This window comes from Marmoricola sp. Leaf446 (assembly GCF_001424755.1).
Taxonomy (GTDB): Bacteria; Actinomycetota; Actinomycetes; order Propionibacteriales; family Nocardioidaceae; genus Marmoricola.
In genome coordinates this window covers 95,606-208,393 of record NZ_LMRF01000006.1, presented here as the reverse complement: position 1 = coordinate 208,393, position 112,788 = coordinate 95,606, and the positions used below count along the sequence as shown (strand labels likewise).

General features: G+C 73.0%; 107 protein-coding genes (1 of these 107 running past the window's edge). 60 read left to right on the top strand and 47 right to left on the bottom strand.

The features are described 5' to 3' along the window. On the top strand, positions 1-89 hold the 3' end of the coding sequence (egtC, locus tag ASG49_RS15630) for an ergothioneine biosynthesis protein EgtC (RefSeq protein WP_056543624.1). Its footprint begins 604 nt before the window's first position; the window shows 89 of its 693 coding nt (coding positions 605-693); the start codon falls outside the window, past its left edge; the stop codon is at positions 87-89. Next, entirely contained in the window at positions 89-1,060 is a 972-nt protein-coding gene (gene egtD, locus ASG49_RS15625) for an L-histidine N(alpha)-methyltransferase (protein ID WP_056543621.1), read from the top strand. The genes egtC and egtD overlap by 1 nt, the downstream gene beginning before the upstream one ends. Positions 1,061-1,072: 12 nt before the next feature. Here the strand turns inward: egtD and ASG49_RS15620 are convergent, their stop codons facing one another. From ASG49_RS15620 to ASG49_RS15590, 7 genes are all read right to left on the bottom strand, one after another. Next, positions 1,073-1,540 carry an ATP-binding protein gene (locus ASG49_RS15620; protein WP_056543618.1) on the bottom strand — a complete coding sequence of 156 codons (468 nt, stop codon included), beginning with the start codon at positions 1,538-1,540 and terminating at the stop codon, positions 1,073-1,075. Further along, positions 1,530-1,865 carry an STAS domain-containing protein gene (locus ASG49_RS15615; RefSeq protein WP_056543616.1) on the bottom strand — a complete coding sequence of 112 codons (336 nt, stop codon included), beginning with the start codon at positions 1,863-1,865 and terminating at the stop codon, positions 1,530-1,532. Before ASG49_RS15615 ends, ASG49_RS15620 begins: the two co-directional genes overlap by 11 nt. Continuing rightward, a complete protein-coding gene (locus ASG49_RS15610) occupies positions 1,862-3,829 on the bottom strand; it encodes a glycosyltransferase family 2 protein (RefSeq protein ID WP_056543614.1) in 1,968 nt (655 codons plus the stop codon). The genes ASG49_RS15615 and ASG49_RS15610 overlap by 4 nt, the downstream gene beginning before the upstream one ends. Beyond that, a complete protein-coding gene (locus tag ASG49_RS15605) occupies positions 3,829-4,992 on the bottom strand; it encodes a PP2C family protein-serine/threonine phosphatase (RefSeq protein ID WP_056543613.1) in 1,164 nt (387 codons plus the stop codon). Before ASG49_RS15605 ends, ASG49_RS15610 begins: the two co-directional genes overlap by 1 nt. A gap of 101 nt (positions 4,993-5,093) precedes the next feature. Then, positions 5,094-5,936 carry an EamA family transporter gene (locus ASG49_RS15600; RefSeq protein WP_082534192.1) on the bottom strand — a complete coding sequence of 281 codons (843 nt, stop codon included), beginning with the start codon at positions 5,934-5,936 and terminating at the stop codon, positions 5,094-5,096. Further along, complete coding sequence (locus ASG49_RS15595) at positions 5,933-6,418, bottom strand: DUF456 domain-containing protein (protein WP_056543610.1); 486 nt, start codon at positions 6,416-6,418, stop codon at positions 5,933-5,935. Before ASG49_RS15595 ends, ASG49_RS15600 begins: the two co-directional genes overlap by 4 nt. Positions 6,419-6,506: 88 nt before the next feature. Then, entirely contained in the window at positions 6,507-6,731 is a 225-nt protein-coding gene (locus ASG49_RS15590) for a hypothetical protein (protein WP_056543607.1), read from the bottom strand. Between the two features lie 348 nt (positions 6,732-7,079). Here ASG49_RS15590 and ASG49_RS15585 point away from each other — a divergent pair, with 348 nt between their 5' ends. Beyond that, positions 7,080-9,143, top strand: a complete 2,064-nt coding sequence (locus tag ASG49_RS15585; protein WP_056544904.1) for a type IIA DNA topoisomerase subunit B — start codon at positions 7,080-7,082, stop codon at positions 9,141-9,143. A gap of 328 nt (positions 9,144-9,471) precedes the next feature. Further along, positions 9,472-9,657: a hypothetical protein gene (locus ASG49_RS15580; protein WP_056543604.1), complete on the top strand. Its 186-nt coding sequence runs from the start codon at positions 9,472-9,474 to the stop codon at positions 9,655-9,657. 13 nt (positions 9,658-9,670) lie between these two features. Here the strand turns inward: ASG49_RS15580 and ASG49_RS15575 are convergent, their stop codons facing one another. Further along, positions 9,671-10,171, bottom strand: a complete 501-nt coding sequence (locus tag ASG49_RS15575; protein ID WP_056544901.1) for a carbonic anhydrase — start codon at positions 10,169-10,171, stop codon at positions 9,671-9,673. Positions 10,172-10,253: 82 nt separating this feature from the next. Between ASG49_RS15575 and ASG49_RS15570 the strand changes: the two genes are divergently transcribed. Next, a complete protein-coding gene (locus ASG49_RS15570) occupies positions 10,254-11,087 on the top strand; it encodes a hypothetical protein (protein ID WP_156384381.1) in 834 nt (277 codons plus the stop codon). Here ASG49_RS15570 and ASG49_RS15565 read toward each other — a convergent pair. The 3 genes from ASG49_RS15565 to ASG49_RS15555 are packed head-to-tail and all read right to left on the bottom strand — an operon-like array spanning position 11,053 to position 16,049. Continuing rightward, positions 11,053-12,849, bottom strand: a complete 1,797-nt coding sequence (locus tag ASG49_RS15565; RefSeq protein ID WP_056543598.1) for an MFS transporter — start codon at positions 12,847-12,849, stop codon at positions 11,053-11,055. The genes ASG49_RS15570 and ASG49_RS15565 overlap by 35 nt on opposite strands. Positions 12,850-12,856: 7 nt before the next feature. Continuing rightward, a complete protein-coding gene (locus tag ASG49_RS15560) occupies positions 12,857-13,567 on the bottom strand; it encodes an LppX_LprAFG lipoprotein (RefSeq protein ID WP_056543593.1) in 711 nt (236 codons plus the stop codon). A 4-nt stretch (positions 13,568-13,571) separates the two neighbouring features. Next, positions 13,572-16,049 (bottom strand): DNA topoisomerase (ATP-hydrolyzing) subunit A, encoded by a 2,478-nt coding sequence (locus ASG49_RS15555; RefSeq protein WP_056543590.1) that lies wholly within the window; start codon positions 16,047-16,049, stop codon positions 13,572-13,574. A gap of 77 nt (positions 16,050-16,126) precedes the next feature. On the opposite strand from ASG49_RS15555, the gene ASG49_RS15550 reads away from it, so the two are divergent. The 3 genes from ASG49_RS15550 to ASG49_RS15540 all read left to right on the top strand — a co-directional run bounded on the left by ASG49_RS15550 (position 16,127) and on the right by ASG49_RS15540 (position 20,671). Further along, positions 16,127-18,844, top strand: a complete 2,718-nt coding sequence (locus ASG49_RS15550; RefSeq protein ID WP_056543587.1) for a bifunctional GNAT family N-acetyltransferase/acetate--CoA ligase family protein — start codon at positions 16,127-16,129, stop codon at positions 18,842-18,844. A 79-nt stretch (positions 18,845-18,923) separates the two neighbouring features. Next, the gene (locus ASG49_RS15545; protein WP_056544899.1) at positions 18,924-19,514 is read left to right on the top strand and encodes a DUF5998 family protein; all 591 of its coding nucleotides are present in this window, start codon (positions 18,924-18,926) and stop codon (positions 19,512-19,514) included. 5 nt (positions 19,515-19,519) lie between these two features. Then, positions 19,520-20,671, top strand: a complete 1,152-nt coding sequence (locus ASG49_RS15540; protein ID WP_082534191.1) for an alkaline phosphatase family protein — start codon at positions 19,520-19,522, stop codon at positions 20,669-20,671. A gap of 110 nt (positions 20,672-20,781) precedes the next feature. On the opposite strand, the gene ASG49_RS15535 is transcribed toward ASG49_RS15540, so the two are convergent. Next, complete coding sequence (locus tag ASG49_RS15535; RefSeq protein WP_056543584.1) at positions 20,782-21,441, bottom strand: thymidine kinase; 660 nt, start codon at positions 21,439-21,441, stop codon at positions 20,782-20,784. 16 nt (positions 21,442-21,457) lie between these two features. Between ASG49_RS15535 and ASG49_RS15530 the strand changes: the two genes are divergently transcribed. Next, positions 21,458-22,294: a sulfurtransferase gene (locus ASG49_RS15530; RefSeq protein ID WP_056543581.1), complete on the top strand. Its 837-nt coding sequence runs from the start codon at positions 21,458-21,460 to the stop codon at positions 22,292-22,294. A gap of 1 nt (position 22,295) precedes the next feature. Here the strand turns inward: ASG49_RS15530 and ASG49_RS15525 are convergent, their stop codons facing one another. Further along, a complete protein-coding gene (locus ASG49_RS15525; protein WP_056543578.1) occupies positions 22,296-23,198 on the bottom strand; it encodes a LysR family transcriptional regulator in 903 nt (300 codons plus the stop codon). Between the two features lie 71 nt (positions 23,199-23,269). Here ASG49_RS15525 and ASG49_RS15520 point away from each other — a divergent pair, with 71 nt between their 5' ends. After that, positions 23,270-24,193 (top strand): EamA family transporter, encoded by a 924-nt coding sequence (locus tag ASG49_RS15520; RefSeq protein ID WP_056543575.1) that lies wholly within the window; start codon positions 23,270-23,272, stop codon positions 24,191-24,193. Next, positions 24,190-24,954: a class I SAM-dependent methyltransferase gene (locus ASG49_RS15515; RefSeq protein ID WP_056543572.1), complete on the top strand. Its 765-nt coding sequence runs from the start codon at positions 24,190-24,192 to the stop codon at positions 24,952-24,954. The genes ASG49_RS15520 and ASG49_RS15515 overlap by 4 nt, the downstream gene beginning before the upstream one ends. Here ASG49_RS15515 and ASG49_RS18385 read toward each other — a convergent pair. The 3 genes from ASG49_RS18385 to sepH all read right to left on the bottom strand — a co-directional run bounded on the left by ASG49_RS18385 (position 24,951) and on the right by sepH (position 28,568). Next, positions 24,951-25,466, bottom strand: a complete 516-nt coding sequence (locus ASG49_RS18385; RefSeq protein ID WP_082534190.1) for a DUF952 domain-containing protein — start codon at positions 25,464-25,466, stop codon at positions 24,951-24,953. The genes ASG49_RS15515 and ASG49_RS18385 overlap by 4 nt on opposite strands. A gap of 2 nt (positions 25,467-25,468) precedes the next feature. Continuing rightward, entirely contained in the window at positions 25,469-27,478 is a 2,010-nt protein-coding gene (locus ASG49_RS15505; protein ID WP_056543567.1) for an SDR family oxidoreductase, read from the bottom strand. 142 nt (positions 27,479-27,620) lie between these two features. Then, complete coding sequence (sepH, locus tag ASG49_RS15500; protein WP_056543563.1) at positions 27,621-28,568, bottom strand: septation protein SepH; 948 nt, start codon at positions 28,566-28,568, stop codon at positions 27,621-27,623. Between the two features lie 102 nt (positions 28,569-28,670). Here sepH and ASG49_RS15495 point away from each other — a divergent pair, with 102 nt between their 5' ends. After that, the gene (locus tag ASG49_RS15495; protein ID WP_200936353.1) at positions 28,671-29,312 is read left to right on the top strand and encodes a trimeric intracellular cation channel family protein; all 642 of its coding nucleotides are present in this window, start codon (positions 28,671-28,673) and stop codon (positions 29,310-29,312) included. An 11-nt stretch (positions 29,313-29,323) separates the two neighbouring features. On the opposite strand, the gene ASG49_RS15490 is transcribed toward ASG49_RS15495, so the two are convergent. Together ASG49_RS15490 and ASG49_RS15485 are read right to left on the bottom strand one after the other, a co-directional pair. Next, positions 29,324-30,619: a D-arabinono-1,4-lactone oxidase gene (locus ASG49_RS15490; protein ID WP_200936352.1), complete on the bottom strand. Its 1,296-nt coding sequence runs from the start codon at positions 30,617-30,619 to the stop codon at positions 29,324-29,326. Continuing rightward, positions 30,579-31,847, bottom strand: coding sequence for an MFS transporter (locus ASG49_RS15485; protein WP_162244535.1), 1,269 nt, complete (start codon positions 31,845-31,847; stop codon positions 30,579-30,581). Before ASG49_RS15485 ends, ASG49_RS15490 begins: the two co-directional genes overlap by 41 nt. Between ASG49_RS15485 and ASG49_RS15480 the strand changes: the two genes are divergently transcribed. The 3 genes from ASG49_RS15480 to ASG49_RS15470 all read left to right on the top strand — a co-directional run bounded on the left by ASG49_RS15480 (position 31,846) and on the right by ASG49_RS15470 (position 34,284). Continuing rightward, complete coding sequence (locus tag ASG49_RS15480) at positions 31,846-32,937, top strand: ferrochelatase (RefSeq protein ID WP_056543556.1); 1,092 nt, start codon at positions 31,846-31,848, stop codon at positions 32,935-32,937. The genes ASG49_RS15485 and ASG49_RS15480 overlap by 2 nt on opposite strands. A 1-nt stretch (position 32,938) precedes the next feature. Beyond that, positions 32,939-33,733, top strand: a complete 795-nt coding sequence (locus ASG49_RS15475) for an inositol monophosphatase family protein (protein ID WP_056543553.1) — start codon at positions 32,939-32,941, stop codon at positions 33,731-33,733. 260 nt (positions 33,734-33,993) lie between these two features. After that, positions 33,994-34,284: a DUF4193 domain-containing protein gene (locus ASG49_RS15470; protein WP_056543550.1), complete on the top strand. Its 291-nt coding sequence runs from the start codon at positions 33,994-33,996 to the stop codon at positions 34,282-34,284. Positions 34,285-34,372: 88 nt separating this feature from the next. On the opposite strand, the gene ASG49_RS15465 is transcribed toward ASG49_RS15470, so the two are convergent. Next, positions 34,373-34,708 (bottom strand): DUF4235 domain-containing protein, encoded by a 336-nt coding sequence (locus tag ASG49_RS15465; RefSeq protein ID WP_056543547.1) that lies wholly within the window; start codon positions 34,706-34,708, stop codon positions 34,373-34,375. Between the two features lie 65 nt (positions 34,709-34,773). After that, positions 34,774-35,271, bottom strand: coding sequence for a DUF3093 domain-containing protein (locus tag ASG49_RS15460; protein WP_056543544.1), 498 nt, complete (start codon positions 35,269-35,271; stop codon positions 34,774-34,776). 52 nt (positions 35,272-35,323) lie between these two features. On the opposite strand from ASG49_RS15460, the gene dut reads away from it, so the two are divergent. Genes dut through ASG49_RS15440 form a run of 4 tightly spaced genes read left to right on the top strand, consistent with a single transcriptional unit; the run spans position 35,324 to position 37,708 of the window. Further along, positions 35,324-35,809, top strand: coding sequence for a dUTP diphosphatase (gene dut / locus ASG49_RS15455; RefSeq protein ID WP_056543541.1), 486 nt, complete (start codon positions 35,324-35,326; stop codon positions 35,807-35,809). Then, positions 35,806-36,474 carry a DUF3710 domain-containing protein gene (locus tag ASG49_RS15450; RefSeq protein WP_162244534.1) on the top strand — a complete coding sequence of 223 codons (669 nt, stop codon included), beginning with the start codon at positions 35,806-35,808 and terminating at the stop codon, positions 36,472-36,474. The genes dut and ASG49_RS15450 overlap by 4 nt, the downstream gene beginning before the upstream one ends. 11 nt (positions 36,475-36,485) lie before the next feature. After that, positions 36,486-36,965: an OB-fold nucleic acid binding domain-containing protein gene (locus ASG49_RS15445; RefSeq protein WP_235562123.1), complete on the top strand. Its 480-nt coding sequence runs from the start codon at positions 36,486-36,488 to the stop codon at positions 36,963-36,965. Further along, entirely contained in the window at positions 36,962-37,708 is a 747-nt protein-coding gene (locus ASG49_RS15440) for a DUF3159 domain-containing protein (protein WP_056543534.1), read from the top strand. The genes ASG49_RS15445 and ASG49_RS15440 overlap by 4 nt, the downstream gene beginning before the upstream one ends. Positions 37,709-37,715: 7 nt before the next feature. Here the strand turns inward: ASG49_RS15440 and ASG49_RS15435 are convergent, their stop codons facing one another. Next, entirely contained in the window at positions 37,716-38,390 is a 675-nt protein-coding gene (locus tag ASG49_RS15435; RefSeq protein WP_056543532.1) for a TrkA family potassium uptake protein, read from the bottom strand. Next, positions 38,390-39,052 (bottom strand): TrkA family potassium uptake protein, encoded by a 663-nt coding sequence (locus tag ASG49_RS15430; RefSeq protein WP_056543528.1) that lies wholly within the window; start codon positions 39,050-39,052, stop codon positions 38,390-38,392. Before ASG49_RS15430 ends, ASG49_RS15435 begins: the two co-directional genes overlap by 1 nt. Before the next feature lie 60 nt (positions 39,053-39,112). Here ASG49_RS15430 and ASG49_RS15425 point away from each other — a divergent pair, with 60 nt between their 5' ends. Genes ASG49_RS15425 through ASG49_RS15415 form a run of 3 tightly spaced genes read left to right on the top strand, consistent with a single transcriptional unit; the run spans position 39,113 to position 42,674 of the window. Continuing rightward, positions 39,113-41,140, top strand: a complete 2,028-nt coding sequence (locus ASG49_RS15425) for an APC family permease (RefSeq protein WP_056543524.1) — start codon at positions 39,113-39,115, stop codon at positions 41,138-41,140. Beyond that, the gene (locus tag ASG49_RS15420; RefSeq protein ID WP_056543521.1) at positions 41,137-42,312 is read left to right on the top strand and encodes a class I SAM-dependent RNA methyltransferase; all 1,176 of its coding nucleotides are present in this window, start codon (positions 41,137-41,139) and stop codon (positions 42,310-42,312) included. The genes ASG49_RS15425 and ASG49_RS15420 overlap by 4 nt, the downstream gene beginning before the upstream one ends. Before the next feature lie 14 nt (positions 42,313-42,326). Next, entirely contained in the window at positions 42,327-42,674 is a 348-nt protein-coding gene (locus ASG49_RS15415; protein WP_156384379.1) for an MmcQ/YjbR family DNA-binding protein, read from the top strand. Positions 42,675-42,780: 106 nt separating this feature from the next. Here the strand turns inward: ASG49_RS15415 and ASG49_RS15410 are convergent, their stop codons facing one another. Together ASG49_RS15410 and ASG49_RS15405 are read right to left on the bottom strand one after the other, a co-directional pair. Then, entirely contained in the window at positions 42,781-43,734 is a 954-nt protein-coding gene (locus tag ASG49_RS15410; protein ID WP_056543518.1) for a DUF559 domain-containing protein, read from the bottom strand. Between the two features lie 188 nt (positions 43,735-43,922). Further along, the gene (locus ASG49_RS15405; protein ID WP_056543515.1) at positions 43,923-44,951 is read right to left on the bottom strand and encodes an aldo/keto reductase; all 1,029 of its coding nucleotides are present in this window, start codon (positions 44,949-44,951) and stop codon (positions 43,923-43,925) included. A 166-nt stretch (positions 44,952-45,117) separates the two neighbouring features. Here ASG49_RS15405 and ASG49_RS15400 point away from each other — a divergent pair, with 166 nt between their 5' ends. From ASG49_RS15400 to ASG49_RS15390, 3 genes are all read left to right on the top strand, one after another. Next, complete coding sequence (locus ASG49_RS15400) at positions 45,118-47,952, top strand: aconitate hydratase (protein ID WP_056543512.1); 2,835 nt, start codon at positions 45,118-45,120, stop codon at positions 47,950-47,952. Between the two features lie 191 nt (positions 47,953-48,143). Continuing rightward, a complete protein-coding gene (locus ASG49_RS15395; protein WP_056543510.1) occupies positions 48,144-49,097 on the top strand; it encodes a cyclase family protein in 954 nt (317 codons plus the stop codon). Between the two features lie 53 nt (positions 49,098-49,150). Further along, positions 49,151-50,770 (top strand): AMP-binding protein, encoded by a 1,620-nt coding sequence (locus ASG49_RS15390; RefSeq protein WP_235562122.1) that lies wholly within the window; start codon positions 49,151-49,153, stop codon positions 50,768-50,770. 21 nt (positions 50,771-50,791) lie between these two features. Here ASG49_RS15390 and ASG49_RS15385 read toward each other — a convergent pair whose 3' ends face one another. Continuing rightward, positions 50,792-52,846 (bottom strand): ATP-binding protein, encoded by a 2,055-nt coding sequence (locus ASG49_RS15385; protein ID WP_156384378.1) that lies wholly within the window; start codon positions 52,844-52,846, stop codon positions 50,792-50,794. Between the two features lie 126 nt (positions 52,847-52,972). Between ASG49_RS15385 and ASG49_RS15380 the strand changes: the two genes are divergently transcribed. The 12 genes from ASG49_RS15380 (at position 52,973) to ASG49_RS15325 (ending at position 64,227) form a co-directional block, all read left to right on the top strand. Beyond that, a complete protein-coding gene (locus tag ASG49_RS15380; protein WP_056543502.1) occupies positions 52,973-53,287 on the top strand; it encodes a thiamine-binding protein in 315 nt (104 codons plus the stop codon). Next, positions 53,284-53,688 carry a YjbQ family protein gene (locus ASG49_RS15375; protein WP_056543498.1) on the top strand — a complete coding sequence of 135 codons (405 nt, stop codon included), beginning with the start codon at positions 53,284-53,286 and terminating at the stop codon, positions 53,686-53,688. Before ASG49_RS15380 ends, ASG49_RS15375 begins: the two co-directional genes overlap by 4 nt. A gap of 18 nt (positions 53,689-53,706) precedes the next feature. After that, positions 53,707-54,207, top strand: a complete 501-nt coding sequence (locus ASG49_RS15370) for an XdhC family protein (RefSeq protein WP_056543494.1) — start codon at positions 53,707-53,709, stop codon at positions 54,205-54,207. Between the two features lie 73 nt (positions 54,208-54,280). Next, the gene (locus ASG49_RS15365; protein WP_056543492.1) at positions 54,281-54,652 is read left to right on the top strand and encodes a hypothetical protein; all 372 of its coding nucleotides are present in this window, start codon (positions 54,281-54,283) and stop codon (positions 54,650-54,652) included. Between the two features lie 21 nt (positions 54,653-54,673). Beyond that, a complete protein-coding gene (locus tag ASG49_RS15360) occupies positions 54,674-55,144 on the top strand; it encodes an NUDIX domain-containing protein (RefSeq protein WP_056543489.1) in 471 nt (156 codons plus the stop codon). Continuing rightward, entirely contained in the window at positions 55,141-56,106 is a 966-nt protein-coding gene (locus ASG49_RS15355; protein ID WP_235562121.1) for an SMP-30/gluconolactonase/LRE family protein, read from the top strand. Before ASG49_RS15360 ends, ASG49_RS15355 begins: the two co-directional genes overlap by 4 nt. Positions 56,107-56,162: 56 nt before the next feature. Beyond that, positions 56,163-58,106, top strand: coding sequence for a 1-deoxy-D-xylulose-5-phosphate synthase (gene dxs, locus ASG49_RS15350; RefSeq protein ID WP_056543486.1), 1,944 nt, complete (start codon positions 56,163-56,165; stop codon positions 58,104-58,106). Between the two features lie 31 nt (positions 58,107-58,137). Continuing rightward, complete coding sequence (locus tag ASG49_RS15345; protein ID WP_156384377.1) at positions 58,138-59,430, top strand: hypothetical protein; 1,293 nt, start codon at positions 58,138-58,140, stop codon at positions 59,428-59,430. A 43-nt stretch (positions 59,431-59,473) separates the two neighbouring features. Next, positions 59,474-60,988 (top strand): amino acid permease, encoded by a 1,515-nt coding sequence (locus tag ASG49_RS15340; RefSeq protein WP_056543480.1) that lies wholly within the window; start codon positions 59,474-59,476, stop codon positions 60,986-60,988. 54 nt (positions 60,989-61,042) lie between these two features. Continuing rightward, positions 61,043-61,951, top strand: coding sequence for a proteasome assembly chaperone family protein (locus ASG49_RS15335; protein WP_056543476.1), 909 nt, complete (start codon positions 61,043-61,045; stop codon positions 61,949-61,951). A gap of 2 nt (positions 61,952-61,953) precedes the next feature. Next, entirely contained in the window at positions 61,954-62,814 is an 861-nt protein-coding gene (locus tag ASG49_RS15330) for an acyl-CoA thioesterase II (protein WP_056543475.1), read from the top strand. A 105-nt stretch (positions 62,815-62,919) separates the two neighbouring features. Further along, positions 62,920-64,227, top strand: a complete 1,308-nt coding sequence (locus tag ASG49_RS15325; RefSeq protein ID WP_162244533.1) for a VCBS repeat domain-containing M23 family metallopeptidase — start codon at positions 62,920-62,922, stop codon at positions 64,225-64,227. Here the strand turns inward: ASG49_RS15325 and ASG49_RS15320 are convergent, their stop codons facing one another. Both ASG49_RS15320 and ASG49_RS15315 read right to left on the bottom strand, forming a co-directional pair. Further along, a complete protein-coding gene (locus ASG49_RS15320; protein WP_082534188.1) occupies positions 64,228-65,103 on the bottom strand; it encodes a MaoC/PaaZ C-terminal domain-containing protein in 876 nt (291 codons plus the stop codon). After that, a complete protein-coding gene (locus ASG49_RS15315; protein ID WP_056543469.1) occupies positions 65,103-66,440 on the bottom strand; it encodes a 3-oxoacyl-ACP reductase in 1,338 nt (445 codons plus the stop codon). Before ASG49_RS15315 ends, ASG49_RS15320 begins: the two co-directional genes overlap by 1 nt. Positions 66,441-66,605: 165 nt before the next feature. On the opposite strand from ASG49_RS15315, the gene ASG49_RS15310 reads away from it, so the two are divergent. Continuing rightward, positions 66,606-67,886 carry an acetyl-CoA C-acetyltransferase gene (locus tag ASG49_RS15310; protein WP_056543465.1) on the top strand — a complete coding sequence of 427 codons (1,281 nt, stop codon included), beginning with the start codon at positions 66,606-66,608 and terminating at the stop codon, positions 67,884-67,886. Between the two features lie 37 nt (positions 67,887-67,923). Here the strand turns inward: ASG49_RS15310 and ASG49_RS15305 are convergent, their stop codons facing one another. Beyond that, positions 67,924-68,601 (bottom strand): TetR/AcrR family transcriptional regulator, encoded by a 678-nt coding sequence (locus tag ASG49_RS15305; RefSeq protein WP_056543462.1) that lies wholly within the window; start codon positions 68,599-68,601, stop codon positions 67,924-67,926. Positions 68,602-68,638: 37 nt separating this feature from the next. Next, a complete protein-coding gene (locus ASG49_RS15300; protein ID WP_056543459.1) occupies positions 68,639-69,085 on the bottom strand; it encodes a GtrA family protein in 447 nt (148 codons plus the stop codon). Between the two features lie 100 nt (positions 69,086-69,185). On the opposite strand from ASG49_RS15300, the gene ASG49_RS15295 reads away from it, so the two are divergent. Continuing rightward, complete coding sequence (locus ASG49_RS15295; RefSeq protein ID WP_235562120.1) at positions 69,186-69,950, top strand: phosphatidylcholine/phosphatidylserine synthase; 765 nt, start codon at positions 69,186-69,188, stop codon at positions 69,948-69,950. A gap of 179 nt (positions 69,951-70,129) precedes the next feature. Here ASG49_RS15295 and ASG49_RS15290 read toward each other — a convergent pair whose 3' ends face one another. Continuing rightward, positions 70,130-71,671: an ATP-dependent DNA ligase gene (locus ASG49_RS15290; RefSeq protein ID WP_056543454.1), complete on the bottom strand. Its 1,542-nt coding sequence runs from the start codon at positions 71,669-71,671 to the stop codon at positions 70,130-70,132. 64 nt (positions 71,672-71,735) lie between these two features. Here ASG49_RS15290 and ASG49_RS15285 point away from each other — a divergent pair, with 64 nt between their 5' ends. Next, positions 71,736-72,695 (top strand): DNA-3-methyladenine glycosylase, encoded by a 960-nt coding sequence (locus ASG49_RS15285; protein ID WP_056543451.1) that lies wholly within the window; start codon positions 71,736-71,738, stop codon positions 72,693-72,695. A gap of 17 nt (positions 72,696-72,712) precedes the next feature. Here the strand turns inward: ASG49_RS15285 and ASG49_RS15280 are convergent, their stop codons facing one another. Next, the gene (locus ASG49_RS15280) at positions 72,713-73,729 is read right to left on the bottom strand and encodes a LacI family DNA-binding transcriptional regulator (protein ID WP_056543448.1); all 1,017 of its coding nucleotides are present in this window, start codon (positions 73,727-73,729) and stop codon (positions 72,713-72,715) included. Positions 73,730-73,989: 260 nt separating this feature from the next. Here ASG49_RS15280 and ASG49_RS15275 point away from each other — a divergent pair, with 260 nt between their 5' ends. From ASG49_RS15275 to ASG49_RS15265, 3 genes are read left to right on the top strand one after another with little or no spacing between them, the layout of a single operon-like run. Next, positions 73,990-75,069, top strand: a complete 1,080-nt coding sequence (locus tag ASG49_RS15275) for a substrate-binding domain-containing protein (protein WP_056543445.1) — start codon at positions 73,990-73,992, stop codon at positions 75,067-75,069. Positions 75,070-75,113: 44 nt separating this feature from the next. After that, entirely contained in the window at positions 75,114-76,175 is a 1,062-nt protein-coding gene (locus tag ASG49_RS15270) for an ABC transporter permease (protein ID WP_056543442.1), read from the top strand. A 49-nt stretch (positions 76,176-76,224) separates the two neighbouring features. After that, on the top strand, positions 76,225-77,052 hold the full coding sequence (locus tag ASG49_RS15265) for an ATP-binding cassette domain-containing protein (protein WP_056543439.1): 828 nt from the start codon (positions 76,225-76,227) through the stop codon (positions 77,050-77,052). A 36-nt stretch (positions 77,053-77,088) separates the two neighbouring features. Here the strand turns inward: ASG49_RS15265 and ASG49_RS15260 are convergent, their stop codons facing one another. Further along, entirely contained in the window at positions 77,089-78,897 is a 1,809-nt protein-coding gene (locus ASG49_RS15260) for a gamma-glutamyltransferase family protein (RefSeq protein WP_369814236.1), read from the bottom strand. Between the two features lie 122 nt (positions 78,898-79,019). Here ASG49_RS15260 and ASG49_RS15255 point away from each other — a divergent pair, with 122 nt between their 5' ends. Next, entirely contained in the window at positions 79,020-80,672 is a 1,653-nt protein-coding gene (locus tag ASG49_RS15255; RefSeq protein ID WP_056543437.1) for a long-chain fatty acid--CoA ligase, read from the top strand. A 9-nt stretch (positions 80,673-80,681) separates the two neighbouring features. Here ASG49_RS15255 and ASG49_RS15250 read toward each other — a convergent pair whose 3' ends face one another. From ASG49_RS15250 to ASG49_RS15240, 3 genes are all read right to left on the bottom strand, one after another. Continuing rightward, complete coding sequence (locus ASG49_RS15250; protein WP_235562119.1) at positions 80,682-81,191, bottom strand: Lrp/AsnC family transcriptional regulator; 510 nt, start codon at positions 81,189-81,191, stop codon at positions 80,682-80,684. Positions 81,192-81,253: 62 nt separating this feature from the next. Next, a complete protein-coding gene (locus tag ASG49_RS15245; protein WP_056543434.1) occupies positions 81,254-82,660 on the bottom strand; it encodes an FAD-binding oxidoreductase in 1,407 nt (468 codons plus the stop codon). A 1-nt stretch (position 82,661) separates the two neighbouring features. Next, positions 82,662-83,138, bottom strand: a complete 477-nt coding sequence (locus ASG49_RS15240; protein WP_056543430.1) for an Lrp/AsnC family transcriptional regulator — start codon at positions 83,136-83,138, stop codon at positions 82,662-82,664. A 173-nt stretch (positions 83,139-83,311) separates the two neighbouring features. On the opposite strand from ASG49_RS15240, the gene ASG49_RS15235 reads away from it, so the two are divergent. The 5 genes from ASG49_RS15235 to ASG49_RS15215 are packed head-to-tail and all read left to right on the top strand — an operon-like array spanning position 83,312 to position 88,847. Next, positions 83,312-84,511, top strand: coding sequence for a PotD/PotF family extracellular solute-binding protein (locus ASG49_RS15235; protein WP_056543428.1), 1,200 nt, complete (start codon positions 83,312-83,314; stop codon positions 84,509-84,511). Then, positions 84,495-85,691 carry an ABC transporter ATP-binding protein gene (locus ASG49_RS15230; RefSeq protein WP_082534187.1) on the top strand — a complete coding sequence of 399 codons (1,197 nt, stop codon included), beginning with the start codon at positions 84,495-84,497 and terminating at the stop codon, positions 85,689-85,691. Before ASG49_RS15235 ends, ASG49_RS15230 begins: the two co-directional genes overlap by 17 nt. Then, positions 85,688-86,605, top strand: coding sequence for an ABC transporter permease (locus ASG49_RS15225; protein ID WP_056543426.1), 918 nt, complete (start codon positions 85,688-85,690; stop codon positions 86,603-86,605). The genes ASG49_RS15230 and ASG49_RS15225 overlap by 4 nt, the downstream gene beginning before the upstream one ends. Further along, complete coding sequence (locus ASG49_RS15220; protein WP_056543424.1) at positions 86,602-87,426, top strand: ABC transporter permease; 825 nt, start codon at positions 86,602-86,604, stop codon at positions 87,424-87,426. The genes ASG49_RS15225 and ASG49_RS15220 overlap by 4 nt, the downstream gene beginning before the upstream one ends. Then, positions 87,423-88,847, top strand: coding sequence for an FAD-binding oxidoreductase (locus ASG49_RS15215; RefSeq protein WP_056543420.1), 1,425 nt, complete (start codon positions 87,423-87,425; stop codon positions 88,845-88,847). Before ASG49_RS15220 ends, ASG49_RS15215 begins: the two co-directional genes overlap by 4 nt. A 388-nt stretch (positions 88,848-89,235) precedes the next feature. On the opposite strand, the gene ASG49_RS18720 is transcribed toward ASG49_RS15215, so the two are convergent. The 7 genes from ASG49_RS18720 to ASG49_RS15185 form a co-directional block, all read right to left on the bottom strand. Next, positions 89,236-89,490, bottom strand: coding sequence for a hypothetical protein (locus ASG49_RS18720; RefSeq protein ID WP_156384376.1), 255 nt, complete (start codon positions 89,488-89,490; stop codon positions 89,236-89,238). Positions 89,491-89,712: 222 nt separating this feature from the next. Beyond that, entirely contained in the window at positions 89,713-90,993 is a 1,281-nt protein-coding gene (locus ASG49_RS15210) for an HNH endonuclease signature motif containing protein (protein ID WP_056543417.1), read from the bottom strand. Between the two features lie 138 nt (positions 90,994-91,131). Next, positions 91,132-91,350, bottom strand: coding sequence for a hypothetical protein (locus tag ASG49_RS15205; protein ID WP_056543415.1), 219 nt, complete (start codon positions 91,348-91,350; stop codon positions 91,132-91,134). 49 nt (positions 91,351-91,399) lie between these two features. Continuing rightward, positions 91,400-91,711 (bottom strand): Dabb family protein, encoded by a 312-nt coding sequence (locus tag ASG49_RS15200; protein WP_056543413.1) that lies wholly within the window; start codon positions 91,709-91,711, stop codon positions 91,400-91,402. Between the two features lie 19 nt (positions 91,712-91,730). Continuing rightward, a complete protein-coding gene (locus tag ASG49_RS15195; RefSeq protein ID WP_056543410.1) occupies positions 91,731-91,943 on the bottom strand; it encodes a YbdD/YjiX family protein in 213 nt (70 codons plus the stop codon). Next, entirely contained in the window at positions 91,940-94,144 is a 2,205-nt protein-coding gene (locus ASG49_RS15190) for a carbon starvation CstA family protein (RefSeq protein WP_056543408.1), read from the bottom strand. Before ASG49_RS15190 ends, ASG49_RS15195 begins: the two co-directional genes overlap by 4 nt. A gap of 110 nt (positions 94,145-94,254) precedes the next feature. After that, positions 94,255-95,646, bottom strand: a complete 1,392-nt coding sequence (locus ASG49_RS15185; protein WP_056543405.1) for an aspartate aminotransferase family protein — start codon at positions 95,644-95,646, stop codon at positions 94,255-94,257. A gap of 132 nt (positions 95,647-95,778) precedes the next feature. Here ASG49_RS15185 and ASG49_RS15180 point away from each other — a divergent pair, with 132 nt between their 5' ends. The 4 genes from ASG49_RS15180 to ASG49_RS15160 are packed head-to-tail and all read left to right on the top strand — an operon-like array spanning position 95,779 to position 100,798. Further along, the gene (locus ASG49_RS15180) at positions 95,779-97,236 is read left to right on the top strand and encodes an aminobutyraldehyde dehydrogenase (RefSeq protein WP_056543401.1); all 1,458 of its coding nucleotides are present in this window, start codon (positions 95,779-95,781) and stop codon (positions 97,234-97,236) included. Next, positions 97,229-98,497 carry a saccharopine dehydrogenase family protein gene (locus tag ASG49_RS15175; protein WP_235562118.1) on the top strand — a complete coding sequence of 423 codons (1,269 nt, stop codon included), beginning with the start codon at positions 97,229-97,231 and terminating at the stop codon, positions 98,495-98,497. The genes ASG49_RS15180 and ASG49_RS15175 overlap by 8 nt, the downstream gene beginning before the upstream one ends. Before the next feature lie 46 nt (positions 98,498-98,543). Then, on the top strand, positions 98,544-100,031 hold the full coding sequence (locus tag ASG49_RS18380) for an ABC transporter substrate-binding protein/permease (protein WP_235562117.1): 1,488 nt from the start codon (positions 98,544-98,546) through the stop codon (positions 100,029-100,031). Then, entirely contained in the window at positions 100,028-100,798 is a 771-nt protein-coding gene (locus ASG49_RS15160; protein WP_056543395.1) for an amino acid ABC transporter ATP-binding protein, read from the top strand. Before ASG49_RS18380 ends, ASG49_RS15160 begins: the two co-directional genes overlap by 4 nt. A gap of 125 nt (positions 100,799-100,923) precedes the next feature. On the opposite strand, the gene ASG49_RS18715 is transcribed toward ASG49_RS15160, so the two are convergent. Further along, positions 100,924-101,094: a hypothetical protein gene (locus ASG49_RS18715; protein WP_156384375.1), complete on the bottom strand. Its 171-nt coding sequence runs from the start codon at positions 101,092-101,094 to the stop codon at positions 100,924-100,926. A gap of 112 nt (positions 101,095-101,206) precedes the next feature. On the opposite strand from ASG49_RS18715, the gene ASG49_RS15155 reads away from it, so the two are divergent. Then, positions 101,207-102,139 carry a LysR family transcriptional regulator gene (locus ASG49_RS15155; RefSeq protein ID WP_235562116.1) on the top strand — a complete coding sequence of 311 codons (933 nt, stop codon included), beginning with the start codon at positions 101,207-101,209 and terminating at the stop codon, positions 102,137-102,139. 28 nt (positions 102,140-102,167) lie between these two features. Here the strand turns inward: ASG49_RS15155 and gabT are convergent, their stop codons facing one another. From gabT to ASG49_RS15140, 3 genes are all read right to left on the bottom strand, one after another. Further along, positions 102,168-103,538 carry a 4-aminobutyrate--2-oxoglutarate transaminase gene (gene gabT, locus ASG49_RS15150; RefSeq protein ID WP_056543391.1) on the bottom strand — a complete coding sequence of 457 codons (1,371 nt, stop codon included), beginning with the start codon at positions 103,536-103,538 and terminating at the stop codon, positions 102,168-102,170. A gap of 104 nt (positions 103,539-103,642) precedes the next feature. After that, positions 103,643-104,515, bottom strand: a complete 873-nt coding sequence (locus ASG49_RS15145) for a hypothetical protein (protein WP_056543388.1) — start codon at positions 104,513-104,515, stop codon at positions 103,643-103,645. Continuing rightward, complete coding sequence (locus ASG49_RS15140) at positions 104,512-105,753, bottom strand: phosphatidylserine/phosphatidylglycerophosphate/cardiolipin synthase family protein (RefSeq protein WP_200936351.1); 1,242 nt, start codon at positions 105,751-105,753, stop codon at positions 104,512-104,514. The genes ASG49_RS15145 and ASG49_RS15140 overlap by 4 nt, the downstream gene beginning before the upstream one ends. 88 nt (positions 105,754-105,841) lie before the next feature. On the opposite strand from ASG49_RS15140, the gene uvrB reads away from it, so the two are divergent. The 3 genes from uvrB to ASG49_RS15125 all read left to right on the top strand — a co-directional run bounded on the left by uvrB (position 105,842) and on the right by ASG49_RS15125 (position 109,792). After that, positions 105,842-107,968 carry an excinuclease ABC subunit UvrB gene (uvrB, locus tag ASG49_RS15135; protein WP_056543385.1) on the top strand — a complete coding sequence of 709 codons (2,127 nt, stop codon included), beginning with the start codon at positions 105,842-105,844 and terminating at the stop codon, positions 107,966-107,968. Positions 107,969-108,047: 79 nt separating this feature from the next. Next, positions 108,048-109,325 (top strand): nitrate/nitrite transporter, encoded by a 1,278-nt coding sequence (locus tag ASG49_RS15130; protein ID WP_056543383.1) that lies wholly within the window; start codon positions 108,048-108,050, stop codon positions 109,323-109,325. A gap of 23 nt (positions 109,326-109,348) precedes the next feature. Next, the gene (locus tag ASG49_RS15125) at positions 109,349-109,792 is read left to right on the top strand and encodes a VOC family protein (RefSeq protein WP_056543378.1); all 444 of its coding nucleotides are present in this window, start codon (positions 109,349-109,351) and stop codon (positions 109,790-109,792) included. 19 nt (positions 109,793-109,811) lie between these two features. On the opposite strand, the gene ASG49_RS15120 is transcribed toward ASG49_RS15125, so the two are convergent. Continuing rightward, the gene (locus ASG49_RS15120; protein ID WP_056543375.1) at positions 109,812-110,486 is read right to left on the bottom strand and encodes a potassium channel family protein; all 675 of its coding nucleotides are present in this window, start codon (positions 110,484-110,486) and stop codon (positions 109,812-109,814) included. A 158-nt stretch (positions 110,487-110,644) separates the two neighbouring features. Here ASG49_RS15120 and ASG49_RS15115 point away from each other — a divergent pair, with 158 nt between their 5' ends. Genes ASG49_RS15115 through ASG49_RS15105 form a run of 3 tightly spaced genes read left to right on the top strand, consistent with a single transcriptional unit; the run spans position 110,645 to position 112,746 of the window. After that, positions 110,645-111,166 (top strand): hypothetical protein, encoded by a 522-nt coding sequence (locus tag ASG49_RS15115; protein WP_156384374.1) that lies wholly within the window; start codon positions 110,645-110,647, stop codon positions 111,164-111,166. After that, a complete protein-coding gene (locus ASG49_RS15110; protein ID WP_156384373.1) occupies positions 111,163-111,714 on the top strand; it encodes a hypothetical protein in 552 nt (183 codons plus the stop codon). Before ASG49_RS15115 ends, ASG49_RS15110 begins: the two co-directional genes overlap by 4 nt. Positions 111,715-111,750: 36 nt before the next feature. Then, the gene (locus tag ASG49_RS15105; protein ID WP_056543365.1) at positions 111,751-112,746 is read left to right on the top strand and encodes an NAD(P)/FAD-dependent oxidoreductase; all 996 of its coding nucleotides are present in this window, start codon (positions 111,751-111,753) and stop codon (positions 112,744-112,746) included. The last annotated feature ends 42 nt before the right edge of the window (positions 112,747-112,788 follow it).

Genomic DNA, 112,788 nt, shown 5'->3' with positions numbered 1-112,788 from the left:
ACGACGACCCCGGCTGGGTCGACGTGCCCGACCACCACCACCTCGAGGCGACCCGCGACGGGGTCGTCGTGACCGCCCTGGAGCCCTGATGCCGATCCTGCCCACCGAGGTCCACCTCGCGCCGGGGGCGCTCGCCGACCAGATGGCCGACGACGTCCGCGCCGGGCTGACCGCGATGCCGCGCACGATCCCGCCGAAGTACTTCTACGACGCTCGCGGCAGCCTGCTCTTCGACGAGATCACGCGGCTGCCGGAGTACTACCCGACCCGCACCGAGCGCGCGATCCTCGAGGAGCACGCGAAGGACGTCGCGCTCGCCACCGAGGCCCGCTCGCTGGTCGAGCTGGGCAGCGGCACCTCGGAGAAGACCCGGCTGCTGCTCGACGCGCTGCGCGACACCGGGACCCTGGAGACGTTCGTGCCGCTGGACGTCGACCCCGCGATCCTCGCCGAGGCGGCGGCCGCGGTGGCGCAGGAGTACCCCGGTGTCACCGTGGCCCCCGTCGTGGCCGACTTCGAGCGGCACCTCACGCTGCTGCCGCGGCACCCGCGTCGGCTGCTGGCCTTCCTCGGCTCCACCATCGGCAACCTCGACCCCGACCAGCGGGCCGACTTCCTGGGCCGGGTGCGGGCCACGCTCGTCGAGGGCGACGCCTTCCTGCTCGGCACCGACCTGGTCAAGGCCGAGGACCGCCTCGTGGCGGCCTACGACGACGCCGCGGGCGTGACGGCGCAGTTCGACCTCAACGTGCTGCGGGTGCTGCAGCGCGAGCTCGGCGCCGAGCTCGACCCCGACGCCTTCGAGCACCGCGCGGTGTGGGTGGCCGAGGAGGAGCGGATCGAGATGCGGCTGGAGTCGGTGCGCGACCAGACGATCCGCATCGGTGCCCTCGACCTCGACGTCGAGCTGACCGCGGGGGAGCAGGTCCGCACCGAGATCTCCACCAAGTTCCGCCGGGAGGGCGTCGAGCGTGAGCTGGCCGCCGCCGGGCTGCGGCTGACCCACTGGTGGACCGACGCAGCCGGGGACTTCGCGCTGTCGCTGTCGGTGCCCGGCTGAGACCGGCGCTCCTCAGCGCCCCCCGAGGGCCTTGCGCATGGTCCACACGTTGCGGCCGGGCTCGCGCCGGTAGGCCAGGTCGTCGAGCAGGGCCGCTGCCAGGGGAAGCCCGCGACCGGTCTCCTCGAGATCGTCTGCCGGACCGCCCACGACCAGCGTCCCCGAGGCGGTCGAGCCCGAAGCGGCCGCCCGGCCCGCGGGTGGCAGCCAGGGGGTGTCCCCCGCCTCGCCGGAGTCCGAGAGCTCCGCGACGACCCGGTCCTCCTCGACCCTGACCTCGAAGCGCCAGCGCACCTGGCCCAGCGGACGTGCGTGCTCGACGACGTTGTTGGCGACCTCGAGGGCGGCGGTCTCCAGGGCCATCAGGGCTCCGGGGTCGACCTGGGGGTGCTCGGCCGCGGCGGTGGCCAGCAGCCCGTGCAGGCGGCGCAGCTGGTCCGGGACCGCGAGACCGTCGAGCCGGTAGGTCTCACCAGCCACGTGCGGCGTCCTCGACCCCGGGGTGGGGCTTCAGGATGCGGTCGAGGTTGGTCAGCCGCAGCACCATCGTGACCTGCTCGCCCGCCGCAGCGATCCGCAGGTCGCCACCGGCCTGGCGAGCCGTCTTCAGCCCACCGATCAGGGCGCCCAGGCCGGAGCTGTCGACGAACGAGGTGCCTCCGAGGTCCACCACCACCCGGCCGTCGCCCTCCTGCACCGTGCGGTCGACCAGCTGCTTGAGCTTGGGGGCGGCCACCATGTCGAGCCTGTCGGGCGCGCGCACCACCGTGACGCCGCCGTGGACCTGGGTCTCGTACTCGTTCACGCGCTCTCCTCCTGGACGGTCCGTTCCTCCTCGGGCGCCCGGAAACGGGCGGCCTCGATGATGACACTCAGCACCAGCAGGTCGTAGGCCACCCAGAGCGTGTTGACCCCGGTGCCGATGAACGAGTCACTCAGGTCGAGGACCAGGCGGAGCACGCCGATCACGACCGCCACCACCAACGCGGCCATGGCGAGCAGCTGGGGCCACACCAGGCGCCACGGGAACGGTCGGTGCCCGGTGGGCCGCGTCTTGGGCGTCACCACGAAGCCGAGCGGCTTGCCGAACCAGACGTTGGCGGCGGCGGTCCAGCAGGCACGGATCCACAGCGGGAACAGCGCCAGGCTGTACTGGTGGCCCCGCCAGGTCTTCACGCCGTAGCCCACCACGAAGAACAACAGCTGGTTGAGCACGACGTAGGGCAGGAAGTAGGACAGGAACTCCAGCCCGTAGGCCTTGACCGGGAGCACCCCGAAGCACAGGTAGACGATCGGGGCGGCGAGGTAGGCCACCGCCGCGAAGCCGGACAGGTAGCTCCACATGGTCGCGAAGTACATGAGGCGTTGTCCGAGCGAGAGACCTCGCTGGACCAGCGGGTTCTCCCGCAGCATCACCTGGAGGGTGCCCTGGGACCACCGCAGCCGCTGCTGGAGCATCGTCTGCAGGTCCTCCGGGGCCAGGCCGTGGGCCAGCACCTCGTGGTGGTAGACCGAGCGCCAGCCGAGCCCGTGCAGTCGCATGCAGGTGGCCATGTCCTCGGTCACCGACACCGTCGCCAGCGGCATCATCGGCTGGGCCTCGTCGTGACGGTGGACGTCCACCGAGTCCACCAGCGCACGCACGGACGCCACGGCTCCGAGGGGGGACCACTCGCGCTGGGCCAGCCGCGCCATGGCCTCCTCGTCGATGACGGGCAAGCCCAGCTCCTCGTCCTCCTCGACCGGGTGCTCGGCCGCGAGGGCAGCGAGGTCGGCCCGGATGGCCTCGACGTCGCGGTCGACGGTGGACCGGCTGACCACGTCGAGCTCGCGCTGGAAGGCGTAGGTCACCTCGGAGACCGGGGCGCCCCCGTCGAGGTCGCTGCGGGCCTGGCGGACCGCGGCGCGCACCGCACGGATGGCGGTAGCGGTGGCGAGGTCGGAGCGTGAGCTGCGCCTCGCAGCGCGGTCGAGGATGCGACCGGAGGTGCGCAGGGCCTCGCGGACGGCGTCGTCGACCTGGCGGACGTAGCCGACGATCCCGAGCTGCATCAGGGCCTCGCGCCGGAGCACGGCGTTGGAACCGCAGAAGAACGCGGCGTTCCACCCGTCCTTGCCCTGCTGGATCGGCCCGTAGAAGAGCGGTGCCTGACTGCCCAGGGGGTCGGACCCGGTGACGTTGGTGAAGTACTGCGGTGTCTGCACCAGGGCCACCTCGGGATCGGTGAACCAGCCCAGCGTGCGGTCCAGGATCGTGGGGTCGGGCACCTGGTCGGCGTCGAGGATCAGCAGGAACTCGCCCTCGGTGCGGAACAGCGCGTTGTTGAGGTTGCCGGCCTTGGCGTGCCGCGGACGGTCCGCCCAGTCCTGGCTGCGGGTCACGTAGCCCACGCCCAGCTCCTCGCAGGCGGCCCGCATCTCCGGGCGGTCACCGTCGTCGAGCACCCAGGTGCTGTGCGGGTGGGCGATCGCGCGGGCCGCCGCGGCCGTGGCCGCCACCATCTCGACCGGCTCGTTGTAGGTCGTGATGAAGACGTCGACGGTGGCCCCGGCGGGCGGAGGCGGGGCCTCGCCACGCTCCTTGAGCCGCCACATCGTGGTGCCGAAGAGGTAGGCGTCGATCAGCGAGTAGGTCTCGGCGAGCACCAGCGGCAGGGCGATCCACCAGTTGGGCCAGTTGACCGAGAACAGCCACCGCCACCCCACGTAGACGGTCCCGGAGGTGAGGACGAGCAGGACCATGACCCGGATGGCGAGCCGACGCAGCATCAGTCCTGCTCCCGTCGTACGACGACCACGGTGACGTCGTCGGGGGAGAGCCGGTGCGAGGTGCGCTCCAGGACCGCCTCGACGAGCTGGTCGGCCCGGAGACCGCGACGTGCCAGCCGCTCGGCCTCGGCCACCGCCTCCTCGGCCGTCTCGAACGCGTCGAGCACGCCGTCGCTGACGACCAGGAGGGCCTCACCGGGCGCGAGCCGCTCGGTCCGCGCCGGCCAGGACTCGCCGGGGTCGGCGCCGACCGGCATCCCGACCGAGACGAGCCGTCGGGCTCCGCCGGTCGGGGAGAGCACCACGGCCAGGCCATGGCCGGCGTCGACGTACTCCAGGTCACCAGAACCCGGGTCGAGGCGTCCGGCGAAGAGGGTCACGAAGCTCGCTGCACCGTCGAGGTCGTCGGCCATGCTGGTGGCGGTGCGCTCCAGGGAGGTCGCGAGGTCGTGGAAGAGGGAGCCGGCACGGAGCACCGCCCGGACACCGGCGGCCAGGATGGCGGCGGTCATGCCCTTGCCCATCACGTCGGCCACGACGACCTGGAGGCCACCCTCGACCCGCTGCCAGTCGAAGAAGTCGCCGCCCACGTCGCGGGCCGGGACGCAGCGGCCGGCGAGGTCGAGCCCAGGCACGTCCGGCGCCCGGGACGGCAGCAGGCGGCGCTGCACCTCGCGCGCCTGCACGGTCTCCTGGCTCAGCGTCAGCTCGTTCTCGACCCACTGGGCCAGGTCGCGGAGCATGCGGCTCTGCTCGGCGGTCAGGTCGCGGGGGCGGCTGTCGAGCAGGCAGAGCGTCCCCACGTTCTGCCCTGCGGCCCGCAGCGGCTGTCCGGCGTAGAAACGGATGTGGGGGTCCTGCTGGACCAGCGGGTTGCTCGCGAACCGTTGGTCCACCTGGGCGTCGGCGACGAGGAGCTGACCCTCGCCCTGCACCGTGGTGGAGCAGAACGCCACCGACCTCGGGATGTCGCCGGACCCCAGGCCGACCTGGGCGTGCGGGACGACGCGGTCCTCGTCGACGAGGTTGACCGCCACCATCGGGACGTCGAAGACGTGCTGCGCCAGCCGGACCACGCGGTCGAACCGGTCCTCCGGCGGGGCGTCGAGGACGGCGAGGTCACGGAGGGCCCGGAGCCGCTCGGCCTCAGCACTGGTATCCATGCAAACCTCACATTTCCGCGGATGTCGGTGGACTCTAGCGAGCCCGACGGCCGTCCGTACCCACGGTGTCCAGGTCGTGGCACCTCCCGTCGTCGGCGACCTCAGCCCACCGCGACGCACACCACCGAGACCGCGCACAGCGCCAGACCGGCGCCCTGCACGCGGTGGACCCGCTCGTGCAGCAGCACCGCCGCCAGCAGCACGGTCACGGCCGGGTAGAGCGAGGCCAGCACGGCCGAGACGGTGAGCAGGCCCTGCTGGGTCGCGAGTAGGAACCCCACGACGGCCGCCGCCGACAGCGCGCCGGCGCCCGCTCCGCCGACCGCGGCCGCCCGGTCACGGGGCACCCAGGTGGCGCCGAGGGTCGTCGCGAGCAGCGCCACGGCCAGGACGGCGACCGCCTGGCTGAGCGCGACGGGCCAGTAGCCCGCCCCGTCGGGCACCTGCCCGAGCGCCGCGAACAGCAGGCCGAAGCCGGCCCCCGCGAGCAGCCCGTCGACGAGCGCGGCTGCACCGGTGGAGGTCGCGGCCCCGGTGGAGGGCTCGCGGGCGACGAGCCAGATGCCGGGCAGGGCGACCAGGATGCCGAGCCAGACCAGCGCGGCCGGCCGCTCGCCGCCCACGACGCCGACCGCCACGGGCAGCACCGCCGCCCCGACGGCCGAGACCGGGCCCACGACGCCCATCCGGCCGCGGGAGAGCCCGCGGTAGAGGAAGGCACCGCCGAGGCCGTTGCCGACGCCGGCCAGGGCGCCCCAGGCGAGGTCGCCCGCGCTCGGTCGACCCGGCAGCAGCAGCGCCAGGGCCAGGGCGAGCAGGCCGCCGACGGCCGACCCGACCACGGCCACCGCCCAGGCCGACGTACGCCGCGACGCGACACCGGCGACGAAGTCCGAGGTGCCGTACGCCGCCGCCGAGGCCAGCGCGAGCAGCACCGCGGTCACCGCAGCACCACTCCCACCACCCAGGCGCTGCCGGCGAGCAGGCAGGCGGTGAGCTCGATCAGGATCGACAGCCCGGCCGCCTTGAGGGCGTGCACCGTGGCCGGCCACGCCTCGCGGGAGCCGACGCGGGCCAGCTCGGAGAGGTAGACGCCGCCGACGAAGCCGACGAACAGCCCGACCACGGGGATGACGAAGAAGCCGACCACGCCGAGCGCGGCCCCGGCGACCAGGGTGCGTCCCGGCACGCCGGCGGCCTGGAGGCGTCGCCCCGGCACGAGGTACATCGCGACCTGGCCGACCATCAGCAGTGTCACCACGACGGCGAAGGTGACCCAGGCGGCTGACGTGCCGACGTACAGCGCCCAGACCAGCACGGCGCCGCCGACCAGCAGCGAGCCGGGCAGCAGGGGGACGACGACGCCGACCAGGCCCACCAGGATCGCCAGCGCCACCAGGGTCTCGACCACGGCCAGGGTGCTCATGGCCCGACGGTCTCACGGCCCCCGGGACGCGACGAGACCCCGGTCGCTGACCGGGGTCTCGTCGGAGGTGCGGGGTGGGTCGGCCGGGTCAGCCGGCCTCGGGGCTCGGGGTCGGGGTGCCGAGCTTGTCGGTCTCGTCCTGCACGTGCTCGGCGACCTCACGGAGCTTCTCGCCGTGCTCGCGGGCGTGGTGGGCGCAGAAGAGCAGCTCGCCACCGCCCTTGAGCTGGACGCGGAGGTAGGCCTGCGCGCCGCAGCGGTCGCAGCGGTCGATGGCGGTGAGCGGCGCGCTCGGGGCTGTCGCAGTGGTCACGTCGGGCCTCACTCTCGTTCGGGGGGACTGGGAGGGGGGAAAAGCCAGGTCGTTCATCTCGACAGTCACAACAGTCAACCACGGTCGATGCTTCCCGTTGGCGAGGTGTCCACCGTCGCGGTGGGGGTGGTGCGCCTCACAGGTCGTGGATCCGAGTCTGCCCGCTCCCCGGTGGAGGGGGAGCGAAACCGACAAAGACCCGCGTTCGGGTCGTGCTCTGTCCGTCCCTGCCCAGTGCAGCACACACCGCCAACACCTCCCCGGACCCACGCGTGGCGGCGCGTCCCCGCGAGACGGCCCTGGGTAGATTCGACGTACGCCGCACCCGCCCCTCCCGGACCCGAGGTCATCGTCATCGACAACACCTACAACGCCCAGCACCTCCTCGTCCTCGAGGGGTTGGAGGCCGTCCGCAAGCGGCCGGGCATGTACATCGGCTCCACCGACACCCGCGGGCTGATGCACTGCCTGTGGGAGATCATCGACAACGCGGTCGACGAGGCGCTCGGCGGCTTCTGCTCCCGCGTGCTGGTGACGCTGCACGCCGACGGCTCGGCCGAGGTGCACGACGACGGCCGCGGCATCCCGGTCGACAAGGAGCCCAAGACGGGGCTGTCGGGCCTCGAGGTCGTCTTCACCAAGCTCCACGCGGGCGGCAAGTTCGGCGGCGGGTCCTACGCCGCGACCGGTGGCCTGCACGGCGTCGGCGCCTCGGTCGTCAACGCGCTGTCCGCACGGCTCGACGTCGAGGTCGACCGCTCGCCGGCCACCCAGCGGATGTCCTTCCGACGCGGCGTCCCGGGCGTGTTCGCCGACGCGGGGCCGGTCGGCGACTTCGAGGCCGCCTCCGGGCTGCACAAGGGTGCCCGGGTCAAGAAGGGGGTCACCGGCACCCGGGTGCGGTTCTGGCCCGACCGGCAGATCTTCACCAAGGACGCCACCTTCACCTGGGACGAGCTGGTCACCCGCGCCCGCCAGACCTCCTTCATCGTGCCCGGCCTCGAGCTGACGCTGACCGACGCCCGCGGCGCGGAACCGGTGACCGAGTCGTTCCGCCACGACGGCGGCATCACCGAGTTCTGCACCTTCCTGGCCCACGACGAGGCGGTCACCGACGTGCTGCGGCTGCAGGGCGGGGACACCTTCACCGAGACCGTCCCGCTGCTCGACGACCAGGGCCACATGACCCCGCAGGACGTCGAGCGCGAGCTCCTCGTCGACGTGGCGCTGCGCTGGGGGACCGGCTACGAGACCGAGCTGCGCTCCTTCGTCAACGTCATCGCCACCCCCAAGGGCGGCACCCACGTGGCCGGTTTCGAGGCCGCGCTGACCAAGACCTTCAACGAGGCGATGCGGGCGGGCCGGGTGCTCAAGACCGGTGACACCGACGTGGTCAAGGACGACGTGCTCGAGGGCCTCACCTCGGTGGTGACGGTGCGCCTGGCCGAGCCGCAGTTCGAGGGCCAGACCAAGGAGGTGCTCGGCACCCCCGCCGCCCGCTCGGTGGTGCGCAAGGTCGTCGCCCGCGAGCTCAAGGAGTTCCTGACCACGACCAAGCGGGCCGAGAAGGCCCAGGCCAAGCTGGTGATGGAGAAGGTCGCGGGCGCCGCCAAGACGCGGCTGGCCGCCCGTCAGCACCGCGAGACCCAGCGCCGCAAGAACGCCCTGGAGTCCTCTGCTCTCCCCGCCAAGCTGGTCGACTGCCGCTCCAACGACGTCGAGATGTCGGAGCTGTTCATCGTCGAGGGCGACTCGGCGCTCGGCACGGCCAAGGTGGCGCGCAGCTCGGAGTTCCAGGCGCTGCTGCCGATCCGCGGCAAGATCCTCAACGTCCAGAAGGCCACCGTCGCCGACGTGCTCAAAAACGCCGAGTGTGCCTCGATCATCCAGGTCGTGGGCGCGGGCTCGGGCCGCACCTTCGACCTCGACGCCGCGCGCTACGGCCGCATCATCCTGATGGCCGACGCCGACTCCGACGGCGCGCACATCCGCTGCCTGCTGGCCACGCTGTTCTTCAAGTACATGCCCGAGCTGGTGACCTCGGGGCGGCTGTTCACCGCCGTGCCGCCGCTGCACCGCATCGAGCTGACCAATCCCAAGAAGGGGATGGAGAAGTACGTCTACACCTACTCCGACCCCGAGCTGCAGCGCAAGCTCGCCGAGCTGGCCAAGAAGGGCGTCCGCTGGAAGGACCCCGTGCAGCGCTACAAGGGCCTCGGCGAGATGGACGCCGACCAGCTGGCCGAGACCACGATGGACCCCCGCAAGCGCACCCTGCGCCGCATCACCGCCGACGACGCCGCCCGGGCGAGCGAGGTCTTCGAGCTGCTGATGGGCAGCGAGGTCGCCCCCCGCAAGGACTTCATCGTCGCCGGCGCCTACGAGGTCGACGCCGACCAGATCGACGCCTGACGTCCGGGCCCGGGGCGGGGCCGGGCGCCGGGCGCCATGTAACGCGGAGTTATTGCTTCTGAACAAGGGGTGTACGCCGCACTCGGGCACCACAGCACCGCACCAGATGGGTCGGGGCCCGGTCGACGAGCCGCAGGCCCGGCATACCGGACGAATCGGAGTCTCGGCAGCCTTTCCTGTCGCTTGGCAGGCATCGCGACGCCTGCCGAGCACCAGGTTCCCCGGACGTCCGGGGAACCAGCGGGCCCCACAGGCCCCCACAGGCCCCAGAGCAACCCCACAGCCACGACGTACGCCGACCACAGCGACCGGGTCGAGGCTCCGGGGCATGGAGACGATCAGCGCACGGATCAGGCGGACCACGGCGGCCCTGGCGGCCGCGACGATGATCGGCGTGGTGGGCGTCGGCGCGCTCGCGCCGGAGACGGCCAGCGCCGCGGGGGTGAGGAGCGTACCGGCGTACGCCACCACGGTGGCCACGGGCACCTCGCTGCTGCCCGGCCGCGAGGACTGAGCCGCGGGCCGCGCTAGACGAGCTGCTCGAGCAGACCCGAGTCGACGTCGTACAGGAACCCGCCGACGGCGGTGCCCTCGGGGATGAGGGGGTGGGCGACGACCTTGTGGACGTCGTCGGCCAGGGCGGCTCGCTGGTCCTCCACGACGCCGAAGGTCTGCCACGAGGCGTCCTGGCCGGCGGAGGTGGAGACGCGCTCGCGCAGCTCCTCCTGGGTGGCCGAGGCCATGGCGCAGCGGGTGTGGGGCACCACCAGGATGCGCTCGACGCGCAGCAGGTGGACGCCCAGCACGAGCGCCTCGAGCGCCTGGGGCGTCACGCGGCCGCCGGGGTTGCGGAAGATCTTGGCGTCGCCGGGCTTGAGCCCGAGCATCCCCAGCGGGTCGATGCGCGAGTCCATGCAGGTGACGATGGCGATGCCGGCGTGGGCGACGCCGTCGAACCCGCCGAGGTCGAAGCTCTCGGCGAAGCGGCGGTTGGCGGTGAGCAGGTCGTCGAAGTCAGCGGTGGCCACGTGCCGACGGTAGTGCGTCCCCACGGTGCCCCGCGAGGCGAGACGGACGCGACGTGGGTCACGCCGCCGTGCCAGGCTGCCCGTGACACGAGGGGTGACGGTGCGGATCTTCGGACGGCGGACAGCGCGACGCGAGCAGGAGCGCGAGCGGCTCCGCCGGGAGCGGCAGCAGGCCGACCAGGAAGCGGCCCGGGAGGCGGCCCGCCCGCTCGCCCGCGCGCTCGACGTCGCCGCGACCGAGCTGCTCCTGGGTCTGGACGGCGCGCTGGGCCGTCGCTTCGTCGGCTGGGTCCACCGGCCGTGGGCGGAGGGCCGGCACCTGCGTGCCCTGGGCCCGCGGCCCGGGGTCCTGGTCGACGCGCTGCGGCGCTCCGGGGTCGAGCCCCCGGTGCCGCTGCTGGAGACCTACGGCGCGGCGGAGGTCGCCCTGGTCGGCACATCGGGCTGGTTCCGCGGACTCGACGACGAGCTCGCGGGAGCGATGCGGTGGGTGCCCGGGACGGTGCCGGCCGAGGAGGTGCCCGACACCCTGGTGCGACACCGCTGCGCGGCGTACGACGTCGCGGAGGACCGGCTCAGACGGCTCTCGGCCGACCTCGCCGCTGCGCGTGGCGGGGGGCTCGGGGTCGACCGGGCCCTCACCTCCGCGCGGTGGTGGCCCGGGCGGTCCACCACGGAGCGCCCCGTGGACGATCCGCTGGGCCTGTACGGCACCTTCCGGAGCCTGGAGTGGCGCAGCGACCTCGGTGACGACTGGTGGGCCCCGTGGGCCGCCGCCTCGGACCTGGCCGGCAAGGGCACCGGCCTCCCCGGGTTCGAGCCGGCGGACTGGCTGCTCGCCGCGTTCCGGCGTACGCCGGTCGACGCGGGCGGCCTCGGGCTCAGCCGCGCTGCGGACGCGCCGCCCGCAGGGTGAGCAGCGCCAGCACCGCCGCCACGACCGCGCACACCGCCGCCCCCGCGAAGATCGCCTGCAGCTGCTCCAGACCGGCCAGCGACAGCGCCTCGGTGTACGCCGGGCAGCGGGTCCGGCCGTCGCCGCACACCTCGAGCGGGGAGGGGATGTCGGTCTGCACGCTGTAGTAGCGCCGCAGCCCGATCGTGGTCAGCGCCGAGATCCCGACCAGCATGCCGACCATCCGGGCCACCACGAGCAGCGCGCTCGCCACTCCGTGGACGGCGTCGGGGGTGGCGGCCAGCAGCGCGGCGTTGACCGGTGCCAGAGCGAGGCCGAACCCGAGTCCGGCCGCTGCGAGCACCGCGACCGAGGAGAGCTGCCCCATCGAGTCGGGTCCCCAGGTCGTCATCACCGCGAAGCCGGCCGCTGCCAGCAGCATCCCGCCCGCCGCGACCAGCGCGACCGGCACCCGACGCACGAGGAACCCGCCGACGAGCGCCCCGACCGGGAGCGCGACCAGGAACTCCACCAGCACCAGGGCCGCCTGCAGCTGGTCGCCGTCGGCGACGGTGAGCCGGGCGAAGATGGGGATGTCGACCAGCGCGGCGATGAGCGCCGAGCCGACGAAGAAGCTCACCAGCACCGCGCCCCACGCCGGCCGCTCGCGGAACGCGCCGTGCGGCACCAGCGGGTGGGTCGCGCGGCGGTTGTGCAGCACGAAGAGCACCGCCGCCACGGCGGCGACGCCGAGGTAGACCGGCCCCGCCTCGGAGAACACCTGCACCTCGGGGTCGGCGGTGGCGAAGGCGAGGATGACGCCGCCGAGCGCGACCGAGAGCAGCGCCGCCCCGACCAGGTCGGCCTCGCGCACCGAGCCCCACCAGCCGCGGGCGTCGAACAGCGGCCGCGGGGCCAGCACGCACCACGCCAGCAGCAGCAGCGCGAGCACGATCGCGGCGGTGCCGAGCGGGGAGAGCCAGACCGACCCGCCCTCGGCGTACGGCACGAAGGGGGCGCCCCAGGCGACCGAGGTGACCAGGGCGTCGGGCTGGCGCATCACCAGCAGCCCGGCGGTCAAGGTCAGCGCGAGCAGCAGGAGTCCGACGACGTCGGGCACCCGCCGCCCGGTAGTCCGAGACGAGACGGTCGACTCTCCGGCGTCCGGTGGTGCTTTTCGTCTCGGACTATCCGCCCCCCGGACCGTGAGCACCCGGATCGCGGCGGCCAGGACCAGGCCGACGGCGAGGTTGAGCCAGAAGATGTCGCGCCAGTCGCCCACGGCGAGCACGACGGCGCCGAGCAGGGGGCCGAGCACGCTGCCGAGCTCCTGCACCGCCCCCACCACGCCCAGGGGTACGCCGCGCCGCTCGGCGGGGTAGAGGTCGGCGACCAGCGCCAGGGTGACCGGCACGAGCCCACCGCCGCCGACGCCCTGCAGGAAGCGACCGGCCACCAGGCTCGGCAGGTCGTACGCCGCGGCGGTGACCAGCGAGCCGAGCGCGAAGACCACCAGCGAGGCGAGCAGCACCGGGGTGCGCCCGCGCAGGTCGGCGATCCGGCCGATGAGGGGCAGCATCGCGACGTAGCCGAGCAGGAAGCCGCTGACGATCGGGGCCGCGCGCTGGAGCTGGTCGACCGAGAGCCCGACCGAGCCCATCATGTCGGGCAGGGCGAGCACGACGACGTAGGTGTCGGCCGCGGCGAACGCCACGGCGACCGCCGCCAGCGCGAGCAGGACCCGCGCGGCCGGGTCGGGACGTGCGGCCGGGGCGTCGGGCACGGGAGGCCTAGGTGGCCGGGGCGTCGACGGTGACCTCGCGGTCGTAGTCGGAGAAGTCGACGTCGTAGGTCACGTCGGCACCGTCGGCGAAGAACGGGCCGGTGATCCGCACGGTGGTCGCGCGGCCGTCGTCGTCCACGCCGACCTTGGTCGGGTAGTCGGCCTGCGCGTCGGCGCTGGGCACGATCCGCTTGACCGCGTCGCCGGGCAGCGTGCCGGCGTACGTCGTGAGGACCTGCTCGCCGTCGCGGGTCTGCCCGTCCTCCTTCAGCCCGTCGAGGTCGGTCAGCAGCGAGGAGAGCCCGCCCTCGGCCCTGCCGAAGCTCGCCGGGTCGGGGGCGCCGTACTCGGTCGGGTCGATCTCGGCGTACGTCGTGGTCAGCGGGAGCTTGGCGTAGACCGTGCCGTCGACGGAGGTGACCGGCACGGTGGCGGTGAGCCCGCTGAGCAGCACCTTGACGTCGCCCTCGAAGGCCGGCGCGGGGGTCACGACGCCCGAGGCGCCCAGGACGCCGTTGCCCTCGGTCGGCGTGGACGTCGTGGCGAGCTGGACGCGCACGCTCGCGGCGTCGTCGAAGGCCTTCTTGGCCGACTGCATCACCTCGGTGGGGGTGGGCTTGTCGGCCGCCTCGTCACCGCCCCCGCCGCAGCCCGCGGCCGTGGCGGCGAGCACGAGGACGGACAGCGCGGAGGCGAGGCGGCGGGTGGGCGCAGGCATGGCGTCAGCCTGCCACGTCGCCCGAGGCGGAGGCCCCCAGCAGGCGGGCGACGGGCCCGGAGCAGGCGACCACGGGCTGCGCCGAGGGCACCCCCGAGCCGTCACGCCGCTGCACCGGCTCGGGCAGGTCGACCGGCGCGCCGCTGTCGGCGGCGGCCTGGGCGGGCCCCGGGCCGGCCCAGGCGAAGACGAGGGCGTCCTCGCCGCGCAGGAACCGGTGGCAGCGCACGCCGCCCGTGGCGCGGCCCTTGGCGGGGTACTCGCTGAACGGCGTGACCTTGACCGACCCGGTCTCGGTGCCGGGCAGCGCGCTGGAGGCGCCGGAGACCGAGACGAGCACGGCGTCGGCGGGGTCGAGCGCGGTGAAGGAGACCACCCGGGCCCCGGCCGCGAGCTTGATCCCGACGATGCCGCCGCCGCCGCGACCCTGCGGCCGCACCGCGGCGGCCCCGAAGTGCAGCAGCTGGGCGTCGCTGGTCACGAAGCAGAGCTGCTCCTGGCCGGTCGTGAGCTCGACCGCCCCCACCACGACGTCGCCGTCCTTGAGCGCGATCACCTCCCAGTCGTCCTTGCCGGCGAGGAACTCCGGGACGACCCGCTTGACCACGCCCTGACGGGTGCCGAGCGCCAGGCCGGGGGAGCCGGGGTCGAAGCCGGTCAGGGCCAGCGCGCGCTCGCCGTCCAGCGTCACGAACTCGCCGACGGGCGCCCCGCCCTGCAGGTGCGGGTGGCTGGCGGTGCTGGGCAGCGTCGGCAGGTCGAGCACGGGCAGCTTGACGACGCGACCCGCGGAGGTGACCACGCCGACCTCGCCGCGGGCGGTGGTGGCCACGGCCGAGACCACGACGTCGTGGCGCACCCGGCCGCCCTCGTCGCCGGGCCGGTCGAGCGAGGTGGTGCGGGCCAGCAGGCCGGAGGAGGACAGGAACACCCAGCACGGGTCGTCGGCCACCTCGAGCGGCGTGGTCGCCTTCGCGGTCTGGCCGGAGGACTCCAGCAGGACGGTGCGGCGCGGCGTGCCGTAGGTCTTGGCGACCTCGGCGAGCTCCTCGGAGACCACCGCGCGCAGCTTCTCGTCGTCGCCGAGGATCTCCTCCAGCGCCGCGATCGTGGCCCGCAGCTCGTCGGCCTCGGCGTCGAGCTCGAGCCTGGAGAACTTCGTCAGCCGGCGCAGCGGCATGTCGAGGATGTACGTCGCCTGCACCTCGGTCAGCTCGAAGACCTCGATCAGCCGTGTCCGCGCGGTCGCGGCGTCGTCGCTGGAGCGGATCAGCTGGATGACCTCGTCGATGTCGAGGATGGCGGTGAGCAGGCCCTCCACGAGGTGCAGGCGGTCGGCGGCCTTGCCGCGGCGGTGGGCCGAGCGGCGGCGTACGACGTCGTAGCGGTGGGCCAGGAAGACCTCGAGCATCTCCTTGAGGCCCAGCGTGCGCGGCTGGCCGTCGACCAGGGCGACGTTGTTGATGCCGAAGGACTCCTCGAGCGGCGTGCTGCGGAACAGCTGCTCGAGGATCGCCTCGGGGTGGAAGCCGTTCTTGACCTCGATCACCAGCCGCAGCCCGTGGGCGCCGTCGGTGAGGTCGACGATGTCGCTGACGCCCTGGAGCTTCTTGCCCTGCACGAGCTTCTTGATGGCGGCCACCACGCGCTCGGTGCCGACGCCGTACGGCATCTCGGTGACCACGATGCCCTTGCGACGGGGCGTGACCGACTCGATCCGGGTGGTGGCCCGCATCCGGAAGCTGCCCCGGCCGCTCTCGTAGGCGTCGCGGATGCCGTCGAGGCCGATGATCTTGCCGCCCGTGGGCAGGTCGGGGCCCGGGACGAACCGCATCAGGGTGTCGAGGTCGGCACCCGGGTGCTTGACCAGGTGGCGCAGCGCCTGGACCACCTCGACCAGGTTGTGGGGCGCGATGTTGGTGGCCATACCGACCGCGATGCCCGCGGCGCCGTTGACCAGCAGGTGCGGGATCGCGGCGGGGAGCACCGCGGGCTCCTGCTCGCGGCCGTCGTAGTTGGGCCGGAAGTCGACGGTGTCCTCGTCGATGGTGGCGGTCATCGCGACGGCCGCCGGGGCCATCCGGGCCTCGGTGTAGCGCATCGCGGCGGGGGAGTCGTCGGGCGAGCCGAAGTTGCCGTGCCCGTCGACGGTCGGCAGCCGCATCGACCAGGGCTGGGCCATCCGGACCAGGGCGTCGTAGATCGCGCCGTCGCCGTGGGGGTGGAAGCGGCCCATCACCTCGCCGACCACGCGGGAGGACTTGACGTGGCCGCGGTCGGGCCGCAGGCCCATGTCGTGCATGGCGTACAGGATCCGGCGCTGCACCGGCTTGAGGCCGTCGCGGGCGTCGGGCAGGGCGCGGGAGTAGATGACGGAGTAGGCGTACTCCAGGAAGCTGCTGCGCATCTCCTCGCCGACGTCGATGTCGACGATGTGCTCCTCGAAGTCCTCGGGGGGCGGTGTCGTCGTACGTCGGGCCATGGCCGGCATTCTCCCCGGCCCGGCCCCCGAGCCTCGACCGGGCACGCCGGAGGGGGGCTGACGGTACATTTCGCACCGTGAGCACCCCGGAGACCACGACCCCGTCTCCCACCCCCCGTGACTACCCCGACCACTGGGAGGCCGACGTCCTGCTGCGCGACGGCAGGACCGCCCACCTGCGGCCGATCCTGCCGACCGACGCCGAGGGGCTGGTCGAGTTCTACGCCCTGGTCGGCCAGCAGTCGAAGTACTACCGCTTCTTCGCGCCGATGCCGACGCTCTCGGACCGCGATGTGGAGCGCTTCACCAACGTCGACCACCGCCAGCGGGTGGCCTTCGTGATCACGCTGGCCCAGAAGATCCTCGCGGTGGGCCGCTACGACGTCATCGACCCCGAGCGGGCCGAGGTCGCCTTCCTCGTCCAGGACCAGCACCAGGGCCGCGGCATCGGGCAGCTGCTGCTCGAGCACCTCGCGCAGGCCGGCCGCGAGCGTGGCGTGAAGCGGTTCGTGGCCGAGGTGCTGCCCGAGAACCGCCGGATGATCCAGGTCTTCCGCGAGCAGGGCTACTCGGTCAAGGGCGGCTGGGAGGAGGGGGTGATGCACCTCGAGTTCGACATCGACCCCACCGAGACCTCCATCGGGGTGATCGCCGCCCGCGAGCACCGATCCGAGGCCGCCTCCATCGCCGCGTTCCTCACCGCCCGGTCCGTGGCGGTCATCGGCGCCTCCCGCCGCCGCGACACCATCGGCGCGCTGCTGGTGCGCAACCTGGTGCTCGGCGACTACTCCGGGCGGGTCTACGTCGTGAACCCCGCCGCCGACTCGGTGGCCGGGATGCCGTCCTACCCCACGGTGAGCGACATCCCCGGCGAGGTCGACGTCGCGATCGTCGCGGTGCCGGCCGAGGCGGTCCAGGACGTCGTGCTCGACTGCGCCGCCAAGGGCGTGCACGGGCTCGTGGTCATCTCCAGCGGCTTCGCCGAGACCGGCGAGGAGGGCCGGCGGCGGCAGCGCAAGCTGGTCGGCCTCGCCCGCTCCTACGGCCTGCGGCTGATCGGGCCCAACTGCCTCGGCGTCATCAACACCGCCTCCGAGGTCTCGCTCAACGCCTCGCTGGCGCCGGTGATGCCGCCGCGCGGGCGCGCGGGCTTCTTCTGCCAGTCCGGTGCGCTCGGCACCGCGATCCTGGAGAAGGTGCGGGGCCGCGGTCTCGGGCTCTCGACCTTCGTCAGCGCCGGCAACCGCGCCGACGTCTCCGGCAACGACCTCCTGCAGTACTGGGAGGAGGACGACGCCACCGAGGTGATCCTGCTCTACCTGGAGTCGATCGGTAACCCGCGCAAGTTCTCCCGGATCGCGCGCCGCGTCTCGCGGGCCAAGCCGATCATCGCCGTGCGCTCCGGTCGCACCACCCAGGGCGTCCCGATGGGCCACGCGGTGCGCCACATCGCGGCGCCGCCCGAGGCCGTGGACGCGATGTTCAAGCAGGCCGGGATCATCCAGGTCGACACCCTCGACGAGATGTTCGACGTCGCCCAGCTGCTCGCCCACCAGCCGCTGCCCTCGGGCTCCCGGGTGGCGATCGTGGGCAACTCCGACGCGCTCGGACTGCTGGCCGTCGATGCGGCCGTCGCGCAGGGCCTCACCGTCACCAGCGCGACGGCGCTGGGCTCCGAGGCCACCGCGGAGGACTTCGAGGACGCGCTCGACGCGGCCATCGACGACGACCACGTCGACGCCGTGGTCGCGGTCTACATCCCGCCGCTGGACGCGGGCGGCGAGGAGGTCGCCAACGTGCTGGCCGCGGTGGGGGAACAGTCCGACAAGCCGCTGGTCTCCACCTTCCTCGGCCGCGAGGGCGTGCCCGAGCTGCTGCGCGTGCCCGACCTGTCCGGCGACACCGCCGGCCGCGGGTCGGTGCCCTCCTACCCCGCCGTCGAGGCGGCCGTGCGGGCGCTGGCCCGCGTCTCGGAGTACGCCGCGTGGCGCACCCGCGACGACGAGTCGGCCGCCGTGCTCGAGGGCATCGAGGTCGACCAGGCCACCCGCCAGGTCAACGAGATGCTGATGCACCACCCCGAGGGCCACCAGCTCGACGACGCGCAGCTGCGCGCCCTGCTCGCCTGCTACGGCATCGACCTGTGGGAGCGCGCGTTCGTCTCGACCGCCGACGAGGCGGTGGCGGCCGGCGAGCGGCTGGGCTGGGACGTCGTGCTGAAGGCGACGGCCGAGCGGTTGCGGCAGCGGCCCGACCAGGCCCACGTGTGGCGCAACATCGACGACGCCGCCGAGATGGCCGACGCCTGGGAGTCGCTCACCCAGCTGGTGAGCAACCCCGCCGACGCGGAGTTCGTCGTGCAGCGCACCGCCCCTCCCGGCGTGCCCATCGCGGTCAACGGGCTCGAGGACCCGCTCTTCGGCCCGGCCGTCTCCTTCGGCATCGCCGGGGCGCTCACCGACCTGGTGGGCGACCGGGCCTTCCGGATCCCCCCGATCAGCCCCCTCGACGCGGCCGAGACGGTGCGCTCGGTCAAGGCCGCGCCGCTGCTGTTCGGCTTCCGCGGCAGCGAGCAGGTCGACGTCGAGGCGGTGGAGGAGCTGATCCGCCGGGTGGCCCAGCTCAAGATCGACCTGCCGCAGGTCAGCACCCTCGACCTCGTCCTGGTGCACGCCAACGCCGAGGGCGTCAGCGTGCTGCACGCCACCGCGCGCGTCGACCAGGTCGCCGACGCCCGCTCCGACCTCTTCGTGCGTCGTCTGACCGCTCCCGCGGCCGACACGCTGCCCGGCTGAGGCGCGGTCGGAGCCCCCGGTGCGACGGCGTGTGCGCGGCCGGGAGCCGCTGCCCCACGGGCGTGACAAGATGACGCCCATGCGTCCCGCAACCGCCCAGGACCGCTTCGGCGACCTGGTGGCCGCCATCGAGAAGACCGGCTACTACCCCCAGGTCGTGGCCGCCGGGGTCGGCGCCGCGGTCGCCGGCGAGCAGGTCGAGGCGTTCCTCGTCCACCACGAGCCGACCATCGACCGCGACGAGGTCCGTCGCCACATCACCGTCGTCGTGCTCACCGCCAGCCGGCTGATCCTGTGCCACACCGACGAGTACGCCCCCGACGACCTGCTGCCCGAGCCCTACACCTCGACCTCGACCGAGGCGGTGCGGCTCTCGGCCGTGCGCTCGGTGGTCGTCAACCGGATGGTGGCCAACCCCGAGAAGTTCGCCGGCGGCGGCCAGCCCGTGCCTAGCGAGGCCGTGCTGACCGTCGGCTGGGGCGGGCTCAACCGGCTCGACCTCGAGCCGGCCGCCTGCTCGGACCCCGACTGCGAGGCCGACCACGGCTACACCGGCGTGCTGGCCTCCGACGACTTCTCGCTGCGCGTCAGCTCCGCGGCCGAGGGCCAGGGCGCGGTCGACGACCTGCTCGTCTTCGCCGAGAGCCTGTCGGCCCGCACCCGGGGCTGAGGCGGGTGCCCGCACCCTTCGGGCCCGTCCCCGCGGACACCGACTTCGTCGAGCCCGACCTCTCCGGCGCGGGCCGCACCCTCACCGACGTGCTGCCCGCCGTCTCGCGCGCCCTCGGGGTCGACGCAGGGCTGCCGACCGGTGGTCTCGAGCTGCCCCCCGCCCCGGCGTACGTCGTGATGCTGGTCGACGGCCTCGGCCACCGCCTGCTCGCCGAGCACCGGTCCCAGGCGCCCTTCCTGCACTCGCTGCTCGGCGAGGCGCCGGTCACCTGCGGGGTGCCCTCGACCACCGCCACCTCGCTCACCTCGCTGGGCACCGCCCTGCCCGCGGGGCAGCACGGCCTGGTCGGCTTCACCTCGCGGGTCCCCGAGAGCGGCGAGCTGCTCAACGCGCTGTTCTGGAACCAGCCCGTCGAGCCGACCGTGTGGCAGCCGCACGCCACCGCCTTCGACCGGCTCGGCGCGGCCGGCGTGCACACCACCGTGGTCAGCAAGCGCGACTTCGCCGGGTCCGGGCTGACCCGGGCCGGCCAGCGGGGCGCGTCCTACGTCGGGGCCGACGACGTCGCCGAGCGGGTCGCCGGCGCCGTCGCCGCGTCCGTCCACCGGCCGTCGGTGACCTACGTCTACGACGGCGACCTCGACTGGCACGGCCACCGCGCGGGCGTGGACTCCCAGCGCTGGCGCCACCAGCTGCGGGACATCGACGAGGACGTCCAGGAGCTGCGCGACGCGCTGCCCGCCGACGTGCGACTGGTGGTGGTGGCCGACCACGGCATGGTCGACACCACCCCGGCGACCAGCCTCGACCTCGACGCCCTGCCCGGCCTGCGCGACGGCGTCACCCTGCTGGGCGGGGAGGCGCGGTTCCGTCACGTCTACTGCCACGCCGGGGCCCGCGACGACGTGGCGGCCGCCTGGCGCGAGCAGCTCGCCGGCCGGGCGACGGTGCTGACCCGCGACGAGGCGGTGGCCCGCGGCTGGTTCGGCCGGGTCGACGCCGGCGTACGGCTGCGGATCGGCGACGTCGTCGTCGCCGCCCACGACGACTGGGCGCTGTTCAGCTCCGTCGACTTCGCCTACGAGATGCGCCTCGTGGGCCTGCACGGCTCGCTCACCGCGCGCGAGATGGAGATCCCGCTGCTGGTCTGCTGAGGCCGTGCCGCGGTCGGCGGGGGGCCGGTCCAGGGGGGCTCGGGAGACCGTGGCACGTGCCACCCTCTCCCGAGCCCTTCACGCAGTGGTCGGGCGCCGCGGCCGGTCGCTCAGGCGAACGGCAGCGGCTCGGCGACCATCGACACCGCGCGGGCGCGGGCGGCGGTCATCCGGCGACGGTGGTGGGCGCGGCACAGCACCTCGTAGACCACCTCGGGCACGGCCGCGTCGGGATCGTCGCCCTCGACGTCGCCGACCACCACCTGCTCGCCCTCGACGACCATCGCGCCGTCGACCGACCGGGCGTTGTGCGTGGCCCGCTTGCCGCACCAGCACAGCGCCTCGACCTGGAGCACGTGCATCCGGTCGGCGAGCTCGACCAGGCGGCGGGAGCCGGCGAACAGCTCGGTGCGGAAGTCCGAGAGGATCCCGAACGCGAAGACGTCGATCTGCAGCTCGTCGACGACCTTGGCCAGGTCCTCGACCTGACGGCCGGAGTAGAACTGGGCCTCGTCGCAGATCAGGTAGTCGATGCGGGCGCCGTGGGTCAGCTCGTCGACGACGTAGCGCCAGAAGTCGAAGTCCTCGTCGACCTCGAGCGCGTCGTGGGTCAGGCCCAGCCGCGAGGACACCAGCGCCTGGCCGGCGCGGTCGTGGCTGGTGAAGATGCGCCCGGCGCGACCGCGGGCGGCGTGGTTGTGGTTGGTCTGCAGCGCCAGGGTGCTCTTGCCGGAGTCCATGGTGCCGGTGAAGAACTGGAGCTCGGCCACGGGGCAGGATCATGCCATGCAGCCCTCCTCGCCCAGCCCCCTGATCAGTGTCGGCCGTCTCGCCGAGCGGCTCGACGAGGTCACCGTGCTCGACGTCCGGTGGCGCCTCGGCGGGCCGCCGGGCGCGCAGGAGCACGCCGCGGGGCACGTCCCCGGGGCGGCGTACGTCGACCTCGACACGGCGCTCGCCGACCCGCCCGGCGACCGTGGCCGCCACCCGCTGCCCGACCCCGCGCGGCTGCAGGACGCGTTGCGGGCCGCCGGCGTGCGGGAGGACCGCCCGGTCGTGGTCTACGACGACTGGCAGGGGCGTGCCGCCGCGCGGTGCTGGTGGCTGCTGCGGTGGGCCGGCCACGCCGACACCGCCGTGCTCGACGGCGGCTGGGGCGCCTGGGTCGCGGCCGGCCTCGAGGTCGCCACCGGCCCGGTGGTCGCCGAGCCCGGTGACGTCGTCGTGCGCCCCGGGGCGATGCCGACGGTGACCGCCGACGAGCTGCCGGGGGTGGTGGCGTCCGGGGTGGTGCTCGACGCCCGCGACCCCGCGCGCTACGCCGGGGAGACCGAGCCGGTCGACCCCGTGGCCGGGCACGTCCCGGGCGCGCGCAACCTCCCGACCGGGGCCAACCTCGGCGACGACGGCCGGTTCCTCGACCCCGCCGCCCTCGCCGAGGTGTACGCCGCGGCGCGCGACCGCCCCACGGCGGTCTACTGCGGCTCCGGCATCACCGCCGCCCACGACGTGCTGGCGCTGGAGGTCGCGGGGATGCCGGGGGCCGCGCTCTACCCCGGCTCGTGGAGCGAGTGGGTCACCGACCCGTCGCGCCCGGTGGCGACCGGCCGCGACGAGGGCTGAGTCAGCCGCCGGCCGCGACCTCGGCGGCCACGGCGACCAGCTCGTCGAGCACGGTGCGCACGGCCAGTCGGGCCGCGCGGTCGGGCCGGGAGATGGCGACCACGTGCCGCTGGGCGCGTACGCCGCGCAGCTCGCGCAGCACCACGCCCTGGCCCGCCGGCGTGGTGAACCGGGGCAGCATCGCCACGTGGTGGGAGGACGCCACCAGCGCCTCCACCAGCCGGTTGTCGCGCAGCCGCTGGCGGACGTCGAGCGTGGCCCCGGTGGCCTGCTCGACCGAGGTCAGCACGCTGTCGAAGGGATAGCCCGGCGGCACCCCGATCCACGGCTGGTCGACGAGGTCGCGGCAGTGCAGCCAGGGCCGGGTGGCCAGCGGGTGGTCCTCGGCCAGGGCGACGTCCAGCGGCTCGGTGGCCAGGGGGGTCACCGTCAGCCCGTCGGTGCCGGCGGGACGTCGCGCGGTCACGCTGTGCCCGACCACCAGGTCGTTGTCGGCCGTCAGCCCGGCGAAGTCGGTCTCGGCCAGGTCGTAGTCGCGGCAGCGCAGCTCCAGGCCGGTGCCGGCCAGGCGGCGCTGCAACCCGGGCAGCAGGAAGGTGGCGGCGCTCGGCAGCGCCGCCACCGAGACGGTGCCGCGGGGACCGCCGCGGTAGTCCTCCCACGCCGCGGCCACCCGGGCCACCGCCGTGGCCACCTCGGCGCCGCCTCGCGCGAGCAGCGTCCCGGCCTCGGTCAGCCGCAGCCCCCGGCCGTGCGGCTCGACCAGGGCGGCACCGAAGGCCCGCTCGGCGGTCCGCAGCTGCTGCGAGAGGGCCGAGGGGGTGCGGTGGGTGGCGTGCGCGACCGCCGTGAGGCTGCCCCGGTCGGCGAGCTCGCGCAGCAGCTCGAGGTGGCGGACGTCCATGAAGTCAACCTAACGAGCAGGTGTCCCAGGTGTCGATTGTCCTTCACGGTGGCGGGGCCCACGATGGTCGCGTGCCTCCCCGTCACCAGCTCCTCGCCGTCCTCGTCGCCTGCACCTGGGGCCTGAACTTCCTCGCCATCGACGCCTCGCTCGGGCACTTCCCGCCGTTCTTCCTCGTCGCGCTCCGGTTCGCCGTCATCGCGGTCCCGACCGTGCTGCTGCTGCCGCGACCGCAGGTGCCGGTGCGGTGGCTGGTCGGCTACGGGCTGGGGTTCGGGACGCTGCAGTTCCTCTTCCTCTACTGGGGGATGGAGGCGGGCATGCCGGCCGGGATGGCCTCGCTGGTGCTGCAGGCCTCCGCGCCGTTCACCCTCGTGCTCGGCGCCGCGCTGCTGGGCGAGCGGGTCGGCTCGCGGGGCGTGCTCGGGGTGGTGCTCGCCGGGGCCGGACTGGGCGTCGTGGGCTGGCACCGTGCCGAGGCGGCCGGGCTGCTGCCGTTCCTGCTGGTCCTCGCCGGCGCGCTCGGCTGGGCGATCGGCAACCTGTGCAGCCGGCTCGCCCGGCCGCCGCAGCCGCTGCACCTGACACTGTGGATGTCGGTGGTGCCGCCGGTGCCGATGCTCGCGCTCGCCCTGGCCGTGGAGGGACCCCAGCGGATCGGCACGTCGCTGACCACCCTGGTCAGCCCGAGCGGGGCGCTGGCGCTGGCCGGGCTGGCCTACACCGTGCTCGTCGGCACCGTGGTCGGCTCGGGCGTGTGGACCTGGCTGATGGCGCGGCACCCGGCCAGCCAGGTGGCGCCGTTCTCGATGCTGGTGCCGGTGGTGGGCATGAGCGGCGCCTGGGTGGCGCTGGGCGAGCGGGCGGCGCCGCTGGAGCTGGCCGGTGCGACCCTCGTGGTGGGCGGGGTGCTGCTGGCCACGCTGCGCCGCGGCGTACGCGCTGCTCCGGTGCCGGTGCCCGAGCCGGTCGGAGCACTAGGGTCGAGGGCGTGAGCGACGACAGCACCTCGAGCCAGGCCTTCGACCGGTGGTACGCCGACCTCGCGGTCTCGCGGGTCAAGGACGACCTGGTCCGCCGTCACCTCGGGCTGCCGCCGGAGATGCTCTCGACCAGCCTGGTGCCGTGGACCGGGCTCGACGCCGTCACCACCGCGCTGCGGCTCGTGCCCGGCGAGGTGCTGCTGGACCTGGCCTGCGGCCGGGGCGGCTACGGCCTGGAGGTGGCCAGCCGCACCCGCGCCCGCCTGCTCGGCATGGACTTCTCCGCCGAGGCCGTGCGCCAGGCCACGGCCAACGCCGCTGCCCAGGACCGCGACGCGGCCTTCGAGGTCGGCTCGCTCACCGACACCGGGCTGCCCGACGCGAGCGTCGACGCGGTGCTGTGCGTGGACGCCGTCCAGTTCGTCGACCTGCCCGAGCGGGCCTTCGCCGAGGCGGCGCGGGTGCTCGACGTGGACGGACGGCTGGTGCTGACGGCCTGGGAGGCGCGCGACCCCGACGACGAGCGGGTCGCCCCGGGCCTGCGCGGCCGCCGCTGGCACGACGGACTGACCGTGGCCGGCTTCGAGGAGGTCGAGGTCGAGGAGTGCCCCGACTGGGCCGCCCTGGAGCGCGCGTTCTGGGAGGAGGCCGCCACCCTCGCCCCCGGTGAGGACCGGGCCCTGCTGGAGCTGCGCGAGGAGGCCCGCACCGTCCTGGAGACCTTCGACCTCACCCGCAGGGTCATGGTCAGCGCCACCCGCGCCGCACGCTAGCGCCGCCGGCGGAGCACCAGCACGAGGACGACGACGCCCACGGCCAGGCCGGCCAGGGCGCCGACGAGCGGGCCCTGCGCCCACCCGGTGAGACCGAGCAGCACGCTGCCGACGCCCGCCAGCACCATCGCGACGACGGCCAGCCCGACCCGCCACAGCATCTCGGAGACGAACATCGAGGTGAAGGAGTCGGTGCTGCCGCCGGCGCCGAAGGGCTGGGCGGTGACGACGGCGCGGGGGTGGAGCGGGCCGTAGAGGTGGGGGTAGGTGTCCTCGCCCACCGGGTCCTCGCGCCACGGCACGTCGAGGCGGTCGGTGTCGATGGTGAGCAGCACCATCGGCTCGGCGAGGTCGGCGTAGTAGCGCTGGTAGACCCCGGGCACCTGCTCGCGGCGGGCGGCGTGGATGAAGCCCTCCTGCTCGAGGGTGCGGCCGCGGGTGGAGGTGGTGTAGGCGCCGGTGCGCTGCGCCTCCTCCCAGTCCGCGGCGGTGGCGACGTGGAAGACCTGCACGCCTACCAGTGCACCCCCTTGAGCAGCCGCGCCAGCATCAGCTGCTCGTTCTCGGAGTGCTGCTTCTCGCCGCTGCTGCCGCCCTTGGCGGCGGTGGAGTCGGGGAAGACCTGGTAGGCGAGGTGCAGCACCCGGAAGGCCGACTTGGGCGCCAGGTAGTGCGCCAGCGCGCCCAGGCTGCCGGTGAGGGTGTTGATCTCGTGCGGCCGTTCGACCATCGCGGTGATCACCTTGCGGGCGGCCTGCCCGGGGCTGATCGTCGGGAACCGGTCGTAGAGCTTGGTCGGCGCGATCATCGGGGTCCGCACCAGCGGCATGTGGATCGTGGTGAACGAGATGCCGTCGCCGACCAGCTCGCTGGACACGACGTTGCTCCAGGCGTCGAGGGCGGCCTTGGAGGCGACGTACGCCGAGAACCGCGGCGGGCTGGTGAGCACCCCGATGCTCGAGATGTTGACGACGTGGCCCGAGCCCTGCTCGCGCATCGCGGGCAGGATGCCCATGACCAGCCGGATCGCGCCGTAGTAGTTGAGCTGCATGGTGCGCTCGAAGTCGTGGAACCGGTCCTCGCTGAGCTTGAGCGACCGCCGGATCGAGCGACCCGCGTTGTTGACCACGAAGTCGAGGTGGTCGAAGTCCTCGCGCAGCTGCTTGGTGAGGGCGTCGATGGCGTCGAGGTCGGAGAGGTCGCACGGATAGGCGTACGCCGTGCCGCCCTGGCTCTCGATCAGCCGGACCGTCTCCTCCAGCTTCTCCTGGCCGCGGGCCACCAGGATCGGCACGCCGCCGGCCTTGGCGACCTGGATGGCGGTGACCAGCCCGATGCCCGAGGAGGCGCCGGTGATGACGACGGTCTTGTTGGCCAGCGCCCGCACGACCGGCGCGTCGGAGCGGATCGACTCGTCGAGCTTCTCCTCCCACCACGACCACAGCACCGAGGCGTAGGAGTCGATGTCGGGCACCGAGATGCCGGATCCGGACAGCGCCCTCTCGGTCTCGCGCGAGGCGTAGACGGTCGGGAACGAGACGTGCTCGAGCACCTCGGGCGGGATGCCGAGGCGACCGAGGGTCTGGTCGAGGGCGGCGTGCACCGGGGCCAGCCGCACGGCGCGGGCGACGAGCGAGGCCGGCTGCAGGCCGCGGGGGAGCAGGCCGGTGGCGCGCGAGGTGACGGTGCGGTCGACCGGGACCGCGAACTGCGGCGCGCTGGCCGCGGCGGCGAAGGTGTTGATCAGCCCGACGGTGCTCTGCGGCTCGGGGTTGACCAGGTGGAACGCGCGCCCGTCGAGGCCGGGCTGGTGGGCCAGGTGGTCCATCGCGCTGGCGACGTAGTCGACGGGCACCACGTTGGTGTCGCCGAGGTCGATGCCCACGAGCGGCACCCAGCCGGGCAGCAGGTCGCGCATCCGCTTGAGCAGCGGGAAGAAGTAGTAGGGCCCGTCGACCTTGTCCATCGCACCGGTCTCGGAGTCGCCGACCACGACGGCGGGGCGGTAGACCCGCCACGGCACCTCGGCCTGCTCGCGCACGATCCGCTCGGACTCGAACTTGGTGCGGTGGTAGGGCGAGGGCAGCCGCTGGCCCTCGTCGAACATCGACTCGTCGAAGACGCCGCGGAAGTCGCCTGAGGCGGCGATCGAGGACACCTGGTGGAAGTGCCCCACCCGCAGCCGGGCGGCGAGGTCGAGGGCGTTGCGGGTGCCGCCGACGTTGAGCTGCTCGTTGAGCTCGTCGGAGGCCGTCATGTCGTAGATCGCCGCGAGGTGGAAGAAGTGCTCGACCTCGCCCGCCTCCGAGGCGATCCACTCCGGGTCCACCCCCAGGTCGGGCTCGGAGAGGTCGCCCACGACGGGGACGACCCGGTCGGTGCCCCACTGCTCGACGAGCGCGTCGAGCCGGTGCCGGGACCCCTCCCGGCAGAGCGCGTAGACCGTGCCCTCCCGGTTGTCCACGAGCTGCTGCACGAGGTAGCGACCGATGAAGCCGGTCGCGCCGGTCACGAAGTAGGCCACGGGCCCCACCACTCTCGGGTTGCGTCGGATGCGCGAGGTCCCCCATCCAACCCCGGATGCGGGTGGAGGTCCGCGTGTCGCCCGAGATTACCGTCCGGTAACGACAGCGTCGAGGGGCGCGGAGCGCGGGAGGGAGCCGGCGTCAGCTGTCGGGGCCGCCGCCGAACATGATCTCGTCCCACGACGGCACGGAGGCGCGTCCCTTGCGCTTCGCCGACTTCTGCGCGGGCGTCTCCTGCGGCTCCACGCCCAGGTCGAGCTCGGGCTCCTCGGGCTCGGCGGACCGCTCCGGCTCGGCGGGCCGCTCGGACCCGGCGGGCCGCTGGGTCCGCTGCTCGCGGACCTCGGCCTCCACCTCCGGGTCGGCCGCGGCGACGGCGATCTCGGTCGTCTCCTCGTCGGCCGACGCTCCGGGCTCCTCGACGGGCTCTTCCGCCGGCTCGCCAGCAGGCTCCTCGACCGGCTCCGCGACGGGCTCCTCCACCGGCTCCTCCACCGGGGCGGCGCCGTCCACGGCCATCCAGTCGGCGTCGCCCGCGGGCACGTCGAAGGGCTCGGCCTCGCGGTCGCGGACCAGCTCGATGGCGTCGTCGCCGAGCGGCAGGTCCTGGTCGTGGCCGCCGGCCAGCGAGGTCAGCCGGCGGGGTGCGGGCCCGGCCGGGCTCGCGCCGAGCTCGCCGGTGAGGGTCCGGGCGTCGTCGTTCTCGGCCACCACGTAGCGACCCGCCACGTCGTGCACGAACTCCGCGGAGCGGCGTACGCCCTGGGCGTCGATGTCGGCGGTGAGCACCCAGCGGCCGTCGGCGCGGCGCCAGGAGTCCCACGCGACGTCGTCGTCGTGGAGGCGGTGCTCGGCGAGGAACAGCTCGACCGCCTCGCCCAGGGTGCGGCCACCGCCGGAGGGCCCGGAGGCGCGGCGCAGCGAGGACTTCTGGGCGTTCCAGGCGACGTGGGCGCGCTCGGCGAGCACGGGCGAGGCGTAGGGCATGATCACCTCGACCGAGGTGCCGGCCGCGGCGGCGACCTCCTCGGCCGACTCGCCGGAGCGGATGCGCGCCTGGATGTCGCGGGGCCGCAGGGCGCTGTCCATCGGTTCTCCTGCTTCTGCGCCGACCGGGGCCCTGCGGGCCCACGGTCGGGCTGGGGTGCCTGACGTCGTGGTGGTGCCCGAGCCTACCTAGGCTGTGCTCCCGTGGGCGATGCGACCGGCGGGCCGAGCCTCCTGCTCCTGGTCCTCGACCTGGGCGGGATCTTCGTGTTCGCCATCTCCGGTGCCCTCGTGGCCGTACGCCGACGGCTCGACGTCTTCGGCGTGCTGGTGCTCGCCGGCACCACCGGGCTGGGCGGCGGCTTCCTGCGCGACGTGCTGATCGACGCCACCCCGCCGGCCGCGCTGTCGGACTGGCGCTACCTGCTGGTGCCGGTGCTCGCGGGGCTGCTCACCTTCGCCTTCCACCCGGCGCTGGGCCGGGCCGAGCGCGTGGTGACGCTCTTCGACGCGGCGGGGCTCGGGCTGTTCTGCGTGACGGGGGCGGTCAAGGCGCTCGAGCACGGCCTGGGCCCGGTGCCGGCCGCGCTGATGGGCATGGTCACCGGCATCGGCGGCGGCATCGCGCGCGACCTGCTCGCCAGCCGAACCCCGGCGGTGTTCTCCAGCGAGCTCTACGCCACGCCGGCGCTGCTGGGTGCGACGTGGGCCGTGCTGGCGACCCTCGCCGGGTTCGTGGAGGTCGCGGTCACGGTGCCCGGTGCCCTGCTGTGCTTCGGGCTGCGGATGCTGGCGCTGTGGCGGGACTGGAAGGCCCCGCTGCCGCGCGGGCCGGCCAGCGTCTAGACCCGCGGGGCTCAGGCCCCGAGCACCCGGTCGAGGTGGTCGTTGGTGAACAGCCGCTCGGGGTCGAGCCGGTCGCGGACGGCCAGGGCGTCCTTCCACCGGGGGTACGCCGGTGCCAGGTCGGCCGCGGTGCGGGTGTGCAGCTTGCCCCAGTGCGGCCGGCCGTCGTGGGCGCGCAGCACGGCCTCCACCCCGGCGAAGTAGTCGGTGTGGTCGGCGGCGGCGTTGACGTGCACCGCGATCCAGGCGACGTCGCGGTCGTGGGCGGGGGAGAGCGGGACGTCGTCGGCCGGGGCGACGCGGTACTCCAGGGGGAAGCCGATCCGCCAGCCCGAGCGCTCCACGAGGTCCCGGATCTCGGCGAGCGCGGTGAGGCCGGCGGCCCGCGGGACGGCGTACTCCATCTCGCGGAAGCGGACGGTGCGCCGCGTGGTGAAGACGCGGTGCGGGACGTCGCGGTAGCGGCGCTCGCCCAGGGCACGCGCCGAGAGCGCGTTGAGCCGGGGGACGAGCGACGGGCGGGCGTTGCCGGCCCGGTTGACGAGGTCGAAGACCCGGTTGGAGAGGAGCTCGTCGTCCCACCACTCCCGCAGCCGGGAGAGCGGTTCGGGGTCCTCGAGGCTGCGGTCGTTGGCCTTGAGCAGCAGCCGGTCGGTGTGGGGGAACCAGTACATCTCGGCGTGGTGGTGGTCCTCGGCCAGGGCGTCGAAGTCCGCGATCGCCTCCTGCCACCGGAGGGGACGCTCGTGGGCCTGGAGCAGGAACAGCGGCTCGACCTCGAGGGTGATCGTGGTCAGCACGCCCGTGGCACCGAGCCCCAGACGCGCGACCTCGAGCACGTCGGTGTGCTGGGTGCGGTCGGCGCGCAGCACCTCGCCGGTGCCGGTCACCAGCTCCAGCCCGACGACCTGGGCGCTGAGGGAGGCCTTGACGCCGCCGGTGCCGTGGGTGCCGGTCGAGATCGCGCCGGCGACCGTCTGCTCCTCGACGTCGCCCATGTTGTGCAGCGAGAGGCCGAGGCGGGCGAGCGTGGCGTTCAGCTCGCGCAGCGTGGTGCCGGCCAGGGCGGTGACCGTCATGGCGGCACGGTCGACTCCGACCACGCCGGTCAGGGCGGTGGGGTGGAGCAGGGTGCCGTCGGTCAGCGCGATGTCGCTGAAGGAGTGGCCGGTGCCGGGCATCTTGACGCGACCGCCGCGGTCCGCGGCGTCGCGGACGGCCTCGACGACGTCCCCGACGTCGACCGGTCGGCGTTCCTGCGCCGGGCTACAGCTGCTCAGCCCCGCCCAGCTGGTCCACGTGCTCACCCGTCCGAGCGTAGCCGCGGGCACCCGTGCCGGTCCCGCTCGGCACGGCGACGCCGGCCAGGGCTGCCAGCAGGGCGGAGACCACGCACACCCAGTACGCCGCGGACCCGCCGGCGGCGTCGGCCACCACGCCCGCACCCCAGGCGCCGGGGGCGATGCCGGCGCTCATGCCCGTCTGGACGAACCCCATCGCCTCGTTGAGCCGCCCGCTGGGCACGGCCGCCTCGATGAGGGAGAACAGCGAGATCAGGGTCGGGGCCAGGGCCAGCCCCGTCAGCAGCAGCGCCACCGAGACGACGAGCAAGCCGGGCAGCAGCGGCAGCGCGCAGGTGCCGACGGCCAGCAGTGTCATGCCCAGGCGCGCCCGGGCCAGCGGCGTACGACGCATCGTCATCGCGCCCGCGACCACGCCCGCCACCAGGCTGCCGAAGGAGAACGCGGCCAGCATCAGCCCCGACAGCACCTTGCGGCCCTCGTCCTCGGCGAGCGCCACCGTGGCCACCTCCAGCGCGCCGAACAGGCACCCGAGCGCCAGCGCGCCGACGGCGAGCGGCACCAGCAGCCGCCAGGGCATCGGCGGGCGCACGGCGTCGGCCGCGCGCACCTGCACCGGCGGCGCCGTACGACGCTGCACCGCGAGCGCGACCGAGCCGAGGGTGCCCGCCACCACCGCGACCACCAGCCCGGACTGCGGGGCGAAGCTGGTGGCCAGCACGGTCACCAGCGCCGGGCCGGTCACGAAGACGACCTCGTCGGCGACCCCCTCGACCGCGAACGCGGTGTGGCGCTCGGCCGGGTCGTGGAGCAGGTGGGCCCACCGGGCGCGGACCATGCTCCCGACCTGGGGCATCGCCGCGCCGGCGACCACGGCCAGCAGGTGGGGCCACGGGAACGGCCAGCCCTCGGTGATCGCGACGACCATCAGGCTCGAGGACAGCCCGAAGGCCACCGTGTCCACGGTGAGCACCCAGGTCTGGCCGAACCGGTCGGTGAGCCGGCCGTGCGGCACCGCGAACCCGGCGTTGCCGACGATGAAGGCGGCGGTCACCTGACCGGCGAGCGCGTAGGACCCCGACAGCGCGCTGACGAGGAGCACGATGCCCAGCGTCGTCATCGAGATCGGCAGCCGGGCGACCACTCCGGTGGCGGAGAACAGGGCGGCGCCGGGATGCGCGAACACCCGGCGGTAGGAGGTGAGCATCGGGTCGAACTCTAGGCTGGTCGCCATGCCCTCCCCGACCCCGTACGACGCCCTGCTGCTGGTCTCCTTCGGAGGGCCCGAGAAGCCCGAGGACGTCGTCCCGTTCCTGCGCAACGTGACCGCCGGGAAGAACATCCCGGACGCCCGTCTCGAGGAGGTCGGCGAGCACTACTACGGCTTCGGCGGCCGCAGCCCGATCAACGACCAGAACCGCGCCTTCGTCGAGGCGCTGCGGGCCGACCTGGCCGCCGACGGCGTCGACGTGCCGGTCTACTGGGGCAACCGCAACTGGGACCCCTACCTCGCCGACACCCTGGCGCAGATGCGCGACGACGGGGTGCAGCGGGCGGCCGCGCTGGTCACCAGCGCCTACTCCTCCTACAGCGGGTGCCGGCAGTACCGCGAGAACCTCGCCGCGGCCGTCGCAGAGGTGCCGGGCGCCCCCCGCATCGACAAGCTGCGGCACTACTACAACCACCCGGGCTTCGTGGAGCCGATGGTGGACGCGACGCTCGCGGCGCTGGCCGAGCTGCCCGAGGCGGCCCGCCGCGCCGGTCACCTGGCCTTCGTGACGCACTCGATCCCGGTCTCGATGGACGACAGCAGCGGCCCGGAGGGCCACGCCTACACCGCGCAGCACCGCCTGGTGATGGAGCAGGTGGTGGCCCGGGTCCGTCAGGAGACCGGTCACCGCTACCCGGCCGAGCTGGTGTTCTGCTCCCGCTCGGGCCCGCCGCACGTGCCGTGGCTCGAGCCCGACGTCAACGACCACCTGCGCGACCTGCACGCCCGCGAGGTGCCCGGGGCGGTGGTGGTGCCGATCGGTTTCGTCTCCGACCACATGGAGGTCATCTACGACCTCGACACCGAGGCCCGTGCCACCGCCGAGGAGATCGGGCTGCCCTTCGCCCGCGCCGCCACCGCCGGGGTCGACCCCCGCTTCGTGGCGATGGCCCGCGACCTGCTGCTCGAGCGGGCCGCGGTGGAGTCCGGCGAGCCCGCCTCGCAGCCGGTCGAGCGGGCCGCGGTGGGCGGCCCCGCGTCGTGGGACCTGTGCCCGGTCGGCTGCTGCCCCAACCCGCGCGGCGAGCGTCCGGCGCTGTGCGGGCAGGACTGACGTGGACGACCGGGAGCTGCTCGACCTCGCGCTGACCGCCGCCCGCGAGGCCGGCGCGCTGGCGCTGCGGATGCGCCACGAGGGCGTGGAGGTCGCCGCCACCAAGTCCAGCGACACCGACGTGGTCACCCGGGCCGACCGCGCCAGCGAGGAGCTGCTGCGCGAGCGGATCCTGGCCGCCCGGCCCGACGACGCCATCGTGGGGGAGGAGGGCGACGACGTGGTCGGCTCCTCCGGCGTGCGCTGGGTCCTCGACCCCGTCGACGGCACCGTCAACTACCTCTACGGCCTGCCGCACTGGGCGGTCTCGGTCGCCGCGGCCCGCACCGTCGACGGCGTCGAGCAGGTCGTGGCCGGCGCGGTCGTCGCCCCGGTCCTCGGCCGCGAGTACGCCGCGCTCCGCGGCGCCGGCTCCTGGCGCGACGGCGCGCCGCTGCGGGTGCGCGAGCCCGCGGCGCCGGAGGCCGCCCTGGTGGCCACCGGGTTCAGCTACTCCCGCGACGTCCGGACCCGCCAGGGCCGGGCGGTGGCGGAGCTGCTGGCGCGGGTCCGCGACGTGCGCCGGGGCGGCTCGTGCGCCCTCGACCTGTGCGCGCTCGCCGAGGGCGCGGTCGACGGCTACGTCGAGGAGGGCCCGCACTGGTGGGACCACGCCGCCGCCGGGCTCGTGGCCACCGAGGCGGGGGCGGTGGTCGAGGTCTCGGCGGGGCCCGAGCTGGACCTCGTCGTGGCGGCCCCCGCCGCGGCGTACGACGGGTTCGACCGGCTGGTCCGGGAGTGCGGCTTCCGGGGCTGAGGACCCCCGACCACGGCCCCGCGGAGCGTGTGGACCGGCCCGATTCGGTTACGGGAACATCGCGGTGGCGACCCGCGTTCAGGTGAGGTCCACCACCTCGGGGGCCGACCCCGGGGTCCGGGTGTGCTATTTCGCAGGGACTGGTGCACAATCGCGCCGTCACCGCGGAGAGCGTCACGCGCAGCGGCGGACGACACCGGGCAGCGCAGCCCGACCGTCCACCGCCGGACACCACTGGGACCTGGAGCAGGAGAAGCAACATGGCAACCGACTACGACGCCCCTCGCAAGACCGAGGAGGAGCAGAACGAAGACAGCCTCGAGGAGCTCAAGGCCCGTCGGCACGACAAGAACTCCGGCAAGGTCGACGAGGACGAGGCCGAGGCGGCCGAGTCCTTCGAGCTGCCCGGCGCTGACCTCTCGCACGAGGAGCTGGCCGTCGAGGTCAAGCCCAAGCAGATGGACGAGTTCACCTGCATGAGCTGCTTCCTGGTGCACCACCGCAGCCAGCTCGCCGACGAGAAGAAGCTCATCTGCCGCGACTGCATCTGAGCAGCGTGCCGGCCCCGGGCCGGCGCGGCACGACGAAGGGCCGTCCCCCGGTGGGGGACGGCCCTTCGTCGTGCGGTGCGGGACCTGCTCAGGTCGTGGCGGGGTCGGCCTTGGTGCTCTGGTCGTCCTTGCCGAGTCCGGGGGGCAGGTGTCCGGTCGACTTGGCGTAGTAGTCCGCGGCCTTGCGGGAGAACAGCATCCGGGCGATCTGGATGGCCATGCCGCTGGCGGCTGCCCACAGCACCGCCTCCCACATCTGGACGTCGGGGTCGGCGGGGTTGGCGGGCGGGTTCTTGCCCGTGGCCGCCTGCCAGGACTTCGTCACCGTCTTGCGGGCCACGGTCGCCCCCAGCAGCGCCGCTGCCAGGGAGAAGATCGACCAGACCTTGGAGCTGTCCTTCGCGGGTTCGTCGTGCTTGGCCATGTCCTGCCTCTCGTGTGCGTGGTGCGTTCCCCACGGTCCTGCAGGGGTACCCACCCACCCTAGGGCTACGCGCCGGGTGCGCCCGCCGAGCCCTCGAGGGCCGCCGCGAGCGGACCGGGGTGCCGCGTGGAGACCAGCCAGTACGGCGTGGGGTCGGCCGGGTCGAGCACCGGCACCAGCACCGCCCGCTTGAGGTAGGGCCGGGTCATCAGGAACGCACGGGCGTCGGCGTCCACGCCGTGCACCCGGCGGGTCTGCTCGGCGTCGAGCGCCTCGGCGGGGCCGAGCAGCCGGGTGGCGACGTGGGCGCGACCGGCCCGCAGCTCCCCGTCGCGGACCGCGACGACCGCGCTCCCGACCCACGCGAAGAAGGCGTACGTCGCCACCAGCAGCCCGCCCGCCAGCGCCGACGCCACCCACGGGGGCATCGCCACCACGAACGCCAGCCACACCGTGGCCAGCAGCATCGTGGCCTGCACCCACCAGCGCAGCGGCACGTGCAGGCGCTCGGAGTAGGTGGTCCCGGACGCGCCGGACGGCGCGGGGGAGTCGGTCGGCGGCACGGTCCCAGCCTGTCACCCGCGCGGTCCGTCGGCGCGGGTAGGGTCGCGCCCCATGGTGCGGATCGCTGTGACCAGGCTGGACCCCGGGCTGCCGCTCCCGTCGTACGCCCACCCCGGCGACGCCGGCGCCGACCTCCACGCCGCCACCGAGGTCACCCTGGCCCCCGGCGAGCGGGCGCTGGTCCCGACCGGGATCGCGCTCGCGCTGCCCGAGGGCCACGTCGGCCTGGTGCACCCGCGCTCCGGGCTGGCGGCGCGCCACGGCATCTCCATCGTCAACGCGCCGGGGACCATCGACGCGGGCTACCGCGGCGAGGTGCAGGTGTGCCTGGTCAACACCGACCGCGAGGCGCCGTTCACCGTGCGCCGCGGCGACCGGATCGCCCAGCTGGTGGTGCAGCGCTGCGAGACGGCCGTCTTCGAGGAGGTCGCCGACGTCGGTGACCTGGGCGCGTCGGACCGGGGCGCCGGGGGCTACGGTTCGACGGGAGGCTTCGCCTCCGCGGAGCAGTCGACGAGGGAAGGCGCACCATCGTGAGGTTCGGCCGCAGGCGTTCGGGACACGACGAGGGAGCAGCCGCTCCCCTCGACGAGGTGGTCGAGGACGACGCCCGGGACGGCGTCGAGCCGCCGGCCCGCACCCGCGAGGCCCCCGAGACCGGCCCCTACGACGTCTCCGAGGTCGACCTCGAGGAGCGCCGGCTGGTCGACCTGGGCAGCCTGCTCCTGGAGCCCGCCGACGGCGTGGAGCTGCGGCTCCAGGTCGAGGAGGACACCGGCAACGTCGCGGCCGTGCTGCTCGTGGGGGCCGACGGCGCCCTGGAGCTGCGTCCCTTCGCCGCCTCCCGCGGCGGCGAGGCCTGGGAGGAGCTGCGTCCCCGGATCGCGGCCGAGACCGAGCGCGTCGGTGGCACCGCCACCGAGCAGGAGGGCCCCTTCGGCACCGAGCTGCTGTGCCTGGTGCCGGTCACCTCGCCCGAGGGGGAGTCCGCCACGCAGGCGAGCCGCTTCGTGGGCCACGTCGGGCCGACCTGGCTGCTGCGCTCCAACCTGATGGGCAACCCCGCCGTCGACCCCGAGAAGGCGTTGCCGTGGGACGAGCTGATCCGCTCGGCGGTCGTGCGTCGCGGCGCCGAGGCGATGCCGCCCGGCTCCCCGCTGCCGCTGGTGCTGCCCCCCGACGCCAGGCCCGCGTCGGAGTAGGGGCCCCGCACATGGCCGAGCAGCACGAGCGTCGGGCCGCCCGGGCGGCCCGGGAGGCCGACCGCGCGGTCGACGAGCCCCGCTACGGCGGTCACGAGCGCCCTCGCGACCACGACGGCGAGGAGCACAAGCACCGCAGCCGGTTGCGCGCCTCCATCAGCCGGTGGGCCAGCAGCGACCGCGAGGAGGCCCGCGAGCTGCGCCAGGACACCCGCAAGGCGGGCCTGGTCAGCATCGCCGAGGCGCCCGACCGTGAGCCGGTCATCCTCCAGGGCACGCTCAAGACGGTGTCGCTGCGCCCGCGGGGCGGGGTGCCCGCGCTGGAGGCCGAGCTCTACGACGGCTCCGGGTCGATCACCGTGCTCTGGCTCGGCCGGCGCCGGATCGCCGGGATCACCCCCGGCCGCGGCATCCGGGTGATGGGTCGCGTCGGCGTCCACGACGGCCACCGGGTGATGTACAACCCGCGCTACTTCCTGAGGCCGCGATGACCGAGCCGGAGGCGCCCGCCACCACGACGCCCGCCGCTGCGTCCGCCCCGTCGGCGGCCACGGTCGAGGAGGTCGTGCGCAAGCAGCTCGGCGAGGCCCTCGGCGGGGTCCGCGGCATGCTCGAGGCCGCGGTGCCGACGATTTGCTTCACCGTGCTGTTCCTGACCCTGCACGACCTCCGGCTGGCGATCACGGTCAGCGTGGCGGCGGCGGCGGTCCTGCTCGTCGTACGCCTGGTGCAGCGGTCCTCGGTGCAGTTCGTGCTCAACGCGCTCTTCGGCATCGGCATCGGCGCGCTGTTCGCGTGGCGCGCCGCGCGCGGTGGGGGCGACGAGGGGGAGCAGGCCCTGGCCTACTTCCTGCCCGGCCTGATCTACAACGCCGTCTACGCCGCGCTGATGGTCTTCACCATCGCCATCCGGTGGCCGCTGGTGGGCTTCATCGTCGGCAGCGTCACCGGCGATCCCACGGCCTGGCACGCCGACCGGCGGGTGGTGCGGCTGTGCTCGCGGCTGACCTGGCTGCTGGCGCTCCCGTGCCTGCTGCGCGTCGCCGTCCAGCTGCCGATCTGGTACGCCGGCACCGAGGGCTGGTGGTCGACGGGGTCGGCCGTGGCCGCGCTCGGCGTCGCCAAGCTGGTGATGGGCTGGCCGCTGCAGGTCGCCTGCCTGGCCGGCATGGTCTGGGTGCTGACCCGCAACAAGACCCCGGTCGAGCCGGGCGAGCCCGCGCCCCAGGTCTAGCGGACGGCTACTTCGCCCGGTGCTCCTCGGGCGCCAGCAGCACCTCGAGCTGGTCCTCGAGCTCCGCGGGGACGACCAGGAGCAGCTCGTCGCCCGCCTCGACCGGCTGGTCGGGGTCGGGCACGTAGACCTGGCCGTCGCGCAGGATCGTCACCAACGCGCAGTTGTCGGGGAAGGGGATCAGCCCCGACGGCTTCCCGACGTACGGCGAGTCCGCCGGCAGCGTCATCTCCACGAGGTTGGCGCCGCCCTGGCGGAAGGTGAACAGCCGCACCAGGTCGCCGACCGTGACGGCCTCCTCCACCAGCGCCGACATGATGCGCGGCGTCGAGACGTTGACGTCGACGCCCCAGGCCTCGGTGAACAGCCACTCGTTGTTGGGGTGGTTGACCCGGCCGACCGTGCGGGGCACGCCGAACTCGGTCTTGGCCAGCAGCGAGGTGACCAGGTTGACCTTGTCGTCGCCAGTGGCGGCGATGACGACGTCGCACTCCTGGAGGCGGGCCTCCTCCAGCGAGGACAGCTCGCAGGAGTCGGCCAGCAGCCACTCGGCGTCGGGCACCCGGTCGGGCTTGATGGCGTGCGGCGACTTGTCGATCAGCAGCACGAGGTGGCCGTTGCCGATCAGCTCGCGGGCGATCGAGCGGCCGACGGCGCCGGCTCCTGCGATGGCGACCTTCATCAGTCTGTCTCCGGGTGGTTCTTGAGCACGTCGTAGACCCGGGTGGCGTTCTCCTCGCGCATCACCAGGTGGAGGACGTCGCCCTCCTGCAGCACCGTCTCGCGGCTGGAGAGCATGCCCTCGCCGAGCCGGTCGATCCAGGCGATCCGGCTGCCGGACTGCTCCTGGAAGTGGATCGTGCGCTGACCGACCCAGTGCTCGGGCACCGGCACCTGGTCGACGCGGATCGTGCCCGAGGGGTCGCGGAAGTCGGGCTCGGCGCCGGCGGGCAGGATCCGGCGCAGCACCTGGTCGGCCGTCCACTTCACCGTGGCGACCGTGGTGATGCCGAGCCGCTGGTAGACCTCGGCGCGGCCGGGGTCGTAGATGCGGGCCACGACCTGGTCGATCCCGAAGGACTCCCGGGCCACGCGCGCCGCGATGATGTTGGAGTTGTCGCCGCTGCTGACGGCCGCGAAGGCGTCGGCGCGCGAGATGCCGGCCTCGGTCAGCACGGCCTGGTCGAAGCCGTAGCCGGTGACCTTGGTGCCGTTGAACGAGGGACCGAGCCGCCGGAAGGCGTCGGGGTTGCTGTCGATCACGCTGACGGTGTGGTTCCGGTCCTCGAGGCTGCGGGCGAGCGTCGATCCGACGCGGCCGCAGCCCATGATCACGACGTGCACATCTCGCACAGTAGTGGAGTCACGGCACGCCGGTGGTCGGGCGTGCCATAGCCTCGCCTGGTGGGCGTGGGAAATGTCAGCAAGCGCATCCTGCTCGGACGCAAGCTGAGGAGCTCGCAGCTGGGCGAGACCCTGCTGCCCAAGCGCATCGCCCTCCCCGTCTTCGCCAGCGACGCGCTGTCCTCGGTCGCCTACGCGCCCGACGAGGTCTTCATCATGCTGGCCATCGCCGGCAGCTCGGCCTACGTCTGGTCGTGGAAGATCGCGCTCGCGGTCGCGCTGGTGATGCTGACCGTCGTCGCGTCGTACCGCCAGACGGTGCACGCCTACCCCTCGGGCGGCGGCGACTACGAGGTGGCCACGGTCAACCTCGGTGTCTCGGCCGGGAAGACGGTCGCGAGCGCGCTGCTCGTCGACTACGTCCTCACCGTCGCGGTCTCGATCTCCTCGGCCTCGCAGTACGCCGGTGCGGCGGTGCCCTTCGTGCACGACCACCAGGTCGTGGTCGCCTCGGTGCTGGTGGTCGTGCTGGCCGCGCTGAACCTGCGGGGCGTCCGGGAGTCCGGGGGCTTCTTCGCCGTCCCGACCTACCTCTTCATGGCGGCCATCATCGGCATGTGCGCGCTGGGCCTGCTCCAGCTGGCGACCGGCACGCTGCCCGACGTGGCCAGCGCCCAGCTCGAGGTGGTGCCGCAGGAGGGGTGGGAGCAGCCGCTGACCACCATCGGTCTGGTGTTCCTGCTGGCCCGGGCCTTCTCGTCGGGCTGCGCGGCGCTGACCGGCGTCGAGGCGATCTCCAACGGGGTGCCCGCGTTCCGCAAGCCCAAGAGCCGCAACGCCGCCACCACGCTGCTGCTGCTCGGCCTGATCGCGGTCACCATGATGGTCAGCGTCATCACGCTGGCCCGCCAGATGGGGCTGCGCTTCGTGGACCCCAACGACCTGGAGAACCTCCGGCTCCCCGGCGGCGGGGCGCTGCCCGAGGGCTACGTGCAGGACACCGTGATCGCCCAGCTCGCCCGCGCGATCTTCGACGAGTTCCCGCCCGGCTTCTACTTCGTCGTCGTCGTCACCGGGGTGATCCTGGTGCTGGCGGCCAACACCGCCTTCAACGGCTTCCCGGTGCTGGGCTCGATCCTGGCCAAGGACGGCTTGATGCCACGTGCCTTCGGCTCCCGCGGCGACCGGCTGGCCTACAGCAACGGCATCGTCTTCCTGGCCGCCGTCGCGATCGTGCTGATCGTGGTCTTCGACGCCCAGACGACCAAGCTGATCCAGCTCTACATCGTCGGCGTCTTCGTCTCCTTCAACCTCAGCCAGCTCGGCATGATCCGCCACTGGACGCGCCACCTGCAGACCGAGCGCGACCCGGCGACCCGGCGCCGGATGGTGCGCTCGCGGCTGATCAACGCCTTCGGCCTGGGCCTGACCGCGGTCGTGCTGGTGATCGTGCTGATCACCAAGTTCCTCGCCGGGGCCTGGATCACCATCCTGGCCATGGGCGCCTTCTACGCCATCATGACCGCGATCCGGCGTCACTACGACCGGGTCGAGGACGAGCTGGTGGTCGGTGACTCCGACCCGATCATGCCGACCCGCGTGCACGCGATCGTGCTCGTCTCCAAGCTGCACAAGCCGACCATGCGGGCGCTCGCCTACGCCAAGGCGACGCGGCCCAACGTGCTCGAGGCGGTCTTCGTCGACGCCGACAGCGAGCGCACCACGCGCCTGGTCGACGAGTGGGACGCGATGCGGATCGACGTGCCGCTGAAGATGCTCTACTCGCCCTACCGCGAGGTGATCCGCCCGATCGTGGCCTACACCTCCGAGATCCGCCGGTCCAACCCGCGCGGCGTGGTGGCGGTCTACATCCCGGAGTACGTCGTGGGCCGCTGGTGGGAGCAGCTGCTGCACAACCAGACCGCGCTGCGGCTCAAGGGCCGGCTGCTGTTCAGCCCCGGCGTCATGGTCACCTCGGTGCCCTACCAGCTGCGCGGTGCCGAGGAGGCCAAGCGCCGCACCGACCGCGACTTCACGCGGGTGCGCCCCGGCGACGAGCGACGCGGCCGGACGAGGACGGGCAAGTGAGCACCCCCGAGCAGGTCGACGCTCCCCGCCCGCAGGTCGGCGACCGGCTGGAGCTGGTCGCGGGCCCGATCGCCCACGGCGGCCACGTCGTCGCCCGCACCGGCGAGTCCGGCCTCGTGGTCTTCGTGCGCCACGCCCTGCCCGGCGAGCGGGTGCTCGCCGAGGTGACCGAGGACGACGGGCGCTTCCTGCGGGCCGACGCCGTCGAGGTGCTCGACGCTTCGCCCGACCGCGTCGAGCCGCCCTGCCCCTACGCCGGCCCGGGCGCCTGCGGCGGCTGCGACCTCCAGCACGTCGCGCTCCCCGCCCAGCGACGGCTCAAGGCCGACGTCGTCTCCGAGCAGCTCTCCCGCCTCGCCGGTGTCGAGCGCGAGGTCGTCGTGGAGCCGGTCGGACGGGACGACGGCCTGCGCTGGCGCTCGCGGATGCAGTACGTCGCGCTCCCCGAGGACCAGGTCGGCCTGCGGGCCCACCGCTCCCACGACGTCGTCGCCGTCGAGGACTGCCTGATCCAGTCGCCGGAGGCGGTCGTGACCGTCTCGACGACCGCGGACGACCGGCGGGCCGGGGCCGGCTCGCGGAGCGGCCCACCGGCCGCGACGGTGACCGAGACCGTCACGACGTACGCCGGGACGCGGACCTTCGAGGTGGCCGCCGACGGCTTCTGGCAGCCCCACGTCGAGGCGCCGCGGCTGCTGGTCGAGACCGTCCTGGAGCTGGCCGCGCTCCGGCTCGGTGAGCGGGTGCTCGACCTCTACGCCGGGGTCGGCCTGTTCGCGGCGTACCTCGGTCAGGAGGTCGGTCCCGAGGGCTCGGTCGTCGCCGTCGAGGGCGACGGCGCGGCCTCGCGGCTCTCGCGCCGCAACCTGGCCGACGTGCCCGCGGCCAGCGTGGTCACCGGCCGTGTCGACCGCGCGCTGCACCACGGCGTCGGGCCCGCCGACGTGGTCGTGCTCGACCCGCCCCGGGTGGGTGCCAAGCGTCAGGTGGTCCGCCACATCACCGCGCTGACCCCCCGCGCGGTCGTCTACGTCGCCTGCGACCCCGCCGCGCTGGCCCGCGACGTCGGCTACTTCGCCGAGCAGGGCTACCGCCTGGAGACGCTGCGCGCCTTCGACCTGTTCCCGATGACCCACCACGTGGAGTGCGTGGCGCTGTTCGTGCCCGCCTGAGCGGACCCCGACCCGTGCCCACCACCGCCGACGCCCTCACCCTGGTCGCCCAGCTCGACGACGTGGCGGTGCACGAGCACAGCCGCTACCGGTCGTTCCAGGTGGCGGGCCGCACCTTCGGCTACCTCTGGGAGCCCACCCGCACGGTCGGCCTGAAGCAGACCCTGGTCGAGCAGGCGGCGCTGGTGGGGGAGCGGCCCGAGGTGTTCGAGGTCCAGTTCACCGCCGGCGGATTCGGCTGGGTCGTCGTGCACCTCGACGGCGTGGACCGCGCCGAGCTCGCGGAGCTGGTCTTCGAGGCCTGGCGCCTCACCGCCCCGCCCGACCTCGTTTTCGCCCGCGGGGAGCGGTTGCCGGAGTAGGTGGGTCCTGGTGGTTTCACAGGGGACCCTGTGAAACCGCGCCGTCCGAACACCAGGCACGCGACACGCCGACCGTGAGGGTCCGGATGTTCGGAGGAACCGCCGCTCAGGCCGGTATGACGACCCACCGACGCTTCTCCGGGGCCTCGAACCGGCACCGGGACCGGGCCTCCTGCAGGCGACGTACGACGCGGTCGCGCCGATCCTGTCCCGCGACCCGTACCACCTCCAGCCCGACCCTCCGCAGGCCGTCCTCACGTCGCAGGTCGTCCGACTGGCGGGCCGCTGTTCGGTGGTGGGCGCCGTCGTACTCCACCACCAGGCCGGCCTCGACGTCGATCAGGTCGGCGATGCCGAGGAACCGTCCGTCGAGGTCGCGGACCTCGCAGTTGACCAGCGGCTGCGGCAGCCCGGCGTCCAGGATCCAGATCAGCCGGAGCTCGGTCTCCCGCGGTGAGCGGCTGTGCGGGCTGGCCAGACGGATCGCTCGGTGGACGACCCAGCGGCCGCGAGGTTGCCGGGCGGCGTACGCCACCAGGTCCTGCACCGTCGCGATGCGCCCGGCCAGGGCCATGTCGAGGCTGACGACAGCCGCCCGCGGGTCGGGAGCCAGTCGGACCGCGTCGTACGCCGCCCGCACTCCGACCACGACCGGGATCCCGTGGCGGACCACCAGGTCCTCGTCGAGGAGCACGTGGTGGACGCCGACGGCGTCGGGTCCGGCGCGCAGTCGGCCGGCGGGTCCGACCGCGACCTGGACGGGGACACGGGTGCGGCCGTCGCGCGCGAGCCCGTCGAAGAAGGCTGCGCCGTGGACGCGGCACGCGGCCCAGCCGGTGACCGCACCGCCGGGTGGGAGCCGGGCCGACTGCTCGAGGATCCGCTGTTCGACACGGTCGGAGCGGGTGTCGGCGGGGACGTGCAGCCCGCTCGACGTACGACGCCAGTAGGGCCCGGCCGCCTGGCGCTTGGTGGGGCCGGCCACCCCGCTCGGGTCGACCGGGACGGGTCGCACGAGGTCGGGTGGCCAGGGCGCTCGGGGCTGCCAGCGGTGGTCCACGGGTGGACCCTGCCCCGGCCCGACCCGGTGCGCGAACGGTCGTCCACAGGGACTAGCGCGCGAACTCCGAACACCCGGACCCCGACGTACGGCGTGTCGCGTCCCTGGCGTTCGGCGGGCGCGGTTTCACAGGGGACCCTGTGAAACCGCCGCAGGCCCCGCCAGCCGCCCCCGCCAGCCGCCGAACGTCAGTCGCCGGCGAGGTCCCGGGAGCGCTGGTCGAGGCCGAGGGAGCCGTAGGGGTAGTCGGTGGCGTGGAGGTCGCTGGCCTCGTCGAGGCGGGCGGTCTCCTCCGGAGCCAGGCGTACGTCGACCGCACCCAGGTTGTCCTCCAGCTGCTCCAGGGTGCGGGCGCCGAGGATGGTCGAGGTGACGGCCGGTCGGTCCGTGACCCAGGACAGCGCCACCTGGGCCATCGAGACACCGCGGGCCTCGGCCACCGACTGGACCGCGTCGACGATCGCCCAGGTCCGGTCGGTGCCGCGGCGGTCCCAGGCCTCCATGCCCCGCCCGGGGTCCTCGCCGAGCCGGGTGGTGCCGGTGGGGCGCTGGTCGCGGTCGTACTTGCCGGTCAGCCAGCCCCCGCCGAGGGGGCTCCAGGGGAGCAGCCCCATCGAGGCGTCCAGGGCGGCCGGGACGATCTCCCACTCGATCTCGCGGACGATCAGGCTGTACTGCGGCTGCAGCGTGACGGGGGCGGCGAGGCCGAGCGCCCGGGCCAGGTGCACCGCCTTGGTCAGCTGCCAGCCGGAGAAGTTCGAGAAGCCGTAGTAGCCGACCTTGCCGCTGCGGACGAAGGAGTCGAGCGTGCGCAGCGTCTCCTCCAGCGGGGTGTGCGGGTCCCAGGCGTGGGCCTGGTAGAGGTCGACGTGCTCGACGCCGAGCCGCGCCAGCGAGGCGTCCAGCGCCCGCGTCAGGTGGCGGCGCGAGGTGCCGACGTCGTTGGGGCCGGTGCCGGTGGGGAAGCGGCCCTTGGTGGCCAGCACGACCCGGTCGGTGACGTCGGTCGGGCGCTCGGCCCACCAGCGGCCGATGATCTCCTCCGAGACGCCGGCCGAGTAGACGTCGGCGGTGTCCACGAGGGTGCCGCCCGCCTCGACGAAGCGGTCGAGCTGGGCGTGGGAGCCGGCCTCGTCGGTCTCGGCCCCGAAGGTCATCGTGCCCAGGCAGAGCTCGGAGACCGAGCAGCCGCTGTGGCCCAGGGTGCGGTAGCGCATGCCCGTCACCGTAGCCCTCGCGTCTCCGCCCGGGACTGGGTCGACCGTGATATCTTGACGTCAAGATACATTCCGAGTGAGGGTCCCCTTCCTTCCCACCGTTCCCGTGACGGCGGCAAGATGGAGCGGACACCACCGGGTCAGACGAGGCGACACGAGGAGAACCATGAGCGCAGGCGAGCGACAGGACAGCTTCGGTGCCAAGGGCACCCTGGAGGTCGGGGAGAACAGCTACGAGATCTACCGGCTCGACGCGGTGCAGGGCGAGGGGCTCGACGTCGCCTCGCTGCCGTACTCGCTCAAGGTGCTCCTCGAGAACCTGCTGCGCACCGAGGACGGTGCCAACATCACCGCCGCCGACATCGAGGCGCTCGCCGGCTGGGACGCCGACGCGGACCCCGACAAGGAGATCCAGTTCACGCCCGCGCGCGTGATCATGCAGGACTTCACCGGCGTGCCGTGCGTGGTCGACCTCGCCACCATGCGCGAGGCGATGAGCGACCTCGGCGGCGACCCGTCGAAGATCAACCCGCTCGCCCCCGCCGAGATGGTCATCGACCACTCCGTGATCGCCGACGTCTTCGGCACGCCCGAGGCCTTCGAGCGCAACGTCGAGATCGAGTACGAGCGCAACCGCGAGCGCTACCAGTTCCTGCGCTGGGGCCAGGGCGCCTTCGACGACTTCAAGGTCGTCCCCCCGGGCACCGGCATCGTCCACCAGGTCAACATCGAGCACCTGGCGCGCACCGTGTTCACCCGCGAGTCCGCCGACGGCACCGTCGTGGCCTACCCCGACACCTGCGTCGGCACCGACTCCCACACCACGATGGTCAACGGCATCGGCGTGGTCGGCTGGGGCGTCGGCGGCATCGAGGCCGAGGCGGCCATGCTCGGCCAGCCCGTGTCGATGCTGATCCCGCGCGTGGTCGGCTTCAAGCTCGGCGGCGACCTGCCCGAGGGCGCGACCGCCACCGACCTGGTGCTCACGATCACCGAGATGCTGCGCCAGCACGGCGTGGTCGGGAAGTTCGTGGAGTTCTACGGCCCCGGCGTCTCCGCGCTGCCGCTCGCCAACCGCGCCACCATCGGCAACATGAGCCCGGAGTTCGGCTCCACGATCGCGGTCTTCCCGATCGACGAGGAGACCACGAAGTACCTCGAGCTCACCGGCCGGAGCGCGGAGCAGATCGCGCTGGTCGAGGCGTACGCCAAGGAGCAGGGCCTCTGGCACGACCCCGAGGCCGAGCCGCGCTACTCCGAGCGGCTCGAGCTCGACCTGGCCACCGTCGTGCCCTCGCTCGCCGGCCCGAAGCGTCCCCAGGACCGGGTCTCGCTCTCCGACGCCAAGGAGGCCTTCCGCACCTCGCTGGCCGACTACGTCGACGGCGACGAGACCGACTCGGTGAGCTCCAAGGTCGACGAGGCCTCGGCCGAGTCGTTCCCCTCCAGCGACGCGCCGTCGATCTCCGAGGGCGGCAACGGCGCGGGCAAGCCCGACGACTGGCGCAACCACCCCGCCGGCTCCGGCCACGGCCGTCCGTCCAACAAGCAGCGGGTCCGCCTCGACGACGGCACCGAGTTCGAGCTCGACCACGGGGCGGTGACGATCGCGGCGATCACGTCGTGCACCAACACCTCCAACCCGTCGGTGATGATCGGCGCGGCGCTGCTGGCCAAGAACGCCGTCGAGAAGGGCCTCACCACCAAGCCGTGGGTCAAGACCACGCTGGCGCCGGGCTCCAAGGTCGTCTCGGACTACTACGAGCGCGCCGAGCTGACGCCGTACCTCGACAAGCTGGGCTTCAACCTCGTCGGCTACGGCTGCACCACCTGCATCGGCAACTCGGGCCCGCTCATCCCCGAGGTCAGCGACGCCGTCAACGCCGGTGACCTCGCGGTCGTCTCGGTGCTCTCGGGCAACCGCAACTTCGAGGGCCGGATCAACCCCGACGTGAAGATGAACTACCTGGCCTCCCCGCCGCTGGTGGTCGCCTACGCGCTGGCCGGCTCGATGGACGTCGACCTGTTCAACGACCCGCTGGGCACCGACGAGGACGGCAACGACGTCTTCATGCGCGACATCTGGCCCAGCGCGTCCGAGGTCGAGACCGTGATCGCCTCGGCCATCACCTCGGAGATGTTCACCGAGGACTACGCCGACGTCTTCGCCGGTGACGAGCAGTGGCGCTCGCTGCCCACGCCCGAGGGCGACACCTTCGCGTGGGACCCCGAGTCCACCTACGTCCGCAAGCCCCCCTACTTCGAGGGCATGCCGGCCGAGCCGGAGCCGGTCGAGGACATCACCGGCGCCCGGGTGCTGCTCAAGCTGGGCGACTCGGTCACCACCGACCACATCAGCCCGGCCGGTGCCATCAAGAAGGACAGCCCGGCGGGCAAGTACCTCGCCGAGCACGGCGTGGGCCAGCGCGACTTCAACTCCTACGGCTCGCGCCGCGGCAACCACGAGGTGATGATCCGGGGCACCTTCGCCAACATCCGGCTGCGCAACCAGCTGGCGCCGGGCACCGAGGGCGGGTTCACGCGCGACTTCACCGCCGACGGCGCGGAGAGCACGGTCTTCGAGGCCAGCGAGAACTACCTGGCCGCGGGCACCCCGCTGGTCGTGCTCGCCGGCAAGGAGTACGGCTCCGGGTCCTCGCGCGACTGGGCCGCCAAGGGCACCGCGCTGCTCGGCGTCAAGGCCGTGATCGCGGAGTCCTACGAGCGGATCCACCGCTCCAACCTGATCGGGATGGGCGTGCTGCCCCTGCAGTACCCGCAGGGCGAGAGCGCCGAGTCGCTCGGCCTCACCGGCGAGGAGGAGTTCTCCTTCACCGGCGTCACCGAGCTCAACGAGGGCCGCATCCCCAGGACGGTGAAGGTCACGGCCGGCGACGTCGAGTTCGACGCGACGGTCCGCATCGACACCCCCGGCGAGGCGAGCTACTACCGCAACGGCGGGATCATGCAGTACGTCCTGCGCAGCCTGCGCGGCGCCTGACCCGGTCCCGGCACGTCCGACGACGGACCCTCCACCGCACCCGCGGCGGAGGGTCCGTCCGCGTCCGGGGACCTCGCGCGGGAGGCGTTGACGCGGGGTGCGCCCGCTGTGAGGGTGGTCACACCATCCCGGTCGGCGTCGCCCACGAGCACGACCTCCCGGGGACGAGCGCGAGACGAAGAGGGTGCGACATGGCCGAGGTCCCCAGCATGGACGAGATCTTGAAGGACGCTCCGACCAACTGGGGCAAGTGGGGCGAGGACGACGAGGTCGGCTCGCTCAACTACCTCGGCCCCGCGCAGGTGCTCGCCGCCGTGCAGCAGGTCAGCAGCGGCGAGGTCTTCACCCTGCAGCGGCTCATCGGCGACCCCAAGGGCGACCCCGTGTGGCCGGGCCGCTCGCCCGCCGTACGCACCCAGATCCTCGACGAGTCCTCCTGGGACGGCCCGGACGCCCCGGCCTTCCCCGGCGGCCTGCACTACGCCGACGACAAGATCGACGCCTTCCTCCAGGGCTCCACGCAGTACGACGCGCTCGGCCACGTCTGGTACGGCGGGCAGCTCTACAACGGCTACGACGCCCGCACCTCGACCGGTGGGCTCGACAAGGCCAGCGTGCAGCCCATCGCCGAGCGGGGCGTGGTGGGTCGCGGCATCCTGCTCGACATGGCCCGCTTCCGGGGCAAGGACAACCTCGAGAAGGGCGAGGTCTACAGCCACGAGGACCTGGTCGCGTGCGCCGAGGCCCAGGGCACCTCGATCGAGAAGAACGACATCCTCATCATCCGCACCAACTTCCTCAAGCTCTTCTTCGAGCAGGGCGACGCCTTCTACGAGGGCTTCGCCGAGCCGGGCCTGACCTACTCGCCCGAGCTGGTGCAGTGGTTCCAGGACATGGAGATCCCCAACCTGGTCACCGACACCATCGCCAACGAGGTCACCTTCGACCCCGGGAGCGGGGCGGCGCTGCCGCTGCACTGCGCCCTGATGCGCAACCTCGGGGTGGTCTTCACCGAGATCTGCGACCTCGAGGAGCTCGCGGCCTCGTGCGCCGCCGACGGGCGCTACACGTTCCTCTACACCGCCGCTCCGCTCAAGGTGGCCAAGGGCAGCGGGTCGCCGGTCAACCCCGTGGTGATCAAGTGACGCAGGCCGGTCCCTCGTCGTCGCGGCCCTGGCTCGAGCTGTACGCCGAAGGCGTGCCGCACGAGCTCGAGCAGGAGCACGCCACCATGCTCGACCTGGTCGACGCCACGGTGGCGGCGACGCCCGACGCGCCCGCGATCCGCTACTTCGACGGGACGATGAGCTTCGCCGAGCTCGACGCCCGCGCGGCTGCGCTCGCCTCGGCCCTGGTCGAGGACGGGTTCGCGCCGGGGGACCGGCTCGCGCTCTACCTGCAGAACAACCCGGCCTTCGTGGTCGGGCTGCTGGCCGCGTGGAAGGCGGGCGGCGCCGCCGTCGCGATCAACCCGATGAACAAGCAGCGCGAGCTGACCTACCTGCTCAGCGACTCGGGCGCGACGGTGCTGCTCTGCCTCGACGACCTCTACGAGGGTGTCGCCCGCGAGGTCGTGGCGGGTGCCGGGGAGGTCGTGGTGCGCTCGGTCCTCACCTGCTCGGCGCTGGACGAGCAGACCCGCGACGACGCCCGGGTGCTGACCTCCCCGCGGCGGCCCGTGCCGGAGGGGGCCGTCGACCTCGCGACGCTGCTCGAGCAGCACGCGGGCCGCACCGTGGAGGCCCCGCGGCCCGAGCCCGGCGACGTCGCGGTGCTGACCTACACCTCGGGCACCACCGGCGTGCCCAAGGGGGCGATGAACACCCACGCCAACATGGCCTTCAACGCCCAGACCTACCGCGACTGGATGGGCCTGGGCGCCGACGACGCGGTGCTGGGCGTCGCGCCGCTGTTCCACATCACCGGGCTCGTGGCGCACGTCGCCCTCACGCTGCTCACCGGGGCGCCCCTGGTGCTGGCCCACCGCTTCGAGCCCGGCGTCGTGCTCGACGCGGTCCGTGAGCACCGGCCCCGCTTCACCATCGGGTCGATCACGGTGTTCATCGCGCTCTCGCACCACCCGGACGCGACGCGGGAGGACTGGGCGTCGTTCCGCTGCCTCTACTCCGGCGGCGCACCCATCGCCCCGGCGGTCACCGACCAGTTCGAGGAGCGCACCGGCCTCTACATCCACAACATCTACGGCCTGACCGAGACCAACTCGCCCTCGCACGCCGTGCCGCTCGGCGTGCGCGCCCCGGTCGACCCCGACTCGGGCGCGCTGTCGGTCGGGGTGCCGGTGCCGAGCACGATGGTGCGGATCCTCGGCGAGGACGGTGAGGAGCTGCCGCCGGGCGAGGTCGGCGAGATCGCGACCTCGGGTCCGCAGGTGGTGCCGGGCTACTGGAACAAGCCCGAGGCCACCGCCGAGAGCCTGCCCGGCGGCGAGCTGCGCACCGGCGACGTCGGCTTCATGGACGAGCGCGGCTGGTTCTACCTCGTCGACCGCAAGAAGGACATGATCAACGCGGCCGGCTACAAGGTGTGGCCCCGCGAGGTCGAGGACGTGCTCTACGGCCACCCCGCCGTGCGCGAGGCCGCCGTCGTCGGCGTGCCCGACGCCTACCGGGGCGAGTCGGTCAAGGCGTTCGTCTCCCTCAAGCCCGGTGCGGAGGTGACGGCCGAGGAGGTGGTGGCCTTCTGCAAGGAGCGCATGGCGGCCTACAAGTACCCCCGCTCCGTGGAGTTCGTGGACGAGCTGCCCAAGACCACGACGGGCAAGATCCTGCGGCGCGAGCTGCGCGACCAGGAGGGCTGAGGGCCGGCCTCCGCGGGCGCCTCAGGCGAGCGGCAGCGCCACCGTCACGCGGGTGCCGCGGTCGAGCGCCGAGGTGACCCGGACGGTGCCGCCGTGGCGGGTGACGATGGCGTCCACGATCGACAGTCCCAGGCCGGTGCCCTGGATCGCCTCCTCGACCACCCGTGAGGAGCGGAAGAAGCGGGTGAACAGCTGCGCCTGCTCCTCCTCGGAGATGCCGATGCCGGTGTCGCTGACGATCAGCAGGGCGTCGCGCCCCGACCGGGACACCGTCACGGTCACCCGGCCGCCGTCGGGGGTGAACTTGACGGCGTTGCCGGTCAGGTTGGTGACCACCCGCTCCAGCGCGTCGGGGTCGCCCAGGACGGTGACGGGGGAGTCGGGCAGGTCGAGGGTCAGCTCGAGGTCGCGCGCGGCCACCGTCGGGCCGACGAGGTCGTGGGACTCCTGGGCCACGTGGCGCAGGTCGGTCGGGCGTCGCTCGAGCTGGAGGTGGCCGGCCTCGGCGCGCGAGAGCAGCAGCAGGTCCTCCACCAGCAGGCCGAGACGGGTGGTGTTGCGCTCGATCCGACCCAGGGCGTCGAGCTGCTGCCGGGTGAGCTCGCCCAGGCTGCCGTCGACGAGCAGCTCGGCGTAGCCGGAGATGCTGGTGATCGGGGTGCGCAGCTCGTGGCTGACGTTGGAGACCAGCTCCTGCTTGACGTGGTCGACCTCCTGCAGCCGCAGCACCGACTCGCGCTCGCGCTCGAGCGCCGCCTCGAGGGTGCGTTGGGTCTCGATCCGCTCGGTGGCGTCCTCGCCCGACGCGATGTAGCCCGCCACTCGTCCCGACGGCTCGGTGATCTGGCTGATCGTCAGCGACACCATCACGGTGCCGCCGTCGCGGTGCCGGTAGGCCCAGTCGCGCCGCTCGCCGGTGTCGACCATCGCGTGCAGCACCGCGGCGTGCGTGGGCGGCACCGCGAAGTGGGCCGCGTGCCGGTCGACCTCCTCCTGCGGGTTGATCTCGGCCGGGGAGCGGCCGAGCATCTGCTCCGAGGTCCAGCCCAGCAGCCGCTCGGCGCCGGCGCTCCAGTGCGTGGTGCGGCCGGTCTCGTCTACGGCGATGAACAGCGTGCCGGTCGCCGACTCGAGCATCAGCTCGATCGCGCTGGAGGAGCGCTCGGCGTACGACGTCATCGAGGACAGCCGGCTCACCACGAAGGCGAGCGGCACCGTGCCGAAGCAGACCGCGAGGACGAACGCGTAGACCAGCGCGGCGCTCGCCGCCTCGCTGAGCCCGTCGGGTGCCGGGTCGGCGTACGGGCCCCGGCCGAGCAGGTTGAGGGTGAAGGCGCCGACGCAGACCAGGAAGGTCTGCAGGTGCGCCTCGCGCTGCGTCGCGCGCACGGCGCCCCAGCCGACCGCCGGGAGCACCAGGAACGCCAGCCCGACGGCGCTGCGGGGCCAGAACACGGCCAGGAAGACCGCGGCGAGCGCCAGCCGCTGCGCCCACAGCTCGACCCGGCCGGCCGCGGCCGGCCGGTCGCTGGTGTGCACCACGAGCGGCAGCACCACGAGCTGGGCCGTGGCCGCGGCCACGAAGCTGACCACCCCGGCCACCAGCCCGGCCGGGATGCCGTCGCCGATCCCCACCGCCGTCGGCAGCAGGCTGTTGAGCAGCGCCCCCAGCAGCGTCACGCCGAGGTAGTGGGTCGACGCGACCTCCACCCGCCCCCCGGGCCGGGGGTGCCCGCCCCGCAGCAGGTGGGAGGCGACGAACAGCGCCGGGAGGGTGAGCCCGGCCGCCCCCACCAGCGCCGCGGGCAGGGAGACGTCGTAGCTGTAGGCCAGCGACGGCGTGCACAGGACCAGCAGGACGGCGGCGGCCCAGCGGCGGCGACCGCGGGGCACGTCGAGCAGGACCAGCACCGCGAAGCCGTACGCCGGCCAGCCGGCGTACGCCCGGGAGTAGCCCTCGACCACCGCGGGGGCGGCGAGCAGCACGAGCAGCACCACGGCCGCCACGACCGTGCGCACGGGCAGGCCGGGCAGGCCGATCAGTCCGGGCACGCGGGGCAGGCCAGGCGGGCGCATCCACCGCTCCTCCCCGTGGCCGGCGGCAGGGTGGGTCGCTGCCGTGGGGGACATGGTGCCCTGAGCGGCACCTGTCGTGGCAACCTCCGCGCCCGGACGGTCGGTGCGGGGTGCCACAGTGGGGGCATGCTCGTCGCCATCAGCATCAGTCCCTCCGGTGCGCCCCGCGAGGGCGGCCCGGCCTCCGACGGCGGCGTCGGCGACGCCGTCGCCGCCGCCCTGCAGGTGGTCCGCGACTCCGGCCTCCCGCACGAGCTCAACGCGATGTTCACCAACATCGAGGGCGAGTGGGACGAGGTGATGGCCGTGGTCAAGCGCGCTGTCGAGGTGGTCGGCGAGCGCTACCCCCGGGTCGGGCTGGTGCTCAAGGCCGACGTGCGACCGGGGTGGGACGGCCAGCTCACCGCCAAGGTGGAGCGGGTGGAGGAGCGGCTGCGATGAGGTCCGAGGAGCGCACCTACCGCACCGGCGACACCGACGTGGTGCTCGACCTGACCGGCGACTGTGCCGACTTCGTCGCCCGCGAGGGCGACGGCCTGCTGCACCTGTTCGTCCCGCACGCCACCGCCGGCCTGGCCGTGCTCGAGACCGGCGCCGGGTCCGACGACGACCTGCTGGCCGCGCTGGGCGACCTGCTGCCGGCCGACGACCGCTGGCGGCACCGCCACGGCACCCCCGGTCACGGCCGGTCCCACGTGATGCCGGCCCTGGTGCCGCCGTACGCCAGCCTGCCGGTCGTCGGCGGCCGGCTGGCGCTGGGCACCTGGCAGAGCGTCTGCCTGGTCGACCTCAACGTGGACAACGCGGTCCGCACCGTGCGGTTGTCCTTCCTGGCGGGCTGAGGCTGGCAGGGTGGGGCCATGAGCACCCCGACGCCCCGACCGCCCGGCCGTGAGCAGCCCTGGACCGACGAGGGGGCCGCTCCCGGTCGCGTGCTGGTGCTGACCCGCAACCCGATCTCCGAGGCCGTCGCCGCCATCGTCACCGCGGTCGGCCGCGAGGTGGTCGTGGTCGACGAGGACGCCGAGGGCCGTGGGGCCGAGGCGCTCGCGGCGCTGGGCCCCGTGGTGGGCGACGCCGTCGTGCTCTGCGACCACGACGCGCCGGACGCGCCCCGGGTGCTGCGCCAGGCGCTGGCCTCGCCGGCGTCCTACGTCGCGATGATGGCCAGCCGCCGCCGGGCCGAGGGGCTGCTCGCCGAGCTCGAGGCCGAGGGCGTGACCGGGCTGGAGCGGCTGCACGTGCCCGCCGGCCTCGACACCGGCGGTCGGGCGCCGGGGGAGATCGCCCTGTCGGTGGTGGCCGAGATCGTGGCGGAGTCCCACGGCCGCCGCGGCGGGCCGATGCGCGAGCGGCGGTAGCCCGGGGCCCCGCCGAGCGGTCCGACCAGCGGTCTGTCGAACAGGTGTTCGAACGACCGGCTAGGATGGGGCCATGACGTCGCTCGTGACCCCGCCGGGCTGGCCGGCCGAGGTGCGGCCGCCGGACGCCCCCGACTGGGAGGCGACGGCCACCGCCTGGCTGCTCGACCTGTGCCCGCCGGAGTACCGCTCCTACCCCGCGCTGCGCCGTCACGTCGTGGTGCTCGCGCGCTTCGCCGTGCTCCACGTCGAGGCCTCGCGCCAGGCCGTCGAGCGGGGCCTGAGCGAGGCCCGCGGGGGGCTGCGCGACGTCGCTCCGCCCGACGTGGTCGAGGCGGCGGTGCAGACCTGGCACCGCGAGGCCGCGCGGCTGCTGGGCGTACGACGAGCGGTCGGGCTGGTCGAGGAGGCGCTGCGCGGCCGGCGGTTCCGGGCCCGGCTGTGAGCGGTCTCTAGGGTGGGCCGCATGCCCCGCATCGCCGTCGTCCTGCTCGTCGACCGCCGGGGGCACGTGCTGCTCCAGCACCGCGACGAGCACGCCCCCCGCGCCGCCGACCAGTGGGGCCTGGTGGGCGGTCACGTCGAGCCGGGCGAGGACTGGGACGCCGCCGTGGTGCGCGAGCTGCACGAGGAGACCGGGGTGCGCGCCGACCTCGAGCTGTGGCGCGGCGAGGAGTTCTCCTACCGCGACGGCCACACCGGCGACTACCGCGTGTACGCCGGCGCCGTCGACCTGACCGACGACGACATCGTGCTGGGGGAGGGTCGGGCGATCGTGTTCGTCGAGCCCGACCGGGCCCGGACGCTCGACCTGGCCGAGTCGGCCGCCCACTTCCTGCCGCGGTTCCTCGACGGCGACACCTACCGCCGGCTGGCGGGGCCGGCCGCGCCGGCCGCGTCGGCCGCGTCGGCCGGGGCGACCGGAGCGACCGCGTGAGCGCCGCCGCCGCCCGTCGTCCGCTGCTGCGCCGCCTGGCGGTGCCCGGCCACGGGGCCGAGGACGTCGTCGTCGACGAGCAGGGCCACGGCATCACCGGCACCGAGGACGGCGCCGTGCTGCGGGTCTCGCCCGACGGCTCGGTGACGCGCCTGGGTCACACCCGCGGTCGGCCGCTCGGCATCGAGCTGCTCGACGAGGACCGGCTGCTGGTCGCCGACGCCGAGCGCGGGCTGCTGACGATGCACCGCCGCACCGGCGCCGTCGAGGTGCTGGTCACCGAGGTCGCCGGCCGACCCCTGCGGGTGTGCAACAACGCCGCGGTGGCCGCCGACGGGTCGGTCTGGTTCAGCGACTCCAGCGCCGTCCACCCGCTGGCGCGGTGGCGCGCCGACCTGCTCGAGGCGACCTGCACCGGCCGCCTGCTGCGCCGGGCCCCCGACGGCGCGGTCGAGGAGCACCTGACCGGTCTCGACTTCGCCAACGGGGTCGCGCTCTCGCCCGACGGGTCGGCGGTCCACGTCGCCGAGTCGGGCGCGCGCACCGTCGTACGGCTCTGGCTGAGCGGGCCGCGCGCCGGCACCCGCGACCTGTTCGCCGCGGACCTGCCGGGCTATCCCGACAACCTCTCCACCGGCAGCGACGGCCTGGTCTGGGTCACCATCGCCTCCCCGCCGGTCGCCGCGCTGGAGCGGCTGCGCGCCCACGCCCCGGCCGCCGTGCGCCGTCTCGGTCGCCACGTGCCCGAGGCGCTGCTGCCCGGACCCGTGCGCAGCGTGCACGTGCAGGCCTACCGTCCCGACGGCACGCTCGTGCACGACCTGCGGCTGCCGGCCACCGACTTCCACATGGTCACCGGGGTGCGCGAGCACCAGGGCCGGTTGTGGCTGGCCAGCCTCGAGGAGGCGGCGCTGGCCACCGTCGAGCTCGCCGCGGGCCGGGTCCCGGGCGCCCCCGTCTAGACTCGGTGAGTCCGGAACCCCCGCCCGACCGCACCTCGAAGGAGGCCACGCCGCCCATGGGTCACCTGCAGCAGCTCACCGGCCCCGCCGACCTCCACGACCTCGACGACCGCGAGCTCGACGAGCTCGCCTCGGAGATCCGCGACGAGCTGATCCGCACCTGCGCCCCGCGCGGCGGCCACCTCGGGCCCAACCTGGGCGTGGTCGAGCTGACGATGGCGGTGCACCGCGTCTTCGAGTCGCCGCGCGACCGGGTCGTCTTCGACACCGGCCACCAGGCCTACGTCCACAAGATGCTCACCGGCCGGGCCGGCGCGTTCGACACGCTGCGCACCGAGGGCGGCCTGAGCGGCTACCCCAGCAGCAAGGAGTCCGACCACGACGTCGTCGAGAACTCCCACGCCTCCACCTCGCTGTCCTACGCCGACGGCCTGGCCAAGGCCTACGCGCTGCGCGGCGAGGACCGCCACGTGGTCGCCGTCATCGGCGACGGCGCGCTCACCGGCGGCATGGCCTGGGAGGCGCTGAACAACATCGCCGAGACGCCGCGCCACGGGGCGGACAAGCGCCTGGTCATCATCGTCAACGACAACGGCCGCTCCTACATGCCGACCGTCGGCGGCCTGGCCAACCACCTGACCGCGCTGCGCACCAGCCCGCGCTACGAGCAGGTCCTCGACCTCGTCAAGCGCCGTCTCAACGGCGTCCGCGGCGTCGGGCCGGCCGTCTACGACGCCCTGCACGCCATGAAGAAGGGCATGAAGGACGCCCTGGCGCCCCAGGGCCTGTTCGAGGACCTCGGCCTGAAGTACGTCGGGCCGGTCGACGGCCACGACCGCGCCGCGATGGAGACCGCGCTGACCCAGGCCAAGCGGTTCGGCGGGCCGGTGATCGTGCACGCCATCACCCGCAAGGGCTTCGGCTACGACCCGGCCGAGCGCAACGAGGCCGACCAGTTCCACCAGATCGGGCCGTTCGACGTCGAGACCGGCGTGGGCACCCCCAAGGGCAGGATCTGGACCGACTACTTCGCCGAGGAGATGGTCGCGCTCGGCGCCGACCGCAGCGACGTCGTCGGCATCACCGCCGCGATGCTCTACCCGGTCGGGCTCGACCGCTTCGCCGCGGCGTACCCCGAGCGGACCTTCGACGTCGGCATCGCCGAGCAGCACGCCGTGACCAGCGCGGCCGGCCTCGCCCTGGGTGGGTTCCACCCCGTCGTGGCGATCTACGCCACCTTCCTCAACCGCGCCTTCGACCAGGTGCTGATGGACGTCGCCCTGCACGGGTGCGGCGTCACCTTCGTGCTGGACCGGGCCGGGGTCACCGGCGACGACGGCGCCAGCCACAACGGCATGTGGGACATGTCGGTGCTCCAGGTGGTGCCCTCCCTGCGGATGTGCTCGCCCCGCGACGGCGCCCGGGTGGCCGAGCTGCTGCGCGAGTGCGTCGCGGTCGACGACGCCCCCACGGTGCTGCGGCTGCCCAAGGGCGCGCCCCCGGTGGCCGACCTCGAGGCCGTCGACCGGGTCGGCACGATGGACGTCCTGGTCCGCGACGGCGCCCGCGACGTGCTCATCGTCGGCGTGGGGTCGATGGCGGCGGTGAGCGTCGATGTCGCCGCCCGGCTGGCCGACCAGGGCATCGGCGTCACCGTTGTCGACCCGCGCTGGGTCAAGCCGTGGGATCCTGCGATCGTCCCGCTCGCCCGCGAGCACCGCCTGGTGGTCTGCGTGGAGGACAACGGCAGGGTCGGGGGCTGCGGCTCCACGCTCCTGCAGCTGCTGAACGACGAGCGGGTCCCGACCCCGTTCCGCCAGCACGGCATCCCCCAGGAGTTCCTCGACCATGCCAAGCGCGACGTCATCCTCGAGCGCATCGGGCTCACCGCCCAGTCGCTCGCGCGCGGCATCGTGGAGGAGGTCACTGCGCTGGAGGAGCACGCCACCGGCGCCGCCGACCTGCACGACCCGGCCACCGGCCGCGGTCCGCGCGACTGACCCGACCGGCACCTCGCGACGGGTCGGCCGCGTGCGACGACGCCCCCGCGCCCCGCTCGTGGCGGCCCTGGTCGCTGCCCTGCTGCTCCCGCTGGCGGCCTGCTCCGACGACGAGGCCCCCCAGGACGTCGTCGGCGCGCCGGCCGCGCCGTCGGACCCCGCGCTCACCCGCGAGCAGCAGCGCGCGCAGGAGCAGCGGATCCTCGACCAGCGGGCCCGCGCCGTGCGCGAGCGCGACCTCGGGCTTTTCCTGCGCCGGGTGGACCGGCGCGACCCCGAGCTCGTGGCACGGCAGACCCGCTACTTCCGCAATCTCGTCCAGCTGCCGCTGCAGCGCCTGGAGTGGACGGTCCTCGACAGCGACTGGGACGCGCGGCTGCTCCCGCGCTGGGGTCGCGGGGCGCAGGTGCCCCAGGTGCGGCTGCGGATGCAGCTGCAGGACTTCGACACCCGACCGGTCGACCGCACCGTCGGGTTCGTCTTCGCCTGGCGCGGCGACCGCGCCCGCATCGTCTCCGACCGCGACGGCACCGGACGCCCGCTCTTCGACGGCGCCCCCGCGCCGTGGGACCTCACCGCGATCCGGGTCCGCGAGCGGCCCGGCGTGCTCGGCGTCTTCGACTCCAGCACGGTCGACGTCGCGCCCACCGTCATGGCCGCGGTCAGCCGGGGGATCGGCGAGGTCGACGCGACGGTGCCCTTCACCTGGTCGGGGCAGGTGGTCGTCTACCACGTGCGCGACACCGCGGTGCTCGACTCCTTCACCGACGTGCCCGGCGGCTCGATCGACCTGCTCGGGGCGATGACCTTCCCGACGTACTCCCAGCCGACGGCCTCACCCGTCTCCTCCACCCGGATGCTCGTGCTCGAGGGCTCGGTCGCCGCCGGCCAGCCGTTCCTGGGCCGGATCGTGCGTCACGAGCTGACCCACGTCGCGCTCGGTACCCGCGACGACGGGGCGCCGGTGTGGCTCTCCGAGGGCCTGGCGGAGTGGGTCGGGGCGCGCACGATCCCGCTCGACCAGCGCATCATCCCCACCAGCGCCGTCGACCGCGCGCGCAGCGCCGACGCCGCGCTGCCCGCCTCCCGCGACTTCAACGGCCCCGAGCAGGAGTGGCACTACGCGCTGAGCTGGATGGCCTGCGACTACCTCGCGAGCGCGCAGGGCGAGGAGGTGCTGTGGCGCCTGGTCGACGCCATGCACGACCAGGGCCGCGGCACCACCGACGACGAGCAGGACGCCGTGCTGCGCCGCGTGGTCGGCACGGACGCGGCCGAGCTGGGCCGGCGCGCGGCCGCGCGGATCCGCACCCTCTACGGGTGAGCCAGGCGGCGGCGGGGGCCCGCGCGGCGTAGGTTGGCTCCTCGTGAACCTCTCGCGCACCAAGTCCGTCGAGCAGTCGCTCGAGGACACCCAGGACCCCGAGTTCAAGCTCAAGCGCAGCCTCACCGCGCTCGACCTCACCGTGTTCGGCATCGGCGTCATCATCGGCGCCGGCATCTTCACGCTCACCGGCCGCGCCGCCGCGGAGTACGCCGGGCCGGCGATCGTGTTCTCCTTCGTGATCGCGGCGGTCTGCTGCGGCCTGGCGGCGCTGTGCTACGCCGAGTTCGCCTCGACGCTGCCGGTCAGCGGGTCGGCGTACACCTTCTCCTACGCGACGCTGGGCGAGCTCGTGGCGTGGATCATCGGCTGGGACCTGATCCTGGAGCTGATGCTCGGCGCGAGCGTGGTGGCGCAGGGGTGGAGCCAGTACTTCGTCAGCCTGCTCGACGCGATCGGGCTCGGCTGGCCCGAGGCGATCGGCCCGGCCACCGGCGCCGGCTGGGGCCACGTCGACCTGGCGGCGTTCCTGCTGGTCGCCGTGCTCACCGCCCTGGTCGCCTTCGGCATCAAGGAGTCGCTGCGGGTCAACCTGGTGCTGGTCGGCCTGAAGCTGTTCGTGGTGCTCTTCGTCATCGTCGCCGGGCTGTTCTTCATCGACGGGTCCAACTACGTGCCGTTCGTGCCCGAGTCCGCCGGCTCGGCCGGCGCCAGCGGCATCACCCAGCCGCTGCTGCAGTGGATGTTCGGCATCGAGGCGCAGACCTACGGCGTGCTCGGCATCGTCTCGGGCGCCTCGATCGTGTTCTTCGCCTACATCGGCTTCGACGTCGTCGCCACCACCGCGGAGGAGGCCCGCGACCCGCAGAAGGACCTGCCCCGCGGCATCATCGGCTCGCTGGTCATCTGCACCGTGCTCTACGTCGCCGTGGCCCTCGTGATCACCGGCATGGTGCGCTACGACCGCATCAACCCGGAGGCGGCGCTGGCCTCGGCCTTCACCGACGTGGGCAAGCAGGGCTTCGCCACGCTGATCTCGGCCGGCGCGGTCGCCGGCCTCACCACGGTCGTGATGACCCTGATGATCGGCGCCATCCGGGTGCTCTTCGCGATGAGCCGCGACGGCCTGCTGCCGCGCGGCTTCGCCAAGGTCGCGCCGCGCACCGGCACCCCGATCCGGATCACGGTCACGATCGGCGCCGTCGTGGCGGTCGTGGCGGCGGTGACGCCGATCGGCGACCTGGAGGAGATGGTCAACATCGGCACCCTGACCGCCTTCGCGCTCGTCTCGCTCGCGGTTCCGGTGCTGCGCCGCACCCGTCCCGACCTGCCGCGGTCCTTCAAGGTGCCGTTCAGCCCGGTGCTGCCGGTCCTGGCCGCGCTGGTGTGCCTCTACCTCGCGCTCAACCTCTCCATCGAGACCTGGCTGCGGTTCGTGGTCTGGATGGCGCTCGGCTTCGCGGTCTACTTCCTCTACGGCTACCGCCACAGCCGGGTCGGCCTGGCCCAGCGGGCGGGCGACGAGGCGGCCCGCGGGACGGCCGAGCGCGCGCACTAGGCTGGTGCTCCGGCACGGCGAGGACGCACGGCGAGGCGCGACGAGGAGCACAGGGTGAGCGACGCACGGTTCGTGCACATCGTCGACGAGGTCCCCGAGCTCGAGGGCCGCAGCGACGGACCCGTGCTGCTGGTGGCCCTCGAGGGCTTCCTCGACGCCGGCAACGCCTCCGCCACGGCCGCCGAGCACCTGCTCGGCGAGGACCGCGGCCGGGTCGTGGCCAGCTTCGAGGTCGACGAGCTCTACGACTACCGCGCCCGGCGACCCCCGATGACGTTCTCCGAGGACCACTACACCGACTACGTGGCCCCGCGTCTGGTGGTCCGGCTCCTCGAGGACGGTCTCGGCGCGCCGTACCTGCTGCTGAGCGGGCCCGAGCCCGACATCCGGTGGGAGGGGTTCGCCCGGGCGGTGCGGCTGGTGGTGCAGCACTTCGACGTACGCCTGGTGGTCTCGCTGGGCTCGGTGCCGATGGCGGTGCCGCACACCCGCCCGGTGCAGCTGACCAACCACGCGACCTCGTCGCGGCTGCTGGTGCAGGAGAACGTCTGGAAGGGCGAGATCCGGGTGCCGGCCAGCGCGCAGTCGCTGCTCGAGCTGCGGCTGGGGGAGTGGGGCCACGACGCCATGGGCTTCGTGGCCCACATCCCGCACTACGTCGCCCAGTTCCCCTACCCGCAGGCCGCGCTCGCCCTGCTCGAGGGCGTCGAGGACGTCACCGGGCTGCAGTGGGACACCGAGCCGCTGCGCCAGGCCGGGGAGGCCCGGCAGGTCGAGCTGGCCACCCAGATCGCCGACTCCGACGAGGTCCGCGAGGTGGTCACCGGGCTGGAGCAGCAGTACGACGCGTTCCACACCGCCTCGGCCAACCTGCTGGCCGAGGACCAGCCGCTGCCCAGCGGCGAGGAGCTCGGCGAGCAGTTCGAGCAGTTCCTCGCCCGCCTCGAGGACCCGGAGGACTAGCCGTGCCACGTTCGGTCGAGGAGCTGGTCGAGCTCCTGGAGCTCGAGGCCATCGAGGACAACCTGTTCCGCGGGCAGCAGCCCAGCACCGGCCTGCAGCGCGTCTTCGGCGGTCAGGTCGCAGCCCAAGCGCTGGCCGCGTCGACGCGCACCGTGCCCGAGCAGTACGTCGTGCACAGCCTGCACTCCTACTTCCTGCGGCCCGGCGACACCTCCGTCCCGATCGTGTACGACGTCGACACGCTGCGCGAGGGCCGCAGCTTCGCCACCCGGCGGATCCTCGCCCGCCAGCACGGCCGGCCGATCTTCGCGATGACGGCCAACTACCAGATCCCCGAGGAGGGTCTGGACCACCAGGACCCGGCGCCCCAGGTGCCCCGCCCCGAGGACTGCCCGACGCTGCTCGAGGCCACGCCCGGGTCGGAGCGGATCGCCGACCACTGGAAGCGCGAGTGGGACGCCCTGGAGATCCGCCACGCCGGCGACTCCCGGACCGGCGGCAACATCGAGGCAGGCGACGTCGCCGCCCGCTCCCGGCTGTGGATCCGGACCAGCGGCGAGCTGCCCGACGACCCGCTGACCCAGGTCGTCGCCTTCACCTACGCCAGCGACCTGACCCTGCTCGCCGCCTCGTTGGTGCCGCACGACCTGCAGATCGCGAGCCCGGGGATGCAGGCGGCCTCGCTCGACCACAGCATCTGGTTCCACCGGCCGTTCCGGGCCGACCACTGGTGGCTCTACGACCAGGTCTCGCCGTCGGCCTCGGGCGGCCGCGGGTTCGCCACCGCGCGGGTGTTCACCGAGGACGGCACCCTCGTCGCCTCCGTGGCGCAGGAGGGCCTGATCCGGCTCCGCCGCGACTGATCTGCTCTCCGAAAGCCGTCAATTCGGTCACACGCAAGACGACACGCCGTGACGTGGGCTACTTTCTGGGCACCAGTGCGGCTCGAGTGACGGATGTGGTTCGCGATGTCAGACCCCCGACGTAGCCGCACGGCTGCGCGCCGACTCCTGGGCCTCGGCCTGGTCACGGCCCTGGCGCTGGGCAGCGGGCTGGCCGCGACCCCGGCGGCGACGGGCGCCGACGGTGCGGGCGACACCCGCGCCCACGGGCAGGGCCGGATGGGCCCGAGCTCGGCGCGGACGGTCAGTGCGACCCCCGCCACCGGACCCGACTTCGAGATGCCGTTCCCGTGCGGCCAGACCTGGACCGGCAGCAGCCGTGCCTCGCACTCGCCGAGCTCGTGGACGGTGGACTTCAACACGCCCGACGACCTCGGCAAGCCCGCGCTCGCCGCGGCGCCGGGCGTGGTCGTCCTCACCCGCTCGCTGACCACCAGCTACGGCCGCTACGTCATCGTCGACCACGGCGGCGGCTACACCACGCTCTACGCCCACCTCAACGCGATCGCGGCCACGGTGGGGCAGGTCGTCGACCAGGGCGACCTCATCGGCTACGTCGGCACGACCGGCGGCTCCACCGGGCCGCACCTGCACTTCGAGGAGCGTCGCGACGGGGGCTACTTCGCGCCCTGGTTCGCCCGCACCCGTTTCGTCCTCGGGTCCACCAGCGCGTCGAAGAGCTGCGGCGACCGGCCGCTCGCCGGCGACTTCGACGGCAACGGCGTCGACGAGCCCGCCGTGTGGCGCCCCGCGGCCGCCTCGGGCCGGTTCTACCTCCGCACCCAGCCGACCACCCAGTCGCTGCTCTGGGGCAAGCCGGGCGACACCCCGCTGGCGGGGGACTTCAACGGCGACGGCATCACCCAGGTCGGCACCAAGCAGCTGGGGAGGTCGACCTGGCAGCTGCGGGGCGGCAGCGGCGCCACCGCGACCGTCACCGTGGGCGGCATCCACGACGAGCCGCTCGCCGGCGACTGGGACGGCAACGGACTCGCCGAGCTCGGCTGGTACCGCTGGTCCGACCGGAGCTTCACGCTGCGGGCCGCCGACCACGCGACGACCCGCGTGGTGTGGGGCCTGTCGGGCGAGCAGCCGGTGGTCGGCGACTGGAACGGCAACCGCACCACCGACGTCGGTGCGTTCAGGTCGAGCACCGCCACGTGGCGGCTGCGCGTGGCCAGCGGCACGTCGTACACCACCCGCACGGTGACCTTCGGCAGTCCGGGGGACCGTCCGGTGGTGGGCGACTGGAACGGCGACGGCACCGACGACCTCGGTGTGTGGCGACCGAGCACGGCCAGCTTCCACCTCCGGGTGCCCGAGGGTGCCGGCTTCGTCACCCAGGTCGTCCCCTACGGGACGCCCCGCGGCTGATCAGGCGCGGCGCGCCCGCCCGACCAGGTGGGGCTTGTCGCTGCGCGGGTCGGTGAGGGAGAAGTCGAGGCCCGCCTCGACGGTGCGCGATCCGAAGGCGACCGTGCCGGGCAGGAACACCGGCTTCTTGAACTCCACCTCGACCGTGCCGGCGTCACCCAGCCGGTTGGCGAAGGCCGCGACGCACCGTGCCTTGGTCCACATGCCGTGGGCGATCTGCCGCTGGAACCCGAAGGCCTTGGCGGTCAGCGGGTAGAGGTGGATCGGGTTGTGGTCGCCCGAGACCGCGGCGTACCGCCGGCCGAGGTCGCCGGGCAGCCGCCAGACCAGGCCGGTGCCGCGCACCACGTCGAACGGCTCGCCCGTGGGCTTCGCCGTGTCGTCGCCGCGACCGACGCGCAGGTAGGTCGAGGTCGAGTCCCACACCACCTCGCCGCCGGAGCTGACGGTGGTGACCAGGTCGAAGACCCGGCCCTTGGGGTGGGGCCTCAGGTCGCGGGCCTCGGCGTCGACGTCGAGCCGCTCGGTCGGCGCGAGGGGGCGGTGGGCGGTGATCCGGTTGGCCAGGTGCACCGTCCCGATGGCCGGGAACGGGAACGAGGCGTCGGTCATGATCCCCATGTGCAGGCCGAAGGCCAGCATGTGGGGGTAGGTGAACGGCAGCGTCTGGCGGGGCTCGAAGCCGCAGACCCGGGCGTACGCCGCCACGTGGGCGGGGTCGACCGCCACGTCGCGCCGGTGCAGCCGCAGGTCCGGCAGCTCGCCGCCCTTCTTGGCCACGCCGGGCACCAGGTTGACCCCGGGCAGCACCGGCAGCGCCGCCTTGAGCATGGTGCCGAGGCCGCCGGGCTGGCCCTGGATCGTCCGGTCCGTCATCAGGCGCCCAGCATCATCTGGCCGCAGACGCGCACGACGTTGCCGTTGACGCCCGTGGAGCCGGGGGAGAGGTACCACGCGATCGCCTCGGCGACGTCGACCGGCAGCCCGCCCTGCGACATCGCGTTCATGCGCTGGCCGACCTCGCGGGTCGCGAACGGCACGGCCGCGGTCATCTGGGTGATGATGAAGCCGGGGGCGACGGCGTTGACGGTGATGCCGCCCTCGAGCTCGGGGGCGAGGCTGTCCACGAGCCCGATCACGCCGGCCTTGGAGGCGGCGTAGTTGGTCTGGCCCACGTTGCCCGCGATGCCGGCGATCGAGGAGACCCCGACGATCCGGCCGTTGGCGGCCACCAGGCCCTGCTCGAGCAGCTCGCGCGAGATCCGCTCGGGGGCGGTGAGGTTGACCGCGATCACCGAGGACCAGCGGTCCTCGGCCATGTTGGCGAGCTTCTTGTCACGGGTGATGCCCGCGTTGTGCACCACGCCGTTGACCTGACCGTAGGTGTTCTTGACGTGCTGGGCGATCCGCTGCGGCGCGTCCTTGGCCGTGATGTCGAGGACGAGGTGGTCACCGTCGATCTCGCGCATCACGCCCTGCAGCTCGCTGGCGGCCTGGGGCACGTCGATGCCGAGGACCTTCGCGCCGTCGCGGTGCAGCACCCGGGCGATCTGCTCGCCGATGCCGCGCGAGGCACCGGTCACGATGGCGACCTGGCCGGCCAGCGGGCGGGCCTGGTCGGCGACGGGCTCGGCCTCCACGGCGCCCGTGGCGCCGATGCGGACGACCTGGCCCGAGACGTAGGCGCTCTTGGGCGAGAGGAAGAAGGCCAGTGTCGACTCCAGGGCCCGCTCGGCACCCGGGGCGACGTAGACCAGGTTGACGGTGCTGCCCTTGCCGATCTCCTTGCCCAGCGAGCGGGTGAAGCCCTCCAGGGCGCGCTGGGCGATCCGCTCGCCGGCGCCGGAGGTCTGGTCCGGGACGGTGCCGAGGACCACGACGCGGGCGCAGCTGGTGAGGCTGCGCATCAGCGGGGTGAAGAACTGCTGCAGCGCGACCAGCTGGTCGGCCGAGGTCAGCCCGGTGGCGTCGAAGACCAGGCCCTTGTAGCGCTGACCCTCCACGGCCAGGCCGAGGTTAGCGATGCCGAGGTTGTCCAGCGCCACGACGAGGTCCTTGGACAGCCGGCCCTCGCCGCCGGTCACGACGGTGCCGTCGACCAGGGGCGCACCCTCGCTCCACCGCTCCAACGGGGTGGGGGCGGGCAGGCCGAGGTTCTTGACGACCAGCTTGCCGACGGGGGTGGAGGTGAAGAACTGGTACCGGTCCGACATCACGATCCTCTAGGGTGGGAGGGCTTACTACTCGTCAGTACGCCACCAAGGTAACGACGGGTGTAACTCGCCGTCCACTTTTCGTGACGTGGCACTCACGACGTTCATCCTGACCCACCGGGAGGGCAGGATGAAGCCGTTCGCCTCGACCTAGGAGCACACCTGATGCAGTCCCAGACGCGCCGCGTCGCCGTCCTCGGCGGCAACCGGATCCCCTTCGCCCGCTCGAACTCGGTCTACGCCTCGGCCTCCAACCAGGAGATGCTGACCGCGGCCATCGACGGGCTGGTGACCCGCTACGGCCTGCAGGGCCAGCGCCTCGGCGAGGTCGTCGCGGGTGCGGTGCTCAAGCACAGCCGCGACTTCAACCTCACCCGCGAGTCGGTGCTGGGTTCGCAGCTGGCCCCCGAGACCGCGGCCGACGACCTCCAGCAGGCGTGCGGCACCGGGCTGCAGGCCGCGATCTACGTCGCCAACAAGATCGCCCTGGGCCAGATCGACTCCGGCATCGCCGGGGGCACCGACACCACCTCCGACGCCCCGATCGCGATCTCGGAGAAGCTGCGCAAGAAGCTGATCAAGGTCAACCAGCAGAAGGACAACGTCGGGCGCGTCAAGGCGCTCGGCGCCATCCGCCCCGGCGACATCGGCATCGAGGTCCCGCAGAACGGCGAGCCCCGGACGCGCCTGTCGATGGGCGAGCACGCCGCCCTGACCGCCCTGGAGTGGCAGGTCACCCGCGAGTCGCAGGACGAGCTCGCAGCGACCTCGCACCACCGCCTCGCGGCGTCCTACGACTCCGGCTTCCAGGACGACCTCATCACCCCCTTCAACGGCCTCGAGCGCGACCAGAACCTGCGCCCAGACTCCTCGCTGGAGAAGCTCGCGAAGCTCAAGCCCGTCTTCGGCAAGGGCGAGGCGGCCACGATGACGGCCGCCAACTCCACCCCGCTCACCGACGGCGCCTCGGCGGTGCTGCTCGGCACCGAGGAGTGGGCGGCCGAGCACGGCCTCACCGTGCAGGCCTTCTTCGTGGACGCCGAGACCGCGGCCGTCGACTTCGTGCACGGCGGCGAGGGACTGCTGATGGCCCCGGCGTACGCCGTCCCGCGGCTGCTCGAGCGCAACGGCCTGACCCTGCAGGACTTCGACTTCTACGAGATCCACGAGGCCTTCGCCTCGCAGGTGCTCTCGACCCTCAAGGCCTGGGAGGACCCGGTGTTCTGCAAGGAGCGCCTGGGCCTGGACGCCCCGCTGGGCTCCATCGACCGCGCCAAGCTCAACGTCAACGGGTCGTCGCTGGCCGCGGGCCACCCGTTCGCCGCGACCGGCGGCCGGATCGTGGCCAACCTGGCCAAGCTGCTGCACCAGAAGGGCTCGGGCCGCGGCCTGATCTCGATCTGCGCCGCGGGCGGCCAGGGCGTGACCGCCATCCTGGAGAAGTAGGGCCTCCCGCCCCGCAGCCTCCTCGCCGTCCGTCCCGTCAGGGGCGGGCGGCGAGTGCTTGTGCGGTGGCCACGACGTAGGCCTTGACGTCGTCGGCGGAGACCGGGGCGATCGCGGGCACGCCGGGGGAGGACTCGCGCACGAGCATCCCGACGCGGGCGAGCTGGAGCGCGCCCAGGCCGCTGGCGTACATGTGGTTGGCGAGCAGCGTCGGGTCCTCGACCGCGAACGCGCCCGACGCGGTGCCGTCCTCGAGCACCTCGCGCAGCACCGACAGGCACGAGGAGATGCCGCGACCGAGCCGGAACATCGCGCTCTCGCTGATCTCCTCGAGCAGCTCGGGCCCGCGGCGGCGCATCAGGGTCTGGGCGCAGTCGACGAAGGCGGGGAACTCGACCCCGAAGTCGACGAACGCCTCCACCGCCGCCACCAGCCGCGTCTCGGCGGTGCTCCGGGACCCCACCGCCTCGCGCAGCCGCGCCTCGAGGTCCTCCAGGTAGCTGACCAGGGTGAGCGCGAACAGCTCCTCCTTGCCGCTGAAGTGGCGGTAGATGATCGCCCGGTTGACCCCCACCGCCCGGGCGATGTCCTCGATCTGGGCGTCGCGCACGCCGGACTCGTCGAAGAGCTCGCGGGTGGCGGCCAGGATCTCCCGCTCGCGGGCCCGGCGCCGCGCAGCAGCCGGCTGCCGGGTCGAGGTGCGGGTGGTGGTCATCTGGCGATGGTAGTGCAACTGCTGTTTACACAGCTGTTCACGCAGCGGCAGCGCGTCTGCGGCGTACGTCGCGGGGGAGCATCGCCACCCGGAAGGTCACGAACCGCACCAGACCGCAGCCGAAGTTGGCCGCCACCAGCACCGCCGCCTCGGCCGTCTGCGACGGCTCGTCCACCAGCGCCTCCAGCAGCGCCAGCGATCCCGCGGTCACCGCGAGGCTGAACCCGAGCAGCGCCAGCCCGAGCACCTGGTGACGCACCGAGTGGGCGGGATCGCGGACCCCGAAGCTGATCCGCCGGTGGCCCCAGGTGCCGGCCAGCGTGGAGAGCACCAGCGCCACCGCGTTGGCCGGCTGGGCCTCCCAGACCTGGCGCAGCAGCAGGTAGAGGCCGGCGTACAGCACGTTGAAGGCGCCACCGACGCACGCGAACACCGCGAGCTGGACGAGCGGGTGGCGCTGCTGCTGCCTCGTCGCGCCGTCCACCCGGAGGAGCGTAGTGACCGACGCGCAGGCGGGCGCGTCCGGTGTGCGGTCCGGCGCCCGCGATACCCTCGGGCGCCATCAGGGCCGACCGAGGAGACGTGTGGACGCCACGCAGCACGACCATCACGCGGCGCGTCCGGGACCCGGCGCGGTCGCCGCGGCCTGGGCCGTGCACGTCTACACGATGTCGGGCGTCGCCTTCGCGCTGCTGACCGTGGTCGCGGTGATCGAGGGCGACACCGTCCGCGCGCTGTGGCTGGGCCTCGTCGCGATGGTGATCGACGGCACCGACGGCATGCTGGCGCGCCACGTGCGCGTCAAGGAGGTGGTGCCGTGGTTCGACGGTGCCCTGCTCGACAACATCGTCGACTACCTGACCTACGCCTTCACCCCGATGGTGCTGCTCTGGAGCGCGGGCTACCTCGGCGAGGGCACCTGGGCGCAGGTGCTGGCGATCGTCCCGCTCGTGGCCTCGGCGTTCCAGTTCTGCCGCACCGACGCCAAGACCGAGGACCACCTGTTCACCGGCTTCCCCAGCTACTGGAACATCCTGGCCTTCTACGTCGTGGTCATGGACCTCGGCCTGACCGCGGTGACCGTGCTGATCCTGGTGTGCACGGTGCTGGTCTTCGTCCCCGTCGGCTACGTCTACCCCTCGCGCACCGACACCCTGCAGGCCCTCACGCTGCTGCTCACCACGGTCTGGCTGGTGGCGTACGCCGTGCTGCTGGCCCAGCTGCCCGACCCCTCGCCGATCTGGCTCGCGGTCTCGCTGGTCTACGTCGCCTACTACGTCGTGCTCAGCATCTACCTCACGCTGCAGCGCCGCCGCTCCGTCGCTGCGGCCGCACCGGCCGGGGCCTGACGCCACCGCCCCGGGTCCGCCCCCACGTGCCCGGGAGTCCTGCTGCTCCGCCGGAGCTGGGGCCCCGGCGCAGCGCCGGTTTCCCAGGCGAACCTGGGAATCCGCCGTCTCCGAACGCCAGGCACGCGACACGCCGTACGACGGGGTCCGGGTGTTCGGAGATCGGGCCGGGGTCCGGCTCAGCCGTCGCGCAGCTCGAGCAGCCGCGAGAGCGGGTCGACCTCGGCGGCCGGCTTGTCGTCGCGGTAGCGCAGCACGCGTGCGAAGCGGAGCGCGACGCCGCCGGGGTAGCGGGTGGAGCGCTGCACCCCGTCGAAGGCGATCTCGACGACCTGGACCGGGTCGACGAAGACGGTCCCGCGGGTGCGCCGGGTCTCCAGGCCCAGGAAGCGCTCGGTCTGCCAGGTGAGCATCTCGTCGGTCATGCCCTTGAAGGTCTTGCCGAGCATCACGAAGCCGTCGTGGCCGGGGCGGTCGTCACGGGCGCCGAGGTGGAGGTTGGACAGCCAGCCCTCGCGGCGACCGCTGCCCCACTCGACGCCGAGCACGACGAGGTCGAGGGTGTGGCGGGGCTTGACCTTGACCCAGGCCGAGCCGCGGCGGCCGGCGTCGTACGGCGCGTCGAGGCGCTTGAGGATGACGCCCTCCTGGCCCGCGGCGACCGCGTCGTCGAAGAACCGCTGCGCCTCGTCGGGGGAGTCGGTGACCAGCCGGGCGACGCGGTGCTCCTCGGGGACCACCTCGTCGAGGCGGGCGAGGCGCTCGTGGGTGGGACGCTCGATGAAGGAGTCGGACCCCTCGAGCAGCAGGTCGAAGAAGAACGGCCGGATGCCGGTGGCTCCGGTGTGGGTCGCGGTCGTCGAGGCGGTGTCCTGGAACGGACGGGGCCGGCCCTGGGCGTCGAGGGTGAGCGCCTCGCCGTCGAGGACGAGGTCGCCCCCGGGCAGTGACCGTGCGACCTCCACCACCTCCGGCAGCCGCTCGCCGATCTCGTCGAGGCTGCGGGTGAACACCGCGACGTCGTCGCCCCGGCGGTGGACCTGGATCCGGATGCCGTCGAGCTTGGTGTCGACCGCGAGCGCCTGGCCGGCCGCGACCTTGTCGACCCCCGCGGCGACGTCGGGGGCGGTGCCGGCCAGCATCGGGCGCACGGGACGGCCGACCAGCAGCTCGAAGCGCTGCAGCGCCGCGGGTCCGCCCGTGAGGGCGGCAGCGGCGATCGGGCCGGTGGGGGCGCTGAACATCGCGGCCCGGCGCACCTCCTCCAGGGGCACGTCGGCGGCGGCCGCGATGGCGTCGAGCATCACCGAGTCGAGGGCGCCCTGACGCACGTTGCCGGTCATGACCGCCCGCAGGAACTCCTGCTCCGGCGCCGTGAGCCGGGCGAAGAGAGCGGCGGCGGCCGCGCGTCGCGCGGTGGACGAGCCGCTGCCGGCCATCGAGGACAGCTCCTGCAGCGTCGCGTCCACCTCGGTCACCTCGACCGAGGGCTCGGCGGCGGGCTTGGGCAGGTCGGCCAGTGCGCGCCAGCCCAGGCCGGTGCGGCGCTGCCGCAGCGTGCCGGAGAGGTAGGTCGCGGCCAGCTCGACCTCGTCGGCCGCGCTGGTCTCCTCGGTGCCCCGGGCCTCCCGGAGCAGGTCGGCGATCAGCCGGCGCTTCTCCAGGCGCGAGCGGGTGGCGGCGACCTCGGCGGAGACCTCGACGATGCGGGCGAGCAGCATGGGGCCATCGTGGCAGTCGGTCCTGACAAGGGGTCCTGACAGAGGGGCGGCCTACGCTGCTGGCATGGCAGCCGGCTCCTCCGACGCGCACCCGGGCCGGACCCGGGTCTGGCGGCCGGGGTGGCCCTGCCCGGTCCCGCTGGTGCTCTCCACCCATCGCCGCGGCTCCGGCGACCCGACCTTCCGCACCACGGCCGCCGGCGCCACCTGGCGCGGGGTGCGCACGCCGGAGGGACCGGCCACCCTCCGGCTGCTGCCCCGGCCTCACGACGGCGAGGTGCACGCCACCGCGTGGGGGAGCGGAGCGGAGTGGCTGCTCGACTCCGTGCCCCGGATGCTCGGCGCCGACGACGACCCGAGCGGGTTCGTGCCGCCGGAGCCGCTGGCCCACGCCTGGCGGCGCTACGGCCACTGGCGGCTCGGGGCGACCGGGCTGGTGATGGAGTCGCTGGTGCCGGCCGTGATCGAGCAGAAGGTCACCGGCCAGGAGGCGTTCGCCGGCTTCCGGCGGCTGGTCCACCGGTTCGGCGAGCGGGCCCCGGGCCCGCCGTCGCTGCCCGAGCCGGAGGTGCGGCTGTGGGTGCAGCCCTCGCCCGCGCAGCTGCGTGCCGTGCCCTCGTGGGAGTGGCTGGCCTGCCACGTCGACGGCGCGCGGTCACGTCCGCTGATGCACGCCGCCCGGGTCGCGACGGCGCTGGAGCGGGCCGGCCGCGAGCACCCGACGGAGTTCGACCGGCGGCTGCGCACGCTGCCCGGCATCGGGGTGTGGACCAGTGCCGAGGTCCGCTCGCGGGCGCTCGGCGACGCCGACTCGGTCAGCTTCGGCGACTACCACGTGGCCGAGAACGTCGGGTGGGCGCTGACGGGTCGCGACGGCACCACCGACGAGCAGATGGCCGAGCTGCTCGCGCCGTACGCCGGCCACCGCCACCGCGTGCAGCGGCTGGTCGAGCTGGCCGGGCTGGTGCGTCCGCGCCGCGGCGCGAAGATGGCCCCGCGTCGCCACCTGCCCGTACGCCGCTAGGCCCCCGTCCGGTGGGCTCAGGCGCCCACCGCCCGTGCCTGCTCGGGGCCGGCGATCTCGCCCGACCCGCGGCGGATCAGCGAGGTGGGGACCACCTCGGTGGTGCAGGCCGAGGTGTCGCCGTCGAGCCGACGCAGCAGCAGGTCGACCGCCCGGGTGCCGATCTCGTGGGGGTTCTGGGTGACCACGGTGATGCCGGGGTCGAGCATCTCGGCGACCGGCAGGTCGTCGAAGCCGACCAGCGCGACCCGGTGGGTGAGCCCGCGCTGCTGCAGCGCCAGCACCGCGCCCTCGCAGATCACGTTGCGGGCCGCGAACAGCGCGGTGGGCGGGTCGGGGAGGTCGAGCAGGGCGAGCACCGCGTCGCGCGCCGCCTCGCGGGAGCGCAGCCCGGTGAGCTCCAGGTCGGGGTCGGGCACCACCCCGGTGGCGCGGAGCGCGGAGCGGTAGCCGTCCAGCCGCTCCGCCGCGGTGATGATGGTCGCGGTGTCGCCGAGGTGGGCGACGCGGCGGTGACCGTGGGCCACGAGGTGGCCGACCGCCTCCGCGCTGGCGCCCCGGTTGTCGACCACCACGGCGTCGATCTCGGGCACCGCCGGACGGCGGTCGACGGCGACCACGGGCAGACCGGCCTCGATCTCGGAGGCGAGCCAGCCGAGGTCGGGCGAGGTGGGCATCAGCAGCAGGCCGTCCACGCGACGGGCCACCAGCCCGGCCACGACCTCCCGCTCGCGGGGCCCGTCCTCGTCGCTGCTGGCGGCCATCACCACGATGCCGCGCTCGCGGGCGCGGTCCTCCACCGCGCGCAGCGCCTCGGCGCAGAAGCCGTTGGAGACGTCCTGCACCAGCATCCCGATGGCGCCGGTGGCCCGTCCGCGGCGCAGGTTGCTGGCGGCGAGGTTGTGGCGGTAGCCGAGCTCGGCGACCGCGCGGCGTACCCGCTCGGCCAGCGCCGCGGAGACCCCCGGTTCGTCGTTGACGACGCGGGAGACCGACTTCAGCGACACCCCGGCCCGGGTCGCGACGTCGTGCATCGTGGCCCGCCCGGCAGAGGGGGGAGTGGAGGGGGGCGGGGCCGGCGGAGTGGCGGGCGGAGTGGCGGGGGTCACGGGTGGCTCCAGGGGCTAGGGGGCCGTTGCCAGGGCTCTAGACAACTTTGTCAGACGCGGTTGTGACGCTTGACACAGCGCGTCGACAGGCGCAATGTAACCCCTCGTAGACAACGTTGTCATCGGTCGGACGGCACGCATCAGGCGTCGCGCCACCGAGGACCACCCCGAAAGGACCTCTCGCGATGCTGAACTCCCTGCGTCACCGACGCACCCTCGTCTCCGCCGTGGTCGGGGCCTCGTGCCTCGCGATGGCCGCCTGCGGCAGCAGCGGGGGTGGCAGCGGCTCCGACAGCGGCGACGTCGGCGTCACCCTGATCACCAAGAACTCCTCCAACCCCTTCTTCGTGACCATGCAGGAGGGCGCGAAGAAGGCCGGCAAGGCCGACGGCGTCAAGATCACCACCGCCGCGGGCAAGGAGGACGGCGACGAGCAGACCCAGATCGCCGCCATCGAGGACGCCATCGCCCGCGGCGACCAGGGCATCCTGATCACCCCCAACGGCCCCGGCGTGAACCCCGCCATCGAGAAGGCCCGCGACCAGGGCCTCTACGTGATCGCGCTCGACACCCCGCCCGACCCGGCCGACACCGTCGACGTCACCTTCGCCACCGACAACTTCAAGGCCGGCGAGCTGATCGGCGAGTGGACCAAGTCGCAGCTCAAGGGCGAGAAGGCGACCATCGCCATGCTCGACCTGTTCAACGACAAGATCATCTCGGTCGACTACGACCGCGACCAGGGCTTCCTCTCCGGCATGGGCATCGACACCAAGGACGAGAAGAAGAACGGCGACGAGGACGCCACCGGCTCCTACGACGGCGGCGACTACGAGATCGTCTGCAACGAGCCCACCACGGGTGCCGAGGACGGCGGGCGCACCGCGATGGAGAACTGCCTGACCAAGAACCCCGACATCAACGTCGTCTACACGATCAACGAGCCGGCGGCCGTCGGGGCGTACGGCGCGCTGCAGCAGGCCGGCTCCGAGGACGGCGTGCTCATCGTCTCCATCGACGGTGGCTGCGACGGCGTGAAGTCGGTCGAGGACGGCGTCATCGGCGCCACCTCGCAGCAGTACCCCGTGCAGATGGCCGAGCTGGGCGTGAAGGCGATCAAGAAGATCGCCGACGGCGGCAAGGCGCCCCAGCCCACCGAGGGCCTGGACTTCTACGACACCGGCGTCCAGCTGGTGACCGACACGCCCGCCGAGGGCGTGGAGTCGATCGACACCGCCAAGGGCACGGAGCTCTGCTGGGGCTGAGCCCCGGCACCGACCCACCACCCCCACTCGGCCAGGGAGGCCACGTGAGCACCACCAGTCCCGCCACACCCGGCGCGGAGACCCCCGCACCACCTGCCAACACCGCGGCGGAGCAGTTCGCCAAGCGCCGGCGCTCGCCGGCCCAGCGGGTGCAGCACGTGCTGCACGCCTACCCCGCGATCAGCCCGCTGCTGGTGCTCGTCGTGTCCTTCCTGGTCTTCACCTACCTCAACCCCAACTTCGGCACGCTGCGCACGCAGTCGCTGATCCTCCAGCAGGTCGCGGTCGTGGCCGCCCTGGCGGTGGGGCAGACGCTGATCATCCTCACCGCCGGCATCGACCTGTCGGTCGGCGCGATCGCGATCCTGGCGATGCTGTTCAGCGCCAAGCTCAGCGCCGACGGCGGTCTGCCCGGTCCCCTCGCGGTCCTGGTCGGCATCGCGGTCGGCACCGCGGCGGGGGCGATCAACGGCCTGCTGGTCACCCGGCTGCGGCTGCCACCGTTCATCGTCACGCTCGGTACGCTGTCGGTGTTCACCGCGATGGCGCTGCTCTACTCCGGCGGCCAGAGCGTCCAGGCCGGCGCCATGCCCGACCTGATGGTCTGGACGGGCGAGATCGTCAACCTGGGCGGCCTGCGCATCACCACCGGCGTCTTCATGGTCGTGCTGCTCTACGTCGTGATCGGGTTCGTCCTCAAGCAGACCACCTGGGGCCGTCACCTGTACGCCGTCGGCAACGACGCCGAGTCCGCCCGCCTGGTCGGCATCTCGGTCAACCGAGTGCTCCTGAGCGTCTACACGATCGCCGGCCTGATCTACGGCATCACCGCCTGGATCCTGATCGGGCGAGCCGGGGCGGCCAGCCCCAACGCCGCGGCCGACGCCAACCTGGAGTCCATCACCGCCGTCGTCATCGGCGGCACCAGCCTGTTCGGTGGCCGCGGTGCCCTGCTGGGCACGCTGCTCGGCGCCCTCATCGTCGGCTACTTCCGCACCGGCCTCTCGCTGGCCGGCGTCGACGACCAGTGGCGGGTGCTGTCCATCGGCCTGCTCGTCATCATCGCTGTCTCGATCGACCAGTGGATCCGCAAGGTGCGCGCATGAGTGCCCGCCCCGCGTCCGCACTCCTCACCCCCATCCCGGAGGCCCTGTCATGACCGCCACCACCCCCGAGACCGACGCCGGTCGCCAGGACGGCCGCGCGCCGGTGCTGTCGGCCCGCGGGCTGGTCAAGACCTTCGGCCGCGTCGTCGGCCTCGACGGGGTCGACTTCGACCTCTACCCCGGCGAGGTGCTCGCCATCATCGGCGACAACGGCGCCGGCAAGTCGACGCTCATCAAGGCCGCGACCGGGGCGATCGTGCCCGACGCGGGCGAGGTGCGGCTCGACGGCGAGGTGGTCAGCTTCAAGCGTCCCCAGGACGCCCGCGAGGCCGGCATCGAGACCGTCTACCAGACCCTCGCCGTGGCCCCCGCCCTCGACATCGCGGCCAACATGTTCCTCGGCCGCGAGATGCGCCGGTCCGGCCCACTCGGCTCGGTGTTCCGGATGCTCGACCACAAGGGCATGCGCGAGAGCGCGGGCAAGTCGATGGCCGACCTGGGCATCGGCACCCTGCAGAACATGGCGCAGCCGGTGGAGACGCTCTCGGGCGGCCAGCGCCAGGCGGTGGCCGTGGCCCGCGCCGCGGCGTTCGCGACCAAGCTGATCGTGCTCGACGAGCCGACCGCCGCGCTGGGCGTCAAGGAGACCAACCAGGTGCTCCAGATGATCGAGCGGGTCCGCGACAGCGGCCTCCCGGTCATCCTGATCAGCCACAACATGCCCAACGTGTTCGAGGTGGCCGACCGGATCCACATCCAGCGCCTGGGCCGCTGCGCCGGCATCATCACGCCCAAGACCCACACGCCGAGCGAGGCGGTGGCGATCATGACCGGCGCGACGACCCTGCAGGACACCCCCGGCAGCGTCCGGGGCTGAGCCCTCCGGGGAGCAGACCGCCCCTGCTGCGGCGGGCTAGCGGCCGACGGCGTACCCCTGCATGCCGCGGGGGTTCGCCGCGGCCGCCAGCAGCCCGGTGCGGGGGTCGCGGGCGACCGCGCACATCCGGCCGAGCGACCACGGCCCCTCCCGGGTGACGACGTGGCCGCGTCGCTCCAGCGCCTCGAGGGTCGCGGGGTCGACGCGGTCCTCGGCCGAGAGCGACGCCGGCGCCATCGTGCGCGGGTGGAACGAGCCGGGGAAGGCATCGGTGTGGAACATCGGCGCGTCGACGGCCTCCTGCAGTCCCTGGCCGCCGACGAGGTGGCGCAGCAGGAACAGCGACTGCCACTGGTCCTGCTGGTCGCCGCCGGGCGAGCCGCACGCCAGCACGGGCAGACCGTCGCGCAGCACCAGCGTGGGCGTCAGCGTGGTGCGTGGCCGGGCGCCGGGGACGAGCGAGGCGGGCAGTCCCGCGTCGAGCCAGAACATCTGCGAGCGGCTGCCCAGGCAGAAGCCGAGCTCGGGGATCGTGGGGGAGGACTGCAGCCAGCCCCCGCTCGGGGTCGCGGAAATCATGTTGCCCCAGCGGTCGACGACGTCGAGGTGGCAGGTGTCGCCACGCGTGGCGCCGTCGCGCTCGACGGTCGGCTCGCCGGTGGTGACGTCGGCGGCGCGGCCGGTCGCCTCGCCCGCGAGCAGGCGGCGCACGTGCCCGGCCAGCCGCGGCTCGAGGCCGCCGGGGGAGCCCGGTCGCAGCCCGGCGTCGGCACGCTGCCCGACGAGGGCGGCCCGATCCGCGACGTACGCCGGGTCCAGCAGCTGCTCGACCGTGACGGGCGCCGCCTCGCCGAACCACGCCTCGCGGTCGGCCATGGCCAGCTTCCACGCCTCGACCACCGCGTGCATGCCGAGCTCGGTGTCGGGGTCGAGGACGTCGGGCCCGTGGGTCTCGGCCAGCCGGTCGAGCACGGCCAGCACCTGCAGCAGCGCGGGCCCCTGACCCCAGAGCCCGGTCTTGGCGACCTGCACGCCGTGCCACTCCATCACCGTCGCCGGCTCCCAGGTGGCGCTGTACGCCGCCAGGTCGGAGCCCCGCACCAGCCCGGGCAGCAGCTGTCCGTCGGCGTGGCGGAACCGGCGGTCGGCGAACGCCTCGACGGCGTCGGCGACGAACCCCTCGCCCCACTCGCGTCGCGCGGCCTGCGCCTGCGTCGCGACGTCGTCGCCGGCCGCGCCGGCGACCTCCACGAGGCGCTCCAGCACCGCGGCGTACGCCGGGTTGGTGAACGGCTCGCCCGCGACCGGCACCTCGCCGCCGGGCAACCAGACCGCCGCCGAGGTCGGCCAGTCCCGCACGAACAGCTCGCGCACGCGCTCGATCGTCGCGGCGGTCCGGGCCAGCAACGGGTGGCCCTGGCGGGCGTAGCCGATCGCCGGCTCCAGCACCGTGGCCAGCGGCAGCGAGCCGTGGTCGCGCAGCAGCAGCAGCCAGGCGTCCACCGCCCCCGGCACGGCCGCCGCGACCGGTCCGGAACCGGGCACGTGGTCCAGGCCCATCCGCGCGAACGCCTCCGCGGTGGCCGCCGCGGGCGCGGGGCCCTGCCCGCACAGCACCCGTGGCCGCGGGTCGTCGACGGTCGAGACGAGGGCGGGCAGGTCGCCCCCGGGGCCGTTGAGGTGCGGCTCCACGACGTGCAGCACGAACCCGCCCGCGACGGCGGCGTCGAAGGCGTTGCCGCCGAGCTCGAGCATCCGCATCGCCGACTGGGAGGCCAGCCAGTGGGTGGAGGAGACCATGCCGAAGCTGCCGGACAGGGTGGGACGTGTCGTGAAGGGGGTCACCCGCCCGACCCTAGGAGGAAGGGTCTGGTCATCGGCCCCGCGGTGGGACAGGCTTCGGTCCACCCACCGCCGCCACCACCACCACGACCACCAGGCGGCGACCCACCCGGGAAGGACCCACGATGCGCAGCACCATGCAGGACGTCCAGCTCACCATCGGCATGATCACCCGCCACGGCACCACCGTGCACCGGGACTCCGAGGTGGTGACGGCGACGGCCGACGGCACCCGCTCGATGTCCTACGCCGAGCTCGGCACCCGCGTCGCGCAGCTGGCCGGGGCGCTGCGCGCGCTGGGCATCGACGGCGACCAGCGCGTCGGCACCTTCATGTGGAACAACGCCGAGCACCTCGAGGCCTACCTGGCCGTGCCGTCGATGGGCGCGGTGCTGCACACCCTCAACATCCGGCTCCCCGCCGACCAGCTCGTCTACATCGCCAACCACGCCGAGGACCGCGTGGTGATCGTCGACGGGTCCCTGGTCCCGCTGCTGGCGCCGCACCTGGGGGAGATGACCACCGTCGAGCACGTCCTGGTCGCCGGGCCCGAGGCGGCCGAGGCCGATCTCGACGCGCTGCGGGCCTCCGGCAAGCAGGTCCACCTGTACGACGCGCTGCTGGACGAGCAGCCGGACACCTTCGACTGGCCCGAGCTCGACGAGCGTGACGCGGCGGCGATGTGCTACACGAGCGGCACCACCGGCAACCCCAAGGGCGTGGTCTACAGCCACCGGTCGGCGTACCTCCACTCGATGGCGATCTGGACCGGCACCGTCGCCGGCCTCGACGCCCACTCCCGGGTGCTGCCGATCGTGCCGCAGTTCCACGCCAACGCGTGGGGGCTGGTGTACGCCGCCCTGATGAGCGGCGCGTCGCTGTGCATGCCCGACCGCTGGCTCCAGGCCGAGCCGCTGTGCCGGTTCATGCAGGCCTCCCGTCCGACGGTCTCCGGTGCGGTGCCGACGGTGTGGAACGACGTGCTGGGCTACCTCGACGCCCACCCGGAGTCCAAGCCGGAGTCGCTGGGGCTGATCCTGTGCGGCGGGTCGGCGGTGCCGCTGTCGCTGCAGCAGGGCCTGTGGTCCAAGCACGGCATCGAGGTGCGCCAGGCGTGGGGGATGACCGAGACCTCGCCGGTCGCCTCCGCCGGTCGGCCGCCGCTGGGCGTGGAGGAGGAGACCGACGAGGCGTGGCACTACCGCGCCACCCAGGGGCGGCTGCTGTGCGGCGTCGAGGGCCGGATCGTCTCCGACAGCGGCGAGACGATGGCCACCGACGGCGCCGCCGTGGGCGAGCTGGAGGTGCGCGGCCCGTGGGTGACCGGCGCCTACTACAGCTCCGACGACCCCGAGGCGGGGGCGAAGTTCCACGACGGCTGGCTGCGCACCGGCGACGTCGGCAAGCTCGACGAGCTCGGCTTCATCACGCTCACCGACCGCTCCAAGGACGTCATCAAGTCGGGCGGGGAGTGGATCAGCTCGGTCGACCTGGAGAACGCGCTGATGGCCCACGAGGACGTGGTCGAGGCCGCGGTGGTGGCGATCCCCGACGAGAAGTGGGACGAGCGCCCGCTGGCCTCGGTGGTGGTGCGCGAGGGCGCGTCGCTGACGCCGGAGCAGCTGCGCGACTTCCTTGCCAAGGACTTCGCCAAGTGGCAGCTGCCCGACTCGTGGGCCTTCATCGACCAGGTGCCGCGCACCAGCGTCGGCAAGTTCGACAAGAAGGTCATCCGCAAGTGGTACGCCGACGGCGAGGTCGAGGTGAAGCAGGTCTAGCAGCGGGGTCTAGCGGACGCCCCACGTGTAGGTCTGCTTGTGCAGCTCGAGGTAGAGGAAGGGCTGGATCGCGGTCACGCCGTCGATCGGCTTGATCAGGGTGACCAGCTCGAGCAGGTGGGCGTCGCTGGTGCCGATCACCTCGACCAGCAGGTCGAAGCCGCCGGCGGTGAGCACGACGTAGGACACCTCGGGGATCTCCGAGACCGACCGCGCGACGACCTTGGGCGGCACGCCGCACACGGTCACGCCGAGCATCGCCTGGCGGGCGAACCCCATCTGGAGGGGGTCGGTGACGGCCGTGATCTGGAGCAGTCCGGCGTCCTGGAGCCGGCGCACCCGCTGCTCGACCTCGAGCTCGGTCAGCCCGAGCTCGTCGGCGATCTCGGCGTAGGGCCGGCGGCCGTCACGCTGGAGCAGCCCGACGATGGCCTTGCTCTCGGGGTCCATCCGGGCCTGCGGCGGCCGCGTCGGCGTCACCACCGACGCTCCCTCGGCCACGAGCTCACCCTTGATCACCTGGCGAGTGTCCCACCGGTCGGGCCCGGCCGACGAGGTTTCCGAGCGGTCAGTGCCCCCGGTCAGTGCCCGCCGGTGAGGGGCGCCATCAGCCGGGCCAGCCGGCTGCTGCGTCCGGTGCGCTCCTCCTCGGCGTCGGCCAGGGTCATGGCGCGGAGCCCCGCGTTGATGCCCAGCCAGCGCAGCGGCTCGGGCTCCCAGCGACGGCTGCGGTGCTGCACCCACGGCAGGTCGACCAGGTCGCTGGCGGTGCCGGTGATCAGGTCGGCGAGCGTGCGGCCGGCCAGGTTGGTGGTCGAGACGCCGTCACCGACGTACCCGCCCGCCCAGGCGAGCCCGGTCGTGCGGTCCAGCCCGACCGAGGCGGCCCAGTCGCGGGCGATGGCCAGCGGGCCGCCCCAGCGGTGGGTGAACCGCACCCCGGTCGCGGCGTCGCCGAGCTGGGGGAGCAGGTCCCGCAGGGTGCGCTCGAGGTCGTCGAAGACCCGCGGCTCCGCGTCGTACGACGGGTGGACGCGGCTGCCGAAGTGGTACGGCGCCCCGCGGCCGCCGAAGGCCAGCCGGCCGTTGGCCGTGCGCTGGCCGTAGACGATCAGGTGCCGGCCGTCGGTGAAGGTGGGCCGGTCGTGCAGTCCGATCCGGGCCCAGGTGGCCTCGTCGAGCGGCTCGGTGGCGACCATGAGGGAGTAGACCGGCACCACCGCGCGCGGGGCGAGCCGGTCGGTCCAGCCCTCGGTGGCCCGCACCACGTGGGCGGCGCGGACGGTGCCGTGGTCGGTCTCGACCAGCCCCGGCGCGATCCGGGTGACGCGCGTCCGCTCGTGGACGCGGACCCCGGCCGCCTCGACCACGCGGGCCAGGCCGCGCACCAGCCGGGCCGGGTGCACGGCCGCCGTGTGCGGCGTGAAGGTGCCGCCGACGACGCCGTCGGCGTCGAGCAGCACCCGGGCCTCACGGGCGTCCAGCAGCCGCTCGTCGTCGTCTGTGAACCCGCGGCCGTGGGCGGTGTCGACGGCCTCGCGCAGCCGCTCCAGCTGCACCGCCGAGCGGGCCAGGGTGACGGTGCCGCCCCGGGCGTAGTCGGCCTCGATGCCCTCCGCGGCGGCGACCCGGCCGACCTCGCGGACGGTCTCCTGCATGGCGCGGTGCTGCCGCAGCGCGCCGTCGTGCCCGCCCGCGGCCACCAGCGCGTCCCAGGAGGTGGGGAACAGCGCGCTGCACCAGCCGCCGTTGCGACCCGACGCGCCGAAGCCGGCGATCTCCTGCTCCAGCACCACGACGCGCAGCGTCGGGTCGGCGCGCGCCAGGTAGTAGGCGGTCCACAGCCCGGTCAGGCCGGCGCCGACCACCACGACGTCGGCCTCGGTGGAGCCGGGGAGCGAGGCCCGGGGCACGAGCGGCTCGCCGAGGGTGGCGTGCCACAGCGAGAGGTCGGCGTACGACGGCGGGCTCGGCGTCGGCGGGGTCACCTCAGCGCACGCCCCACGAGTAGGTCTGCTTGGCCAGCTTGAGGTACATGAAGGTCTCGGTCGACCGCACCCCGGGCACCGCCCGCATCCGGCGCGCGACCAGGTCGAGCAGCTCCTCGTCGCTGGCGCTGACCACCTCGCACAGCACGTCGTAGCCGCCGGCGGTCATCACCACGTAGATGATCTCGTCCATCTCCGCGAGCGCGTCCGCGACCGGCTGCACCGGCCCGTCGGCGTGGATGCCGACCATGGCCTGACGGCCGAAGCCGAGCTGGAGCGGGTCGGTGACGGCGACGATCTGCATCACGCCGGCGTCGGTCAGCCGCTGCACCCGCTGCCGCACCGCGGCCTCGGAGAGCCCCACGGCCTTGCCGATCGCGGCGTACGAGCGCCTGCCGTCCTGCTGCAGCTGCTCGATGATCGACTTGGAGACGTCGTCGATGAGACCGTTCCCCCGGGTCACGGGCCTGTCCGTCATGGGGCCATGGTGTCGTCCGCCCGGGCCATCGGCAAGCCTGAGACGCCTCATTCCGTGCTCCCGACACCTCGGATGTGACGTTTCCGTGGCGATCGTGTGTCGCCACGACGGAATCCCTTGTCACTGGGCGTGCTGTCGTGTGAAGGTGTGCCGCGGACGACGAGGAGGACCGGGTGGTAGGCAACCGACGGGCAGGCGGTGGGTCCCAGGGCCCGCTGTCGCGGCGTACGTTCCTCAAGGGGGCGGGGGCGAGCGCCTTCGCGCTGGGCAGCGTCGCGGTGCTGCCGCTGTTCGGCACTCCCTCGGCGATGCAGGACCCCCGCACGTGCAAGGCCGCCGACGTGTCGGCCCGCGCCAAGGACCTCATCGTCTCCAACTGGCCGGCCTACATCGACCCGCCGGAGAAGGACTACGTCAGCACGCTGCAGCTGTTCGAGAAGCAGACCGGCATCACGGTCGACTACACCGACGACGTCAGCGACAACGCGGAGTTCTTCGCCAAGGTGCGCAACCAGCTCGGCGACTGCCAGGCGATCGACCGCGACATCATGGTGCTCACCGACTGGATGGCCGCCCGGGTCATCGACCTCGGCTGGGTGCAGCCGCTGGAGCGCAGCAGGGTCCAGAACCTCCACGACAACCTGATCCCCGCGCTGCGCGACCGCGCCTGGGACCCCGACCGCACCTACTCCGCGCCCTGGCAGAGCGGCCTGACCGGCATCGCCTACAACGCCAAGCTGACCAAGGAGGTCGGCAGCTTCGAGGCGCTGCTGACCCGGCCCGACCTCAAGGGCAAGGTCACGCTGCTCTCGGAGATGCGCGACACGATGGCCTTCGTCATCAAGGTGACCGGCGGCGACCCCGACGACTTCACCGAGGACCAGTGGCAGGACGGGCTGGACTACCTGCGCAAGGTCGTGCGCGGCGGCCACGTCCGGGCCTTCACCGGCAACGAGTACATCCAGGACCTCACCGCCGGCAACATCGTGGCCTGCGAGGCATGGTCCGGCGACGTCATCCAGGCGCAGTTCGAGAACCCCGACATCAAGTTCGTGGTGCCCGAGGAGGGGCTCAACCTCTGGAGCGACAACATGCTGGTGCCCAACAAGGCCCAGCACCAGGAGAACGCCGAGTCCTGGATCGACTTCTACTACGACCCGAGGAACGCCGCCCAGCTCGCCGCCTGGGTCAACTACATCTGTCCGGTCGAGGGTGCGCGCGAGGAGATGGAGAAGATCGACGACTCGCTGGTCGACAACCGGCTCATCTTCCCCACCGAGGAGGAGCTGAAGGACACCTTCGACTTCATGGCCCTCGACGAGCGACAGAACCAGCAGTACGAAGGAGAGTGGTCCGATGTCACAGGTGGTTGAGGCCCCGACGGCAGGCGCCGGCGACGACCGGGGGACGGGCGGCAGGACGGGCGGCGGGCTGCACCTGCGCAGCCTGACCAAGGAGTTCGCCAGCTTCACGGCGGTGAAGTCGCTCGACCTCGACATCCCCAGCGGGTCGTTCTTCGCGCTGCTCGGCCCCTCGGGCTGCGGCAAGACCACGACGCTGCGGATGGTGGCGGGCCTGGAGACGCCCACCTCGGGGACGATCACGCTGGGGGAGCGCGACATCACCTGGGAGAAGCCCTACCGGCGCCCGGTCAACACCGTGTTCCAGAACTACGCGCTCTTCCCCCACCTCGACATCTTCGAGAACGTCGCCTTCGGGCTGCGGCGCCGCAAGCGATCGGACGTCAAGCCGGCCGTGGAGCAGATGCTCGCCCTGGTCGAGCTGGAGTCGCAGGCCCGCAAGAAGCCGGCCCAGCTCTCCGGCGGCCAGCAGCAGCGGGTCGCCCTGGCCCGGGCGCTGATCAACAACCCCGAGGTGCTGCTGCTCGACGAGCCGCTCGGCGCGCTCGACCTCAAGCTGCGCCGCTCGATGCAGATCGAGATCAAGCGCATCCAGACCGAGGTCGGGCTGACCTTCGTCCACGTCACCCACGACCAGGAGGAGGCCATGACCATGGCCGACACCGTCGCGGTGATGAACGCCGGCGTGATCGAGCAGATGGGTGCCCCGGCCGAGCTCTACGAGAACCCCCGCACCACCTTCGTGGCCAACTTCCTGGGCCAGTCCAACCTCATCGAGGGCACCGTGGCCGGCCGCGAGGGCGACGTGGTCAAGGTCGACATGCAGGGCACCGTGGTCTCGGTGCCGAGCGCCCGGGCCCACCTCGAGACCACCGCCGGCCACCGCGCGTGGGTCGGCATCCGGCCCGAGAAGGTGCTCATCGCCGAGGTCGGCGAGGTCATCGACGCCCCGGGCAACAGCATCCCGGGCGGCGTGATCAGCGACGTCAGCTTCGTGGGCGTCTCCACGCAGTACCTCGTCCGGATGCCCTGGGGCCAGGAGCTGCAGGTCTTCGAGCAGAACACCGGCCGTCGTCGGCTGTTCCGCACCGGTGAGTCGGTCGACGTCTCGTGGCGACCCGACTACGCCTTCCTGCTCGACCACGAGCAGGACGCCTCGGCGGGGACCGACCGGTCGGACCTGCCGTCGTGACCGCGACCGCGACGCGGCCCGCCGGGTCGTCCGCCCCCACTCCCGAGCCGGCCCCGCCCGCCAAGCGGCCCCGTCGCAACCTGACCGGCTACTGGCTGCTGCTGCCGGGCGCGCTGTGGCTCGCGGTGTTCTTCGTGGTGCCGTTCTACTCGCTGCTCGCCACCAGCCTCTACGACCCCGGCGGCTCGGTGCTCGAGGGCTACGACATGTCGTGGGCGTTCGGCAACTACGTCACCGCGATCCAGGAGTACTGGCGCCCGCTGGTCCGCTCGCTCTGGTACGGCGCGGTGGCGACCGCGATCTGCCTCGTGCTCGGCTACGTCCTGGCCTACGCCATCGCCTTCAAGGCGGGCCGCTGGAAGAACCTGATGCTGATCCTGGTGATCGCGCCGTTCTTCACCAGCTTCCTGGTCCGCACGCTGTCGTGGAAGCTGCTGCTGCGCGACGACGGCTTCGTGGTGGACACCCTGCAGTTCCTGCACGTGCTCGGCGCCGACGGCCGGCTGCTGGCCACCCCGGTCGCGGTGATCGCCGGCCTGGTCTACAACTTCCTGCCGTTCATGGTGCTGCCGCTTTACGCCAGCATCGACAAGATCGACCCCCGCCTGGTCGAGGCGGCCGGCGACCTCTACGCCCGCCCGTTCGTCGGCTTCTTCAAGGTGACGTGGCCGCTGTCGCTGCCCGGCGTGGTGTCGGGCACGCTGCTGACCTTCATCCCGGCGGTCGGCGACTACATCAACGCCCAGCTGCTCGGCAGCCCCGGCCAGCGGATGATCGGCAACGTCATCCAGAACCTGTTCACCGACGCCGGCGACTACCCGGTCGCGGGCGCGCTCTCGGTGATGCTGATGCTGCTCATCCTGGTGCTGGTCCTGGTCTACGTACGCCGCGCGGGGACGGAGGAGCTGCTGTGAACGGACCCCTCCAGCGACTCGGCCGGTGGGTCGGCTCGCACCTCGTGCTCGCCGGCGGCCTGCTCGTGCTGCTCTACATGTTCGTGCCGATCTTCGTCGTGGTGCTGATGAGCTTCAACGACCCCGACAGCCGGCTGATCTACCGCTTCGACGGCTTCACGCTGAAGAACTGGGCCAACCCGTGCGCCGCCGACGGCATGTGCGGCGCGCTGAGCCGCAGCATCCAGATCGGGCTGCTCGCCACGGTCGTGGCGACGCTGCTCGGCACGCTGATGGCCTTCGCCCTGGTGCGCCACCGCTTCCACGGCCGCAGCGCTGCCAACCTCGGCATCTTCCTGCCGATGGCCTCGCCCGAGATCGTGATGGGCTCCTCGCTGCTGGCGCTGTTCGTCGCGGCGGGCTTCGGCGGTCGGCTGGGCTTCTGGACGATCCTGATCGCCCACATCATGTTCTGCCTGTCCTTCGTGGTGGTCACCGTGCGAGCACGGCTGGCCGGGCTCGACGACAACCTCGAGCAGGCCGCGATGGACCTCTACGCGACCGAGGTGCAGACCTTCCGGCGGGTGACGCTGCCGCTGGTGTTCCCGGGCATCCTGGGCGCCGCCCTGCTGTCGTTCTCGCTGTCCTTCGACGACTTCATCATCACCAACCTCAACGCCGGCAACACGACCACGTTCCCGATGTACGTCTGGGGCGTGGCGCAGCGCGGCGTACCGATGCAGGTCAACGTGGTGGGCACCGTGATGTTCCTGGTCTCGGTCGTCATCGTCGTGGCGGTGGAGGTACGCCGCCGCCGGCAGGAGCGGGTGCTCGCCGGGTGACCCACCCCTCCGTCATCGCGGACGCGCTCCGCGACGCCCGACCGGGCGCCTACTGGCTCGACGACCCCGCCCGCCCCGACGCCCTGCCCGGCCTCGACGGCCCGGCCGCGGCCGACCTCGTCGTGGTCGGCGGCGGCTACCTCGGCCTGTGGACCGCGCTGCGGGCAGTCGAGCGCGACCCCGGCCGCTCGGTGCTGGTGCTGGAGGCCGAGACCTGCGGCCACGCGGCGAGCGGCCGCAACGGCGGCTTCTGCGAGGCCAGCCTGACCCACGGCTTCGGCAACGGGATGGCGCGCTGGCCCGACGAGATGTCGGAGCTGCTCGAGCTCGGCCACGAGAACCTCGACGGCATCGAGCGCACCGTGGCGGCGTACGACATCGACTGCGACTTCGTCCGCACCGGCTCGCTCGCGATCGCCAACGAGCCGCACCAGGTGGAGTGGGCCGAGGGCGAGCACGCGGCGATGCAGTCGATGGGCCTCGACGTCGCCTGGCTCGACCAGGACGCGCTGCGGTCGCGCATCGGCACGGCCACGGGCCTCGCGGCCTTCCACGACCCGGGGTCGGCCATGCTCGAGCCGGCCCGGCTGGCGTGGGGGCTGCGCGCGGCCTGCCTGGCGCGCGGCGTACGCATCTGCGAGGGCACGCGGGTGCTTGGTCTGTCCGCCAGCGGCTCCGGGGTGGCCCTGTCCACAGAGGCAGGCCCGGTCGCGGCGCGCCACGTGGTGCTGGCGACCAACGCCTACCCGTCGCTGCTGCGGCGGCTGCGGCTGATGACCGTCCCGGTCTACGACTACGTGCTGATGACCGAGCCCCTCACCGCCGCGCAGCGCGACGCGATCGGCTGGCACGGGCGCGAGGGCTACTCCGACGCGGGCAACCAGTTCATCTACGCCCGCACCACCCGCGACGGCCGGATCCTGTGGGGCGGCTACGACGCGGTCTACCACTACGGCAGCGGCATCCGGTCGGCGTACGAGCACCGTGCGGCGACGTACGAGACCCTCGCGGAGCGGTTCTTCACCGTCTTCCCCCAGCTCGCCGGCCGCGACGCCGTCGACGGGGGAGTGCGCTTCAGCCACCGCTGGGGCGGCGTCATCGACACCTGCACCCGCTTCGCCGCGTTCTACGGCACCGCCATGAAGGGCCGCGTCGCGTACGCCGCCGGCTTCACCGGCCTCGGCGTCGGCGCCACCCGCTTCGCCGGCGACGTCGTCCTCGACCTCCTCGGCGACCTCGACACCCCCCGCACCCGCCTGGAGATGGTCCGCACCAAGCCCGTCCCCTTCCCTCCCGAGCCGATCCGCTGGGCCGGCATCGAGGCCACCCGCCGCTCCCTCGCCGCGGCCGACGCCAACGGCGGCCGGGAGAACCTGTGGCTGCGGGCGACGGGTGCGCTGGGGTTGGGCTTCGACAGCTGAGGTCGGACGCGCTAAGGCAAATCGGTGCTGTCGCATGTCGCTGCCAAGAGCCCGATGATCGGGCTGAGTCGCTCGCTACTGAGCCCGATCCTCGGGCGAAGCTGTCGCTACGCGTCGATGCCGCGGTCTAGGCATCAGCCCGCCGCGGGCGGCAGACTCTCATCGCGACTGACGGCGAGGCCATTCAGCGTGGTGCGCGGGACGGGCTTGGCCTCAACGAATCCCATGTCGATGTTTGTGCCCGGCGTCGAGACGCCGCCGGTTTGGAACAGGCACTCAAACGGACCCAGCCACGACAACATGAACGCCCATTTTCAGCGACATCAGCAGCCCTGCACCTTGAAGCGCGGCGCGTGTGCCGCCATGAGGGGGCCGGCCCACCTCGAACTCAGGTGGGGGTCACCCTGGGAACGTTCTCCTGTCCCTTGAACAGATGAAACTGGCTCTGTATCTCCAGTCGTGCACAATCGCCGAGGTGCCCCGCAAAGAGGATGAGGCGGGAAACCTCAGCCCTGTTGGCGGCCTTTGACCTGTCGTTGCTTTCCACGTTGGTGCCCTGGCCGTGTAGACGGTTGCAAATCGAACGTGCCTCCTCGAGCAGTTCCATAGCGCGGGAGAAATCCAGTGTTGCGGGAGAGGTCATGTGAGACTCCTGTGGTTGCGGAACGGAGCGTTCAGACGCGGTGCCGACTGCATCGATGTGCCCGGTCTGAGCGCTGGTCGAGATCAAGGAGGGTAGGGGGACCCGTGGGGGCACGTCACTCGAATGGTCGGAAGATCTGGCCGTCTTTAGCCGATCGCGGCGGGCGACACCTGGATGGCCATCTGGACCTTCGAGCACCACGACAACGAGCGGAAAGGCCCCTCACTCCCGCCGGTGGAACCTGACCGACCCGTCGGGCATCCGTTCGTGACGGAACGCGGGGTCGTGGACGCGGCGGTGGTGGTGGCCGCAGAGCAGGCGCAGGTTGTGCTGGTCGGTGGCGCCGCTCTCGGACCACGGGACGTCGTGGTGGAGGTGGCAGAGCGCGGGCGGGGCGTCGCAGCCCTGGGCGGTGCAGTGGCCGTCGCGGAGCTGGGCGGCGATGCGCTGGTGCTTGGTGGCGTAGCGACGCTCGCGGCCGAGGTCGAGCGGGACCGAGGTGCCGCCGAGGACGGCTGGGATGACACCCGCGCCACACGCCAGCCGACGTGCCTCGGCGGCGGAGATGCGGCCGCCGGTGTCGAGGGTGGCGACGCCGGCGTCCTCGAGACGACCCACCAGCTGGTCCAGCGTCATCGTCACCACGACGGTGGCGCCGACCCCGCCCGCGGTGGGCAGGGAGTCCGCGGGGACCCGCTCGATCAGCTCGGTGAACGCGACGCCGTGGCGGACCGCGAGCGGGGCGTCGTCGACGTCGGCGGCGGGGGAGTCGGGCCGCGTCGGTGAGGCGAGGGTGTGGATCATCTTGGCCAGCATCTGGCCGTGGCGGGCGGGGATCCGGAACCGGCCGTGGCAGGTGCCCTGGTCGTCCTCCCGCATCGTCAGTGTCGTACGCCGGGCCGCGGCCTGCTCCTCGGCCTCGAGCAGCCGGCCCTCGATCTCGTCGGCGCGGTCGGGCGCGATGACCTCGAACAGCCGCCGCCCCAGCACGCGCAGCGTCGTCGCGTCGTGGTCCTGGGCCTGCATGATCAGCCACACCTCGGCGTCGATGCGGTCCTCGACGGTGACGGCCAGGTCGCCGGTGGTGGGCAGCAGGTCCACGGCCGCGGCGATGACGCGTGCCTGCGCGGTGTTGACCCACCCGTGGCCGTGGGCGTCGCGGAGCGGGCCGTGCTCCTCCAGGGCGCGGGCGAGCCGCAGCTCGGAGCGTGCCTCGACGCGCGTCTGACGCGTCTCGACGGCGACCCAGTCGGCCGCCGAGCGGGCGCCCGTGTCCTCGGTGACCCCCGACCGGTCGGCCTCGGCCAGGACGGCCAACCGCAGCGAGTCGAGCTGGGCCTGGGCGACGGCGAGCTCGGTCAGGACGTGGCGCTGCTCGGCCGGGGTCATCGCCCAGACCGGCCGGGCCGTGGGCCGGTCGAGGTCGTCGAGACGCGAGCGCAGCCGGTGGACGAAACCGGCGACCGGGTGGGCCGTCGTCGTCTCTCCGCCGGAGCTGCTCATGGATCCATCCAAGCACCGAGCACCGACAAACCGCGGAGGCCCAAAACGGCGCTGACCTGCGGTTTCATCCACAGGATGGGCCGGGACAACACCGGCGAACCGGGGCAGTGGTCAACCCAGAGGCGGACCCGTGGTCGCCTAGAGACCCGTGAGCTTGGGGTACGGGCTGGTGATCCGCAGCCGGCGCCCCGAGAAGTCCACCGTGACGGCCTCGGCCTCGACGCTGACGATGCGACCCAGCCCGTAGGCGTCGTGGGTGACCCGGTCGTCGAGCTCGAAGACCTCGATCACCGGCTCCACAGGGGCGGCGAAGGGGCTGTTGGGCAGGTGGCGGCGACGTGCGGGGGAGGGAGACATCCTCTCCAGTATGCGGGTCGGAAGCCCGCCACACCGCATCGAGCAGGGCTTACGGCGTACGGCCCGCGTCCGGCAGCTCGAACTGGATCCGCTGGATCGAGCTGGAGATCGGCGCGAACAGCTCGCGCCGGATCCGGTTGTGCTCCTCGTCGAGGTCGTAGGCGCGGTAGGCCTCGGCGTCGGGGAAGTCCACCGTCAGGCAGTACGACGCGTTGCCCTGGCGCAGCCCGAGGTCCTGGCCGGCGACGATGCCGACCCGCACCCCGTCCATCTCGAAGGACCGCAGCGCGTCGAGCGCCGCCTCCAGCTGCTCCGGGGACACACCTTCACGGACCACCCCGACGACGACGTTGCGGATCATGGGGAGGAGTCTGCTGGGCTCAGCAGCAGCGCTGCTGCGTGCCGTGCTCGCGGTGGTCGTCGCGGTGGCGCTCGAAGGCCCGACGGCTCATCGGCTCGGTGCCCTCGCGGGCGCAGCGGGCGACGTACTGGTCCCACTTGGCCTCGCCGCTGAGCTCGCGGACATACCACCGCACCCCGGCCAGGGCCCGCCGGAGCGGACCCTGACCGGACGGTGCGAGGGGGGTGGTCACCGGCGGTGTCCTCCGCCCACCGGCTCGCCGCGGGAGGCCTCCCACTCGGCGACGGCCTTCTTCTCCTCCGCCGTGGCGAAGAAGTCGGCGGGCGCGACGACCTCGGAGGGCGTGTGCGGCACCTCGGTGGTCGGCAGCGTGCCGGCCCGGGCGGCCTTGACCCAGATGACGACCGCGTTGGCCAGGATCACCAGCACCAGCAGGGCGAAGCTCGCCTGCAGGATGCCGTTGACCGTGGAGTTGGTGACGACGGTGTTCATCTGCGCGACGTCCGTGGCCGGGGCCAGCACCTCGCCGGCCTCGCGGGCGGTGCGGTAGCGGTCGGCCTGGGCGAAGTAGCCGATGGCGGGGTTGTCGGAGAACACCTTCTGGTAGCTCGCGGTCATGGTGACCACGAGGTCCCAGGCCAGCGGCACGGCCGGCACCCAGACGAACTTCCACCAGCCGTGCTTGCAGAACAGCGTCACGCACAGGATGAGCGCGATCGCCGCGAGCAGCTGGTTGGCGATCCCGAACAGCGGGAACAGCTGGTTGATGCCGCCGAGCGGGTCGGTGACGCCGACGTAGAGCATGTAGCCCCAGGCGCCGACCGTGATGGCCGAGGCGATCCAGGCCGCGGGACGCCACGAGGTGTCACCGAACTTGGGCCACACGTTGCCGATGGTGTCCTGCAGCATGAACCGGCCCACGCGGGTGCCGGCGTCGACGGCGGTGAGGATGAACAGCGCCTCGAACATGATCGCGAAGTGGTACCAGAACGCCGCCAGACCGCCGCCGAAGGCGTCGCTGAAGATCTGCGAGATGCCGAAGGCCAGGGTCGGGGCGCCACCGGTGCGCGAGACCAGCTCCTCCTCGACGCTCGCCGAGAAGGCGGCGAGCTGGTCGGGGGTGATCGAGTAGCCGAGGGTGCCGACGAACTCGGCCGCGCCCTCGACGGTGCCGCCGGTGACGCCGGCGGGGGAGTTCATCGCGAAGTAGAGGCCCTGGTCGATGACGCAGGCCGCGATCAGCGCCGAGATGGCCACGAACGACTCCATCAGCATGCCGCCGTAGCCGACCATCCGGACGTGGCTCTCCTTGGCCAGCATCTTGGGCGTGGTGCCCGAGGAGATCAGCGCGTGGAAGCCCGACAGCGCACCGCAGGCGATGGTGATGAACAGGAACGGGAACAGCGAGCCGGCGAACACCGGCCCGTTGCCCTCGATCGCGAACGAGGTCACCGCGTCGGTCTGCAGCACCGGCCGGGCCAGGATCATGCCCACGGCGAGCAGCACGATGACGCCGACCTTCATGAAGGTCGAGAGGTAGTCGCGCGGGGTCAGCAGCATCCAGACCGGCAGGATCGAGGCGACGAAGCCGTACGCCACGAGCAGGAACGTCAGCGTCTCCTTGGACAGCGTCAGCGACTCGCCCAGCGCGGAGCCGTCGACGACGCCGCCCAGGATGATCGCGGCCAGGAGCAGCACCACGCCGACCGCGGTGACCTCCATGACACGGCCCGGGCGGATGAAGCGCAGGTAGAAGCCCATGAACAGCGCGATCGGGATGGTGAGGCCGATCGAGGTGACCGCCCAGGGCGACTCGGCCATCGCGTTGACCACGACCAGGGCGAGCACCGCCAGCAGGATGATCATGATCGCGAACACCGCGATCAGGGCGGCGACGCCGCCGACCAGGCCGATCTCCTCGCGGATCATCTGGCCCAGGCTCTTGGCGTCGCGACGCATCGAGAAGAACATCGTGACCATGTCCTGGACGCAGCCGGCGAAGATGACGCCGACGATGATCCAGACCGTGCCGGGCAGGTAGCCCATCTGCGCCGCGAGGACCGGGCCGACGAGCGGACCGGCCCCGGCGATGGCCGCGAAGTGGTGGCCGTAGAGCACGCGTCGGTCGGTCACCTCGAAGTCGGTGCCGTTCTCGAGCCGCTCGGCCGGCGTGGCCCGGGTGTCGTCGAGCCGCAGCACCCGGCGGGCGATGAAGCGCGAGTAGAAGCGGTAGGCGATGGCGTACGACGACAGGGCCGCGAACAGGATCCAGAGCGCCGACACCTCCTCGCCCCGGCTCAGCGCCAGGACCGCCCAGCAGGTGGCGCCGACGAGGGCGACGACCGTCCAGATCGCGATCGACCTGGGCAAGGGTCGGCGGCTGCGCTCGGGCGGTGGCCCGTCGGCGCGACGCGTGGTGGTGGACGTGGACATGGGGTGCCTCCCGGTGGCGGACCGCTGTGAGCGGGGCCAGGGTAACGCCGGGTGACCGTCGTCACGTCGTACGCCGCCGGTGGCGGGCCGGGTCGTGAGGCGACCGTGACCTACAGCCGGTCCCAGGCCTCCGTGAGCACCGAGCGCAGCGTCGACTCGATCTCGTCGAAGTGCGACTGCTCGCAGATCAGCGGGGGAGCGAGCTGCACGACCGGGTCGCCGCGGTCGTCGGCGCGGCAGTAGAGCCCGGCCTCGAACAGCGCGCCGGAGAGGAACCCGCGCAGCAGCCGCTCGGACTCGGCGTCGGTGAAGGTCTCCTTGGTCGCCTTGTCCTTGACCAGCTCAATGCCGTAGAAGAACCCGTCGCCGCGGACGTCGCCCACGATCGGCAGGTCGTTCAGCTTCTCCAGCGTCGCGCGCAGGTCGCCCTCGGTGGCGAGGACGTGCTCGTTGAGCTGCTCGCGCTCGAAGATGTCGAGGTTGGCCATCGCGACCGCGGTCGAGACGGGGTGGCCGCCGAAGGTGTAGCCGTGGGCGAAGGAGGTGTCGCCCTTGCTGAACGGCTCGAACAGCCGGTCGGTGGCGATCATCGCGCCGAGCGGGGAGTAGCCCGAGGTCAGGCCCTTGGCGCAGGTGATGATGTCGGGCTGGTAGCCGTAGCGCTCGGCGGCGAACATGTGGCCGAGCCGACCGAAGGCGCAGATCACCTCGTCGCTGACCAGCAGCACGTCGTACTCGTCGCAGATCTCGCGGACCCGCTGGAAGTAGCCGGGCGGGGGCGGGAAGCAGCCTCCGGAGTTCTGCACCGGCTCCAGGAACACCGCGGCCACGGTGTCGGGACCCTCGAACTCGATGGCCTCGGCGATCCGGTCGGCGCACCAGCGGCCGAACCGCTCGGCGTCGTTCGGGTCGCCCAGGTAGGAGGTCTCCTCGGCGCGGTAGAGGTTGGTGTTGGGCACCCGGAAGGTCGAGGGCACCAGCGGCTCGAAGGGCGCCTTCATGCCCGGCAGGCCGGTGATCGAGAGCGCGCCCTGGGGCGTGCCGTGGTAGGCGATGGCCCGGCTGATCACCTTGTGCTTGGTGGGCTTGCCGGTCAGCTTGAAGTACTGCTTGGCCAGCTTCCAGGCCGACTCCACGGCCTCGCCGCCGCCGGTGGTGAAGAAGACGCGGTCGAGGTCGCCCGGGGCGTACGACGCGACGCGGGCCGCCAGGTCGATCGCGGTGGGGTGGGCGTAGGACCAGAGCGGGAAGAACGCCAGCTCGGCCGCCTGCTTGGCCGCGGCCTCGGCCAGCTCGGTGCGGCCGTGGCCGGCCTGCACGACGAAGAGGCCGGCGAGGCCGTCGAGGTACTTCTTGCCGTTCGCGTCCCAGACGTAGGCGCCGTCGCCGCGGACGATCGTCGGCACCTCGTGGGTGTCGTAGGTCGAGTGGCGCGTGAAGTGCATCCACAGGTGGTCCTTGGCAGCCTGCTGGCGCGCCTCGTCGGTCAGGGGCTGGTTCATCGCTCCAGTCTGCCTCCCGTACGCCGGGGCTGGCAATCGAAATCACGGTGAACACCCGTGTTTTCGACCGGATCCATGCTCGAGATGGCCCCAGACCTACCGAATCCGTTGTCCCGTCACTACTCTGCCTCCATGGCTGACACCCACCCCGGCACCGACCCAGGCACCCGCTTCCGCAACGTCGTGAACGGCGAGCTCGTCGACGCCGCGTCCGGCGAGACCTACGACGTCGTCGACCCCACCACGGGCGAGACCTACGCGACCGCGCCCAGGTCCGGTGCGGAGGACCTCGACCGGGCGTACGCCGCGGCGGACGCGGCCTTCGAGGGCTGGGGGTACGCCACCCCGCAGGAGCGCTCCCACCGGCTGCTCGACCTCGCCCGCGCCATCGAGGACCGGATCGAGGAGATCAACGCCGTCGAGTGCAAGGACACCGGCAAGCCCCTCCAGGTCACGATGGAGGAGGAGATGCCCTACGCCTCGGACCACTTCAAGTTCTTCGCCGGGGCCGCCCGGACCCTCAACGGCATCTCGGCCGGCGAGTACCTCCCCGACCACACCTCCTGGGTGCGCCGCGAGCCGATCGGCGTCGTCGGCCAGGTGACGCCGTGGAACTACCCGCTGCTGATGATGATCTGGAAGGTCGCCCCGGCGCTGGCCGCCGGCAACACCGTCGTCCTCAAGCCCTCGGACACCACCCCCGCCTCCTCCACGCTGCTGGCCGAGATCGCCGCCGGCATCCTGCCGCCGGGCGTGCTCAACGTCGTCTGCGGCGACCGCGACACCGGCCGCGCGCTGGTGGAGCACCCGACCCCGCAGATGGTCGCCATCACCGGCTCGGTGCGGGCCGGCATGCAGGTCGCGGAGTCCGCCTCGCGCGACCTCAAGCGGGTGCACCTCGAGCTCGGCGGCAAGGCGCCGGTCGTGGTCTTCGACGACGCCGACGTCGCGGCTGCCGCGGAGGGCATCGCCGGCGCCGGACTCTTCAACGCCGGCCAGGACTGCACCGCCGCCACCCGCGTGCTGGTGCAGGCCGGCATCCACGACGAGTTCGTGGCCGCGCTGGCCGAGGCGGCGCGAGGGATGCCGACCGGCCGGCCCGACGCCGAGGGCACCTACTACGGCCCGCTCAACAACGAGAACCAGCTCGCCCACGTCAGCGGCATGGTCGACCGGCTGCCCGACCACGCCAGCGTCGTCACCGGCGGCACCCGCCACGGCGACCGCGGCTACTTCTACGACCCCACCGTGCTCTCGGGCCTGCAGCAGACCGACGAGCAGGTGCAGAGCGAGATCTTCGGCCCCGTGATGACGGTGCAGCGGTTCTCCGACGAGGCCGAGGCGCTGCGCTGGGCCAACGACGTGAAGTACGGCCTCGCCTCGAGCGTGTGGACCAAGGACCACGCCCGCGCGCTGCGCGTCTCGCGCCGCCTCGACTTCGGTGCGGTCTGGATCAACACCCACATCCCGTTCGTGAGCGAGATGCCCCACGGCGGGTTCAAGCACAGCGGCTACGGCAAGGACCTCTCCATGTACGGCTTCGAGGACTACACCCGGATCAAGCACGTCATGAGCTACACGGGTGAGTGACGGCATGCGGATCCTGCTGGTCGGCGCCGGGGGCGTGGGGTCGGCGTTCACCGCGATCGCCGCGCGCCGCGACTTCTTCGAGCTGTGCGTGGTCAGCGACCACGCGCTCGAGCGCGCCGAGAAGGCCGTGGCCGCGCTGGGCGACGAGCGGTTCGTGGCCGACCGGGTGGACGCCTCGGACGCCGCCGCGGTCGCCGAGCTCGTACGCCGGCACGCGGTCACCCACGTGATGAACGCCGTCGACCCGGTCTTCACCATGCCGGTCTTCGAGGGGGCGGCCGCCGCCGGCGCCGACTACCTCGACATGGCGATGAGCCTCTCGCGGCCCCACCCCGAGCACCCCCACGAGCACACCGGCATCAAGCTCGGCGACGAGCAGTTCGCCGTGGCCGACCAGTGGGAGCGCGACGGCCGCCTCGCCCTGGTCGGGATCGGGGTCGAGCCCGGCCTCTCCGACGTGTTCGCGCGCTACGCCGCCGACCACCTGTTCCGCGAGATCGACGAGCTCGGCACCCGCGACGGCGCCAACCTGGTGGTGACCGACGACGAGGGCCGCGAGATCTTCGCGCCGTCGTTCTCGATGTGGACCACGATCGAGGAGTGCCTCAACCCGCCGGTGGTGTGGGAGCGCGACCGCGGCTGGTTCACCACGCCGCCGTTCAGCGAGCCGGAGGTCTTCGACTTCCCCGAGGGCATCGGGCCGGTCGAGTGCGTCAACGTCGAGCACGAGGAGGTGCTGCTGATGCCGCGCTGGGTCGAGGCCCAGCGCGTGACCTTCAAGTACGGCCTCGGCGAGGAGTTCATCTCCATCCTGCGCTCGTTGCACACGCTCGGCCTCGACCGCACCGAGCCGGTCCGCGTGAAGGGCGTCGAGGTGTCGCCCCGCGACGTCGTCGCCGCCGTGCTGCCCGACCCGGCCACCATCGGGCCCCGGATGACCGGCAAGACCTGCGCCGGGCTCCGCGTGACCGGCACCGGGCTCGACGGCCGGCCGCGGTCGACGTACCTCTACCAGGTCGTGGACAACGCCTGGTCGATGCAGGAGTACGGCCACCAGTGCGTGGTCTGGCAGACCGCGGTCAACCCCGTGGTGGCCCTCGAGCTGCTCAGCCGCGGCACCTGGCAGGGCGCCGGCGTGCTGGGCCCGGAGGCCTTCGACGCGGTGCCGTTCCTCGACCTGCTCACCGAGTACGGCGCCCCGTGGGGCCAGCGCGACGACGTGCTCGAGGGGGCAGCAGACCCGGCGTCGGCCACGGCGTAGCCCGAGGCGGTCCGATCGCGTCGGCGCGGCAAAGTACGGTTGCCGGGTGCACAAACTCCGGTTCGTCCTGCTGCTGCTCGCGATGGCGGTAGTGGCACCCCTGGCGCTCCTCGTCGGCGCCGGCCCCGCCTCGGCCGCCGACGGCTCGGGCGAGGACCGGGTCGTGCGGGTCGGCACGGAGGGCACCTACCCGCCCTTCACGTTCGAGGACCCGGACACCGGCGACCTCACGGGCTACGACGTCGACGTCGTCAAGGCGGTGGCCCAGGAGGCCGGGTGGCGGCTCGAGTTCGCGACCTCGCCGTTCGACGCGATCTTCGGGTCGCTGGACAGCGGGCGCATCGACGTGGTCGCCAACCAGATCACGATCAACCCCGAGCGGGAGGCGCGCTACCGCTTCTCCGAGCCCTACACCTACTCCCGCGGCGTCATCGTCACGGCCGCCGACGACGACAGCATCACCACGCTGGCCGACCTGAAGGGCAAGACCACCGCACAGTCCGAGACCAGCAACTGGTCGCAGGTCGCCAAGGACGCGGGCGCGAAGGTCGAGAACGTCGAGCAGTTCTCCCAGGCCGCCACCCTGCTGGCGCAGGGCCGCGTCGACGCGATCGTCAACGACAACATCGCGGTGCTCGACTACCTCGAGACCAGCGGCTCCGACGAGGTCAAGATCGCGGGCTACGCCGGCGACGACGTCGGCGAGCAGGCCCTCACCTTCCGCAAGGACGCCCCCCAGCTGCAGCGCGAGGCCGACCAGGCCCTGGAGACGCTGCGCGCGGACGGGACGCTGGCGCGTCTCTCGGAGAAGTACTTCGGCACCGACGTCTCCTCCGAGGCCTCGACCGAGATCGACCTCCAGGGCGACCGGAGCGCGACCACCTGGGAGGTCCTGCGCAGCACCGCCGGCCCGATGCTGTGGGGTGCGGTCAAGGGCACCATCCCGCTGACGGTGATCAGCTTCGTCATCGGCCTCGCCCTCGCGCTCGTGGTGGCCCTCGGCCGGCTCTCGTCCTCGCGCCTGGCCAACGTGCCGGCCCGGGTCTTCGTGTCCATCATCCGGGGCACGCCGCTGCTGGCGCAGCTGTTCATCGTCTACTTCGGCCTGGGCCAGATCGGGCTCAAGCTCGACCCGTACGTCGCGGCCACGGTCGCCTTCAGCCTCAACGTCGCCGGCTACGCGGCCGAGATCATCCGCGGCGCCATCCTCTCGGTGCCGCGCGGCCAGTTCGAGGCCGCGACCTCGATCGGCATGGACCGCCGGTTGACGATGCGCCGGGTCGTGCTGCCCCAGGCGGCCCGGATCGCGGTGCCGCCGCTGGGCAACACGCTGCTGTCGCTGATCAAGGACACCTCGCTCGCCGCGGTCGTGCTGGTGCCGGAGCTGTTCCGCGCGGCGGTGTCCGCCGCGTCGACCAGCTTCGAGTACCTCCCGCTCTACCTGCTGGCGGCGTTCTACTACTGGGTCATCTGCTTCCTGGTCTCCCTGGCGCAGGAACCGCTCGAACGCCGACTCGGGAGGTACGTCTCATGACCCGTCCACTCATCGAGGTCCGGGGCCTGCGCAAGGCCTTCGACGGCACCGAGGTGCTGCGCGACGTCTCGTTCACCGTCGACGAGGGCTCGGTGACGGCCGTCCTCGGGCCGTCGGGGTCGGGCAAGTCGACGCTGCTGCGCTCGCTCAACGTGCTGGAGCAGCCCGACGCGGGCGTGGTCCGGATCGCCGACGCGAGCATCGACTTCGGCAGCTTCGACGACCTCGGCAAGGCCGAGCAGAAGCGAGAACTGGCTGCGCTGCGGGCTCGCAGCGGCATGGTCTTCCAGTCCCACCACCTGTTCCCGCACATGACGGTCCTGCAGAACCTCACCGAGGGGCCGGTCCGGGTGCAGGGCCGGCCCGCCGGCGAGGCGGAGGCCGACGCCCACCGGCTGCTCGAGCAGGTGGGGCTGGCCGACCGCGGCTCGGCGTACCCCTCACAGCTCTCGGGCGGCCAGCAGCAGCGCGTGGGCATCGCCCGTGCGCTGGCGCTGAACCCCCAGGTGGTGCTGCTCGACGAGCCCACCTCGGCACTCGACCCCGAGCTGGTCGGCGAGGTGCTGGGCGTGGTGCGCGACCTCGCGACGCGGGGCTGGACCCTGGTCATCGTCACCCACGAGGTGCGGTTCGCCCGCGACGTCGCCGACCAGGTGCTGTTCCTCGACGGCGGCGTCATCGCCGAGCAGGGCGGACCGGACGTGCTCCGCGACCCGCAGCACGAGCGCACCCGGCAGTTCCTCAGCCGGGTGCTCGAGGCGCGCTAGGCACGGCGCACCACCGTCGGTTTCACAGGGTCCCCTGTGAAACCTCTGCTCCCCGCGCAGAACATCGCCCGGGGAGCAGCAGGATCGTGCGGGGAGCGCGGCCGTCGTACGCCGCTCGGCGCGGGTCAGGCAGCGACGAGGTCGTGGGCCTTGCGACCGGTGAGGACGTGACCCTCGGCGCCGCACCAGCAGCGGAAGCTGACGAAGATGCCCTGGTCGGTGTTGTCGATCGAGGTCACCTGGCTGGGGGCGATCAGCTGACGCTGCTCGCAGGCGCTGCAGTAGTGGTCGAACATGGGGGCCTCCCTCTCAGGGACTCGGCGAATCGGGCTCGTCCCCCAAGTATGACGATATTCAACTGATAGAGGTAGCCTCGCTTTCCTTCAGTTCCTATAGGCTCAGCCTGTGATGACGCTGCACCAACTCCGCTGCTTCCTCGCCGCCTACGAGGAGGGGTCGCTGACGGCCGCCGCCGACCGGCTGGGCTATGCCCAGCCCTCGGTGTCGGAGCAGATCCGCAACCTGGAGAAGTCGCTGGGCGCCCCGCTGTTCCGTCGCGTGGGGCGCGGCGTCGTGGCCACCACGGTCGCCGACGACCTGCGCCCGCACGCCGAGCGGGTGCTGGCCGCGGTCGAGGACGCGCAGTCGTCCGTGGCCAGCCAGGTGCGGCTGGAGACCGGGACGATCCGGTTCGGCATGTTTGGCATCGCGCGCCTGTACGCCGGGGCCGACCTGGTCGCCGACGTGCTGCGCCGTCACCCCGGCGTCCGCGTGGAGCTGATCGGCACCAACAGCACCGAGGTCACCGACGAGCTCCGGCGCGGCCGGCTCGAGGCGGCGATGATCGCGGTCCCGCAGCTGGAGAGCGAGGGGCTGACCATCACCCCCGTGGCCAGGGACGAGCTCGTCTACATCAGCAACGACCCCGAGCGACTGCGCCAGCCGGTGACCGCCCGCCGGCTGTCCGAGGCGACGCTGGTGATGCCCGAGACGACGTTCCGCGCGGTCGACTCGGTGCGGATCATCCTGCGGCAGATGCTCCACGAGACCGGGCGCAACCCGCAGACCCGGATCGAGGTCGAGGACGTGGAGAGCGCGGTCGAGCTGGTCGGCATGGGGCTGGCCGACGCGGTGATCACCAAGGGCGCGGCCGTGCAGCTGCTCCCACGCCTGGCCCCGGACGCCGGCTGGGTCTCGCTGCGCCCCGCCCAGCACGACACCCTGGCCATCGTCCACCGCCGCGACGCGATCCTCTCCCCGGCCGCACAGCTCATGATCGAGCTGGCCACCGCGCGCATCCAGGCCATCGCCGAGCCGATCCGGGCCCCCCGCCCCCGCTGACCCGCCCCCGCCCCGCTGACCCGCCGGGTCAGAGGGCGCGGAGGACCTCCTCGAGGACGTCGAGCGCCTCGTGGAGCAGGTGGTCCGGCATCACCAGGGGCGGCAGGAACCGCAGCACGTTGCCGTAGGTGCCGCAGGTCAGGGTGAGCACGCCGCGCTCGTGGCAGCCGGCGCTGAGGCGACCGGCCAGGGCGGCGTCGGGCTCGGTCGTGCCCGGGCGGACCAGCTCGATCGCGAGCATGGCGCCGCGGCCGCGGACCTCGCCGATGGCCGGGACGTCGGCGGCCAGCGCGCGCAGCCGGGTGGTCATCAGGTCCTCGAGGTGCCGCGCGGCGGCGTTGAGGTCGAGCTGCTCCATGGTCGCGATGGCGCCGAGCGCCGCGGCGCAGGCGACCGGGTTGCCGCCGTACGTGCCGCCCAGGCCGCCGCCGTGCACGGCGTCCATGAGCTCGGCGCGGCCGACGACGGCGGCGAGCGGGAACCCGCCGGCGACGCCCTTGGCCACGGTGACCAGGTCGGGCACGACGCCCTCGTGCTCGCACGCGAACCACGCGCCCGTGCGGCACATGCCCGACTGGATCTCGTCGGCGACGAAGACCACGCCGTTCTCCCGGCACCAGGCCGCGATCGCGGGCAGGAAGCCCGCGGCGGGCACGACGAAGCCGCCCTCGCCCAGCACCGGCTCGATGACCACGCAGGCGAGGTTGGCCGCGCCGACCTGCTTCTCGATCACGTCGACGGCGCGCGCGGCGGCCTGCGCACCGGTGATCTCCGCGGCCTCGCGGAACGGGTAGGACATCGGCGCCCGGTAGACCTCTCCCGCGAACGGTCCGAAGCCGTGCTTGTAGGGCATGTTCTTGGACGTCATCGCCATCGTGAGGTTGGTGCGGCCGTGGTAGGCGTGGTCGAAGACGACCACCGCGTCACGGCCGGTCGCGGCGCGCGCGACCTTGACGGCGTTCTCGACGGCCTCGGCGCCGGAGTTGAACAGCGCGGCCTTCTTGGCGTGGTCGCCCGGGGTGAGCGCGGCGAGCTTCTCGCAGACCTCCACGTAGCCCTCGTAGGGCGCGACCATGAAGCAGGTGTGGGTGTACGCCGCGACCTGCGCCGTCACGCGCGTCACCACCTCCGGCGCGCTGTTGCCGACGCCGGTGACCGCGATGCCGCTGGCGAGGTCGATCAGGCTGTTGCCGTCCACGTCGACCACGACGCCACCGCCGGCGGCCGCGACGTAGACCGGGAGCGTGCTGCCGACGCCCGCGGCGACCGCCGCCTGCCGCCGGGCGTGCAGCTCGCGCGAGCGTGGCCCCGGGATCTCCGTGACGAGCCGCCGCTCCTGGGGGAGGTCGGGCCCACCCACGTGCGGGACGGGGGGTGCGACTGCGGAATCGGTCGTCATCGGGGGCCTCCGAGTGCGGAATCAGTCATGCGGCGGGGGATCGACTCCAGTGTCCGTCGCGAGGGGGTCGCACGGCAAGCGGCGCCCCCGGGGCGGCCGACGTGTCAGCCGAGGCGGCCGAGCCGGCCCGGCAGCACGCCGGAGTCGAGGACGGCGCGGCGCACGGGCTGCAGCAGCTCGCCCAGCCGCACGGTGTCGTCGAGGCCGAGGGCCTCCCAGCCGGCCAGCGAGGTCCGGTCGGTGGCCGCCTCGAGGTCCTCGCGCTGCTCCCGGCCGAGGTCGGTGAGGGCGGCCGCGTCGTCGAGCCAGCCGCGGTCCCGCAGCCGGTCCTCGCCCGCCGCCAGCTCCTCCTCGCTCCAGCCGCGGGTGGAGCGCAGGAACCGCTCCTTGCCGGCCCAGGCGCCGTCGAGGACGGTCGCCTCGACCGGGTCCAGGCCCCGCGAGACCAGCAGGGCGACGTGACCGTCGCCGCGGTGCTCGCGGACCAGCGTGGCGGCGTGCCACAGGGCGAGCAGCGGCTCCTCGGGCCAGGCGAGCTGGAGGTGCGCGGCGTACAGCGGGCGGCCGGCGGCGCTGCCCGGCGTCGCCGCGAGCCCGTCGGCGAGCCGCCGGGCCAGCGCGAGCGCGTCGGTGACGTCGACGTCGCCGACCGTCCGGGCCAGGGCGCGCGACATGCCGCGCCGGCGGGCCTCGACCAGCTGCTCGGGGGTGGCGTGCTCCCACGCGGAGGGCAGCGCGGCGTCGTGCAGCCACGGGGCGAAGACGTAGAAGGTCGCCTCGGTGACACGGGGTCCGACCGGCCCGAGCGCGGCACCCCGCGCGGCGAAGTAGGAGAGCCGGTCGTGCAGGCCGAGGGCGACGTACTCCTCGGGCGGCTCCGGGGCGAAGTAGCCGACGACGTGCAGCGTCTCCAGCGCGCCCCAGGTGCGGCGCGCGGCGCGCAGCAGCTCCGGTGAGGGGGTCGAGGGGGTGCTCACAGCAGCGGCCGCAGCGGCCGGAGCACGAACTCGGTGAAGCGCGCGTAGACGTCGCGCGCCTGCCACTCGTGCAGGGTCAGCTCGAGGCTGTTGGTCAGGTCGGTGGAGAAGATCCGCTCCATCTCCTGGGCCAGCGACTCGTCGATGATCTCGACGTTGATCTCGTAGTTGCCGGTCATCGAGAGCCGGTCGACGTTGGCGGTGCCGATCGTGCTCCAGCTCCCGTCGACGGTGGCGGTCTTGGCGTGCACCATCGCGTCGCGGAAGCGGTGGATCTTGATGCCGGCCTCGAGCAGCTGGCGGAAGTAGCCGCGGGAGATCCAGTCGACCACGATGTGGTTGGACTTGGCGGGGAGCAGGATGCGGACGTCGACGCCCCGGCGGGCCGCGTGGACGAGCGTGGCCACGAAGTCCTCGTCGGGGATGAAGTAGGCGCTGGTGAGCCAGACGTTGCGCTGCGCGCGGTTGATCGCCTCGAGGTACATCGACCGGATCGGGAACATCCACAGCCGCGGCACGTTGCGGTGCACCCGGATCTTGGGCTCCCACTGCGAGGGTGCCGAGACCAGCATCGGCGACTCCGAGCGACGGAACCGCTTCTCCCTGTGCAGGTTCCAGAAGTCGGCGAAGGCCCGGGTCAGGTCGGCGACGCCCGGGCCGGTGATCCGGCAGTGGGTGTCGCGCCACTCCGTGGCGTACGCCGCGCCGAGGTTGTAACCGCCCACGAACCCCACCTCGTCGTCGACCACGAGGATCTTGCGGTGGTCGCGGCCGTAGCGGCGCAGGTCGAAGAACCGCCAGCCGGCCGAGTAGACGGGGAAGGCGAGCACCTTCACGTTGGGTGGGAAGTGCTTGAACGGCAGCCGCACGACGAGGTTGGCGAACTGGTCGTAGATGACCCGCACCTCCACGCCGCGGTCGGCCGCGTCGACCAGCGCCTTCTTGAACCGCGCGCCGAGGGCGTCGCCCTTCCAGATGTAGGTCTCCAGGAGCACCTGCGACCGGGCGCCCTCGATGGCGCGCAGCATGTCGTCGTACAGGTCCTGCCCGAAGGAGTACGTCGTGACGGTGCCGCCGCCGACCGGGGTCTGCGCCGCCGTGCGGGTCGGGAACGGCTTGGGCTTCTTGCCGCGCCGCCGGTAGGAGTCGACCAGGCTCATCGCGACCGCCACCAGGACCGGGATCCCGAAGGTGACCATGACGAACCGGCGGGCCAGCATGGCCACGGGGTGGGACATGTTCACGAGGGGGAGGTGTCGGCGCTGCACGGGCGCAGTCTCCCAGACGACCGGCGGGGTTGTCGGTGGCCGGCCGTAGGCTCGTCGCATGCGTCCCGTGACCGACCTCGAGCGCCGGGTGGCGCCGTTCGACGTGCAGTCCGACTACCAGCCCGCCGGCGACCAGCCCGCCGCCATCGCCGAGATCACCGAGCGGATCCGCGGGGGTGAGAAGGACGTCGTGCTGCTGGGTGCCACCGGCACCGGCAAGACGGCCACGGTGGCGTGGGTGGCCGAGCAGGTGCAGCGCCCGGTGCTGGTGATGCAGCCCAACAAGACGCTGGCCGCGCAGTTCGCCAACGAGCTGCGGCAGCTGTTCCCCGACAACGCGGTGGAGTACTTCGTCTCCTACTACGACTACTACCAGCCCGAGGCCTACGTCCCCCAGACCGACACCTACATCGAGAAGGACTCCTCGATCAACGAGGAGGTCGAGCGGCTGCGGCACTCGGCCACCAACTCGCTGCTGACCCGGCGCGACGTCATCGTGGTCTCCACGGTGTCGTGCATCTACGGTCTCGGCACCCCGCAGGAGTACGTCGACCGCATGCTCCGGCTCAAGGTCGGCAAGGAGATGGACCGCGACGGCGTGCTGCGCCGGCTGGTCGAGATCCAGTACACCCGCAACGACCTGTCCTTCACCCGTGGCACCTTCCGGGTCCGGGGCGACACCCTCGAGATCTTCCCGGTCTACGAGGAGCACGCCGTGCGGGTGGAGTTCTTCGGCGACGAGATCGAGCGGCTGATGACGCTGCACCCGGTGACGGGCGAGGTGATCACCGACGACCAGGAGATCTACGTCTTCCCCGCCACCCACTACGTCGCCGGCCCGCAGCGCATGGAGCGCGCCATCGCCAGCATCGAGAAGGAGCTGGAGGAGCAGGTCGCGCTGTTCGAGCGCCAGGGCAAGCTGCTGGAGGCCCAGCGGCTGCGGATGCGCACCTCCTACGACATCGAGATGATGCGCCAGGTCGGCTCGTGCTCGGGCATCGAGAACTACTCGATGCACATCGACGGCCGCCCGCGCGGCAGCGCCCCCAACTGCCTGCTCGACTACTTCGCCGAGGACTTCGTGCTGGTCGTCGACGAGTCCCACGTCGCGGTCCCGCAGATCGGCGGCATGTACGAGGGCGACATGTCGCGCAAGCGCAACCTCGTCGACCACGGCTTCCGGCTGCCCAGCGCGATGGACAACCGGCCGCTGCGGTGGGAAGAGTTTCTCGACCGCATCGGCCAGACGATCTACCTCTCCGCGACCCCGGGCGACTACGAGATCGCCAAGGGCGGCGGCATCGACAACGTGGTCGAGCAGATCATCCGGCCCACCGGGCTGATCGACCCCGAGGTCGTGGTCAAGCCGACCAAGGGCCAGATCGACGACCTGATGTCGGAGATCAACGCGCGCGTCGACCGCAACGAGCGGGTCTTGGTCACCACGCTGACCAAGAAGATGTCCGAGGACCTCACCGACTACCTCCTCGAGAACGGCGTGCGCTGCCGCTACCTGCACTCCGAGGTCGACACGCTGCGCCGCATCGAGCTGCTCCGCGAGCTCCGGATGGGGGAGTACGACGTCCTCGTCGGCATCAACCTGCTCCGCGAGGGCCTCGACCTGCCCGAGGTGTCGCTGGTGGCGATCCTCGACGCCGACAAGGAGGGCTTCCTGCGCTCCGACAAGTCGCTGATCCAGACCATCGGCCGCGCCGCCCGCAACGTGTCGGGCCAGGTCGTGATGTACGCCGACCGCGTGACGCCCTCGATGGAGAAGGCGATCGACGAGACCAACCGCCGTCGTGCCAAGCAGGTCGCCTACAACACCGAGCACGGCGTCGACCCCCAGCCGCTGCGCAAGAAGATCGCCGACATCACCGAGATGCTGGCCCGCGACGACGAGGACACCGCCGAGCTGCTGGCCACCTGGCAGGGCACCGGCGCCCGGGGCGACAAGTCCCGCAAGGCCCCGGTCCCGGGCCTCTCGCGGATGGACAAGGTCCACCAGAAGGCGCCCGACACGGCCGGCATCCCCTCCTCCGACCTGGCCGAGCTGGTGCAGCAGCTGACCGAGCAGATGCACACCGCCGCCGCCGAGCTGCAGTTCGAGGTGGCCGCCCGGATCCGCGACGAGGTCCAGGACCTCAAGAAGGAGCTGCGCCAGATGATGGAGGCCACCCGCTAGTCCCGGGGTCCGACCGCGGCCCGACCGGCGGCCCGACCGGCGGCCGGCGGCGCGGCCGGTGCGGCGTACGATCGGACCGGTGAGCACGCCCGCCCTGCGCAGCCCCTGGACCGTGTGGGGCGTCGGCCTCGCGGTCTACGTGCTGGCGGTCTTCCACCGCTCCTCGCTCGGCGTCGCCGGCCTCGTCGCGACCGACCGCTTCGGGATCTCCGCGGCCCAGCTGGCGACCTTCACCATGCTCCAGCTGCTGGTGTACGCCGGGATGCAGATCCCGGTCGGTCTGCTGGTCGACCGCTTCGGCTCGCGCAGCGTGATGCTGTCGGGCCTGGTGCTGATGACCGCCGGGCAGACGGTGTTCGCGTTCGCCGAGAGCTACCCGCTGGCGCTGGTCGCCCGTGCCGGGGTCGGCATGGGGGACGCGATGACCTTCATCTGCCTGCTGCGGCTGGTCAGCAGCTGGTTCCCCCTGCGCCGGATCCCGTTCGTCACCCAGGTCACCGGCACGCTGGGCCAGACCGGCGCCGTGGCCGCCGCCGTCCCGATGACGTGGGCGCTGGCCCACCTCGGCTGGACCCGCGCCTACCTGGTCGCCGCCAGCGTCGGGGTGGTGCTGGCCGTGGCGCTGCTCGTGGTGCTGCACGACACCCCGGAGGGCCGCAACCTGCGCGGTGCCCCGATGTCGCTGGCCTCGGTCCGGGCCAGCCTGGCCGCGTCCTGGCGCCACCCCGGCACCCGGCTGGGGTTCTGGATGCACTTCTGCACCCAGTTCAGCGCCACCACGATGAGCCTGCTGTGGGGCTACCCCTTCTTCGTCCGTGGCGAGGAGCAGTCCTCGGCCGCGGCCGGCCTGCTGCTCACCCTGATGGTCGTGACCATGATGTTCTCCGGCCCGGTCCTGGGCTGGCTGGTCAGCGTCCACCCCTGGCACCGCTCCACCGTGGTGCTCGTGATCGTGGGCTCGATCGTGGTCGTCTGGACCGTCGTCCTGGCCTGGCCGGGTCCCGCGCCGTTCGTCGTCCTCGTGGTGCTGGTGCTGGTCACCGGCGTCGGCGGTCCCGCCTCGGTGATCGGCTTCGACGTCGGCCGCACCTCCAACCCGGCCCACCGGCTGGCCAGCGCCACCGGGATCATCAACCAGGGCGGCTTCTACGCCAGCCTGGTGATGGTCGTGGTGATCGGGCTGCTGCTCGACTGGCGCACGCCGGGGGCCAGCACGGCGTACACCCCCGAGGCGTTCCGCTGGGCCATGTCGGCGCAGTTCCCGCTGTGGCTGCTCGGGCTGGTGCAGGTCTGGCGCTACCGGGGCCGGGCCCGCGCCCGGGTGCTCTCGGAGCAGGAGGCGTCGTTGACCCGCTGAGCCCGCGGGGCGAGGCTGGTGGCATGAGCCGGCTGCGCGAGGTCCAGATCACCGTCGACAGCGCCGACCCCGGGGCGCTCGCCGCGTTCTGGTGCGAAGCGCTCGGCTACGAGGTCGAGCCGCCCCCGTCCGGCTTCGGCACCTGGGAGGACGCCCTGCGGTCCTGGGGCATGCCGGAGGAGCTGTGGAACAGCCGGTCGGCGGCGCGCCCGGTCGGCGGGTCCGGACCGCGGCTGTTCTTCCAGCGGGTGCCCGAGGGCAAGACGGCCAAGAACCGCCTGCACCTCGACGTGCGGGCGGCGCCCGGGCTCACCGGGGACGCGCGGATGGCGGCGCTGGAGGCCGAGTGCGAGCGCCTGGTCGCGCTCGGGGCCACCCGCGACCACCGGGTGGAGCCCGACGGGCGGATGGAGATCGGCTTCATCGTGATGGCCGACCCCGAGGGCAACGAGTTCTGCCTCGACTGACCCGCGTCCCGAACCGCGGTCAGCGGTGGCGGACGGTCATGGCCACCAGGCGCGAGATCACCATCGCGACGTAGAGCACCCCGGCCACCTGCTCGAGGATCACCAGCGAGCGGGCGTGGTCGCCGACGGGCAGGATGTCGGAGAGCCCGACGCTGGTCAGGTTGGTGAAGGAGAAGAAGAGCATGTCGAAGAACCGTCCCGCGCCCGAGGCGGCCACCGGCTCGATCGACCCCGGGAAGACGATCTCGACGGCGACGTAGAGGTAGGCGAAGCCCCAGGCCACCACGGTGAAGGCCGCCCCGATGGCGTAGAGCTCGTCGGTCGTGACCCGGTCGTCGTGGAAGAGGTACTTGATCGTGCTGTAGGCGACGTAGAAGTAGAACGGCGCGTGCAGCAGCGCGCTGACCAGCGCCACCCACTGCGTCTCGGGCGTCGCCGCCTCCACCAGGGTCATCACCACGGCGGGCAGTCCGACCGCGACCGCGACCACCGACAGGGCGGGCGTGCTGCGGACCACGCCGATCGCCAGGCCCACCGCCACCATCGAGATCACGCCCAGCACCGCGGCCCCGACCCGGGTCTGGTCGAGGAACGGGTAGGCCACGACCGCGGTCAGCTGGGCGGTGAGCAGCAGCGCCGAGGGGTGGCGGGCGGCGCGCCGGGCGAGCGAGTCGGCGGTGGGGGCGTGGGGCACCCGCGGCAGTCTAGGGGCGCGGTGCCCGGTCGCTGGCCAGATGAGGGGAGTCGCTGAGACGCCGCGGAGGGGGTACGACCTGGCTACGATGCGCCCCATCAGCCCCACCGGTCGGCCCGGCCGTGGCGGGTGCGTCGGTCGGCACCGAGGGAGGGGTCGTGGCGCGGAGTCCGCGTGTGCGCTGGGGGTGGCCCAACCTCCTGCTCGGCCTGCTCGCGCTCGCGCTGGTGGCGGCCGCGGTCGTGGTGTGGACCCGACCGGCGAGCGGCGGCACCGGCGACGCCGACGCCCGTGAGCTGTCCCGCCGGCAGTGGGAGGTCACCGAGGCCGCCTCGGCGGAGGTCGAGGCCGTCCTTGGGGTCGACCACCGCCGGATGCGCGAGGTGGTCACGCGGGTCCAGGACGGCGCGACCGGCGACTTCGCGGAGGAGTACGCCGAGGGCGTCGACAGCCTGCTCTCCGCCACCCGGGAGTCCCGGATCACGGCCCGGGCGGTGGTGCGCGCGGTCGCGCTGGGCCCCGTCACCCGCACCCGCGCCGAGGTGCTGGTGGCCGCCGACGCGCGGGTCACCCGCGACGGGTCGGCGGGTCGCGAGCAGCTGCGCCAGCACCGGCTCCGTCTCACGATGGTCGAGCGTGACGGCCGCTGGCTCACCGAGCAGCTGGAGTTCGTCCGATGACGCGGTCCACCGACGGGGCACCCCGCCCCGGGCGCGTGCGCGGCGCCGGCACCACGGTCGTCCTCGTCCTGCTCTGCGTCGTGGCGGTGCTCGCGACGGGGCTGGGCTGGTGGTGGCAGCACGGCGCCGGACGCCCCGACGACCTGCCGACCGCGGAGCGCGCGATCAGCTCGGTGCCCGCCCGCGACTCCGGCGGTCGGGCCGCCGTCGAGCTGGCCGAGCGGGTCCTGGGCTACGACGCGGCGGGCTTCGACGACGAGGTGAGGGCGACCCGGGCGCTGCTGGCCCCCGGCTTCCGGCAGCAGTACGACGCGCAGATGGCCGGCGTCCGCGAGCAGACCCTCGCCGAGCGGGTGCGCCTGGCGGTGAAGGTGCGCGGGTCGGCGGTCTCCTCGGCCTCCGCCGACCGGGTCGTCGCGCTGGTCTTCCTCGACCAGGTGACCAGCAGCCCGCTGACGCCCACCCGCCGTGTCGACCAGGTCCGGGTGCTGGTCACCGTGACGCGCGATGGGGGAGAGTGGCGCGTGTCCCGGATGGACGCCTTCTAGGCGGCCCGGACCCCGACGACGGCGAGGAGGACCCCGATGGACCACCCCGGTGGCGGCGGCCGCGAGGTCGACACCGACGTGCTGATCGTGGGCGCGGGCCCGGCCGGGCTGTTCGGCGTCTACTACGCCGGCTTCCGCGGCCTCGACGTCACCGTGGTCGACTCGCTGCCCGAGCTCGGCGGCCAGGTCTCGGCGATGTACCCCGAGAAGACCATCCTCGACGTCGCCGGCTTCCCGGCGGTGAAGGGACGCGAGCTGGTCGAGCAGCTGGTGGAGCAGGCGGCGAGCGCGCGTCCGACGTACCTCCTGGGCCGGACGGCGACGGTGCTCAAGACCGACGACGCCGGTGCGGTCATGGAGCTCGACGACGGCACCACGATCACGGCCAAGGTCGTCATCGTCACCGCCGGGATCGGCAAGTTCACGCCCCGGCCGCTGCCGGCCGGCGAGGGCTGGGCCGACCGGGGCCTGGTGTTCTTCGTGCCCTCCTTCGCGGAGTACGCCGGCCGCGACGTCGTCATCGTCGGCGGCGGCGACAGCGCCTTCGACTGGGCCCACCACCTCGAGCCGATCGCGGCCTCGGTCACCCTCGTCCACCGCCGCGACCAGTTCCGCGCCCACCGGGCCACCGTCGAGGCGGTGCTGGCCTCGCGCGTCGAGGTGGTCACCAAGGCGCAGGTGACCCGGCTGCTGGGGGAGCACCACGTCGAGGCGGTCGAGATCACCACCAGCGACGGCGAGGTCAGCACCCGACCGGCGCAGTCGGTGGTCGCCTCGCTGGGCTTCGTGGCCGACCTGAGCGCGATGAAGGAGTGGGGCCTGGAGTTCTCCGGCCGCCACGTCGCCGTCGACACCGCGATGCGGACCAACCTGCCGCGGGTGCTGGCCGCGGGCGACATCACCGACTACCCCGGCAAGGTGCGGCTGATCGCGGTCGGCTTCGGCGAGGTCGCCACAGCGGTCAACAACGCGGCGGTGCTGATCGACCCCGACGCCCACGTCTTCCCCGGCCACAGCAGCGAGGACTCGTAGGTCCCGACGGGCGCGACCGCCCGGCAGACGGGCTCGGCCGCC

Coding starts and splice junctions, on each gene's coding strand:
- ASG49_RS15140 (WP_200936351.1), bottom strand. CDS start 105,753: ATGTCCCACCCCGTGGCCATGCTGGCCCGCCGGTTCGTCATGGTCACC.
- ASG49_RS15280 (WP_056543448.1), bottom strand. CDS start 73,729: ATGCACGACGTCGCGACCCGGGCCGGGGTGTCGCTGAAGTCGGTCTCC.
- ASG49_RS15125 (WP_056543378.1), top strand. CDS start 109,349: ATGAGCCGGCTGCGCGAGGTCCAGATCACCGTCGACAGCGCCGACCCC.
- ASG49_RS15445 (WP_235562123.1), top strand. CDS start 36,486: ATGGCCGAGCAGCACGAGCGTCGGGCCGCCCGGGCGGCCCGGGAGGCC.
- ASG49_RS15325 (WP_162244533.1), top strand. CDS start 62,920: ATGTCAGACCCCCGACGTAGCCGCACGGCTGCGCGCCGACTCCTGGGC.
- ASG49_RS15200 (WP_056543413.1), bottom strand. CDS start 91,711: ATGATCCGCAACGTCGTCGTCGGGGTGGTCCGTGAAGGTGTGTCCCCG.
- ASG49_RS18715 (WP_156384375.1), bottom strand. CDS start 101,094: ATGTTCGACCACTACTGCAGCGCCTGCGAGCAGCGTCAGCTGATCGCC.
- dxs (WP_056543486.1), top strand. CDS start 56,163: ATGGGTCACCTGCAGCAGCTCACCGGCCCCGCCGACCTCCACGACCTC.
- ASG49_RS15190 (WP_056543408.1), bottom strand. CDS start 94,144: ATGTCCACGTCCACCACCACGCGTCGCGCCGACGGGCCACCGCCCGAG.
- ASG49_RS15230 (WP_082534187.1), top strand. CDS start 84,495: ATGTCACAGGTGGTTGAGGCCCCGACGGCAGGCGCCGGCGACGACCGG.
- ASG49_RS18720 (WP_156384376.1), bottom strand. CDS start 89,490: ATGACCTCTCCCGCAACACTGGATTTCTCCCGCGCTATGGAACTGCTC.
- ASG49_RS15375 (WP_056543498.1), top strand. CDS start 53,284: ATGAGGTCCGAGGAGCGCACCTACCGCACCGGCGACACCGACGTGGTG.
- ASG49_RS15525 (WP_056543578.1), bottom strand. CDS start 23,198: ATGGACGTCCGCCACCTCGAGCTGCTGCGCGAGCTCGCCGACCGGGGC.
- ASG49_RS15255 (WP_056543437.1), top strand. CDS start 79,020: ATGCGCAGCACCATGCAGGACGTCCAGCTCACCATCGGCATGATCACC.
- ASG49_RS15310 (WP_056543465.1), top strand. CDS start 66,606: ATGCAGTCCCAGACGCGCCGCGTCGCCGTCCTCGGCGGCAACCGGATC.
- ASG49_RS15380 (WP_056543502.1), top strand. CDS start 52,973: ATGCTCGTCGCCATCAGCATCAGTCCCTCCGGTGCGCCCCGCGAGGGC.
- ASG49_RS15370 (WP_056543494.1), top strand. CDS start 53,707: ATGAGCACCCCGACGCCCCGACCGCCCGGCCGTGAGCAGCCCTGGACC.
- dut (WP_056543541.1), top strand. CDS start 35,324: ATGGTGCGGATCGCTGTGACCAGGCTGGACCCCGGGCTGCCGCTCCCG.
- ASG49_RS15265 (WP_056543439.1), top strand. CDS start 76,225: ATGACCGCCACCACCCCCGAGACCGACGCCGGTCGCCAGGACGGCCGC.
- ASG49_RS15480 (WP_056543556.1), top strand. CDS start 31,846: ATGCCCTCCCCGACCCCGTACGACGCCCTGCTGCTGGTCTCCTTCGGA.
- ASG49_RS15315 (WP_056543469.1), bottom strand. CDS start 66,440: ATGTCGGACCGGTACCAGTTCTTCACCTCCACCCCCGTCGGCAAGCTG.
- ASG49_RS15485 (WP_162244535.1), bottom strand. CDS start 31,847: ATGGCGACCAGCCTAGAGTTCGACCCGATGCTCACCTCCTACCGCCGG.
- ASG49_RS15285 (WP_056543451.1), top strand. CDS start 71,736: ATGGCAGCCGGCTCCTCCGACGCGCACCCGGGCCGGACCCGGGTCTGG.
- ASG49_RS15530 (WP_056543581.1), top strand. CDS start 21,458: ATGCAGCCCTCCTCGCCCAGCCCCCTGATCAGTGTCGGCCGTCTCGCC.
- ASG49_RS15610 (WP_056543614.1), bottom strand. CDS start 3,829: ATGCTGCGTCGGCTCGCCATCCGGGTCATGGTCCTGCTCGTCCTCACC.
- ASG49_RS15595 (WP_056543610.1), bottom strand. CDS start 6,418: ATGAGCACCCTGGCCGTGGTCGAGACCCTGGTGGCGCTGGCGATCCTG.
- ASG49_RS15560 (WP_056543593.1), bottom strand. CDS start 13,567: ATGCCTGCGCCCACCCGCCGCCTCGCCTCCGCGCTGTCCGTCCTCGTG.
- ASG49_RS15210 (WP_056543417.1), bottom strand. CDS start 90,993: ATGAGCAGCTCCGGCGGAGAGACGACGACGGCCCACCCGGTCGCCGGT.
- ASG49_RS15275 (WP_056543445.1), top strand. CDS start 73,990: ATGCTGAACTCCCTGCGTCACCGACGCACCCTCGTCTCCGCCGTGGTC.
- ASG49_RS15605 (WP_056543613.1), bottom strand. CDS start 4,992: ATGGATACCAGTGCTGAGGCCGAGCGGCTCCGGGCCCTCCGTGACCTC.
- egtD (WP_056543621.1), top strand. CDS start 89: ATGCCGATCCTGCCCACCGAGGTCCACCTCGCGCCGGGGGCGCTCGCC.
- ASG49_RS15155 (WP_235562116.1), top strand. CDS start 101,207: ATGACGCTGCACCAACTCCGCTGCTTCCTCGCCGCCTACGAGGAGGGG.
- sepH (WP_056543563.1), bottom strand. CDS start 28,568: ATGGACAGCGCCCTGCGGCCCCGCGACATCCAGGCGCGCATCCGCTCC.
- ASG49_RS15365 (WP_056543492.1), top strand. CDS start 54,281: ATGACGTCGCTCGTGACCCCGCCGGGCTGGCCGGCCGAGGTGCGGCCG.
- ASG49_RS15305 (WP_056543462.1), bottom strand. CDS start 68,601: ATGACCACCACCCGCACCTCGACCCGGCAGCCGGCTGCTGCGCGGCGC.
- ASG49_RS15320 (WP_082534188.1), bottom strand. CDS start 65,103: ATGACGGACCGGACGATCCAGGGCCAGCCCGGCGGCCTCGGCACCATG.
- ASG49_RS15185 (WP_056543405.1), bottom strand. CDS start 95,646: ATGAACCAGCCCCTGACCGACGAGGCGCGCCAGCAGGCTGCCAAGGAC.
- ASG49_RS15105 (WP_056543365.1), top strand. CDS start 111,751: ATGGACCACCCCGGTGGCGGCGGCCGCGAGGTCGACACCGACGTGCTG.
- ASG49_RS15290 (WP_056543454.1), bottom strand. CDS start 71,671: ATGCTGCTCGCCCGCATCGTCGAGGTCTCCGCCGAGGTCGCCGCCACC.
- ASG49_RS15580 (WP_056543604.1), top strand. CDS start 9,472: ATGGAGACGATCAGCGCACGGATCAGGCGGACCACGGCGGCCCTGGCG.
- ASG49_RS15360 (WP_056543489.1), top strand. CDS start 54,674: ATGCCCCGCATCGCCGTCGTCCTGCTCGTCGACCGCCGGGGGCACGTG.
- ASG49_RS15395 (WP_056543510.1), top strand. CDS start 48,144: ATGGCCGAGGTCCCCAGCATGGACGAGATCTTGAAGGACGCTCCGACC.
- ASG49_RS15435 (WP_056543532.1), bottom strand. CDS start 38,390: ATGAAGGTCGCCATCGCAGGAGCCGGCGCCGTCGGCCGCTCGATCGCC.
- ASG49_RS15400 (WP_056543512.1), top strand. CDS start 45,118: ATGAGCGCAGGCGAGCGACAGGACAGCTTCGGTGCCAAGGGCACCCTG.
- ASG49_RS15385 (WP_156384378.1), bottom strand. CDS start 52,846: ATGCGCCCGCCTGGCCTGCCCCGCGTGCCCGGACTGATCGGCCTGCCC.
- ASG49_RS15465 (WP_056543547.1), bottom strand. CDS start 34,708: ATGGCCAAGCACGACGAACCCGCGAAGGACAGCTCCAAGGTCTGGTCG.
- ASG49_RS15180 (WP_056543401.1), top strand. CDS start 95,779: ATGGCTGACACCCACCCCGGCACCGACCCAGGCACCCGCTTCCGCAAC.
- ASG49_RS15440 (WP_056543534.1), top strand. CDS start 36,962: ATGACCGAGCCGGAGGCGCCCGCCACCACGACGCCCGCCGCTGCGTCC.
- ASG49_RS15240 (WP_056543430.1), bottom strand. CDS start 83,138: ATGACGGACAGGCCCGTGACCCGGGGGAACGGTCTCATCGACGACGTC.
- gabT (WP_056543391.1), bottom strand. CDS start 103,538: ATGACGACCGATTCCGCAGTCGCACCCCCCGTCCCGCACGTGGGTGGG.
- uvrB (WP_056543385.1), top strand. CDS start 105,842: ATGCGTCCCGTGACCGACCTCGAGCGCCGGGTGGCGCCGTTCGACGTG.
- ASG49_RS15545 (WP_056544899.1), top strand. CDS start 18,924: ATGCGTCCCGCAACCGCCCAGGACCGCTTCGGCGACCTGGTGGCCGCC.
- ASG49_RS15555 (WP_056543590.1), bottom strand. CDS start 16,049: ATGGCCCGACGTACGACGACACCGCCCCCCGAGGACTTCGAGGAGCAC.
- ASG49_RS15205 (WP_056543415.1), bottom strand. CDS start 91,350: ATGTCTCCCTCCCCCGCACGTCGCCGCCACCTGCCCAACAGCCCCTTC.
- ASG49_RS15470 (WP_056543550.1), top strand. CDS start 33,994: ATGGCAACCGACTACGACGCCCCTCGCAAGACCGAGGAGGAGCAGAAC.
- ASG49_RS15160 (WP_056543395.1), top strand. CDS start 100,028: ATGACCCGTCCACTCATCGAGGTCCGGGGCCTGCGCAAGGCCTTCGAC.
- ASG49_RS15405 (WP_056543515.1), bottom strand. CDS start 44,951: ATGCGCTACCGCACCCTGGGCCACAGCGGCTGCTCGGTCTCCGAGCTC.
- ASG49_RS15110 (WP_156384373.1), top strand. CDS start 111,163: ATGACGCGGTCCACCGACGGGGCACCCCGCCCCGGGCGCGTGCGCGGC.